Below are 115,343 nucleotides of genomic sequence, written 5' to 3'. Positions count from 1 at the left end.
GGGCAGATCTGTCAGGAAAATCTTTGTATCTGTCCTGTGTCAGCGGGAAGGATGGAAAGACAGTTACAAAAAACGCCAGTCAACTGGTAGAGGAACAGGCAGATGTTCTGCTGGCAGTGGGTACCGAACAAGGACCGCTGTCAGCAGAAACAAGCCCTGTAAGCGGGCCTCTCAGTTTAATTATAATAGAAAAAAATAAACCGATTGCAGTTGAGACTGTCAATCGGCTGACCATTGGAGAAAAGGATAAAGACCCTTATTACCGGTTCCATAACAGAGAACCTTATGAAAAGGATCAGGATAAAACCTTTACAGTGGAAGTATATCAGAAGGGCTCCGAATATCTAGGCCCGGTGTCCACGAAGACATTTACAACGAAAGAATTTGAAAATCTTATGAAGGAAAATCCGGATCATGTGGTAAGAAATTATTACGGAACCATTGGAGATCAGGAAAATTATCAGTATATCGGTGTAGGGGGATGGCTGGACTATTTTGAAGGCTTAGATCTTGCCTGGCTGTTAAAGGAGCAGGCGGGAGTAGAACAGCTGAAAGGAAGCGCAGAATTTGTCGGCCGTGACGGAGAAGTATACGGGACGGTGGAGGATCTGGCCTACTTATCTGAAAAAAATAAAAAAGAGGATTATTATATTCTGACAACAGATGGAAAACGCATTAACGGTGCAGTGCCTATGATTGCCTGCACAAAAAACGGATATCCTATGCTGCCGGAGCATGATCATGAGAGCAGCGGTTACATTGCTTATAATGCATTGAATCAGACACTGGAACAAAAAGGAATCTCCACAGAAACCGGGGTTATTAAAAATCATAACGGGCCGTTTACCGCGTGTCTTGGAAATTACCAGGGGTATTATGGCGGAGATCAGGTGGAAACCGGAGGAGATTGTGTATTGCTGCGTCTTTATCTGGAGTAACAGCCCCAGGTAAACAGTCTGGATGAAACGGCTTTTCATAAACGGAATAAAGGGCCGCGGAACATAGAAGGAGTACATGGAAGAGATGGAAAAGAAGAAACAGAATAACAAAAAAAGATGGATTCGGAATATCAGTCTTGTACTGGCAGTGATTTTAGTATGTGCGCAGACATCATTTCTGTCTTCTGCTTATTTTGACAGAGGAACGGTAAAGGTCAGCCTGGGAAGAACTTCAGTATCTTTAAAACAGAAAGAATCAGAATCGGTTACGGTGTCACTGTCACCAAAAAGTGATAAACAGCTTCCAGGCTGCGGTATGGCGGAATGCCCTCAAAGCTGTGGAGAGAAAAACTGCCTGACAGATGATGGTGAGTGCAGATGTAATGGCACAAAGTATAAAACTTATAAGGCATATGCGGAAGTGTCATCCAGCAATACCAGTGTAGCTACAGCTTCATACAGTAATGGTGTAGTTACAATTAAAGGTATTTCACCAGGCACGGCTACCATTTCAGTGGTTGGATGTTTAAGACAGTTTTCTAATTCCGACGCAAAAACCATACAGGTTACAGTGGCAAAATCTGAATCAAAGCCTTCCCAGAAGCCTGATAGTGACAAGCCTTCGTCAGATAAAACAGACGGCGGAAGCTCTTCTAGCAGTGACGGAAAGAAGCCTTCCGGCTCTGACAGCTCAGGGACAGGCAGCAGCTCCGGAAATGGAAGCTCTAAAAATAACAGTTCCGGAAGCGGAAAAGTCACAAAGGTAGATTCCGGTAATAAGACGGACACGGTAAATCAGAACAACAGCAGTAATAACGGTTCTTCCACAGACAATTCCGATACAAGTACGGATACAGAATCTAATACAGATGACACTGGAGATACGAATAAAAGCGTGGTAGAAAGCGACCGGGGAAAAATCACATTTTTACAGATTACAGCAGGGAAAATGGGAAAAAGTGAACTGGAAGCTATAAAAGGCAAGAAAGAATATGTGGATTTTCAGATGAAAGACGGTTCTGAGAATGTGCTTTATGCGTGGGAGTTTCTTGGCACAGATGTGAAAAATCCTGCGGACATAGATTATCAGATTCAGACAGCTTCTAGTGCGTTTGACGGATGCAGCTATGGAACAGATCAGGATTCTTTGTACATAGACTTTGCACATGACGGGGAGCTTCCCGGAAAGGCTTCCGTATTTTTACGGTTAAATGATACCTTTTCGGATACCGATACATTAAACCTGTATTATTTTGATGAAGAGACCGGGGAAGTGTCTCTGGTAAATGAAGGGCTCAAACCTCAGGCCGGTTATGTGACTTTGAGTCTGACACATTGTTCCAAATATATTTTGACAACAGAAGCTTTTGAGTCTGTACAGGGAACCTCTGATGGGGCTGCGGACTCATCGGCGGAACCGGAAAATGCGGCGCAGCCAGTGGATCAAGCAGATGGAATCAGCAAAACGGCAGTTGTAGTTATTATTGTGGTAATTGCGGCAGCTGCAGTCTTCGGGACAGTGATCTTTAAAAAGAGGAAATCATAATCATGTTGGAAGTGAAAGGTATTACGAAAAGCTTTGGCGATTTTAATGTCTTATCGGACATTTCCTTTCAGGCAGAAGAGGGAGAGATTTACGGACTCATCGGCTACAATGGGGTGGGGAAAACTACCTTATTAAAAATGATGTGCGGGATTTACCGTCCGGATGCAGGAGAAATCCGTATTCAGGATCAGCTGGTTTATGAACATGCGGATATAAAACGGCAGTGTTTTTTTATGACGGAAGAATCCACCCATTTTCATCAGGCTTCTTTAAAGCAGATGCAGAAGTTTTACCGGGGGTATTATCCGGACTGGAATGATCAGACGTTTCAGAATCTGGTGAATCTTCTGGGTATGAATACAGGAATGAAAATCAGCCGTTTTTCCAAAGGAATGCAGCGCCAGGCGGGGCTGATTCTGGCATTTTCTTCCCGGGCAAAGTATTTGTTTTTGGATGAGGCCTTTGACGGCCTGGATGTGACGATGCGCCAGCTGATGAAGGACATGATCTGTTTCTATGCCCGAAAGGAGCAGGCGCTGGTTGTAGTATCTTCTCATAATCTGCTGGAGCTGGAGCATCTGGCAGACCGGATTGGAATGCTGAATGAAGGAGAGCTTATTTATAATGAATCTTTGGACTGGATGCATCAGCACTACTGCACCTGCAGCTTTTTGCTGCCGGATGCATCGGCAGATATTGGCAGGCTTTCCGCTGTGATTTTAGAGCAGAAGGAGCAGGAATATACCTGCGTAATAGAGGCGCCGGGAGATGAGGCCAGGCGCCGCCTGAATGAAATCGGCGCAGTGGTAAAAGAAATCCGGCCAATTCAGCTGGAAGAGTTTTTCCGAAAAGAACGGAGAGAGAAAAACGTTGACTGGGAGAAAGTTTTTGAGTAACAAAAGAGTTTTATTACATGATTTTACATATGTGCTGAGTAAGTATTACTGGCTTTTTATTGTGACCATTGCACTGTTTTTGCTGTTGATTCCTTTTTCTACAGCGGGACTGCCCGGGGATTCGATTTTTAATATTGAAGTGACCCATGAACAGATGAAATTTCGGTTTATTCATGATCAGGCCCTGATTCCGGTACTTGGCGGGGCTGTGCTTATGGGAATGCTTACAGGATGCACCCTGTTTCGTTTCCTGCAGGATAAAAAAGAGACCACCATATTTTTATCCTTGGGCATGACACGGCCTCAACTGTTTTTTAACCGGTGTCTGTATGGGATTTTAGTGTTGTTCCTTGGAATTGGCGTCCCCATGTTTTGTTCCATACTGCTGAATCTGAAGGCTCTTGGAACCTATGAGGGACTAATCCGGGATGGCGTGTATGCGGCCCTTGGAATTTTTGTCACCGCGGTAATCAGCTTTGGCATCAGTATCTGCGTCAGCTGTGCGGCAGGAACGCTGGCGGAAAGTATTTTATACTGGGCGGGGATTGCAGGTGCTCCCACAGCAGTCTGCTATAGTATCAATGCATTATTCCGGACACTGTACTGGGGAAATGCCTGGGGGGCATCCTCTTATGGGGATGCGTCCTATATTCGGGAAGATCTAGTCAGCCGGTTTTCTTTTCTGAATCCCTTACAGTTTTTTTATAAGGAACTAAAAACACATGCAAAGTTTTACCGTCCCATGGAACAGGCGGTTCCGGATGCGGTAGAGGGAAAGCTTCTTGTATGCTGGGGGACGGCAGCAGTACTTCTTCTTGTGCTGGCACTGTATCTGATCAAGCATCGAAAGGCGGAGTCAGCAGGGATTGCGGGAACGAACCGCTGGCTTTCAGAATGGTTGGTAGGTCTTACGGGATTTTTAATCTTTGCGCAGATTTTCAGCTTTTTATATTCCTTCAGCCAGGGACTTGCAATTTTGTTTTCCTTTGCATCTTTATTTGTGGTTCAGCTGTTCTGGAGAAAAGTGTTGTTTTCTTACGGGATGAGCTTCAGAAAATATGTCTTTTCCATCAGCCTTCAGGAAGGGATTGTTTTTGTGCTGACCCTCTGGTGTGCCACCGGATTGTTTGGACAGACGGAACGTTTTTTAGAAAAGGAACCTGTCAAAGAAGCAAGCATCAGTTATGTGGGAAATCCTTCCCTTTTAGCCTGGCCGGCTAACGGAAGCAGTACCGGCAGAGGATATTATCTTACCAGTGAGATGGTATTTGATTCCTCAGAGGAAACAGAGCTAGTTAAAAATATTCAAAGAACCTTTGTCCGGCAGGGGAGTCAGGAGCTTGCCTATAATGAAGATAATTTTGAGGAGACAGTGGTGCCCTACGATATTGTTTTCCAATATACAGACGGGAAAGGGAAAGAATATGTCTGGTATTATGACCGGGCATCCATGGCCCAGCTGGAATCTATATTATCTCTAGAAGACAGCGAAAGCCAAAAGAAGCAGCAGAGTGATCTGCTGATGGGGGCGTTTCGGGAAAGTGAGGAAATGATCTGGGCGGACAGCGCATATGAAAACGGTGTGCTCTATGTATCGGATCCATTGTTTACTTCTACTTATCAGGTGGAACTAACAGAGGAAGAACGGGAGGAACTGCTTACAGCGGCGGCTAAAGACAGGAAGGAAAAAGATTTGCAGCAGCAGTATTTCAGCAAAGATGAAACAAAAGCTGTCCTGATGTTTTCCCAGAACGGAGAGTACGACTGTGAGCATTATGCTTATAATCTGGATAATGCATTTTTGTATCTGACGGATGCAGATCAGTATACAATGCAGTGGCTGAAGGAGCATGAGCTTTTAGAACTGGTGGAAGATACGTCCGCTGAGATTGAAAGCATCACTCTTCAGAGATTTGATCCATATATGGGGATGAATGGCATGACCTATCCTATGGGCATGTATTTTATGTCTTACGTTTCTGAGTCTTTAGATGAATTTATAATACAAAAAGATTTTGGCACTAAATATACTTTGACAGAGCCGGAGGAAATTCAGGGAATACTGCCGGGCCTGAGGAATGGATATTACATGAGCAAAGGCGGATTTTTAGCAGCTGTAAAATGTAAAGGTTCAGACCGGTATACGTATTTGTTTCTGCCCCAGCAGTATGTGCCGGACTATGTGAAAGGATAAATTGCAGTATGGAAAATGGGAAAGAGAAAAAAAGGCAGTGGTTTTTGCCGCTCCTGATTCTGATACTAATTTTGCTGGTGCTGTTTTCCATTATTACCGGAAGATTTGCCATTCCCCTGGAGGAATTTGCAGGTGTGATCAAAGAAGCGGTATCCGGAGTGGGAGATCAGTATGAGGCGGCAGCTACCGTATTGTTTCAGTCCAGACTGCCAAGAATCCTGGCTGCTGTGCTGATTGGCTGCGCATTGGCCGTTTCCGGCGCATCTTACCAGGGGATTTTTCGAAATCCAATGGTTTCGCCGGATCTATTAGGCGCCTCAGCCGGTGCAGGATTTGGTGCGGCTTTGGGCTTTCTGCTGGGCATCCCTGCCATTGGCGTGCAGTTTCTATCCTTTGGTTTTGGACTTGTTTCTGTACTTTTGACCTGTCTGATCAGCAAAAAAGTCAGCGGCGGTATGGACCAGAGTCCCATTCTGCTGGTTTTGTCCGGCATTGTAGTGGGGGCACTGTTCCAGGCCTTTATTTCCATTGTGAAATATGTGGCGGATCCTTTTGATACGATGCCGTCCATTGCTTTCTGGCTTATGGGGGGACTTACATATGTGACAGCCCCGGATGTGCTTTTTTTAGCAGTACCGGTTCTGGCCGGCACTGTCATCCTGTTTTTGCTTCGCTGGAGAATGAATCTGCTCTCTTTGGGGGCCGATGAAGCGGAATCTTTAGGAGTTTCCGTAAAACGATGCCGGGGAATTATCATTGTGTGTGCCACATTTATGACAGCCTCATCAGTTGCCGTGGGGGGCATGATCGGATGGGCGGGACTGATTGTTCCGCATTTTGCCCGGATGTTTGTGGGGCCGGATTATAAAAAAATGCTGCCCTGTGCGGCGGTACTGGGAAGTGTATTTTTGCTGCTGGTGGACGATGCGGCCAGATGTATCACAGCTCAGGATCTTCCTATCGGAATCTTGACAGCCATGATCGGCGCTCCTGTATTTGTAGCGCTGCTGGCAAAGGGAAAGAGAGGGTTTTTATCTTGAAAAAATTTATGATTGTTCTGGCTGCCGGCGTAATGTCTCTGGTTTGTCTGGGGCTTATGGGCTGCGGCAGACAGCAGCTGGAATATGAGATTAACGTATCCGGTTCTGTGACAGAACCCGGAGTGATTGAGTTTTTGGATTTTAATATTAATGTATATAAAGATCTTGCCAGCAACAGCTGCGGAACCTGTGCAGATCAGCCGGTGCATCTGTATGTAGGAGCAGATGCACAAGAAACGGCACAGGCCATTGAAGATGTGGTGACCCGGGCAGATGATTTGTGGGAAGTGGTCAGCAATGACGGTGAGACGGTTCTGTTAAGGGAGAAAACTCCCGGCAGTGTAGAATCTATAAAAGGAATTACCGGTCCGGCAGGGCTTACCATGAGCGGAACGGCAAAAGGAAGGGAAGTGCCGGTACTGTCGGGAAACAGTCAGAGTACCGAATCAGGAACCGTAGATTTTCCGGAAAATCCACAGCGGCTTGCAGCAGTCTATGGTCCCTCCTATGAGCTTTTAACAATGCTTGGCGCGGAAGATAAAATTGTCGTCCGTGCGGATGTCCAGACAGCGGATTTTCCGTGGGCAGAGAAAGTATTTAAACGGATTAAAGATGTGCCGATGCTTGTAAATGTACATACATCTGTGAATTTTGAAGAGCTGATGAATTATAACCCGGATATTGTTTATACGTTTCCCAGGGAGAATGAGCTGAATCAGCTGAATCAGGCAGGTGTTGCAGCCCTGTCCGGGCAGTCCGGAGAGACCCTTGAGGATTTGAAAAAGCAGGTTCGCGCTTATGGGGATACACTGGGAGATGAGGCGGTGGTCCGGGCAGAAAAATACTGCAGCTATTTTGATCAGAAGCTGGCTTTTATCAAAGAACGGACAGATCAGATTCCGGAAGAAGAAAAGCCTAAAGTTTATTATGCCGGAGTGGATGTACTTACCACATACGGAAAGTATTCCGATATTATGGAAGTCATTGAGGCGGCCGGTGGTGTTCCGGTTTCAAAAGAACTAGAAGCAGGAAACCGTTCCCAGATTAATTATGAGCAGCTGATGTCCTGGAATCCGGATGTAATTTTTCTGGATCACGGCGGCATGAATGACGGAGAGACGGTAGAAGAGCTGAAAGCAGAAATCAGCGGCAAGTCTACTTACAAAACATTGAATGCTGTAAAAAACGGACAGATTTATATGAGCCCTTCCGGTGTGTTTTACTGGGATATGGGGCTTCAGAAAATTCTTCTTGTGATGAATATGGCAAAAATCCTTCATCCGGATTTGTTTAAAGATCTGGATATGGAGTCTGAGGTTATGGCGTTTTATGAGAAGTTTTATGATTATCCATTGACCCGGGAGGAAGCTTCACTGATTCTCAACAGGGAAAGTCCAAAGGAATAGGAGTTTGATATGCTGGAACTAAAACAGGCTGTACTGGGCTATGCAGGAAAGAATCAAAAAAAAGTCGTAATTGACGGCCTGTCATTTTCCCTGGAACCAGGAGAGCTTTTGTGCATACTGGGAGCCAACGGAATTGGAAAGACCACAATGTATCGGACAATTCTTGGGTTTCTTCCGCTGCTGGGAGGAGAAATTCTCATTGACGGGGTTTCTGTCAGCAGTTTATCGAGGCCGGAGCTTGCAAAGCAGATCGCCTATGTGCCTCAGTATCATACACCGCCCTTTCCCTATACGGTATTTGATGTAGTACTCATGGGCAGGGGGGCTCATGTTTCCAGTTTTTCGTCCCCAAAAGCAGAGGATGAAAAGATTGCCTGTGAGATGATGGAGCGTATGGGGATTTTGTCCATGAGAAATGAGATTTATACACAGATCAGCGGTGGAGAACGCCAGCTGGTACTTATTGCAAGGGCGCTGACACAGCAGGCAAAATATATATTAATGGATGAGCCGTCATCCAATTTGGATTTTGGCAATCAGATGCGGATGTTAAAAGAAATCAAAAAACTTGCCCGGGAAGGAATCGGTGTCTGCTTTACCTCCCATCAGCCGGATCATGCATTTTTGACGGATGCCTCTGTGCTGGCTGTGGAGAGCGAAACCAGATTTCAAAAAGGTGCGGCAGAGGATATTATTACAGAGGATCTGCTGAAACGGATGTATCATCTAAATGCCAGAATTCAGAAAACAGAATTAGAAGATCAGAAGGTGCAGTATCAGATACTGACCCGTCTGACAGAGTAAGAGAGGGTAAAACATGACAAAAGAAGCATTATTTCAGACATTAAAAGAGAAATTTGAAAAGATTGTCAAAGAGCAGGGACTGCTGGAGAAAAGTGTAAAGGTAAGCTGCCGTGCACTGTCGCCCCAGGAGGCCATAGGAGACACAGAGAGGAAGGATTTTCCCATTCTTTCCGGCCGGGATATTATGATACAGGCTGAGTTTGAGGGGGGAATCGGACAGGCATTTACCAATACTCCGGCAGTGTTCGGGGGAAGTATCAAAGAGGTGCTGGAACTGGATATTTTAAACAATGATTATGACCGGGGCATTTTTATTGCGGTACTAAATGCAGTGATGCGAAGGTTTCAGATGTGTGAGATGTCCATTCACTGTAAAGATAACGGGCCGGAGGATTGTGCTGTGAAGGCAGCAGACTACCTTTGGGAGACTTATGGAAATATAAAAATTGCACAGATCGGATATCAGCCGGCGATTCTGGAACGGATTTCTCAGCGGTTTGATCAGGTGCGGGTGCTTGATCTGGACCCGGAGAATGTGGGAGATGTCCGTTACGGCGTAGAAGTGCTGGACGGAATCAAAGATTATGAATCTACTGTACTAAAATGGGCAGATCTTGTGCTCTGTACAGGAAGCACCCTGGGAAATGGTTCCATTGTAAATTTCCTGGATATTGGAAAGGAAGTTCTGTTTTACGGAACAACCGCTGCCGGGGCGGCGGCATTAATGGGATGGAAACGTCTCTGTTTCGCAGATTAAAAACGGTATGAACGGCTTTTTCGCATCTTTTCGTATCTGTATCATTGTCCTGAATCATTTAATTGATACGAAATTGGCGCAGAGGCTGTTGATATAAATAAAACAAAAGGAGGAACATATGAAAAGAAACAAATCAAAACAAATGTTAGCCTGGGTGCTGGCGGCAGGTATGGCAGGCAGCTGTATGAGCATGACTGCTTTTGCAAAGGATGCACCTGCTCTGCCGGAAAGCTCACATGATTATGATAAAAACCATGATCAGACATGGAGCTATACAGCAGAAAATGCGGCTAACGGAGTGTATGTAACATTTAACAAGGACACAAACGTAGAATCCGGATATGATTTTATCTATGTATTGGATGGCAATGGAAATGAGATCGGGAAATATACAGGCACAGAACTGGCAGGAAAAACGGTCTATGTACCAACTGCTACGGTTCAGATCCGTCTTACTTCCGATCAGTCTGGAAACGCCTGGGGCTTTAAAGTTGACAGCATTGAAGCATGCGGTGAAAAGGTTGATCTGGCCCGGGTAGGTTCTGTAGATGAAATCGCACCGGTAGAAGCAGGAGAGGAAATCTCTGTAGTTGTTCGTGTAAATGGAAAAGAACTGGTTCAGGACACCGATTACAAAGTTACATATGACAGCAGTCAGGTAGGAAATTCTAGTGCGACAATTACCGGAACAGGAAAATATGAAGGAACCTTATCAGCAGATTTTCATGTTTATGATGATGACAACAAAGTGGAAGGAGCAAAGGTAAAATCTGCACAGTCTTCCCTGCGTCTGACAAGTGAAAAGGGCTCTGCCCGGATTCAGTTTGAAAATATCGGAAGCGCCTGGGCATCTAGTATTGAGTCAGTAACATTAAAGCCGGTAAATAAGGATGGAAGCCCCACAGTGGCAGAAGACGCTTATCCAAACGGGCCAAAAGAAATCACTTTAACAAAAGATCAGATTTCTGTCAGCGGCAATTATCTTACCTTTGAGCGTACTGCCGAAAATCCGGTTGTGTATGTTATGGAAGGACATGAGCCCCTTGCAGTTACAGGCAGATGGAGCACGGTAACATATCCCCAGTCTCAGATCTATGAGGTAACAGTAAAAGCGAAAGGCTATGAAGACTCTGTAGGAGAAACCACCTGGTATACTGGAACAGCACCTGCGTTTTCTATTATTGAAGATCAGGATGGAAATCCGGATACAACTGCTGATCAGGTTGTTGTAAAATCGTGGTCATCAGATGATATGAAAGCAATGTCTGAGTTTCTTAACGGCTCTTCCCAGTGTGGAATGACAGGATTCCGTACCTTCAGCGGCAATGGTGTGTCTTTAAATGATTTATTAAAAGAGGCCGGTGTGACAGTATCTGATGATGACTACTTCCTGTTAGACACCTCTGATCATTACGGAAATAACTTTACTTATGATGAACTGTTTAATACGACCCGTTATTTCCTCAGCACAATCTATGATGATGACTTTGCTGATTACTATGACAGTCTGGTAAGCGACGGAGGAGATGCAGATGCTGGTTCCACCATTGCCCTGCGCCGCTATCTGGCAGAGAAATGTCTGGAGAAAGACTCTACTGTTGATCCGAGTATCTGTACCGAGTATGAAGAAGATCTCATCAGCGGCGATGCTATTAGAGATGCCGAACTTCCTACTGCAGCAAACACGAACTTAAATCCGTTAATCGCATACGAGAATCAGTTCCGTTTTGTTTACGGTATCGCATTAACCAAAGATGAATGTGATGTTACTTTTGATACTCAGGGTGGATCTGAGGTAGAGGATCAGACTGTTTTGTCACACCTTATGACCTCTACATCAAATACTACCATAAAATCCAGCTACTGGGCAAATTCTTTAGTAATTTATCGTGGTGCCGGGGAAGAATATAAAACAGAACCTTCCACAGCAGCTGAAACTATCAGTGTACCGGAAACACCCGAAAAAGAAGGATATGTATTCGGCGGATGGTATACAGATGAAGAATGCACAGCCGGTAATAAATTTGATTTCAGAGCAAATGACAGCACAGTAGATCAGGATACTACTTTGTATGCAAAATGGATCAAAGAAGATGCGGCGGTTTCCGTTACTGATTTTGATATTACTAATGCGGAACATGATGATGCAGACGGAGAGTTAAATCAGACGATTATTGCAACACTTACATTCAGTGAAGATATCAAACTGACATCCGATGATCTCAGCAAAGATCTTCTGATTACCATTGCTGGCGGCGATGTAAATAATACTGCCCGTGATATTACTTATGAAGTGAAAAACGGCAATCAGCTGGTAATTACTATGGTTTCTAATGACTGGGCAGCCATCTATAACGGAATGCTCTCAGTACAGGAAGCTGCAGGAGGAATTACTCATATCGTTGCAGCAGATGACAGCAGTAAAACAGTTGTTGTACCAAATCAGGAAAGCAGAATTCCAATTGGTATCGTACTTAACAATGATGCGGTAGCAGGAACTGATAAGACAGCAGCAAGCACATATGTTTCTGTTGCTCACAAAGCAAATATGCGCGGTATGTATTTCTTTGAACTGGTAAGTATTGTAGATGGAGAAGAAACTGTAATCGGCAGCGGCGTCAGCCATGCACATAATTTCTCTACAACTGTTGATGAGGCTGCGATTGCCCAGGCAATGGCAGAAGCTGTTAACGGTGAAGGATTTGACGGTTATTCTGCAGTTTATAAGGAAGGAGATACATCCTTTGTGGTAACTGCAGACAAGGCAGTAAAAGGACAGGTTCTTGCAATGAGAATGATGGAAGATGATGCAGCAATTAATTATGCACATGCACCATCTGATGTTGTAGTTGAGAACCGTGTAGAGGCAACCGAAAAAACGGATGGTTCCTATGACAATGTAACATACTGCACATTCTGTAAACAGGAATTAGACCGTGAAACAATTGCAATTCCTGCTACAGGAACAAATGACCCATCTGACAATCAGAAGCCAGGTACCAGTGATCCGTCTGATAACCAGAATGGAAATGGTTCCGGAAATCAGAATGTAAATGGTTCCGGAAACGGCTCTAACAATCAGTCATCTGTTTCCCCGAAAACAGGAGATAATTCTATGGCCGGCGTATGGACTGCAGTATTTGCAGCAGCAGGTGTTGGAGCTGCGGCAGCATTCCGGAAAAGAAAACCTGTAAAATAAAAAAACAGATAAAAATTAAATAGAAAAGCGATATAATCTGTACCGGCCTCCAAAGGTTAGACCTAAAAATCTGACCATTGAGAGGCCGTTTTTTTCTATTATCCATTCATCCACAGCAGACATTGTTTTTTTCTGAGCATAATGGTATGATTAACGTATATTTATCAAAAAGGAGACGAGTTATGAGAAGAAAGAGAGTTGGAAAATCTCTGCTGGCTGTGATACTGGCGGCTTCTATGATTTCGGTTCCGGTTTTTGCCGGACAGAAGTCTGAAGTGGATAAGCAGGGGCCAGATTATTCCGGAAATATTATTATGGCGGAAAACCTGGATGATACCATTGATTCCCAGGAGAAGCTAGAACAGACAGAGCAGACAGGCATCTCTTTTGGGGAAGCCAAAGCTTTCAAAGAGAAGGAAGATGAACAAAATGGGACTGCCGGCGGCCGCTGCGGTGTTCCCGATCTTAAGAATATAAAAGGAAAGGCGCCTTTATCAGACAAGGGCCGTTCCGCGAAAAATCAGGTATCCCGTACGTACCAGGTGGGAGATAAAAAAGAAATCTACTCAGATTATAATGCCAGCGGAGCCGGATGGTTTGAGGTTGAGGTGGCAGCCGTTGGCGATACCTGCACCATCTGGAGAGATGCGGCTCATCCGGAAGTGCTTACAGATGAGCAGGCGAAGGCATATGCAGATACCATAGATGAGAAAATCCACGATCCTCTGGAGAAAGCCTTTGGCGACTGGAGCGGTATGGATGTAGACGGCGACGGAAAGACGGCTTTTGTATTTTATGAGATGCCATATGCCGGTTTTTTCTATTCTGCTGATTTGTATACAAAAGAGGAGACAGAATTCGCTACCGGGAATGTTATGGATATGCTCCATATGGCTGGGAATAACCCAATGGAGGTTACAATGTCCACACTGGCTCATGAGCTGCAGCATCTGATTAATTTTTCACAGACCTTCGGATATGGTGACAGCTGGATGAATGAGATGTTTTCACAGTGTGCCATTGAAATTGCCGGGTTTGCCAGCACGGAAAATGTTTATGAAGTGGGAGCATTTACCGCTAAAGCCAGGGAGTATGGCTATACCTATCCGTTTATTTATGAAGACTGGTATGTGCCGGATGGTGAGGAATCTGGTGTTCCTTACGGAAGCTGGTATCTGTTTGGCAGATATCTGGCTTATCAGACAAAAGATCTGGCCGGCGGCGGAGATGAAATTTATAAAACGATCTTAAATGTAAACGGCACCGGTTACAGGGAGGATCTGGAGGCTGCGTTAGAGCAGATCGGATATCTGGGCGAAGGGAAAGAAGTTCAAAATTTTGAAGAGCTTGTGACTAATTATAACGCCGCGCTGTATCTGAGAGATGAATCCGGCCTGTACAGCCTCAGCGGAAATAAAGAGAATCCTTCGAATGTTGATGGAGTGGAAGTGGATGCCATTGAGGCACTGGAATATCCCATGGAGGCCATTCCTGGAGGCGGAGCCGCAAGTTTTTGTATCAACAGATCAAAGGAAGCTGTGACACCTGTAGATTTCGGTTCCCATATGCAGTTTGCAGGGATTTCTTCTGACAGACTGGAAGGGGTTTATACTGACACCGACAGCGGAATACTGCTTTATAATGATACGGTAAGTCTTAAAACCTCAGATCAAAATGCTGAAATCTATTATACTATCGATGGCAGCGATCCTTCAAAAGACGGTATCAAATACCGTGAGCCCATTGCTGTGACAGGTTCTCTTGTTTTAAAAGCATGCACAATGGGAAAAGATGGCAGCTGCTCTGAGATAAGCACCTGGGAGTATCGGGCAAAGACCGGAGCTGTAAAGACAGATATTCCTGCCGGAGCTGTAGAACCGGGGATAAGGGTATCCTTATCCTGCGAATGGCCGGAAGCAGAGATACATTATACTACCGACGGCAGTGACCCCTTAGGGGAACATGGGACAGTTTATAAAGATCCTATTGTTATTGTTGAACCGACAACTATAAAAGCAATTGCAGTGATTCCGGGGGCAGAGGATGTGATTCCGGGAAGTATCCGTACCTTTGTCTATGAGACGGGTACCGGAAAAGGGGACCGTTATGAACCGAATAATTCTTTGGAGGAGGCGGCATCTGTAAGTTTTCCAGGGAAATATGAAGGAACCATTCATTACCCGGAGGATGAGGATGTATATGCTTTTACACTGGAAAACAGTGCCGAATTAAATCTGACGCTGGCAGTGCCAAAGGATTTGTCTTATACACTTTCTTTATATAATGAACAGGGGGATGAGATTGGAAATTCTGTATTGGAAAATAAGGATCAGAATCTTACAATTTCTGTAAACAGCGGAAAGTATTTTGTAAAAATAGCAGGAAAAGACGGCAGCTTTTCTGAAACGAAAACGTATCAGCTTACCATGACAAAAGAAATGGAGCCGGATGCTGTTTCGAAACTGGATTATTCTGAAATGAATATGCTCACAGCCATGGGGGATAAAAATCTGGAAACAGGAAGCGGATATGCCTGGGATTTAGGAATAAACGGCGGCGGGCATTATCTGATGTCCATGACATATTTTTCTAACTGGGCAGGCCCGGCAGAGGAGTCTGCAGATCCGTATACGGATGCAGAAGACGGGGATTACTCTTATAAAAATCTTTCGGACCGTGCACAGGTTCATGTTCAGAATGCACTGTATCTGCCCAATGACACCCGGAAAAATTATATTGAGAATTTAAAGAGTGCTGTGTACAGTTACGGAGCAGCGGATATTTATATGCTGGTAGGCCGGGCTTATCGGGATCCGGAGGCGCTGAACTTTTACGTAGATAAAATGGATTATGATTATGTGCTCCCGGGAAAAGACGTCGGCCATATTGTAACGGTTGTGGGGTGGGATGATTCCTACAGCAGAGATAACTTTACGGGAGATCAGGCGGCGGCTGAGTCCAATGGATATGAAAATGTGGAAATTCCAAAACCATCTAAAGACGGAGCTTTTATTATAAAAAATTCCTGGGGAGAGGAGGTTGGAGATCAGGGATATTGCTATCTTTCCTATGAAGATGCTTTTATTATGGCCAATAACCCGGCGATTTATCTGGCAGATGAAATGCCCGATAATTACAATCACCAGTATATGAATGATCCTTTCGGGACGCTTAGTTTTGTATATATGGATGAGTCGCTGACAGCTTCAGAAGTATTCAGGAATACCAAGGAGTCTCCGGAATTATTAAAGGCTGTATCTTTTGTAAGCGGCAGTACAGATACCAGATATGAGATCAGTATTGTCCAGAACGGAAAAAGCAAAAAAGTAGCGGAAGGCGTCAAAAAGTATGCGGGATTTTATACCGAGCGTTTAACTCAGGCTGTTACCATACCTGCAGGAGGAGAATTTGAAGTGATGGTCCGCCTGGAAGCAGAGAAAAAGAATCCGGACGCAGAGGTGTCTATTGGGGTCAGCTGCAACATCTCCGGATTTTTAGAAAGCGTACAGCCCGCCGAAAACCAGTCGTTTATGATGGATGAGGGAGAGAAAATAGATGTAGGAAGCCAGGGAATGTTTGCGAATATCCGCGCCTATACCTGCGATGTTTATTCTGATACCTATACGTCTGAAACTTCTCCTGCAGATGAGCCAAAGGAAGAAACCAAAGCAGCTGACAGCAAAGAGGAAAAGGCAGATGAGATTTTTGAAAATACAAAGAATGTTGTACTGACCGGTGTTGAGCAGGCATCTGTATTCGGAGGCATCGGGGCGTCTATTGAAAGTGCAGGGGGTACAAAAGCTCCGGCGATTGATCTGCCAAAACAGTTCGACTTAAGAGATACCGGTACCCTGACACCCATTCGCAATCAGGGAAATCTTGGCTCCTGCTGGACCTTTGCGGCAATTGCATGTGTAGAAAATACTATGGCACGAAACGGCGGTTATCTGGTAGATTATCCTTCCGGATTAAGTCTGGATGCCAGTGAAAAATCTGTATTGTTGACAAAAGATGAGCCCCGGCAGCAGGTAAGTCTCACAGCAGATCTTCTTGGAGCTGACAGCCCATCCAGCGCAAGAATCAACTGGAGTGTCAGCGGGGATGTTGACAGTATTTCTCTTGATCATACTTACAGTTTTGACGGTGAGCGCGTACCGGTGATTACTGCCTTAAAACCGGGAACCGTGACAATTACGGCTTCCAGTGATGCAGATATGACTGTAAAAGCCAGCTGTACAGTAACCATTACGGCACAGGGTGTAGAGAAGCTTTCCGTGTCACCTGATAAAGTTACATTAAAACCGGGAGAGTCTGCTAAGCTTACCGCAGGAACAGAACCGGAAACTGCATTTGATGAAACCATTGTGTGGTCCAGTGATCATCCTGAGATTGCAAATGTAGATGAAAACGGTGTGGTAACAGCGCTGTCCGGAGGCAGTGCAGTGATTACGGCTAAAGCCGGCACGGCAAAAGACACAGCTGTCATTACAGTAGAAGGAGCTAAAGCTGTTTATCCGGGTGCTGACCAGACAATAGCTCCGAAAACAGGAATGGCGGAAAATAGTGCGGTGATTTCTCTTCTTCTGTCACTGGCAGCAATTACCTGCCTGGCGGGAGTATACAGCAGAAGACGGATACGGTAAATATACGGCCTGTTTGTCTTAAAAGGGTAAGGATGTAATAAAGGAAACAATCAATGGAAGAACAGTTTACATTTGTTCCTGCTTTGCTTTCGGATAAAGCAGAAATAATGAAAATTTACAGAGATTCCATGGACCAGGAAGGCTGTACCTGGTCTGTGGATTATCCAAATGAAACAATTTATGAAGATGATGTGAAAAGGGATGCGGTGTTCTGTCTGAAAAATGAGGAAGGTATGATTGTGGGAGCCATCTCTGTGGATGAAGATGATGCGGTGGACCGTCTGGATAACTGGACCTGGAAATCCAGGAACAAACGATCGGGGGAAATTGCACGGCTGGCCGTTAAAATGGAATATCAGAACAGAGGGCTTGCCAAGAGACTGTTTCGGGAAGTGATGGATGTACTGCGTATCCGGGGATATGACGGTGTTCATCTGCTGGTAAGTCCCGGAAATACAGCGGCTCTGAGAGCATATCAGAAATTAAATTTCAGATATGCAGGTCAGGCGGATGCTTTAGGACACAGATGGTACTGTTATGAAGGTGACTTGTAGAAATGCCAAGGAGGGTTTTCGTATGTTTTTGGAAGAAAAGTTTGGACTAAGTGGAAAAACAGCAGTGGTTACCGGAGGAGGAAGCGGAATCGGCCAGCAGGCAGCCATAGATCTTGCAAAGGCAGGGGCTAAAGTGGCGATTTTTTCCAGATCCGGTGCAGAGGAAACTGTAAAAATAATACAGGAAAATGGCGGTAAAGCCATCAGCCTGATCGCAGATGTACGGGACGAAAAGGCTGTAGAGGAAGCTTTTGAGCAGGTAGTAAATCATTTTGGCGGAGTGCATATTCTGTTTAATAATGCGGGAATCTGCCAGCATAAATCTGCACTGGAAGCAGATGCAGAGGAGTTTAAAGCCATTATGGATACCAATCTTACCGGCGTTTATATTGCAGCATGCGCCGCCGCCAGAAAGATGATTGCTCTTGGAATACCGGGCAGTATTATTAATGTCGGGTCTATTTCCGGAAAAATTGTTAATCTCCCTCAGGAACAGACCTCCTACAATGCTTCCAAAGCCGGTGTCATTCATATGACAAAAAGTATGGCTGTGGAGTGGGTAAAATACGGAATCCGTGTCAACAGTATCAGCCCGGGCTATATTAAAACCCCTATGGGAGACGTACCAAAAGAAATGGAAGATGCCTGGATGCCCATGATTCCCATGCACCGCTGGGGACATACAGAGGAATTAACAGGTATGATTATCTATCTGGCAGGCCCCTCTGCCAGTCTCACAACCGGACAGGATTTTGTCATCGACGGAGGATATACCTGCCTGTAGCAGATAAAAATCAGACATACAATTGAAAATGTAAAGCAATAAAAAAACTGTCGTAAGGAATCGTTTTGAATCCATACGGCAGTTTTTGGTTTCTCTATTTCGTTTCTGTTTCATCTAAGAGACGGAAAGCATATTCTGCTGATCCTTCCAGCTTGAATTTTGCATTTTTAACAGCCTCTTCCTGGCTGGGAGACATATCGGCGGGCTTTACTTTTCTCATTGATTTCCGAAGCTCTGCAATGTCGGAGCGGATCATGGACTTTGTAGGCCGGTCCAGACGTTTTCCGGTTTTAGCCACTGCATTTTCTGCCTTTCGAATCAGTTGTTCTGCTTCTGTAAAAAGATCAAAAGAAGCTTTGCGCTGGCTGTCGGAGGCTTCATAAGCGGCGGCGTCTCTCACCGCCTGGTCTACTTCGGCGTCGGACATGCTGGTACTGCTTGTAATAGTAATACTCTGTTCCTTTCCGCTGCTTAAATCTTTGGCAGATACATTAACAATGCCGTTGGCATCAATATCAAAGGTAACTTCGATCTGCGGAACGCCGGCCATAGCTCTGCGGATGCCTCTTAAAACAAATTTTCCCAGGAGTTTGTTGTCTCTGGCAAACTGCCGTTCTCCCTGCAGAACCTTAACATTAACAGAGGTCTGGTAGTTTTGGGCAGTTGTAAATACCTGGCTGTAACGGGTGGGTATGGTAGTGTTCCGTTTGATCAGAGGAGTGGAAATACCCCCCACGGTTTCAATGGACAGTGTCAGCGGAGTGACATCCATTAAAAGAATCTCATTAAGATTGCTGTCCCCGGCAAGTTTCCCTCCCTGAATGGCAGCGCCCAGAGCCACACATTCATCCGGATTCAGGCTTTTTCCCGGTTCCTGTCCAAGGAGCATACGGACTTTTTCCTGGACGGCGGGAATCCTTGTGGAACCGCCAACCAGTAGCACCCTGCCAAGCTGGGAAGCGGTGATACCCGCGTCTGCCAGGGCGGTTTGCACCGGGCCGGCGGTGCTTTCTGTCAGATCGTTGGTGAGTTCTTCAAATTTGGCTCGGGTCAGGTTCAAATCCATATGAACAGGACCGGAGCGGGTAGTGGAAAGATAAGGGAGGTTGATATTTACAGTTGTGGCGGAAGACAGAGCAATTTTTGCCTTTTCCGCTTCTTCCGTAATACGGGTCATGGCAGTCATATCTTTTGATAGGTTAATGCCATGCTCCCGCTGAAATTCGGAAACGAGATATTCACTGAGCCGTTTATCATAATCATCGCCCCCGAGCCGGTTATTTCCGGCAGTTGCAAGTACTTCAATCATTCCCTCACTGATTTCAATGACAGATACATCAAAGGTTCCGCCGCCTAGATCATATACAAGAATCTTTTGGGGCTGGGCATTATCAAGGCCGTAAGCCAAAGCGGCGGCAGTAGGCTCGTTAATAATCCGCTGTACATGAAGGCCGGCAATCCGGCCGGCGTCTTTGGTAGCCTTTCGCTGTGCGTCATCGAAATAGGCCGGAACCGTGATTACCGCATCGGTTACAGGCTGTCCAAGATAATCTTCCGCATCTTTTTTCAGTTTCTGCAGAATCATGGAGGAAATTTCCTGAGGGGTGTATTTCTGGCGGTCAATGGTAACATGGGTATTTTTTCCCATTTCTCTTTTAATGGAGGATATTGTGCGGGAAGCGTTGGTAACGGCCTGGCGTTTGGCGGTATCCCCCACAAGGCGTTCTCCGTTTTTAGTAAAAGCTACCACAGAAGGGGTAGTCCGGGTTCCTTCCGCATTGACGATGACTGCTGGCTGTCCGCCTTCCATAACGGCAACACAGCTGTTTGTAGTTCCGAGATCAATTCCGATTATTTTTCCCATATATATAGATTCCTTTCCCTTGCTGATCTGAATAATTATAAAAATTTATCAAACATATGTTAGTAGAATAACACAAAATTCTGAAATACATATGTATGAAATCTAAAATTTTTGGAAAAAGTAAGAAAAAAAGGTGATGGAAAGATGCAGGAATTTTATTTTAAAATTACAAATCCCGTTGGTATGCATGTAAGACCCGCGGGAATGCTGGTAAAAGAAGCGCTGAAATTTCATTGTGCAGTACAGGTACAGCTAAAAGAGCGGACGGCAGATGCCAAACATATTTTAAGCCTGTTAAATCTTGGGGCCAAAGAAGGAGATCAGATCAGAATCTGTACAAAAGGAGAAGATGAGGCCTATGCGGCCTTAAAACTGCATAGATTTCTCAATGAATATTTGTAAATTTACAGCATTGACTTTCAGGAAAAGAATCACTTATACTGGAGAAAGAAACAGGAATATTTTCAACAGATAAGGAGAAATAGTATGGAAAAATGGCGTTGTACGGTATGCGGGTATATTCATGAGGGGCCGATGACAGAGGACTTTAAATGTCCCCGCTGTCATCAGCCTGCATCTGTTTTTGTTAAGGCAGAGACTGAGAGCACAAATCCTTATGCAGGGACAAAAACAGAAAAAAATCTGGAAGCAGCATTTTCAGGGGAATCTCAGGCAAGAAATAAATATACATATTTTGCGTCGGTTGCCAAAAAGGAAGGCTATGAGCAGATTTCTGCCCTGTTTTTAAAGACAGCTGAAAATGAAAAAGAACACGCGAAAATGTGGTTCAAAGAGCTGTCCGGCATTGGCGATACAAAGGAAAACCTAAAGCATGCCGCAGAAGGTGAAAATTACGAGTGGACAGACATGTATGCCACCTTTGCTAAAGAAGCAGAGGAAGAGGGATTTCATGAACTGGCTGAGAAATTCCGCATGGTAGGCGAGATTGAAAAGAGCCATGAAGAGCGTTATCTTGCATTGTTAAGTAATGTTGAAATGCAGAAAGTGTTTGAAAAGAGTGAAGAAAAGATGTGGGAATGCCGCAACTGCGGACATCTGGTAATCGGAAAGCAGGCGCCGGAGGTATGTCCGGTATGTGCGCATCCTCAGAGCTTTTTTGAACTGCGAGAAGAAAACTATTAATTGTGAAAGGTGCATAGCATAATACTGTGTAAATCCCATCCTGCAGATCATCCGCAGGATGGGGTTTTTTTGCTTTTATTTACAAGATAGATTCCCATGCAGACAAGAATCAGAGCCAGCAAAGTTCTGGGGCCAAACCCTCCCTGTTCTTTTAAAATCAGTGCCGATAAAAGAACTCCGAATACCTGGGTCATAAATCCAAAGACGGTAATTTTGGATACCGGATTATATTTTAAAAGCATCCCCCAGAGGGAATATGCCACAGCGGAAATCAGAGCCATATAGATCAGCAGAAGAATGGAAGATACGCCTAAAATGCTGATACGCCCTCCGGATGCTCCGCCGATAATAATCATAATCAGACCTCCCAGAAGGAACTGATAACCGCTTAGGGTTACCGGGTCATCATCGGAGGAAAAACGTTTGAAAAAAATAGAGGACAGGGCATAGGATAAAGCAGACAGGATCATAAATCCTTCTCCCGTAAATGTAAATCCCAGCTCCATTCCTGCTCCATTTAAGTTTACAATCACAATGCCCGCAAATCCAATCAGACATCCCGCCAGCTTGCTGCTGCTGAAGGTTTCCTGACGGAAGATCAGACATGCAATTAAAATAGAAAACAGTACGCTGGTGCCGCCCAGAATAGAACCCTTGACACCGGTGGTGTGAGCCAGGCCGATATAAAACAGCAGGTATTGGATGACTGTCTGGAACATGGAAAGAACAAATACTTTAGGACCAGAGCTTGGTTTAGGTATCAAAAATCTGCGCTGTCCGATGCTTCCGATTAGAATTGTCAAAAGACCTGCAAGGAAAAAACGAAGACCTGCAAATAAAATCTGAGAAGAAGTATCGGAAGACGGAATCTGAAATAATACATATCCGGTTTTGATACATGGGAATGCACTGCCCCAAAGTGCGGTACAGATCAGTGCACAGATCCATACCACAGAGGTTTTTTGCAGCAGATGCTGTTTGGGTGTTGTCATATGTTTATCCTTTCTCGTATAATGGATGTAAATTTGAATCTGATACCTGTAAAAACAGGACGCTTCACATTATAATGAAAAGCAGAGAATACTGCAAGTGCAGAGGAATGGAGAAATGTCTGATGAGACAGAAGAAAAAGAGATGTATGATTACATTTCCGGACACTACCCAGGCCATGGCAATGGAAGCTTTCTGCAGGGAAAGAGGACTCCCAGGCCGGCTGATTCCCGTGCCCGGAGAGCTTAAGGCAGGATGCGGGATGTGCTGGATGACAGATCCTGACATGCAGGATGCATGGGAGACTGCCATGAAACAGAATCACATATGCTATGAGCAGCTGACGGAAATGATGTTTTAAAACAGAGGGCCGTATTCTGAACAGACGGCCGGCAAAGGAGCAGAAAATGAAAGTAAAAATTGATGCAAGAGGAAAACAGTGTCCTCTGCCTGTGATTGAGGCCAGAAAAGCAGTGATGTCTCTTCACCAGCAGGGGGAGGTGGAGATCCTTGTAGATAATGAAATCGCTGTACAGAATATTTCGAAAATGGCATCCAGCCAGAAGCTGGATTTTCATTCTGAGAAGATTTCCACAGATCAGTATCAGGTAGTCATTGTTGTAAAAAAATCAGATGGAATCTTAAAGGACAGATTCAATGAAGATGAGAATAAAACAAAAGAACAGGAGACAGGAAGCCAGGAGAGCTGTCTGGCAGACCAGAGGCGTGAGGGGATGGTAGTTGTACTGTCCTCCAATCAGATGGGCAGCGGAGAGGAAGCTCTTGGAAAGCTTCTTATGAAAGGATACATTTTTGCTCTGACACAGCAGGATGTACTTCCCCAGACCATTCTTTTGTACAATTCGGGGGCTTATCTTTCTGTGGAAGGCTCAGAGTCTCTGGAAGATCTCAAGTCTCTGGAGGCTCAGGGGGTAGAGATTTTAACCTGTGGAACCTGTCTGAATCATTATCAGATTGCAGATCAGCTGGCGGCGGGAGAAGTAACCAATATGTATGTGATTGCACAGAAAATGGCAGAAGCGGATAAGCTGATCAGGCCGTAATTGTTGTTTGAATAACCGGAGGAGTAAGGGTAAGATGAAACATTTTATTATAGTGCGCGGCGGCGGGGACCTTGCTTCAGGGACGATCTTTAAGCTGTCCCGCTGCGGGTATCCGGTTTTAGTGCTGGAAGCAGAACACCCCACGTCTATTCGCAGGCAGGTTTCTTTTTCGGAAGCAATTTATGAAGGGGAAGCTGTAGTAGAGGGAATCCGGGCTGTGTGTGCCCATGATTTCCAGGAGGCAGAAGCGCTGGTAAGGGCAGGGCAGCTGACAGTTATGAAAGATCCTAAAGGAGAGGCCATCGAAGCTTTGCGGCCGGACATTCTGATAGATGCCATTCTTGCCAAAAGAAACTGCGGAACTACAAAAGATATGGCTCCTCTTACCATAGGGCTTGGTCCCGGATTTAGCGCGGGGGAAGATGTAGATGTGGTTGTGGAGACCAAACGGGGGCATGATCTGGGCCGGCTGATTTATCAGGGATGCCCTAAGGCAGATACAGGTGTGCCCGGGAATATCGGCGGATTTTCAAAGGAGCGGGTGATTTATGCTCCCGCCGGCGGCAAAATCAGACATATTTCCCGGATTGGCAAGATCGTGACAGCAGGAGAGGATATTGCCCTGATAGAGACAGATGGCGGGATGCAGGTTCCGGTAAAAGCTTCTATTTCCGGTATTCTGCGGGGGCTGATACGAAACTGGTATCCGGTAAAGGCCGGATTGAAAATTGCGGATATTGATCCTAGAATCGGAGAGCTTAATAATTGTTTTACCATTTCAGATAAGGCAAGGTGCATTGCAGGAGGCGTACTGGAAGCGGTTTTGCGCTGGGAACTGCAAAATGCAGACAGAAGAAATACCTTTTGACTGGCAGGAGCGTTATGGAATCAAAAAATATCATTGCTTTTGCAGGGGCCGGCGGGAAAACTTCCACCATTTATGCCTGTGCAGAAAAATATTTACAAAAACAGAAAAAAGTACTGATTATGACTACCACTAAAATGGGTACACCAAGGCAAAAGGAGCTGTTTACTGCCAGTGCAGATGAAACGGCGGTGAAGGATGTGTTAAACCGCTATGGAATCTGTGTCACCGGAAGACTGGTACAGCCGGAAAAGATTTCGGCCTGGCCGGATGCTGTTATGCGCCGGCTGGCAAGGCTGGCAGATGTGGTGTTGATTGAGGCAGACGGGGCAAAAATGAAATCGCTGAAAGTACCGGCAGACTATGAGCCGGTAATTCCGGACTGGTGCGGCAGTCTTGTTGTACTTTTGGGGCTTTCAAAAATGGGATTGCTGTGCGGAGATGAAGTGCATCGGTATCAGCTGATGTTTTCACAGGAAGAACAGATTACGCCGGAGACTTATGAAAGGATTTTCCTGGAAGGGTATGGTCCTAAAATCTGCCAGGCGCAGGATTTGGCGGCCTGGAGACGCCGATGCTGTTTTGTGTTGAATCAGGCGGACTGCAAAGAGCAGGCAGAAATAGGAGAACATATTTTTATGAAAATGAAAAAAAAGGCAGATTTTCCATTTTCCTATTGTGTGATTTCCCTGCATAAAAAGATATTCTGGAAGGCAGATTATGAATATGAATTATAAATTAATTGCAAAAAAAACAGCTGCAGAAGGCATGGTGGGCGTCAGAACCTATTTAAGCGGAGCAAAAAAAGGATGTATGGAAGAGATACTTCCTAACGAGTGCCCGGATGAGAGTGGTATCCGGCAGTATCACAAGGAGAGCTGCTTTGAAGAGGTCATTGCCGGAGTCTTTCGTCTGGTGATTTTTGGAAGCGGACATGTGGCCCGTCAGGTCTGCCGGATGGGAGCCTGGCTGGGGTTTGAAACTATAGTATACGATGATCGGAAAGAGCTTTTAAAAGAAGCGTATTTTCCGGATGCAAAAGAATTGATCTGTGGGGACTTTGAACATATTTTTGAAACCCTTCATCCTTATAAAAATACCTATTATCTGGTTATGACAAGGAGCCATGTTTTTGATTTTTCCTGTGTCAGACAGATTTTAAAACAGCCTTTTGAATATCTAGGGATGATTGGAAGCCGCAGAAAGACTGCGGAGTTAAAAAAACAGATGGATAAATGGGACGCTGCTCAAGGGGCGAAAGATCTGATTCATGCCCCGGTGGGGCTGTCAATTTCTGCCAGAACACCGGAAGAGATTGCAGTAAGTGTGGCTGCCCAGCTGATTATGGAAAAAAATAAAAAGTCATTTGCTCAGCTGCCGGGGGATGTTTTAAACAGACTGTCCGGGGGCTTTTCCGGGGTGATGGCTGTGATTATAGAAAAGGAAGGCTCTGCGCCCAGAGAGATTGGCTGCAGAATGCTGATTGATAGAAACGGAACATGCTTTGGTACTATCGGAGGAGGAAAAACCGAATATCTTGTAATAAAAGATGCCCAAACTGCAGAACATATGAGTATCCGCGAATATGGAATGGAAAGCGGAGATATGATCTGCGGAGGCAGAATCAAGGTGTTGTTTGAGCGGGTTTAGATGATCATGAAATGAAGCTCCCGTTCAATGGCAGCAGAGGAACTTAGACGGTTTTCTGCAGAACTTTGATGGGAGAAAAACATGAAAAAAAGAACAACCAGAGAAAGGACATGGCTAAGACCCATTGTTTTACTGGTACTGCTTACGGCGGTGAGCCTGTTTTCCGGATGCAGGAAAGAGGCATCTTATGAGGATTCTTCCGATATTAAGAAGATTTCTCAGCAGGAGAGTGTATCTGAGGCGGTGGAAGCCGGAGCTGTATCCGGGGATGCGTTTACGGATGATCTTACGGTAAGATTCTTGGATGTAGGACAGGGAAATGCCGTGCTGGCAGAATGCGGAGGGCATTATATGCTTATTGACGGCGGAGACAGTACAAAATCCTCCTATGTTGTCAGCTATCTGAAAAATCTTGGGATCAGCGAGCTTGATTATGTGGTAGTTTCCCATTACGATGATGATCATTTAAACGGGCTTGTGGGTGTTCTGAATAAATTCCAGTGCAGACTGGTATTAAGCCCTGATTATCAGGCTGATACAAAAATTTACCAGTCATATCTTTCAGTTATGAAAAGAAAGGGATTTTTGGAAATCCACCCATCTGTGGGACAGACCTATGAGCTTGGCAATGCTGAGTTTACCATTGTATGTCCGAAAAATTATCAGTATGAAGAAGAAAATGATAACTCTATAGGAATCCGCCTTCGATATGGAAGCAATAGTTTTCTGATCTGCGGGGACGCATCGGCAGAAAGTGAGGCAGATATGACTGCTTCAGGTCTTACATTGAAATCGGACGTTTATATGGCAAGCCATCATGGCAGCAGCAGCTCCGGGACAGATCAGTTTTTAAAGGCGGTGGATCCGTCAGCGGTAGTGATCAGCGCAGGATTTGGGAATCCATATGGACATCCTGCAAAATCAGCCATGAAAAGGATTAAGAAAACGAAAGCATCTCTGTACCGTACAGATCTCCAGGGGGAAATAATTGCTGTTTCCAATGGAAAGGAGATCACCTGGAATACAAAGCCAAGTCAGAATTACAGCTGCGGGGATGATGTTGCCAGCATGGATGAGGCAAAACTGGAACGTGAAAGTAAAAGCAGACAGGAAAAATATACGTATATTATAAATACCGGAACGGAAAAGTTTCATCTATCCGGATGCGGGAGCGTATCCCAGATACCGGCAGAATCCTTAAGAGTATCCCACGATTCCAGAAAAGAACTGATGGAGCAGGGATACAGCCCCTGTAAAGTATGTATTGACAAATAGGACAACGTAAAATTGCCTTTTCCTTTAAGGGAATCCTGAAAATGAAACTCTAGTCAGGCCCCTGTCTTCGGGAAAAGGCATTTTCTCTGTCCGGGAAAAATATCATTGTGATATGAAAAGACTTCCTTTGAGGATATACAGACTTTCGTTATCGGGTCTTTCTGTTAATATACTGATTTTTATATTTAGAATAGATGATTTTCTGTGACTGATAGAGGCCGTAATAGCCGGAAAGTACATAGGACAGCGCAATGGAGAGCAGGTAATAGGGCATACCTTCAAAGCCAAACAGTTCAAAACAGATCAAAAGCGAGGTGATGGGACTGTTTGTAACACCGCAGAATACGGCGCCCATCCCTGCGGCTGCGCACAGGGACGGGGACAGGCCGATAACGTTTCCGAAAAAACATCCGAAAGCCGCACCCACGAAAAAAGACGGAACAATTTCTCCGCCTTTGTATCCGGCTGCCAGTGTGACGGCTGTGAGAATCATTTTAAGCAGGAACGCATAGGGCGGTACTGTTCCCGAAAAACACTGTTCAATAAAAGGAATGCCCGTTCCGTTATAATCCTGGCTGCCAATCAGCAGTGTCAGAGCCAGAACAATAAAACCTCCGGTTAATATTCTTACATACCCGTTTTGAAAAAGTTTTCGGAACAGATCAGAAAATCCGTGGAGCATAACGCAGAATAAAATACTGATAACGGCACATAAAACAGCCAGCAGGGAGATTTTTAGCGCTGGAATTAGTGCAAAATCCGGAATACTCTGTATGATAAAATGCTCTCCCACAGCGCCAAAACAGGATGCAATCTGATGTGCAATCAGAGAGGAGATGACACAGGGCAGAATTGCAGAATAATGCATAATTCCCACGCTGATGACTTCCATGGAAAATACGGCGGCCGCCAGAGGCGTTCCGAATACAGCGGAAAAAGCGGCGCTCATACCGCACATAATCAGTACCTTCTGTTCTTTTTCATTAAAGTGGAAAAGCCTTCCGATGCCGTTTCCAAGACTGCCGCCGATCTGCAGTGCGGCTCCTTCCCGGCCGGCAGAGCCCCCAAACAGATGAGTCAGGACTGTGCTGGCAAATATCAGCGGGGCCATCCTAATGGGAATATGATCCCCGGAATGTACCGCGGACAATACCAGATTTGTGCCCGGATCCTTCTGATTTTGGAACAGATGATATAGTCCTACAATGGCCAGTCCTCCGGCGGGAAGCAAAAAGATCAGCCAGGGAAAGGCGCCTCTTAAATCAGAGGCATAATTCATGCAGAAATAAAAAGCGGTTCCTGCAAGGCCAATAAGGATGCCGGACAAAACGGAAAACAGAATCCATTTCAATGAGGTTTTCAGACGCAGATAATATTTTCTTAAGTATTTAATAAACAGCCGGTAAATCATAATCGGTTCACAGCTCCCTGTAAGATTAGTTCCTAGAAAGGCAGGCAAGCAGCTTGTCGTTCATCTCAGGACTCATGACGCAGAAACGGATATAACTGTTATCAAGAAACGGGAAGGTAGAACAGTCCCGGATCATCATTTTTTCACGGATGGCCCGGTCAAATAAAAGCTCTGACGTAAGCCGGCTGTTTTTTATGCGCACCAGAATAAAGTTGGCGCTGGCCGGATAGGGATGAAAATCCGGCGTCTGCTCTAAAAATTGAAGCATCCGTGTTCGTTCTGAGGAAATCAGCCGCTTTGTTTCCTGAATATAATCATCATCCTGAAACATAATCTCTCCGGCAGCTGCAGCCAGAGAATTAATCATCCAGGGATTTTTGTGGGTATTAATGTAATCAATCAGGTCACGATTTCCGGTGACGGCATATCCAAGCCGCAATCCGGGAGCCGCAAAAAACTTGGAGGTTCCTCTTAATATGATAATATTATTATAGTAGGCGGTGAGCGGAACCGCATTGATTTGTGCATAGTTGTCCGCAAATTCCACATAGGTTTCATCTACCATAACAAAAATATCATATTGTTTGCAGGCGTCTAAAATTTTTCGCATATCTTTTTGGCAGATAGCGGTGGAGGTAGGGTTGTTGGGGTTGCAGATAATTAAAAGATCAATACTTTCATTGAGGGATTCTATAAACTGCTCTGTCTGAAGCATAAACTGGTCAGACTCTTTTAGGGGATAATACAAAGAAGTGCCGCCCTCTAAAGAGACAGAGCGTTCGTATTCCGAATACGTAGGACCGAGAATCATTGTTTTCTTCGGATGGCGTACCTGAATAAATAGAGAAATCAGTTCGGTGGAGCCGTTTCCTACAATGATATTTTCATATTCTGTGCCGCAGTATGCAGCGATGCATTTTCGAAGAGAGGTATATTCTCTGTCTGGATAAGTACTGATGGCATCAATCCTTTCGGATAGATTTTTCTTAAGCAGCGGTGAAATCCCAAGGGGATTTACATTGGCGGAAAAGCTTGTGATTTCTTCTTTTTTTATCCCGTAAATTTCTTCTATTTTTTCCAGATCACTTCCGTGAAAATGGTCTCTGTGTTTTAACATATGGATCCTCCCTGTTGTTGCAAGAACTCTTTAAATCAATTATACTTAATTATATATGTAAATTTTTGAAAAGCAACAGAAAAACAAAGTGTGTGCGGATAAAGCAGGTGAAGTTTTGCGAAAGAAGATTCAGGATTTAATCAGAGGAACATTTGAAGAGGACCGGCCAGAGCTTATAGTGCCAGATAAAGGGATTTTATTTGAAGTATTAGAAGAGGGGGTTTTTCGGGGAGAGTTTACCATAAAGTCTTCACGAAAAGAGGCTGTGCGGGGGCTTGTGCTGTGCAGTAATCCCCATATTCTCTGTCTGACGCCCCAGTTTGATGCCGTATCTGTGACGGTGAAATATGAATATCATGCCAGAGAATTAAAGGAGGGGTATACAGACAGAGGACAGTTTGTAATTGTCAGCAGTTCCGGAGAGTATACGGTTCCTTACGAGGTTTCCATAACAAGATTTTATCATCAGTCTTCTATAGGAAAGATTAAGACGCTGAATGACTTTTCAAATCTGGCGAAGCTGAACTGGGAAGAAGCTCTGGCTGTTTTTCAGTCTCCTCAGTTTACAAATATATTTCCGGATGAAAATACAGAGCTGCTATATCATGGTCTGTGTACTGCCGGCATGTCCTCCCATGAAATGGAAGAGTTTCTGATTGGAATCGGAAAGAAGGCGCGCAGTTTTTATGAGGTAGATAATCCCCTGAGGAAGCTGGAGAATGTTTCTTCGGTTCAGAGGGATGTGATAACCATTACAAAGTCTCAGTGGGGCTTTGCAGATATTCAGATCAGCTGTCAGGAAAAGTTTATACAGCTTGGAAAGAAGCGTCTGCAAAGCTATGATTTTCTTGGAAAACATGCAAAACTGGATTACACGGTTCATCCGGAACATATGCATGCCGGTAAAAATTTTGCAAAAATTGAATTAAAAACGCCTTTTCAGACAAAAACCATACAGATTTGTGCGTCGGGGCCCTCTGCCGCTGAAAGGAAAAATCAGTCTTTGAAGGCCCGGCGCTATCAGCGGTATCGTTTGATTCAGGATTATACCGAGTTTTCCTTAGACCGGCTTTCCGGGCATCAGTGGAAAGAGGAATCCCTGGGAATTTTAAGGGAAATGATAAAAGAGAACCCGGAAAATCCCTGGAATTATCTGTTTTGCTGTCAGGTTTTGATTTTGGCAGATCAAAGAGAAGATGCCCAAAAGCCTCTAGAGCAGGCCGGTAAAATCTGTAAAAATATGAGAACGCCTGCCTGGGGGTATTGGCTTTATCTGAAAGCCGTTCTGGGGGAAGGCGAGTCTGACCTTTTGGATGTGTTTGAGGAAATCCAGGAGGTTTTTCAAAAATACAAGAAACACCCGGTGCTGTTTTGGGTAATGCTGCAGATCAATCCGGTATATGAACAAAGTAAAGAGCGCAGATACCAGGCTTTGAAGCGGTATCTGTCAGCGGGCATGGCAAGTCCTGTATTTTATCTGGAAGCATATAACATGCTGAAAGATTCTCCGGAATTAGTCCGGGGCATGGATGAGACCGAGTTTCGGATTTTTTACTGGGCGGCAAGGCAGCAGATTTTAACAAAGGAGCTGATGAATGCGGTTCTGGCAGGAGCATCCAGAGTAAAAGCGTTTCATCCCCGCCTTTTTTGGCTGCTGGGAAGATGCTGCCGGGCAAGTCAAAGCCAGGAAGCAGTAAAAGTGATCTGTACCTATCTGATAAAAAATAACAGGTTTGGAGAAGCATTTTTTCCTTGGTTTTTAAAAGGTGTAGAGAGCGGACTAAAGATTGCCGGGCTGTACGAGGCGTTCATTCGTTCCTGGCATAAAAAGGACGGAGACATTCCCGAGGCAGTGCTGAAATATTTTGCTGTAGACACTGTGCTGCCGGCGGTATTAAAGGGCCGTCTTTACGCATATCTGGCAAGAAATGACCGCAGATTAAAACAGATGCTTAAGCTTTACGGTAAAATAATATATGAGTTTGCGCTTCTTGAATTGAAAAAGGGGCATATGAGTGATGACCTTGCTGAAATATATCGTTACATCAAGAGGCAGGTAACACGGGAAGAGTGGGAAAGAATCGGTCTTGGCAGTGGTTTTGTGAGAAAAATTGTCTGCCCCGGATATCATTTTTCTAAGGTGGCTGTATACCAGAGCGGCAATGTATATAAGCAGATAGTACCTCTTGTGGGAGATACTGCCTACATCAGCGTATATTCAGAAAACAGCCGGATCTTATTTGAAGACAGTTACGGCAGAAGATATTTTCTGAAAGAGGGGTATCGCTCAAGCAGGATGCTGCCGGGAGAGAAAATGGCCCGCGAGGTAGTTTCGGTCCAGGAATGGAAGGAAGAAAATTCACAAGAAACCCTGAGAGATTCCCTGGAACAGTTTGCGGATACCATAAAGACGCTGGATCAGATGATTTCTGAAGCGGAACATTTTGGGATGGAAGTAAACGGATACAGGGAGCAGCTGCTGGTACGTATGCTGTTTACAGAGCAGTTTACAGAAAATCATGCAGAATATTTTCGGATTGTCTGCAGTGAAAGCGATACCGCACAGATCAGGGATGCTTATGTCTCTTACTTTTCCTGGAGGTATTTTGTATACAAAGAGGAGGTTCCGGAGGAAGTTTTTGAATATCTGGAATATTCTATTCAGAATCAAAGGCTTTTAAATACCTGCTGTGAGATTGCTATGATGAAATACTTATGTCTCTTTGAAAATCTGAAAGAAACAGAGTATAAACTGCTGGATCAGATGCTGGAAAAGTATCAGGACGATTCCCTCTGCTTTCCGTTTTATGAGCAGATGGACCTAAGACTTAAGCGGAAATATTTTATACATGACTGTATCTGGCTGGGGCTGAAATATGAGCGGGGACGGGGGATAAACTGCCGGCTGGTATTTCAGGGACGCAAAGAAGAGGCCAGTCAGATTCTGCCGGTGCCGGAAGTCTTTCCGGGAATCTACGTACTTCAGGTCAGGCTGTTTGCCAGAGAGACCTTACAGTATGTATTTTTTGAAACAAAGGAAGAAGTTTTACAGTCCGGGACAAGAACATTGCAGCAGAAAGATCAGTCTGTAACGGGTACTTCCCGTTATGATTGTCTTAACCAGGCCATTGTCAGCGGGGGACAGGATCTGGAGGCAATTTTTAAGTATGCCAGAATCAGTGATCTGTCATCTAGTTTGTTCCGGCCGTTGTAAGGAGTAAAAAAGTGAAGGAAGTAACGATTCACAGAAAGAAAATATATATGGGACTGGATCTGGGGTATGACAATGCCATGGTCAGTTTTCTGAAAGAAGAGGGTGGAGATCCTTTTACAGTAAGCACCCGGTCCGACAGAGAATGCTATCAAATCCCTGTCAGTCTGTATGAGGGAAAGAACGGATATTATCTGTACGGGGCAGAGGCCCAGAAAAGAAGGCAGGATCAGAATGGGATTTTGTATGAACAGCTGTATTTAAGGGCTATTGATCTGATTCATACTGACGGGGCCGGGGAGGCTGTGGAAAGGCTTGCGCTTTTTGTAAGCCGCCTTGTCAGGCTGAAAGATAAGCTCTGCCAGGATGCAGAGTATGAAATCTGCCTGTCAATTGCGGTGCCAAAGCTTACGCCTAAAGCGGCAGAAGTTTTTGCGCTTTTAAGGGAAATGTTGAAAGAAACAGCAGAAACCATGTTTTTTATGGATTATGGAGAGAGTTTCTTTTACTATACCTACCATCAGGAGAAGTCAATCTGGGCTCATGATGTGGCAATGTTTGATTTTTCAGACCGCCAGGTGCGTTTTACACTTCTGGCAAGGGAGAGCAGGACAGTTCCCCAGATCGTTGTGTCCGGAGAAAAGGTCTGGGAAGTTCCGGCCCTTGCAGAGGATGACGGACAGGAAAAGGATGTATTTTTTGCCAGTATTCTGCGGGAAGCCTTTGCCAAGCGGATTATATCCGGTGTGTATCTGCTGGGGGACGGATTTGACGGAAACTGGCTGTGCGATACGCTGAGAGTTCTAGGGCCAAACCGAAGGGTTTTTGTAGGTAAAAATCTGTATACAAAAGGAGCCGCTTATGCGGGAAGCATTTTAAGCCGCCAGGGGGATTGGCCGTATTCTTATGACTGCAGCTACAAGGTTCAGGCAAATGTCAGTCTGAAAGCTTCTGTAAATGGTACGCAGAAATTTCTTCCTGTTGTCACTGCAGGGGAAAACTGGTTCGAAGTCAAAAAACAGTTTGATGTGATCTTAAAAGGCACGCCGTCTGTGGATATCTGGATACAGGAAAGAGGAGAAAGAAATGCGAAAATAGAGCCTCTGCTTTTGGAAAATGTTTGGAAGCGTCCAGAAAGGACAAGGAAAATCCGGATATCGGTGAGAATGATAAATCAGCAGAAGCTGTATGTCACAATCCTGGATCTTGGATTCGGAGCTTTTTATCCTTCCACAGAAAAGCAGTGGAAGTTTGAGATTGATCTTTATTAGGCAGGAGAGAGAAAAATGGGTGATTTAGTACTGTGTATGTATCAAACAGCAGAAAGGCCTTACATGATACAGAATATCGGATTTCCACTGTATTCTCTAGAGGAGCTCTGCTATTATATAGAAGAAAATTTTTATATGGTAGATAAAAAGCTGTTAAATCTTGGTTTGTGTCTCTGGCTGAAACAAGAGATTGGTTTTTTGGAGCTGGCCAGGGAACTAGATCTAAAGCTGAGAAGAAAAGAACCTCTTTTCCGTGGGGCATTGCTGATTTTGGAAAAAAGCGGCCTTTATGATCAGGAGGAGCTTGCGCGCATGGAGGAACTGTTTGAGAGTGTGGACGGCAAGGCTGTTATGGAATGCCGGAAGCTGAAAGCAGATCAGTATCTGCTCCATGGAAAGTATGCTTTTGCGGCTGCTGAATACCGCCATCTTCTAAAACCTGAAAATCAGAATAAAATGACAGATGAGCTGCGGGGGGCTCTTTATCACAACCAGGGAGTAGCATATGCACGCAGTTTTTTATTTCCGGAGGCAGCAGAATGTTTTTTAAAAGCCTGTGAGCAGTATCCTGCCGAAAAGAGCCGGCAGGCCTATCTTTACTGTTTAAATTTTATGGACAGCTCTGAGACAATCGGGAAAAATGGCGCCGGGCAGCAGATTGATTTTGAGACTATGAAATCAGCCCTAGAAGCCTTTGAGAAAATATCCCTTGACCCGTCTTTGTATCAGGAACGGGGCAGAGTCAATGCCGGGCAGGGGGGAGATTTGAGTGCAGACCAGGCAAAAGAAAATGCCGGGCTTGCTGAGAGCTGGAAGGAAGCATATCTGAAAAGCTTTTAGGCAGGATGGACACGTTGGTAAAGATTTATATCAGATGTGAGATGATTTCCTTTACTAGGCAGACAAATGATGTTATATTAGCAGAGGATAGTATTCAGAAAAGAAACTATACCTTGAAAAGCTTATTTTATTTTGAATCGGGCTTATATCCGCTGACGGAATAAGACTCATTATCCTCTCCGCAGAACATGGAGGGATGCATATGAACATTGGATTTATTGGCGCAGGGAAGGTAGGCGTTTCCTTAGGAAAATATCTCACCGAGCGCGGTGTACATGTAACAGGGTACTACAGTAAAAACCCAAAGTCTGCCCAGGAGGCAGCAAATTTTACCAATACCAGAAGATACGAAAAGATCAGATACCTGGTAGAGGATAGTGACGCAGTATTTTTATCCGTTCCGGACGGCGTGATTGCCAAAGTGTGGGAGCAATTAAAAATGCTGCCGATTGAAAATAAGATTTTCAGCCATTTCAGTGGTTCTTTAAGTTCCAATATCTTTTCGGATATCAGCCGTTATCATGCATATGGCTATTCTATCCACCCGCTCTTTGCTATCAATGACAAATACAATTCTTACAAAGAGCTTTCACATGCATTTTTTACAATTGAAGGACATGAAGCATATTTGAATGATTTCCTGCGCCTGTTTCAGAGCTTTGGAAATCCTGTTGAAGTAATCAGCGCAGAGAATAAGATCCGTTATCATGCGTCAGCGGCTATGGCCAGCAATTTATATGTAGGTCTTGTGTCTATGTGTGAACAGATGCTTATAGACTGCGGTTTTACGGCAGTGAATGCTCACCGGGCTTTAGCACCGCTGATTCACGGGAATGCAGAAAATATTATTGCATATGGTCCCAAAGATGCTTTGACAGGTCCGGTTGAACGGAATGATCTGTCAACGGTTCTAGATCATCTTGGTGCACTTAGAGCAGAGGAAAAGGAAGTATATCAGGTATTGTCCAGACAGGTTGTAAAAGTTGCCTGCCAGAAACATAAAGATCGGGATTATAAGGTATTGGAGGATATATTAAAATGAAAAACACGGTGACAACGTTACAGAATCAAAAGCTGAACAAAGATAAGATTACCATGCTGACCTGCTATGATTATTCTATGGCAAAGCTGATGGATACTTCAGGAATTAATGTTTTGCTGATTGGGGATTCTTTAGGGCAGGTAATGCTTGGCTATGAGGATACACTTCCGGTGACAATGGAAGATATGATCCACCATACAAGAGCGGTAAGCCGGGGAGCCAAGGAAGCCTTTGTGCTGGCGGATATGCCCTTTATGTCCTATCAGACATCTGTGTATGACGCGGTATTGAATGCGGGCCGGCTGATGAAAGAAGGGAGAGCCAACGGAGTAAAACTGGAGGGCGGAGCAAAGGTCTGCCGCCAGATCGAGGCTATTGTGGAAGCTTCCATTCCGGTCTGTGCTCATATCGGACTGACTCCACAGTCGGTAAATGCTTTTGGAGGATTTAAAGTACAGGGTAAGAGCGAAGAAGCGGCAAGACAGCTGATTGAGGATGCAAAAGCGGTAGAGCGGGCCGGTGCCTTTATGGTAGTGTTGGAATGCGTTCCGGCGAAGCTTGCGGCGCTGGTTTCAGAGGCTGTGAATATTCCCACTATCGGAATCGGAGCCGGAGCGGGATGTGACGGGCAGGTGCTTGTATATCAGGATATGCTGGCGATGTTTTCGGACTTTAAACCAAAGTTTGTAAAACAGTTTGCCAATGTAGGAGAAGTAATGAAACAGGCATTTGCGGATTATACAAAAGAAGTAAAAGGGGGAACCTTTCCGTCAGAGGAGCATATTTTTGCTATTTCGGATGAGATTATAGATAAATTATATTAGATGTGAGATGACTTCCGCCTCTATAGGCGGTGAGTAACAAGCAGGTATCAGCGGCGGGAGTCAATTCCCCACCTGATATACGCTCTCGCGAGACTTGAATAAGAAGCAGAAAGGAGCGTATGCATGTATTCATAAGTAAATACATCATACAGATAAAGGAATGCAGATTGTTACTACAGTAAAAGAAATAAAAGAAATAATAAAGAATTGGAAAGGTGAAGGAAAAACCATTGGATTTGTGCCCACTATGGGATACCTTCATGAGGGACACGGCAGTCTGATTACCGCTGCCAGAAGCCAGAATGATAAAGTGATTGTCAGTATTTTTGTAAATCCCATGCAGTTTGGACCGAAAGAAGATCTGGCAAGTTACCCCAGAGATCTTAAAAAAGACAGCGCTTTTTGTGAAAGCCTGGGGGCAGATCTGATTTTTCATCCGGAACCGGAGGAAATGTACCATAAAAATTTCAGCTCTTATGTAGATATGTCTGTGCTGACAGAGGAGCTGTGCGGATTATCAAGACCGGTGCACTTTAGAGGTGTATGTACGGTGGTAAATAAGCTTTTTAATATTGTACAGCCGGATAAGGCTTACTTTGGCCAGAAAGACGCCCAGCAGCTGGCGGTAATCCGTCATATGACAGAAGATCTGAATATGAATGTGGAAGTGATCGGCTGTCCCATTATCCGGGAAGAAGACGGTCTGGCAAAAAGCTCCAGGAATACATATCTTTCCAAAGAGGAACGCCGGGGAGCATTGATTTTGAGCAAATCTATTTTTATGGGACAAAAGCTGGTAAAAGAGGGAATGACCGATGCCGGGGAACTGGTGGAGAAAATGAAGGCAGTAATTGAAACAGAGCCCCTTGCCCGAATTGATTATGTGAAAGCGGTAGACGGCCTTACCATGCAGCAGGTGGATACCATAAAAGCGCCTGTGCTGGTTGCCATAGCCGTTTATATCGGAAAAACTAGACTGATTGATAATTTTATTGTAGAGTAAGAAAGAAGGAAATATTATGACAATACAGATGCTGAAAAGCAAAATTCATCGTGCCACAGTGATGCAAGCGGAGCTTGATTATGTGGGAAGTATTACGGTGGATGAGGATTTGCTGGACGCTTCAGGAATATTAGAATATGAAAAAGTTCAGATTGTTGATATCAATAATGGAAACCGGTTTGAGACTTATACCATTGCCGGGGAGCGTGGAAGCGGAATGATCTGCCTGAATGGAGCGGCTGCCCGTTGTGTCAGCGTAAATGACAAAATTATCATTATGTCATATGCAGATGTAACGCCCCAGGAGGCAGAAGAGCTGACGCCCCAGGTTGTGTTTGTCAATGATGACAACAGCATTGCCAGAATCACAAATTATGAAAAACACGGAAAACTGTTTGATGTCATGAAATCGGACCTGAAATAAGGAGTAATCATGTTAAAAGGAAAGACTGTAGTAATCGGTGTAACCGGAGGCGTTGCCGCCTATAAAATGCCAAATCTGGCCAGTATGCTTGTAAAAATGCACGCGGAAGTCCATGTCATTATGACTAAAAATGCGGTGAACTTTATCAATCCCATTGCCTTTGAATCTCTTACAAATACAAAGTGTCTGGTGGATACCTTTGACCGGAATTTTCAGTTCCATGTGGCTCATGTGAGCCTGGCCAAGAAGGCTGATGTGATGCTGATTGCCCCTGCAACGGCAAATGTAATCGGGAAACTGGCCCACGGCATTGCGGATGATATGCTGACAACTACAGCCATGGCCTGTAAAGCTCCCATGCTGATTGCCCCTGCCATGAATACCAATATGTATGAAAATCCTATTCTTCAGGATAATTTAAAGATCCTTAAGTCTTACGGAAAGAAAATAATTGAGCCTGCCAGCGGCATGCTTGCCTGCCAGGATGTGGGAAAAGGAAAAATGCCGGAGCCCTCAGAGCTTCTCTGGCATATTTTAAAGGAAATTGCCTGTACAAAAGATCTGACAGGAAAAAAGGTACTGGTAAGCGCCGGGCCCACTAGAGAAGCTATTGATCCGGTGCGGTATATTACCAATCATTCCACCGGCAAGATGGGGTATGCCATTGCTGAAAATGCCATGTTACGAGGCGCTGATGTAACCCTTGTAACAGGACCATGCAGTATTGCGCCGCCGCCCTTTGTGGAGGTTGTTCCGGTAGTGACAGCACAGGAAATGTTTGATGCGGTAACCGGACGGGCCAAAGAGCAGGATATTCTGATTCTGACAGCGGCTGTAGCAGACTACAGACCTGCAGAGACTGCAGATGAAAAAATCAAGAAAAAAGACGGAGACATGTCCATTGCCCTGACTAGAACAAAGGATATCATCGGAACTCTTGGGGAGCACAAATCACACCGGCAGTTTTTGTGCGGATTTTCCATGGAGACTCAGAATATGCTGGAAAACTCCAGAAAAAAACTAAAGAAAAAACATCTAGATATGATTGTGGCCAATAATTTAAAAGTAGAGGGAGCCGGATTTGGCACGGATACCAATGTAGTCACACTGATTACAAATGATGAGGTGAAAGAGCTTCCGATTATGAGCAAAAAAGAAGCTGCCAAAGCAATTCTTGATTATATTTTGGGGAACTTGCAGAGCTTTCCGGTGTAAAGCTGCGTTCCATTCAGATGTATGAACAGAAAGTAAATGATATAGACAGGGCCAAGGCAGGGACTGTTTATAAGCTTTCGAGAGTGTTAGGATGTACAGTAGAAGATTTGCTTGAGAATCCGGAACTTTAGAATACGGAACTTTAGAATACAGGGAGCTGTCATTGAGAAATCAGTGATCAGCTCCCTGTTTCTTAAGGAGGAATTATCCGGCTGTATTTCATACTGCGTTTATTTAGCAGGGTTTATCAAAAGCAGGATTCAGAGCATAGAAGTTGTTGGAGTCTAGGTGATCCTGAACGATCCGCAAAGATTCGCCAAATCTCTGGAAGTGTACGATTTCACGTTCCCGGAGGAATTTAATAGGTTCACATACTTCCGGATCTTTGACAAGTCTTAAAATATTATCGTAAGTGGTGCGGGCTTTTTGTTCTGCCGCCATATCTTCCATTAAATCTGTAATAGGATCCCCTACAGACTGGAACTGGTTGGCAGTAAAAGGCACGCCGCCGGCAGCCTGAGGCCAGATGCCAAGGGTGTGGTCGGCATAATATTTATCAAAACCACTTGTTTTTACTTCTTCCACATTGATGCCATCGGTTAACTGATGGACAATGGCGCCTACAATTTCCAGATGAGCAAGTTCCTCTGTTCCTACATCGTTGAGCACGCCGCATACTTCTTTGTATGGCATTGCAAATTTCTGGGAAAGATAACGCATAGAAGCGCCCATTTCGCCGTTTGGACCGCCATACTGGGAAATGATAATTTGAGCAATCTGAGGATTGGTCTGAGTAATATTTACAGGATACTGAAGTCTTTTTTCGTAATTCCACATACTTTAATAATACCCCCTTTCCCAAGGCCATGCTGTTGTAGACCATTTCCAGATGTCGGCATGTTCGCTGGTGCCGTCAACCAGCAGAGGCATATATTTTTCCTGATATTCTTTCAGGGCCTTTTTGCGGCATGGAATCAGCTCCTTCATATATTCAAGAGCTTCCGCATCGTCTGGATGGGTGTCAAGATAGAGCGTCAGATCATTGATGGAAAAGCTCACCTGATTAATATAGTCAAATAATTTTTTACGTTCAGCATTCATTATCTGCCACCTCTCTTTCCACAGAATGGCAGATCCAGTTCTGCAAAAATAGTTCCCTGACAGAGCGCTTTTGCAGGATCATATATTTTCTGAAATTTCTGCCATGGAACATAAGCCATACCAATGGGAAATTCTTTTTCCCCATGGGGTTTTTGACAGGAATATCTGTTTTCCATTCCGGATGTTCTGGATGATCTTGTCATCCCGGTATTCATGGAAGGAACCGGTCTTGTCATTCCGGAATTCATTGAGTTTCCGGAATTTCGGGTGTAACAGCAATTTCGGTTTGAAGACATGAAATTCTCCTGTTGTTTTTTTATAATATATGTCAGCGGCAGAAAAAAGGTGAGTGATTGGTTTTATTTAAAAACACGCGGAGAAATGATTGACCGATGATATAGATGAGACTACAATTTATTTGCAGACATAGTTAAAAAAATAACAAATTAAAATAAAAGGAGCGTGTTGCACATGAGAGGTTTGCGTACACAGGTATCAGAACTGCGGAAACGTGTTTTTGTAGAGATTGCCAAAATTGCATATGAATCAGAACATGTCAGAGATGATATAGAGGCAATTCCTTATCAGCTTTCTCCTACAGAAGAACCAAAATTCAGGGAAAGCATTTACCGTGAACGGGCAGTTAGTTCTGAGCGGGTGCGGCTTGCCATGGGGCTTTCACTGCGTCCGCAGAATAAACCGGTGCACATTACAAAAGGACTGGCAGAAAGCAGTATTGATGAGATGTATTATGAGCCTCCTTTGATGCAGGTAATTCCCTCTGCCTGCAATGCCTGTGAGGATAATGTTTATGAGGTAAGCAATCTCTGCAGAGAGTGTCTGGCGCATCCCTGCATGGAAGTGTGTCCGAAAGATGCCATTATACATTTGGACGGGCAGGCATATATCCAGCAGGATAAGTGCATTAAATGCGGCAGATGCAAAGCGGCCTGCCCCTTTGATGCTATTGGAAAGAAGGTCCGGCCCTGTGCCAGCGCCTGCGGCGTCAATGCCATTGAATCAGATAAATATAACCGGGCGGTTATTGATAATGGAAAATGCGTTTCCTGCGGAATGTGTATGGTCAGCTGTCCTTTCGGGGCCATTGCTGATAAATCTCAGATTTTTCAGCTGATCAGGTGTATGAAAAACGGCGGTGAGGTGATTGCTGAAATTGCACCTGCCTATGTGGGACAGTTTGGACCGGATGTAACCCCGGATAAAGTAAAAGCAGCGCTGATGGAGCTTGGATTTTCCCAGGTGTATGAAGTGGCTTTAGGAGCTGATATCGGTGCGGTGACAGAAGCACATCAGTATGTTAATCATGTGGTAAATGGAGATCTTCCGTTCTTATTAACATCCTGCTGTCCTTCCTGGGCAATGCTGGCAAAAAAGCAGTTTCCGGAGATGATTGAAAGTGTATCCACAGAGCTGACGCCGATGGTAGCCACTGCCCGGAGTATTAAAAAGGAGCATCCAAATGCAAAGGTAGTATTTATCGGTCCCTGCGCCGCTAAGAAGCTTGAGGCTATGCGGCATACTGTCCGCAGTGATGTAGACTTTGTAATTACCTTTGAGGAGCTGGACGCGATCTTTGAAGCAAGAGGGATTGACCCGGCTAAGGCAGAAAGTCAGGGACGCCTCCATGACGCCACAGGAGCCGGAAGGGGCTATGCTGTTGCCGGCGGAGTAGCACAGGCTATTGAAAAATGTGTGCACGAGTATTATCCCGGAGTGGATGTGAAGATTGAACATGCCGAGGGACTAGATGAATGCAGAAAGATACTGATGCTTGCAAAAGCGGGAAAAAAGAACGGGTGTCTGATTGAAGGCATGGGATGCCCCGGGGGCTGTATTGCCGGGGCCGGTACACTGCTTCCTCTTAATACGGCAAAAAGAGAAATTGCAAGAATCGTACAGGATTCTACCAGGAAGGTTCCCCCAAAAGAGCTGGAAGAAATTGAATTGAAATAAATGAAGTTAAAGTAAATACGGATGAGGAAGAGGAGTTTTCTAAAAAAGGATATGAAGTAATAGCCTGTGTTTGCCTGCTTGCATTTCCTAAAATGCAGTGTGGTATTTAGGTGTGGAGTATCTGATATGAGAACAAAAGAAGTCTCTGTATAAAACAATCTGATAGAAAATATGTCAGATTCGCTTATGCTGGGACTTCTTTTATTGTGATTGAAAACTTGAAATGAGTTTATCAGAGAATGATTGATAATATATAGGTTATCTTTTGTGGTGATGGGATTGCTGTATGTCCGGTGAATGGATTTATTGAGGCAAGTGACTTTACAGAAAAATAGTTGATTACTTTCCGTACCTCTGCATCATCGAGATTAGGAGAGTGTAGAGAACTGCTGGCGGAGCTGGCAGGAAGTGGGAGAATGGGTAGAGGGGATGGAAGTCTCTATAAATATGCATTATAATAGTATTCAGATACATTACTAAAAATACTCAATAATCGTGTTTTTTAGAAGATTATGACAGTTGAATTATCTTAAAAGCAATGATTCTGCTAATTGTTTAGATACTTTATCATCAATGCCAGAGAAACTTACAGAGGTAGCGATTGAAGATATCATTGGAAAAATGCATGTACCATTGAGGTACATGGCTATTATGGAACAGAAGCAGGACAAAGAGCGATAGAGTCATTTTTTCAAGAGAAAGGTATAAAAAGTTGTAACTTATGAAAATTAGAATGTAAGTAATGCTTCTCAAATTGTTGATGATGTGAAACATATTTGGCCCAGACTAAATATTAATGATAATGTCTATACAGTAGTGCGGGAATTTAATATGACAAAAGGTAATGCTTTTCCGGAGGAAATGTTGAGAGAACCTAGTAATTTGTATGTTTGTTAAAAAAAGTGAGATTATAAAAACTGGAATAATATAGAAAAGATTCCAAGTTTGGTGAAGGTTTTGCTTACGTAAAATACGATATAATTTGTGACAACAGTGTTGACACAAATCCGAAAGGCGGTGGATTTTGATGAAAGAGGAGTAAAAATTAAAAATATAGAGATGAAGGTTTTAAATTTAACATATGCTTTAAAGGATAACAGTTGAGAAAAAAATAATTGACATTTATAATGGGGAATACACTGCAATACTTAAAAATAATACGGCTGAGGAGATATAAAAGACTGCTTATGGAAATGAATCAGGCACAAAAAGAAGCGGTTATGCACAATGAGGGGCCTATGATGGTTCTGGCGGGACCAGGTTCCGGCAAAACTTTTACGATTATACAGAGAATCCGATATTTAATTAACCACTATTATGTGAATCCGGGAGATATTCTTGTGATCACTTTTACAAAAGCGGCTGCAAATGAGATGAAAGAACGGTTTCTGCGGCTGATGCAGGGCAGGAAGCTGCCGGTTACCTTTGGAACCTTTCATGCGGTTTATTTTATGATTTTAAAATATGCCTATGGATATAAAGGATCAGATATCATAAAGGAAGACCAGAAGTTTCAGTTTATGAAGCAGTTAGCGGCAAAGATGCGGCTGGACTATGAGGATGAGAATGAGTTTATTTCTTCTGTTCTTGCTGAGATCAGCATGGTGAAAAATTCAGATATTCAGGTGGAGCATTATTATTCCACAAATTGTGCGGAACATATATTCCGCAAGGTTTTTGAGGCATATCAGAAGTTTTTGACCAGCAACCATCTCATTGATTTTGACGATATGCTGGTGTTCTGCAAGGAGCTCTTTGAACAGAGAAAGGATATTCTGGCAGGATGGCAGAAACGGTTTCCATACATATTAATTGATGAGTTCCAGGATATTAATCAGGTGCAGTATGATGTAATTAAAATGCTGGCGGACAAGACAAGGAACCTTTTTATTGTAGGAGATGATGATCAGTCTATTTACCGTTTCCGTGGGGCGAAACCTGAGATTATGATGCATGTGGAACAGGATTTCCCGGATATTAAAAAAGTGACTTTAAATATGAATTACCGCTGTCCCCGGGAGGTGGTTTCTTTATCCCAAAAGCTGATTCAGGTAAATTCTGTCCGTTTTCCAAAAGAGATTACAGCGGCTGCACAGGAGGCCGGCATGATACGGAATCTTTCCTTCGGTTATCAAAAGGATCAGGATCAGTATTTGGCGGAAGAGATGAGGAAGCTTCATAAGAAAGGAATCAGTTATGAGGAAATGGTTGTTTTGTTTCGTACCAATATGCAGCCAAGGCTTCTGATGGAATATCTGATGCGTTACAATATCCCTTTCCGCACCAGAGAGCGTATCCCTAATATTTACGACCACTGGATTGCAAAGGATCTGCTGTGTTATATCAATATTGCTCTTGGCAGCCGGCAGCGAAAAGATTTTCTGCAGATTATGAACAGGCCAAAGCGCTATTTATCCAGAGAAAGTCTGCCGGAAGAGACGGTGGCTTTTGATGTGTGGGAAGACTATTATAAGGAAGCTGACTGGATGGTACAGCGGCTTGAAAAGCTGCAGATGGATTTAAAGGTGATTGAGGGAATGAAGCCTTATTCCGCAGTGAATTATATCCGTAAGGGAATTGATTACGAATCCTATTTACAGGAAATCTCCCAGGTTCGAAAGATAGATTATGAAGAGCTTCTGGAAGTGCTGGATGAGTTACAGCTTGGAGCCAAAAATTTTACTATCTATGAAGCATGGTTTTTGCATATGGAGGATGTGCGCCGGGAATTAAACCAGCAGCAGAAGGAGCAGACAGAGGCCGTGACGCTGTCCACGTTCCATGGTGTGAAGGGATTAGAATACGATTATGTGTTTATTACCGATATCAACGAGGGAATCATTCCGTACCGGAAATCTGTTATGGACGCGGATATCGAGGAGGAACGCCGTCTGTTTTATGTGGGGATGACCCGGGCGAAAAAGGAGCTGACCCTGTGCAGATGCGGGCAGATCAATAACAGAGAGACAGCGCCATCAAGGTTTCTGGAGGAGATTTTTGGGGTGTAATTTATTATTTGAAAATTATTATGGAGGTGGATACTTATGAGAAGAAAGAAAATACTGATTTCTGTCTTTTTAGCAGCTGTAGTAGTTCTTGTATTGCTCATATTCCTGCCTGCAAGGCCTTCTGCCGCATTAAATAAGCTGGAACAAAATCAGGTCACTTCCGCAGATATTTCCTATGCAGAAGGCTATTATACGGTAACGGATGAGGATGATTTAAGACAGCTTGTGGAATTTCTGCAGAGTATGAAATTAAGACCCTGCATTCCAAAAGATTTAGACGGCGGGTTTGGAACGGTCACCATCTGGGAGGAAAGCAGGCAGACAACTATTTTCGTATCGGAAAGCTATATCAAAATTAATCATATGAGTTTTCGTCCGGACAGAAATTATTGTGATGCCCTTAGAAAGATATTTTCAGAATTAGAAGAACACTGTGAAGTTCACAGGCAGTAGCTGATGGCTGGCGCCGGATGTGTTCTGTAGAGAGAAACCCTGTAAGCCATGCCAGCTCAAAAATCTGCCGATTTTCTCGCTGATGGCTGGCGCCATATATGGTCCTAAATATAAAAAGCCCTGCTGAAAAGTAAACTTTTCGCGGGGCTTTTCACATTCAGTTCCATGCATGGCTTACAGGGTTTCAAAGTCTTCTTCGTCCAGGAGTTCGTCGAAGCGGTCGGAGACTATTTCAAATTCGTCGTCGGATTCGATGTTTTCCAGGGAAGGGGTGCCGTTTTCGTCTTCGAAGTAGCGGTAAAGGTATACATCCCCTTCGTCGTTTCGTTCTCCGTTTTCCTGCAGCGGAACAAGGGCGATATAGTTTTGATCCTGCACTTCAAAAATAGTGTAGATTTCGCAGTCTACAGACACATTGTCGTCCAGATCCAGAGTGACAATAATGTCGGCCGGATCCAGAATGTCTTCCTCGATATTCTGGATTTCTTTATTTTTTTTCATAGATAAACCTTCACTTTCCATATAAGATCACGGGTTATATTTTGTATATTCCAAGTATAGGAAAGTTGTGGAAAAAAGTCAATTTATTTTACCTTCAGAAAGTATTGACAAATAAATCACCAATATATATACTTTGAATATCAAAATAAATATAAAAAGAATGATATACAAGTAAAGGAGACACTATTATGTTAGAAAAAATGAAACAGATGATCGCAGACCAGTTAGACATTGACGCAGCAGAGGTTAAATTAGAATCAAACTTTAAAGATGATTTAGAGGCTGATTCTTTAGATTTATTTGAATTAGTAATGGCTTTAGAAGATGAGTATGAAGTGGAAATCCCATCTGAAGAATTAGAATCTATGGCTACAGTAGGTGATATTGTAAATTACCTGAAAGAGCATGGTGTAGAAGAATAATTCAAAAGGATAAAAAAATGAAAACCAGAATTACAGAACTTTTAGGAATTGAACATCCGATTATCCAGGGAGGTATGGCCTGGGCAGCGGAACATCATTTAGCGGCGGCAGTATCCGAAGCAGGCGGTCTTGGACTGATCGGTGCTGCCAGCGCACCGGAGGATGTGATCCGCAGAGAAATCCGGGCAGCAAAAGAGCTGACAGATAAGCCTTTTGGAGTAAATGTCATGCTGCTGAGTCCTTATGCGGATGAAGTAGCAAAAGTAGTTGTAGAAGAAGGCATTAAGGTTGTGACAACCGGGGCCGGAAATCCGGGCAAATACATGGAAATGTGGAAAGCGGCCGGCATTAAGGTGATTCCTGTTGTGGCAAGTGTAGCCCTGGCACGGATGATGGAAAAGGCCGGTGCGGATGCTGTTGTGGCGGAGGGTACAGAGTCCGGCGGCCACATTGGAGCAGCAACTACCATGACTCTTGTTCCCCAGGTTGTGGATGCAGTAACAATTCCGGTGATTGCAGCCGGAGGCATTGCAGACGGAAGAGGCCTTGCGGCGGCTATGATGCTGGGGGCGCAGGCAGTTCAGATTGGTACAAGATTTTGTGTGGCCAATGAATGTATCTGCCATGAAAATTACAAAAAGAAAATTATTAAGGCAAAAGATATCGATTCTACTGTTACAGGACGTTCTCACGGACATCCCATCCGTTGTCTCAGAAATCAGATGACAAGAGAGTACATTAAGTTAGAAGAGCAGGGAGCGGGATTTGAGGAGCTTGAGCATCTTACCCTTGGCTCACTGAGAAATGCGGTGATTGACGGCGATGTAAAAACAGGTACTGTTATGGCAGGCCAGATTGCCGGAATGGTGAAAGAAGAGCAAAGCTGTGCCGAAATCATTGCGGACATTATGACAAAGGCGGAGAGCTTACTGAACAGATAGGAGAAAATCATGAAAAAAACAGCTTTTATATTCCCGGGCCAGGGTTCACAGTACATTGGCATGGGAAAAGATTTTTATGATACATATGCCTGTTCCAAGGAGATGATCGATCTGGCTGGTAAAGTAAGCGGCATAGATATGTATCATCTTCTTTTTGAGGAAAATCAGGAACTGGACATTACAAAATATACGCAGATTGCTATGCTTGCAGACGAGCTGGCAGTGTTAAAAGCAGTAGAAGAGAAAGGATTTTCTTCTACTGTCAATGCAGGGTTAAGTCTGGGAGAATACGCAGCCCTGGTTGCCTCTGGGGTTATGACACCGGAGGATGCCTTTAAAATCGTGGTAAAACGGGGGGCATATATGCAGGAAGCGGTTCCCACGGGAGGAGCCATGACGGCTGTTATGGGCCTTGACAATGAAACCATTGAGAAAATATGCCAGGAAACAGAAGGAATTGTTTCCGTGGCAAATTATAACTGTCCGGGACAGACTGTAATCACCGGGGAGGAAGGCGCTGTATCAGCAGCGGCAGATGCCTTAAAAGCGGCAGGTGCAAAACGGTGCGTGCCTTTAAAGGTAAGCGGCCCCTTTCATTCAGATATGCTTAAAGAAGCAGGTCTGAAGCTGGAAAAAGAGCTGGAACAGGTAGAAATCCATGATATTCAGACTCCGTATATTACAAATGTGACAGCTGACTATGTAACTAATAAAAATGAAATCCGCGGATTGTTAAAGGATCAGATTTCTTCTTCTGTGCGCTGGCAGCAGACCATTGAACGGATGATTGATGACGGTGTAGAAGTATTTATTGAGATCGGACCAAAGAAATCACTTTGCGGATTTATGAAAAAAATCAATAAAGAAGTTTCCGCTTATCATGTAGATAAGATAGAAGATCTGGATGTCCTTGTAAAGGAGCTGTCCGGTCAGGAATAAAGGATGAGAAAATATGTTGAATGGTAAAGTAGCATTAGTAACAGGTGCCGGGTCAGGTATCGGAAAAGAAATTGCAAAAATGCTGGCGGCCAAGGGCGCACAGGTAATGATCAATTATATGCACTCAAAAGAATCAGCAGAAGCTGCTGCGGCAGATATCAGGGATGCCGGTGGGAAGGCAGAATGCGTACAGTGCAGTGTCAATGATTTTACTGCAGTTCAGTCTATGATCAAGGAGATTGTTAAAAAATACGGCCGCATTGATATTCTTGTGAACAATGCAGGTATTACAAAAGACAATCTTTTGATGGCTATGAAAGAAGAAGAATTTGACGATGTCATTGATGTGAATTTAAAAGGCACATTTAATACGATGCGTCATGTTTATCGTCAGATGCTGAAACAAAAAAGCGGCAGTATTATTAATATTTCTTCTGTATCCGGTGTGCTTGGAAATCCGGGCCAGGTGAATTATGCTGCTTCCAAAGCCGGAATTATCGGTATGACAAAATCTATGGCAAGAGAGCTTGCCAGCCGCGGAATCCGTGTGAATGCAGTAGCCCCCGGTTTTGTTGAGACGCCTATGACAGATAAACTGCCTGCATCTGCAAAAGAGGCCGGCCTGGCCCAGATTCCTATGGGAAGATTTGCAAAGGCAGAAGAGATTGCTTCGGCAGTCTGCTTTCTGGCATCTGATGAAGCGGCGTATATTACCGGACAGGTGCTGTGTGTAGACGGCGGAATGGCAATGTAGGAGGAAGATATGAGAAGAGTAGTAGTAACCGGAATGGGAGCAATTACCCCGATCGGATTAAATGTTGCAGAATACTGGGACGGTTTGAAAGCCGGAAAAACCGGTTTTGGCGAAATCACATATTTTGATACAACAGATTATAAAGTAAAGATTGCGGCGGAAGTCAAAGGCTTTGCGGCCAAGGAATTTATGGACGGCAAAGCTGCAAAGAGAATGGAAAAATTCTCCCAGTATGCTGTGGCGGCGGCAAAGGAAGCCTTTTTGCAGTCGGGACTTGATATGGAACAGGAAGACCCGTACCGGGTAGGCTGTGCCATCGGATCTGGCGTCGGAAGTCTCCAGGCCATTGAGCGGGAGTACGAAAAACTGCTGAACAAAGGACCGGGAAGAGTAAATCCGTTATTGGTGCCTTTGATGATTACCAATATTGCGGCAGGCAACGTTTCCATTCAGCTTGGACTGAAAGGAAAAACAATCAATGTAGTTACCGCATGTGCCACAGGAACCCATTCTATCGGAGAGGGATACCGGAGTATTCAGCATGGGGAGGCAGATGTGATGCTGGCAGGCGGAACTGAATGTGCCATTACCCCCATCAGTGTAGCGGGATTCACATCTCTGACTGCATTATCTGCGAAGAATACACCGGAAAGATGTTCCATTCCTTTTGACAAGGACAGAGACGGATTTGTTCTGGGAGACGGGGCAGGTGTTGTAGTACTAGAAGAGCTGGAGCATGCAAAAGCCCGGGGCGCAAAGATTCTGGCTGAGGTTGTTGGATATGGCGCTACCAGCGATGCATACCATATCACATCTCCAGCAGAAGACGGTATGGGAGCGGCAAATGCCATGAAATTTGCCATGGAGGATGCCGGGGTGAAGCCGGAGGACATTACCTATATCAATGCCCACGGAACCAGCACCCATCATAACGATCTCTTTGAGACGAGAGCCATTAAAACAGCCTTCGGAGATCATGCATACAAGCTGAAAATTAATTCCACAAAGTCCATGATCGGACATCTTCTGGGCGCTGCGGGGGCGGTAGAGTTTATTGCCAGCATCCTGCAGATGAATCACAATTATATTCACCAGACAGTAGGATTAGAACAGCCGGATGAAGAACTGGATCTGGATTATGTACAGGGGCATGGTGTAGATATGGAATTTGATTATGCCATGAGCAACTCACTTGCTTTTGGCGGCCACAATGCTACCTTAATTGTTAAAAAATATAAATAGTCAGGAGCATGGAAATGGAAGTAGACCAGATTATTAAATTAATGGAAGCCGTTTCAAAAAACGGTCTGACAGAAATGTCCTATGAAGAAAACGGTGCCATTTTAAAACTGAAAAAAAGTAACGGAAAAATTCAGATGCAGCCTCTTCAGGTTCCAAACATGCCTGTGATGAATGCCGTACCCGTTGTAAATACAGAAGTATCTGCAGCAGGATTTGAAGGGAATGAAGCAGATGCGCAGCCTTCCGGCAATCATATGAGCAGTCCTCTTGTGGGAACCTTTTATGCGGCGCCTTCACCGGATGCGGAACCCTTTGTTAAGGTTGGAGATACTGTGAAAAAGGGTCAGGTTCTTGGAATTGTAGAAGCCATGAAACTGATGAATGAAATTGAATCTGAATTTGACGGGATTGTAAAAGCAATCCTGGTAGAAAATGGCGAGCTGATCGAATATGGTCAGGATATGTTTATTATTGGATAGGAGGCAGTATGTCTGTATTAACAACCAAGGAAATTATGGAAATCATCCCTCACAGACAGCCATTTCTTTTAATTGATACCATTGAGGAGCTAGAACCCGGGAAACGTGCGGTAGGCAGAAAATGTGTCAGCTATAATGAACCGTTTTTTGCGGGGCATTTTCCACAGGAGCCTGTAATGCCAGGAGTTTTAATTTTAGAAGCGCTGGCTCAGGTGGGTGCAGTGGCAATCTTAAGCTGCGAAGATTTTAAAGGGAAAACGGCTTATTTTGGTGCAGTTAATTCTGCTAAGTTTAAGAGAAAAGTTGTTCCGGGAGATGTGTTAACCCTGGAACTAGAAATTGTCAAACAAAAAGGACCCATTGGCGTTGGAAGCGCAAAAGCTTACGTAGACGGTAAGGCTGCCGTTATTGCCGAGCTGACTTTCGCCATCGGTTAACAGGTGTGCTTATGTTTCAGAAAATATTAATTGCAAACCGGGGAGAAATCGCGGTGCGGATTATCCGTGCCTGCCGGGAGCTGGGAATTAAATCTGTTGCGGTTTATTCAGAAGCTGACAGGGAGGCTCTTCATACACAGCTGGCGGATGAAGCCATCTGTATTGGAAAAGCCTCCCCGGCTGACAGTTATTTGAATATGGAGCGTATTTTAAGCGCTACCATTGCCAGCAAAGCCGAAGCCATTCATCCGGGGTTCGGATTTTTATCTGAAAATTCAAAATTCGTGGAGATGTGCGAAAAGTGTAATGTAACCTTTATCGGCCCTTCTTCGGAAGTGATTCATAGAATGGGCGATAAACAAGAAGCACGAAAAACAATGATGAATGCCGGAGTTCCGGTAGTTCCTGGTACGAAAGAGGCTGTATTTTCTGCCAAAGAAGGGCAGAAGCTTGCTGATGAAATCGGATATCCCGTGATGATCAAAGCGGCCAGCGGAGGCGGCGGAAAAGGAATGCGGATCTCCCGTTCGGCTCAGGATTTCTCGGATAATTTTAAAGTGGCTCAGCAGGAATCTGTAAATGGATTCGGGGATGATACTATGTATATTGAAAAATATGTAGAGAGCCCCCGCCATATTGAGTTTCAGATACTGGCAGATAAGTTTGGAAATGTAGTGTCTCTGGGTGAAAGAGACTGTTCTATACAGAGACGCCATCAGAAGATGATTGAAGAATCTCCGTCAGCAGCGCTGGATGAAAAGCTTAGGAAAAAAATGGGAGAAGTTGCTGTTAAAGCGGCAAAGGCTGCAAATTATGAAAGTGCAGGAACCATAGAATTTCTACTGGATAAAGAAAAAAACTTTTATTTCATGGAGATGAATACAAGGATTCAGGTGGAGCATCCGGTGACGGAAATGGTAACAGGGCTTGATTTGATTAAGGAGCAGATTACCATTGCAGCCGGAGAACCACTGCGGTTTAAACAGAAGGATATAAAGATCAGCGGCCATGCCATTGAGTGCCGCCTGAATGCGGAGGATCCTTCCAGAAACTTTATGCCGTGCCCGGGAAAGATCGAATATCTGCATCTGCCGGGAGGAAACGGTATCAGGATTGATTCTGCTATTTATTCCGGATATGTAATACCGCCATACTATGATTCTATGATCGCGAAGATTATTGTATTTGCAAAAGACAGGGCGTCAGCCATTGCGAAAATGCGCAGTGCGTTAGGCGAAGTAAATGTAGACGGCATTGTAACAAACCTGGATTATCAGTATGAGATTATCAATCACCCGGTATTTCTGGCCGGAGAGGTGAATACTCATTTTATTCAGGATTACTTTGAACATGAATAGGAATTAAGGTGACTGATTGTGTTAAAATTTAAAAAAGGCAATTATATTTCACTTCCGAAAAAAGAAAGTGATCTTCCGGAGGGGCTGTGGATGAAGTGCGACGGGTGCGGCCAGATGCTGTACAAAGAAGATGTTGTGCATAATCACTACAGCTGTTATAAATGCGGAAAATATTTTCGCCTGTCAACGAAAAAAAGAATTCGCCTGATTGCTGACAGAGGAACATTTGAGGAATGGTTTACAGATCTTGAAAATTCAAATCCTCTGGATTATCCCGGGTATCCGGAAAAAATTGAGTTCCTCAAAGACCGGTGGAAAATTGATGAAGCTGTAACCTGCGGGAAATGTAAGATTCACGGGGAAGAAGCGGCAGTCTGTATTTGTGACGCCAGATTCCTTATGGGCAGTATGGGATATGTTGTAGGTGAAAAGATTACAAGGTCCGTGGAAAAAGCCACGGAATTAAGACTGCCGCTGATTATTTTTACCTGTTCCGGCGGAGCCAGAATGCAGGAAGGAATGGTTTCCCTGATGCAGATGGCAAAAACTGCTGCGGCCCTGAAAAAGCATTCAGATGCAGGACTTTTATATCTTACTGTTTTAACAGATCCTACAACCGGCGGGGTAACAGCAAGCTTTGCCATGCTGGGAGATATTATTCTGGCTGAGCCGGGGGCGCTGGTGGGATTCGCAGGTCCCCGTGTTATTGAGCAGACCATTGGACAAAAGCTTCCGGAAGGATTCCAGCGCTCGGAGTTTTTAGTGGAGCATGGACTGATTGACGGTATTATTGAACGGGATAATATGAAGGGAACTCTTGCAAAGCTCCTTCAGATGCATCATAAAGTAACAAAAGAAGAGGCGCTGATCCTGACAAAGCTTGCTATACCTGGACAGCGGTTTGAAAACCAGGAAATGGAAGCCTGGGAACGTGTGATGATTGCGCGAAGTGCAGGACGTCCCACCGCTCTTGATTATATCAATGAGATTTTTGCGGACTTTGAAGAATTTCATGGTGACCGCCATTACGGAGATGACGGCGCTACCGTTGGGGGAATTGCATATCTGGACGGATGTCCGGTAACTGTCATCGGACAGCAGAAAGGGCGGAGCACAAAGGAAAATATTAAACGTAACTTTGGCATGCCCTCACCAGAAGGATACCGGAAGGCTCTGCGGCTGATGAAGCAGGCGGAGAAGTTTCATCGTCCTATTATTAATTTTGTAGATACTCCAGGTGCATTCTGCGGCCTGGAAGCCGAAGAGCACGGACAGGGAGAGGCCATTGCCAGAAATCTGATGGAAATGTCGGGACTGAAAGTTCCTGTACTGACAATCGTAATCGGGGAAGGCGGAAGCGGCGGCGCTCTTGCTCTTGCAGTAGCCAATGAAGTCTGGATGATGGAAAACGCTACGTATACCATTCTCTCCCCGGAAGGATTTGCTTCTATCTTGTGGAAAGACAGCAAGCGGGCGCCGGAGGCGGCAGGTCTAATGAAAGTTACAGCAAAAGAGCTGCACAAGCTGCATATTATTGATAAGGTGATTGCAGAACCCAAGCCCGCCTGCAACGAAAATCTGCTGGCTCTCAGTAAATTCATGCGGAAAAATATCCGGAAATTTCTTTATGAAAATCTGGATAAATCCGGAGAACAGCTTGCAGAAGAACGCTATAATCGTTTTCGAAATATGTAGACCAGTACGTATAAAACAGCCGCGGCCGGCAGATAACATATCTAAAGGCCGTGGCTGTTTTGCGCGTATGAGAAGGGAATAGTCTTGTACCGTCTGTTTGTTCTATGCTATAATCAAAAAATATGGAGAAAAATAAAATGAAAGAAACACAGGTGGGACTTAATGGATTTGCATTAAAAATGACAGCAGTTGTATCTATGCTCTGCGATCATCTGGGAAAGGTATTTTTCCCAGACTGCATCATTTTAAATATAATCGGACGTCTGGCATTTCCGCTGTTTGCATTTGTCCTGGCAGAAGGATTTCTGCATACAAAAGATGTAAAAAAATATATGCTGCGTCTGCTGATTTTTGCATTACTATCAGAGATACCTTATGACCTTGCAAGAACCGGCCATTTATTTAGCTGGGACAGTCAAAATGTATTCTGGACGCTGCTGTTTGGAGTTTTTATGCTGTATCTGGTCCAAAAGACCGGCTCTGTGGGAGGGCAGTTTGTGATTGTAGTGGCGGTTATGGCAGCTGCTATGATTGCCAGAACGGATTATTCCGCTTTTGGAATCGCAGTGGTTTTTGTTTTTTACTTTTTTTATCATCGGCCTGCCTGGAAGTATCTGGCCTTTACAGTTCTTATGCTTTTGATGGGAAATACCGTACAGATTGCCGCAATTGCATCTGTGCTGCCTATGGCGCTGTATAATGGCAGAAGAGGAATTTCCTGCAAATACTTTTTTTATGCATTTTATCCCTGCCATCTTATGATACTGTTTTTAATTTCTGCTTATCTGTATCCGGTTGTATGGCAGCATATTCTGGTATAGATAATAAGGAGTTTGATATGAAAATATGGAAGCATTTTCGCACAATTACACATCATAAATGGCTGGTTATGAAGGGCTGTTTTAAAGTGGGGCTGTACAGACAGGGGCTGCTTCATGACCTGTCCAAATATTCACCGGCTGAATTTTTTGTTGGCTGCCGCTATTATCAGGGAGATAAAAGTCCCAATAATGAGGAGCGGAAAGAAAAAGGATATTCCTCTGCCTGGCTGCATCACAAAGGGCGCAACAAACATCATCTGGAATACTGGATTGATTATGCCCTTCCGCCGGAGCATGGCATGACAGGAATGCGGATGCCAAACCGGTATGTGGTAGAAATGTTTATTGACCGGGTAGCGGCCTCTAAAAATTATCAGAAGGAAAAATACACAGACAGAAGCGCTTTGGAATATTATGAATGGGGAAAGGATCAGCATATCCTGCATCCGGAAGTAAGACAGCTTTTAGAGCGGCTTCTTCATATGCTGGCCGAAGAGGGGGAAGAGAAAACCTTTGCCTATATCAGACAGGAGGTTCTCTCAAAGAAACAGCAGTAAAACGGTGGTTTCATTGACTTCTGTAATTTAGAGTGATAAACTAAAACAAGCTTTGAAAAAGAGAGGGTTACACATATGATCAACGATAAAAAAGTTTTGTTCAGCGGAATGCAGGCCACAGGAACACTGACGCTTGGGAATTATCTGGGAGCTTTAAAGAACTGGGTAACGCTCAGCGACGAGTATGAATGCTTTTACAGTGTGGTAGATCTGCATTCTATTACAGTAAGGCAGAATCCTGCGGAGTTAAGAAAACGCGCAAGAAATCTTCTGACTTTATATATTGCGGCTGGGCTTAATCCGGAGAAAAACTGTATTTACTATCAGTCTCATGTTTCCGGACATGCAGAGCTTTCCTGGATATTAAATTGTTTTACTTATATGGGTGAGTTAAACCGAATGACACAGTTTAAAGATAAGTCTGCAAAACATGCGGACAACATAAATGCGGGTCTGTTTACTTATCCGGTTTTGATGGCGGCTGATATTTTGCTGTATCAGGCAGATGTAGTTCCGGTAGGCATTGACCAGATGCAGCATCTTGAAATTACAAGAGATATTGCACAGCGTTTTAACGGTATTTACGGGGATGTGTTTACGATTCCGGAAGCCTATATCGGGAAATCTGGAGCCAAGATTATGAGCCTTCAAAATCCCGATAAGAAAATGTCAAAATCAGACGAGAATCCCAATGCCAGCGTTTATCTCATGGACGATCCGGACACGGTAATGCGGAAATTTAAACGTGCGGTAACAGATTCCGAAGGCTGCATCTGTTACCGGGAAGAGCAGCCCGGTATTAAAAATCTGCTGGATATTTACTGTGCATGTAATGGCTTAACACCGGAGCAGGCGGTGAAAGAATTTGACGGCAGAGGTTACGGTGAACTGAAAATGGCAGTAGGGGAAGCCGTTGTATCGGTCTTAAAACCGGTTCAGGACCGTTTTGCAGAACTTTCCAAAGATAAGGCTTATATTGACGGGATTATAAAAGAAAATGCCGAAAAAGCCAATTATTATGCCACGAAAACACTTCGGAAAGTTCAAAAGAAGGTAGGATTCCCGGAAAGAGTACGTTAAGTGTAATATACCCAGGCTGCTAAAGGAGCTGCATATCTTCAGGCAGAGGGGCTTCAAACTGCATAAGCTTTCCCGTTATGGGATGAATAAAGGACAGGTGCGACGAATGGAGCGCCTGTCTTTCTATGTACCGGTAATCCGGATGATATAAAAAATCACCGATCAGGGGATAGCCTGCATATTTCATATGAACCCGGATCTGGTGTGTACGTCCGGTTTCTAATTTCAGACGGATTAAGGACAGATCTTTTTGGCTGTTATAAAGAAGCCGTCTGTAGTGGGTGATGGCAGAGACTCCGAGCCTGGTATCTACACAGCGTGCAATGGCCGAATCAGAAGTCCTTGCAATAGGAGCATTTACTGTGCCCTGCAAAGGCGGGCATCCTGCAACGATAGCGGTATATTCTCTGGAAATCTCACTGAGGCCGGAATGCCGGGCCAGGATGGCCCCGGAAAGCATATGTCTGGCCAGTATAGTCAGACCGCTGGTATCCCTGTCCAGCCGGTTAATACAGCGGTAGACATAAGGGGTGTTCTGCCTGGCAAAATAGGCGGCAGCAGCATTTGCCAGGGTGTTGTCATAATTATTCATGGAAGGATGAATGGGCATACCTGCAGGTTTGTTTATCACTAAGATATCTTCATCTTCGTAAATAACAGGGAAGGGCAGCTTATCATTGGGAACAATTTTTTCAGAACCTGTATCCTCCAGCAGGCGGATGGTCAGTGTATCATCTGCCTGCAGCTTTTCTGATACATAACTCCAGGAGCCGTTTTTTAAAATCCCTTCCGGGGTTTTTTTCAGATGTACCATAACGCTGTGAGAATAGCCCTTTGCCTTTAAAAATTCCAATATAGTGGAGCCGTTTTCTTTTTTGGTCATATGATATTCAAATATACGTTTCATGTCAGCCAGTATAGCACATTTTTTCAAGAATATGAATGGGAAAAGCACAGACAACATGGCCGAAACATAGAATATAATAAGTTCCGCCAAAAAAGAGGTGCTTTTTGAAAACATTTCTGATGCCATTGGATGCGGAAGAAGAAAAGTATTATCTGGCCCTGTTAGAACAGGGAGACTGTAATGCAAGAGAAATCCTGATTGAACGCAATATGCGTCTTGTGGCACATATTGCGAAAAAGTACCAGAATGCGGAAGAGGACATGGAAGAGCTGATTTCCATTGGGACGATTGGGTTGATTAAGGCTGTAAACACCTATAACGGAAAAAAGGGGAACCGGATAGGGACTTATGCAGCCAGATGTATTGAAAATGAATTGCTGATGTATTTTAGGGGAAGAAAAAAAGTTTCCAGGGAAGTGTCGTTATATGAACCCATTGGTACAGACAAAGAAGGAAATCAGATAAAATTAATGGATGTAGTGGAGAGTGATGCGCCGGAACTGCCGGAGGCGGTGGAGCTGCGGAAAAATGTGGCAAAACTGTATCAGCTGGTTCCGGACATTTTGTCAGAAAGAGAACGCTATATTATCTGCAGACGTTATGGATTATACAATTGCAGACCATTAACACAGCGTGAGATTTCAGAAGTTCTGGGAATCTCACGTTCCTATGTAAGCCGCATTGAGAAAAAGGCTCTAGAAAAATTAAAAGCCGAATTATCAAAATAGACCGGAAGGTAAAGTTTCGAGGACAGATTCTTAACTTTCCGGTTTCATGTGACAATTTCATATTTCTGGAAAAAAGGCAAAACATGTGATATCATAGTTTTGTCTTTTTATCTTTTGTTCCCGGAAAGGGGATTCTTTGTAAAGAGCAGATCGCTTATTTATTCCATACGAAATATAAATATATGTACAGTATTGTAAAAAGCGCAGTGCTGCGCGGAGTGGAAGGCATTTTAATCCAGGTGGAAGCGGATATTTCGCCGGGAATGCCTTCTTTTGAGATGGTTGGTTTTCTTGCATCAGAAGTAAAAGAAGCGAAAGAGCGGGTGCGGATTGCGTTAAAAAACAGCGGCATATTGCTGCCTCCAAGAAGAATTACCATTAATTTTATGCCGGGAGATCTCAGAAAATCCGGCTCCTGGTTTGATCTGGCCGTGGCAGCAGCCATTTTGCGGGCAATGAATGAAATTCCGGAGGGAATCCTTAAGCGGTCACTGATCTTTGGGGAGGTAGGGTTAAACGGGGAAGTGCTGCCTGTCCGCGGGATGCTGCCGGCAGCAGTTCTTGCCAGAGACCATCAGATTCCCCTGATGTTTGTGCCGGAGAGCAATCTGCAGGAGGCATCTGTACTGGATGGTGTGGTCGTGATTCCGGTTGCTTCTGTAGAAGATTTTATTCGTATCTGCAAAAGCCAGAATCCGGAAAAATCTGCCTGCAGGGTGCGGACCACACAAAAGCAGGCAGAGTACAGAGAAGACTATTCTGAAATCAGAGGGCAGAGAATGGTAAAGCGGGCCTGTGAAATAGCGGCTGCGGGTATGCATAATCTTTTAATGATCGGCCCTCCGGGATCAGGAAAAACTATGGCGGCAAAAAGACTGCCTACGATCCTGCCCAATATGACAAAGGAAGAGATGCTTTCCCTGGCCCAGGTATATAGTGTCAGCGGAAAGTTTCAGGTACTGCAGGAAGATGATGTATTTCAGATTCAGAGACCCTTTCAGGCGCCTCATCACACCATTACTGCACAGGGCATGTGCGGAGGCGGCCGTTATCCGGTACCCGGGGCCGTCAGCCTGGCGCATAAAGGGGTGCTGTTTTTAGATGAATTTCCGGAGTTTCCAAGACCGGTGATAGAGCTTTTGCGTCAGCCTCTGGAAGATAAAAAAATCCGGATTGCCAGACTGGAGGGAACTTATGAGTACCCCTGTGATTTTTTACTGCTTGCAGCTATGAATCCCTGCAGATGCGGTTATTATCCGGATCTTAAAAAGTGCAGGTGCACGCCCTCTTCGGTGCGCCGCTATCTCAGTAAAATATCAAGGCCAATACTGGACAGAATTGATATGACAGTGGAAACAAAAAGCATTCCGGCCTCAGAGCTTTTCCGTCAGAAACCCGGAGAGTCCTCAGAACAGATCCGCAGGCGTGTACAGGCTGCCCATGAGATACAGCGGCAGAGATTTTTAAAGAAAGATTACAGCTTTAATTCTCAGATACCTTCAAAAGATATGGAGTGCTGGTGTGAAGTAAATGCAGAGACCCAAGCATATCTAGAAGAACTGTCCGGCCGTGAATCCTTTTCTGCCAGAGGTTATTATAAACTGTTAAGAACTGCCAGAACCATTGCTGACCTGGAGGGAAGTGAGAAGATTCAGATGTGCCATGCCACGGAAGCTTCCGCCTTCCGTATGGCCAAAAGAAAATACTGGGAGGGGCAGGATGAATTATAAGTACTGGTTTGCATCTGTTGTGGAACTGTCCGGAGCAAAAAAATGTGAGATCATAAATTCCGGGTATTCTCCGGAGGAAATCTATCATATGAATGAAAAAGAGCTGTTGATGTTTTGCTCCTTTTTTGAGATAGAAATGGATGTTTTTACAAACGCCAGAACAAAGGAGGCGTATTTGTATGATGATATGGAGCTGAAAAATAAGAATATATCCTTTGTGACCATCAGAGACGCCGGCTATCCGGAAAAATTAAAGCGGATACAAAATCCTCCCTATGCTTTGTTCTATAAAGGCAAACTTCCGAAAAACCAGGTGATGGCCGCTATTGTTGGAGCAAGAAAGTGTTCTGAATATGGAAGGATTACCGCCGAAAAAATCGGCAGAGCACTGGCAGAAAATCAAGTCCCGGTGTTAAGCGGCCTTGCTCTTGGCATTGACAGTGCCGGACATTGGGGTGCATTAAAAGGCGGTGGAAAGACCTTTGCTGTGCTTGGCTGCGGTCCGGATGTGTGTTATCCCAAAAGTGCAGGAAATCTTTACCAGAATATTCTTGCATCAGATGGTGGTATGATATCAGAGTATTTACCCGGCATGCATCCCCTTCCGGCATTTTTCCCTGCAAGAAACAGAATTATCAGTGGTCTGGCAGATATAGTGATTGTAGTGGAAGCTAGAAAACGCAGCGGGTCTTTGATTACTGCAGATTTTGCCCTGGAGCAGGGGAAAGAAATATTTGCTGTTCCGGGCAGGTGCTGCGACCCGGAAAGTGAGGGAACAAACCGTTTAATTTACCAGGGTGCGGGGATTTTGTATGACCTTGATCTGTTTTTAGAAGACTGCAATTTAAAACTTGAAAAAAGTATGAATATTCAGAAACACCCGCAATTGGGACTTGAAAAAGAGGAACAGTTGTTGTATAGTTGTCTGGATTTGGAACCAAAATTTTTAGATATTATTATAGAAGAAACAGGTTTATCTATGGTTCAGGTTTTAAATCTTTTGTACCGTCTTCAAAAAAAAGGACTGGTGAGAGAATGTTATAAAAATTATTTCAGCAGAAGAAGTTATTGATAAAAAGCTGATTAAAAGGGGTATATATGGCTAAATATCTGGTAATCGTGGAATCACCTGCCAAGGTGAAAACAATAAAGAAATTTTTAGGTAAAAATTATGAAGTAGCTGCATCCAACGGGCATGTGCGGGATATGCCCAAAAGCCAGCTGGGCATTGACGTGGAGCATGGTTATGAGCCAAAGTATATAACAATCCGGGGAAAAGGAGATATTCTTGCAAATTTACGAAAAGAAGTAAAAAAGGCAGATAAAGTATTTCTGGCAACTGACCCCGATCGTGAAGGTGAAGCTATTTCCTGGCATTTGTCCAAAGCATTAAAGCTGGAAGATAAAGATATTCACAGAATTACATTTAATGAGATCACAAAGAATGCGGTAAAGGCATCTTTAAAACAGCCAAGAGATATTGATATGCATCTTGTGGATGCCCAGCAGGCCCGAAGAGTATTAGACCGTATGGTAGGATACCGGATCAGCCCGGTTTTATGGGCAAAAGTAAAACGGGGGTTAAGTGCAGGGCGCGTTCAGTCTGTAGCGCTGCGCATTATCTGTGACCGGGAAGAGGAGATTAACGCATTTATTCCGGAAGAATACTGGTCACTGGATGCTGTGCTTAAAGTAGAAGGTGAGAAAAAGCCTTTAACGGCAAAATTTTACGGAGATGAAAACGGGAAAATTGTCATTCATTCTGAAAAAGAATTAAAAGAGATTCTGGACCATCTAGAAGGCGCTCATTACAAAGTCCTAAGTGTTAAGCGGGGGGAGCGTACAAAAAAAGCTCCGCTGCCTTTTACCACCAGTACTCTGCAGCAGGAAGCCAGCAAGCATTTGAATTTTTCTACACAAAAAACCATGCGTCTGGCTCAGCAGCTGTACGAAGGTATTGATATTAAAGGAAATGGCACTGTTGGTCTGATTACGTATCTTCGTACGGACTCCGTCCGGATTTCAGAAGAAGCAGAAGCACTGGCGGGCGCTTATATTTCTGAAAATTATGGACCTGAGTATGCCGCGAAGGATGCCGGGACCAAAAAAAACAATAATAAAATTCAGGATGCACATGAGGCCATCCGTCCCACCGATATTGAACGGACGCCGGTAAAAGTAAAAGAATCTCTCACAAGAGATCAGTTCCGGCTGTATCAGCTGATCTGGAACCGTTTTACAGCCAGCCGTATGCTTCCGGCCCAATACGAGACGATATCCGTAAAAATCGGAGCCGGGATTTACCGGTTCCAGGTATCTGCATCTAAAATTAAATTCCAGGGCTATATGTCGGTGTACAGTCTGGATGAAGAAAAGGCGGAGAGCACATTTTTAGCAAAATCGCTGGATGAAGATTCTGTGCTGACCTGCCTTGAGACAGACCCAAAACAGCATTTTACCCAGCCGCCGGCTCATTATACAGAAGCCTCTCTTGTAAAATCCCTGGAAGAGCTGGGAATCGGGCGTCCAAGTACTTATGCTCCTACAATTACCACGCTCCTTGGCAGACGTTATATTGTAAAAGAAAAGAAAAATCTGTATGTGACAGAGCTTGGAGAAGTTGTAAATCATATTATGAAAGAAGCATTTCCGGTAATTGTCGATGAACATTTTACTGCCAATATGGAATCTCTTCTGGACAGTGTGGAGGAGGGAAGTATTGAATGGAAAACCATTATCAGCAATTTTTATCCGGATCTTGAGAGCGCTGTTGAAACTGCGGAGAAAGAAATTGCCAAAGTCGAGATTGCAGATGAAGTTACAGATGTCATCTGTGAAGAGTGCGGCAGAAATATGGTGATCAAATACGGACCTCATGGCAGATTTCTTGCCTGCCCGGGCTTTCCTGACTGTCGGAATACAAAACCATATTATGAAAAAATCGGTGTTTCCTGCCCGAAATGTGGTAAGGACGTTATTCTGAAAAAGACGAAAAAAGGAAGAAAGTATTACGGATGTATTGACAATCCGGAATGTGATTTTATGTCCTGGCAGAAGCCGTATAAAGATAAATGTCCGGACTGCGGCGGTTATATGGTTGAAAAGGGAAATAAAATTGTCTGCGCAGATGAGCAGTGCGGTTATGTTATGGATAAACCCAAGGAAGAAGAAAATTAAGGAATTTTCAAACAACTTATTGAATTTACAGAAAAATAGTGCTAAGATTACAGCGGTGTCGTGATTTTAGCACTATTTGTCTGAGACAGTCAGGCACTGATAAAGAATATGCATTTGATAATTATGGAGGAAGATTATGAGCAGCGTACGTCTACTGGATAAAACAAGAAAGATTGGCAAACTGCTTCACAACAATAGTTCTACAAAGGTTGTGTTTAACGATATCTGCGGAGTTCTTGCTGAGATTCTTGGAGCAAATATACTGGTGATCAGCAGAAAAGGCAAGATTCTTGGAATCAGCCGCAGGACTGATGTCCCGGAAATCCATGAGTTGATTTCAGATACAGTAGGGGGCTATATAGATCCCTATTTAAACGAACGTCTTTTGGAGATTTTATCAACAAAAGAGAATGTAAATTTGGAAACCTTAGGATTTACCAATACAGATATTGGTTCTTACGCCGCAATTATATCGCCAATTGAAATCGCCGGAGAAAGACTTGGAACATTGTTTGTATACCGGCTGGAAAAACAGTTTGAAATTGATGATATCATTTTAACTGAATACGGTACCACTGTTGTGGGACTTGAGATGCTTCGTTCTGTTAATGAGGAGAACGAGGAAGAAAACAGAAAGCAGCAGATTGTTAAATCTGCCATCAATACATTGTCCTATTCAGAGCTTGAGGCCATTGTTCATATTTTTGACGAGCTGGAAGGAAGAGAAGGACTGCTTGTGGCAAGCAAGATTGCAGACCGTGTGGGGATTACCAGATCTGTAATTGTAAATGCCCTTCGGAAATTTGAGAGCGCCGGAGTGATTGAATCGCGCTCTTCCGGAATGAAGGGCACCTATATCAAAGTTTTAAATGATGTTGTGTTTGAAGAAATTGAGGAAATCAGAAAAAACCATAATATTTAACATATCAGATGTGCAGCACTTGGGAATAGAATATTGTCAGCAAAGCTGATCCCAATCGCGCACCAAGTCTCGCGAGAGCAAGACTTGAATTTTCGAAGCTGTTTGGCCAAGGGGGCTGAATGGATAAGATTTTGGATAAGATTTTCCGGTATTTTAAAGGAAAAACTATTGAAACAAGTATTCGGCTGTGGTATAATGACCCGGTCTGAAAAATTAGTAAACACATATGCGGACTATCGGGCATGGTGCTTTAGAGTAAGCCGGAGGGTGAGATGCATATGGAAGATCAAACCATGGAGGTAGAAAAAATGAGCGTTATTTCAATGAAACAGTTATTAGAAGCTGGTGTACATTTCGGACATCAGACAAGAAGATGGAACCCTAAAATGGCTCCGTACATCTACACAGAGAGAAATGGTATTTATATCATTGACCTTCAGAAATCTGTAGGGAAAGTAGATGAAGCATATGATGCAGTTGCTGATATTGCAGCACAGGGCGGTATCATCTTATTTGTTGGTACTAAGAAACAGGCTCAGGATGCAATTAAAGCAGAAGCAGAGCGCTGCGGCATGTTCTATGTAAATGAGAGATGGTTAGGCGGAATGCTGACAAACTTCAAAACAATTCAGAGCCGTATTGCTAGATTAAAAGCAATTGAAAAAATGGCTGAAGACGGAACATTTGATGTTCTTCCGAAAAAAGAAGTTATCAACCTGAAAAAAGAATGGGATAAATTAGAGAAAAACCTTGGCGGTATCAAAGATATGGGAAGAGTTCCGGACGCTATCTTTGTTGTAGATCCTAAGAAAGAAAGAATCTGTGTTCAGGAAGCTCATACACTGGGAATCCCACTGATCGGTATTGCAGATACAAACTGTGATCCGGAAGAACTTGATTATGTAATTCCTGGAAATGATGATGCCATCAGAGCAGTAAAATTAATCGTTTCCAAAATGGCAGATGCTGTTATTGAAGCAAACCAGGGAACCATCGAAGCAGATGTTCCTTATGCTGATGAAGAAGCAGAAGACGCTGCAGTAGAAGAATAAAATTTGTTACCAGACGGACGACAGTAACTAATTATAGGACAGACATAATTTCATGCCTGTCCTATGTCATGATAAAATAATCGGAGGTAGATCGTTATGGCAATTACAGCAGCAATGGTAAAAGAATTAAGAGAAATGACTGGCGCAGGAATGATGGACTGCAAAAAAGCTCTTGGTGAAACAAATGGCAACATGGAAGAAGCAGTAGAATTTTTAAGAAAAAACGGCCAGGCAAAAGCAGAGAAAAAATCCGGACGTATTGCAGCAGAAGGTCTTGTTCGTGTTGCAATGGATGGTGAAAATACAGCAGCAATTGTAGAAGTTAATTCTGAGACAGATTTCGTTGCTAAAAATGAAACATTCCAGGCATATGTTGAATCTGTAGCAGCTCAGGCTGTTAAATCTGATGCAGCTGACATGGATGCTTTCATGGCAGAAGCATGGATTGAAGACGGAGCTAAAACAGTAAAAGAAGCTCTGGTTGAGAAGATCGCTGTGATCGGTGAAAACTTAAACATCAGAAGATTCCAGAAAGAAACCGTAGAAAACGGATGCATCGTTTCCTATATCCATGGCGGCGGACGTATCGGCGTATTAGTAAAAGCTGAAACAGAAACAGTTAATGATACAGTAAAAGAAGCTTTAACAAACATCGCAATGCAGGTTGCAGCTTTAAATCCAAAATATGTTTCTTCTGCAGATGTAAGCGAAGAATACAAAGAGCATGAGAAATCCATTCTTCTTGCACAGGCTAAAAACGAAAATCCGGACAAACCGGACAATATCATTGAAAAAATGATTATCGGCCGTCTCAACAAGGAGTTAAAAGAAGTATGTCTGTTAGAGCAGGTATATGTAAAAGCAGAAGACGGAAAACAGACTGTAGCAAAATACCTGGATCAGGTTGCAAAAGAAGCAGGATCCGCTGTAAAAATCACAGGATTTGTTCGTTTTGAAACAGGCGAAGGTATTGAGAAAAAAGAAGAGAACTTTGCAGAAGAAGTTGCAAAACAGATGGAAATGTAATTTCCTAAAAGAAAAGGTGCTTGAAGCCCTTGAAAATCCCGTAAAACGGGCGTTTTCAAGGGCTTTTTTGCGTTCTATAAATATATGGCTTTTGCCAGAGTTAAAGAAAGAGAGGGAATGTCAATGAAGAATGATGACAACAAGATCAAAGATGTAAAAAGCACTGTAAATCTGATCTCCGGGACCTATACATTGCCCCTGATCAACAAACTATTTTCCAACAGTCAAAGGATTGAGGATATGGATGATATTTATTTCTCCATAACTGCATTGGTGGATGCAGACAGAATCAGCGAGGCGTTCCATATGATAAGGGGATTGTTTGGAATTGCCGGTATGGAATATCCGCAGGAGATCGTACAGTTGGAAAAATCGGAAGAACTTCAGGAATCTTTCGCGTCAGAATTTATTTTTGATTTTTATGACGTGATTGAGGATAAGAGGTTAGAAACAGAAGAGGAGAAAATTCCCGTTTAATAGGCGGGAATCATACATAGCCACACTACTTTTGGATACATAGACAATCTGTTTTTAGGAAGTTTTAATGAGAATATATTTCATAATTATGGAAGTGGTATATTGCTTGATAAAAAAAGATATTTTATAATTATTTTGGGGCAGAGATTAGAATATTCAACAGAATATTTTGTCTCCTAGTGTGCGAGGCATAAAAATGAGGAATATCCAGTACTTTTTAGTGCTGATTCGTCCATATTTTACGGATGAAATGAAATCAGATGGACTAGATAACACTAGATGGACAAAATGAATTTGTGACTTTTTGCAGAGAAAACTCGTAACGCAGATAGGGTTAAAGAAAATAGTAAAGTGTGGAGGTAAATCATGAGATTATTGGTACGAGATTTAGAATCAGTATCTTTGGTAAAAGTAAATGGAAAAATATATGATGATATTAGGGTAAATTTGCAGAGCTCAGTAAATAAATTATTAACACAAGCCTTTGATATACCTTTTGAAGAAGGTGATTTTATCGAAAGAAAGTTGAAAAATGGTATAAATGAAAAATACATAATTTTAAAAATAAATTTTTCAGAAAATCTGATTAATATGGATATTGAGAAAGTTACGGATTTAGCTAGAAATAGAGGAGAAACTCTAATGGGCGAAGAGAAAAGAATAGTAAACAATACAAATAACTTTTATGGAGAAGCAAGGGGAGTACAAATACAACAAGGTACAAACAGTTCTTCACAAAACCAGACAATAATGCAAGATTTCAATTATGATAAAGTAAAAGAAGTTGTAGGACAAATTAAAAAGTATGATAGTATGTTTGATGAAGAATATGGGGAGAATGTGTCAGAGTTAAGAAATAAGATTGAAGAAATAGAAAAATTATTACAAAAGAGAGAGAATCCAAGTAAAATAAAAGTATTATTGACAGAAATTAAGAATATATCTCTTGGAGTGGCAAGAAGTATAATCGCATCAGGTATTGTTACAGCTATTAGCTCGATAATATAGGCGGTGAATAAATATGGGAATAGTAATTGAACTACAAAAAGAGGCATTAGATGAAAGTATATCTATAGAATCTTTGATGAGAAAGGCATACCTAGTAGCTAGAAAACTTAATTTGAAAGATTTTGAAGAATGGATAAGTCAGGAACAGAATGGATATAAGCAGGAAGTGCCAGAATATCGAAATATAGGGGGAGAAATAAAAGCATGGAATCCTTATCATGGATGGATACCAATGGTTTTATCTGCTGATATAACAGATTTGGTTTCCAAAATGCCAATACCTACTTCGATTTCTGAATTGCAAGATATATATAATTCTAGTGAGGGAACGGTATGTTTATCCATAAATGGAACATTAACAGAATGGTTTAACTCTAATACAGATTCTATTCCAACCAAGTATCGTTTTTTTTCTACAAAAAGTGAATTATATAGAATTATGAGTACAGTAAGAAATAAGATTTTAGATTGGGCATTACTTCTTGAAGAAAATGGAATAGTGGGCGAAGGAATGACGTTTACTGGTGTAGAGAAGGAAAAAGCTCAGAATAATCAAGTTATTAATCATTATACAAATAATTTTTATGCAGAAGTTTCTGATATAGATGTCAAGCAAGGAGAATAAATAGTTTTTATATATTTGATAAAAGATATTGTTCAGTACATAGCCGGAAGGTTTTTAATCTACGAAAATCATCCGGCTTTTTTCATGCCCTTTTTATACATAGTCATTTCTTACAATCATTGTGGGAAGATGGCTATTAAATTTTTCAGAAAGGAGGGAAACCGTGATGTCAAACTGCAAAGTAATTGCAATTGCCAATCAAAAAGGCGGCGTCGGAAAGACCACAACCACAGTCAACTTGGGAATTGGACTTGCAAAAGAAGGAAAGAAAGTCCTGCTCATCGACGCAGACCCGCAGGGAGATTTAACTACCTGTCTTGGGTGGAAAGACGGGGATCATTGAATACCACCTTGGCGGATCTGATGAGAAAGGTAATCCGGGAGGAAGAACTTCAAAAAGGGGAAGGCGTTTTACACCATAAGGAGGGTGTTGACTTGATTCCCGCAAATCTGGAACTGTCTTCTATGGAGATGAACCTTGTAAATGCCATGAGCAGGGAACTGACGCTGCGTAATTATCTGAAGGATATCAAGAAGGACTATGAATACATTCTGATTGACTGTATGAAGCATAAAACAAGGCATAGAGCAGTTCTTGGCAGCGATGTGTTCGGCAATATTACAAGGCTTGATAACGCCCTTGAAAACATTGAAAAGAAATTAAAACTGGCAGAAGAACAGCATGAGAATCTGCTGGCACAATATGAGACAGCAAAGACAGAGGTGACGAAAGAAGTCGCAAATGAAGACGAACTGAATGAGAAAACCAAGCGACTCGATGAGCTGAATATTCTTTTGAATATAGATAAGAAGGGGAATGAAATCTTGGATGAGAAAGAGGATACAGCCGTTGAAACTGCACGGGAGGCGGGGGAAATAGAAAGGCGACAAAGTGTATCTTTGTGGTATAATTTATATGTAATACAAAGATACGGTACATAGAAATACTGTTTTTATCGAACAGTTGTGTTACATTACCAGCTGTTTAAAAGGTTTGAATTTAGCATATATGTGCAGTAAAATGAAAGAGAAAATCGATGTAAGGGGTGATTACCGATGAAAGCAAAAGAAGAAACGAAACTCCAAATTCGTAACAGCACGGTGGATTTTCTTGTTTTTACAAAAGACGCAAAAGAGGATGGCATTGAGGTAAGAATACAAGACGGCGATGTATGGCTGACGCAGAAAGCAATTGGAGAATTATTCGATATAGATAGAAGTGTCGTTACAAAACATCTGAAAAATATTTTTGAAAGTAAGGAATTGGATGAAAATTCAACTTGTGCAAATTTTGCACAAGTTGCTGATAACGGTAAGACATATCAATATAAATTCTATTCGTTATCGGCAATTATTGCTGTAGGGTACCGAGTCAATTCTGGCAGAGCGACACAATTCAGACAGTGGGCGACGAAAGTTTTGGATACATTCACAAAACAAGGATATGTACTTGATAAAAACAGGCTAATTAACGGACAGATTTTTGATGAGGATTACTTTGAACACTTAATTGCGGAAATTCAGGAAATTCGTGCAAGTGAGCGTCGATTTTATCAAAAAATCACCGATATATATGCAACAGCAGTAGATTATTCTGTTGATAGTGTAACAACGAAAGAATTTTTTGCTGCCGTTCAAAACAAAATGCATTTTGCAGTTCATGGAAATACAGCGGTTGAAGTAATTGTACAAAGAGCAAATCACCAAAAAGAACATATGGGACTCACCTCGTGGCGTAATGCACCACATGGAAAGATTGTAAAAACAGATGTATCAATTGCAAAAAATTATTTATCCGCACCGGAAATGCAGGAACTGAATGAAATCGTTACCATGTATCTGGATTATGCTGCAAGACAGGCGCGAAGACATATTCTCATGACTATGGAAGACTGGGCTTCAAAATTAGACGCATTTTTACAGTTTAACGATGCGGAAATCTTAAAGGATAAAGGCAAGGTTACGGCAGCGGTAGCGAAAGCTTTTGCAGAAAGCGAATTTGAAAAATACAGGGTAATACAGGATGGATTGTATCAAAGTGATTTTGATAAGTTAGTTGAAGAACTTGATAAATAAATTTTAATTTGTCTTTCGCATTGTATATGAAAAACACCATGAAAAACGAGAAGGCAAAGAATATAAGTCCCTTGAATTTTTCATAGGTTATCTAGCAGCTCATAAGAAATCAGCAGGTTCATACGGGTATCCGGATTGTCAAGGTAGCAGGAAATAAGCTCCCGCAGTTTTTTTAGCCGGTAGGTTAGGGTATTGCGGTGCAGATTCAGCGCGTTTGCAGTTTGTGACTGACTGCGTTCATATTTCAGATACATATGAAGGGTATGACTGAATTCTGTTTGGTGTTCCAGATCATAGGCTTCTAGCTGTGTGACTACTGCATGGATAAGAGTTGTCTGGACATGCTGCTTCATGACAGTAAATCCATATTTCATGATATAATCCTGTGTATGATACATTTCCCCTATATTTTGGGGAGAAAACTGTGCGGCAATTTTTGTCTGCTCAAAATGTTCTGACAATAATTTTAAATCTGTAAAAGGACTGCTGTAGCATCCGTAATAGTTGCTTTTTTTCAGCCAGGGGATGATATCCTGGCAGATAAAAGAAAGTTCTTTTTGATTTAGATTGCATAATACGCATACATAACTATCATGGGTGAGCGCGTAGGCATATGGGAACAGATCATTAATAGTATGGCATAAATGTGTATGGATATTATACTGTTCAAAGGTATTAACCATAGTAATCAAAATTTTGGGGTCATCAAACTGCCAGTTTAGGAGCTTTAAATGCCGGTTGAAATTTTCGTAATCACATTCTTGATTTGAAAGAGCAAAATGAAACATAGAATCCAAAAAAAGCATAGACTGCTGTTGAGGAGAAGAGGTAAACCACATGTCAATGTAATGACAAAAGGCAGTAAATAAATCAAGTGTCCCCTGAGAAAGACTCTCTCCCTGTACTAGTATATTAGTGACACCAACCCAGACGTTATTCAGGAAAAAATTATAACAATAGGTTTTGTGCGGCAGAATATCTTCGTTTACAAGATAGACGCCCCGGATTTGAAAAAGATTTTTGGCATAGTGCTGATTAAATTTCAGGATAAAGTCAATGTTGGTACTTCCGTATTCTGCAAGTTCATGCCAGTAACGATCCACATACTGATCATGATATAAGGATGAAATGGCAAGAAGTCTTTGACCGGAATCCAGTACAAATACAGGCTCTTTCAATATTTTTTCACTTCGTTTTAAGAGATCAGGGATCAGGCATCCATGAGATAACAGCTTTAAGATATCGGTATTCCATTTGGAATAAAATTCAATTGCTTCTATAACAGCATTTAAAATTTCTGCTATATCATTAACCGGAAGAATAATCAGATCATTTCTATTGGAGCATACAACATGATGGCCGCTGTTGTTTGGAAAAAAATCACTGAGTCTGCCAATGTAGAGTGTGTTGTCTTTTGAAATGTTGTTTTGGGAGAACAGTCGTACGGTTTCAATCTCCATTTTTCCAGATTGAATCTGTAGCTTTGGATGATAACCCTTCAGCCAGTCTGCAAAAATCCACATGCTTAATTTCATATAGTTTCCCCTTCCATGAAAGTTTGTTACTATCTTAGTTCAAAATGAACAATAAGACAAGCTATTATATGAAAAAGTATTTGTCATTTTAGCTGTTTATTGTTCAACTATAATAGAATAGAATAAATCCATAATATAAAAGGGGGATTTGTGATGGAGAATACACAAAAAAAGAGTATGGGATTCGGCTTTTATGGATGGATGCTTATTATTTTTCAAGCGGGTGCTTTTTTTACTCAGGTCGTCTTTACCAACTATCCCATGAACATCCTTGCGGATTTTTATGGTGGAGCTAAATTTGTGCCTATGGTATTTACTGCCGGTACATTCGTAGCGATTATTATGCAGTTAATATTATCAAGATTTATCGGTAAAATAAAAAATATGAAAAATCTGACCATATTTTTTGGTGCAGTTTCATTGTTAATGGGATGCGTGATTGCATTTTATCCGGTACCCTTTGGTTTCAGTGCCGTATGGATTGGGGCATATTTTATTGAAAGCGTATGTGTAAATATGTATTGTACATTTACCTGCAGCATTCTTGTAGGACAGTGGTTTCCAAGAAGAAAGGGAACTATCATGGGAATTACGACATTATTGTTTCCTATTGGAAATGGTATGATTAGTATTTTTGCAGCAAATGTATTTAAAGGAGGAGCTCCAAATCCTGCCTCTGCATTTTTACCATTTTTAATTGTCTGTATCCTTACCTGGGTAGCAGGCTTGATATTTGTAAAGGATTATCCGGAGCAATGCGGAGCTTATAGAGATAATGACAGGAGTTTTACTCCAGAAATTGCCAAAAAAATAATGGAAGAAGAAATCGAAAACAAGAAGACAACAGTTTGGACAACCGGTCACACACTGTCCAATCGTGATTTCTGGTTTATCAGTGTTACCTGTGGATTTCTGCTGATGTTTTCTGTTGGTATGATGACGCAGACAGCAGCTATTGTAGCACAATTTGAATCTTTGAATTATGGAATGATTATGACGCTGATTATGGTATTTGGAATTATTGGAAGCTATAGTCTGGGGCTTTTGGATACTAGATTTGGCACTAAGAAAGCAATTGCTATTGCCGTTGTGATTATGATGTTATCCGGTGTATTTGGCATTATTCAAAATGCGGCATGTTTGATGATTGCAATGATTCTTTTGGCTGTATTTATGGGAGCGTCTTCTAATTTTACAGTTTCAGCGGCGGCACAGTATTGGCGGCGAGAAGATTTTTCCAGCGTATTTGCTTGTTTAAATCCCATTGCAAATATTTTTAATGCCATTGCCCCAACTGTTATCGCATTTCTTTTGTATACAGCAGTTGGTTATCGTTTATGTTTTATTGCTATTGCAGTTGCAGGAGTGGTAAGTCTGATTCTTATTCTGCTTTTTAGTGCAAAACATGTAAAAGAAATTGATGACAAATACAGAGAAAAAGCAGGAAAAACACTGGATGATACTTTATGTGACAGAAAATAATCCGTTATGATGTTGCTTACCCTGTATCTGGTTTCTCATAAAAACCAAAGATACTCCTCTTATACGCGCAGTCTTAAGACTGCGTGTATTTTAGATATCCGGTATTTTCTTGTGTTCTAAATGAAAGTCCCGTATACTTAGTAAAAAGCATATGACATATATAAGGTGATAGGAGGAAGCAATATGCAGTATATCAGTCATTATCAGTCACCCTTTGGAAATATTTTACTGGCTGCAGATACGGTGGGTTTAACAGGATTGTGGTTTGAAGGGCAGAAGTATTTTGCACTTCATTTAGATAAAGAACATGAGGAAAGAGAGATACCAGTGTTTGATCAGGCAAAACAGTGGCTTGATATTTATTTTTCCGGAAAAGAGCCGGATTTTATGGTTCCCCTTCATTTCACAGGAACGGATTTTCAAAATGAGGTATGGAAAATTCTCTGCAGGATACCTTATGGAAAGACAATGACATATGGGGATATTGCAAGGCAGATTGCGGCTAAAAAGGGAAGTGCTCATATGTCAGCCCAGGCGGCAGGCGGTGCTGTCGGGCATAATAAAATTTCTGTTATAGTGCCCTGCCACCGGGTGGTAGGCTCTAATGGGAGTCTTACGGGATATGCAGGAGGGATAGATAAAAAAATTCAGTTACTGACCTTGGAGGGAGCAGATATGAAGTCCTTTTTTATTCCTAAAAAAGGAACTGCTCTGTAATGGTTATTTATGAAAAGATATAAAAAAATCCGGGAACAGATTTACCTTCTGCGGCATACTATAGCTGTAAGGAAGCAGGAGAACCAGCGGCAATGGCAATTAAAATATTTATAGATCAGGGGCATAACCCTTCCGGGCATAATATGGGAGCAGAAGGATTTGGGCTGCGTGAACAGGATATCACATATCAGGTGGGAGTATATCTGGCAGATCTTTTAAGAAGAGACGGAAGATTTGAAGTAAGGCTTTCTAGAAACAGTCCGGAAGAAATATTAGGGACCAGCAATGCCAGCAGTCTCAGAGAAAGAGTATATATGGCCAATTCATGGCCGGCAGATTACTTTATCAGTATCCATGCTAATTCCAATGAAAATCCAAATATCAATGGAACAGAATGTTATGTGTATCAGTCTTATACCCAGGCTTATTTTCTGGCACAGCATATTGTTCTTGGGATTGTGGCCCGTGTGGGTACAAGAGACAATGGGGTAAGAACAAACCCATCTCTTTATGTTTTGCGAAGGACCACAATGCCATCTGTACTAGTAGAGCTGGCGTACTTAAGTAATCCTGAGGATGCGGAACTTCTGATGGATAAACAATATGCCTTTGCAGACGGTATTTACCGGGGAATGTTAAGATACTTTGGGCTGGGAATGGCAGAATAAAAGAAAAGCTGTGAATATTATGAAAACAGGGAAATCTGAAAACATAATATCCGCAGCTTTTTTACTCTATAGGATTAGGGGAGTTTTTTTACAGCCCATTTTTTATAAAGGAAAAAATTCGGACATACCGGAATTTTCCGCAGCCAGACCAAGATACAGTTTTGTTCTGACTTCCATATCTGAAAGAGAAATTCCAAGCAGCTGCTCTATTCTTTCTATATGATATAAAACGGTATTGCGGTGCATATGAAGAAGCTCGCTGGTTTTGGTGGCTTTACAGCCGGAAGCCAGATAAATGGATAACAGCTGTATCATATTGTGGCTGTTCATGGAATCGTCTTTTTTTAGCTTTTCTATTGCTTTTGTCATAAAGCAGCTGCGAAACAGATCCGGGGAGCTGTTAAAGCTTTTAGAAATAATAAGCGTCAAGAAACTCTCTTCAAAAGTAAATGCGTTCATTTCTGAATTATCCGCATTTTTTTTGCGGACATGAAAGCCGTATTCAACGGCACATCCGGCCTGTTCGTGAGCGCCTTTTAATTCCCAGAGATCTGTAAATATGTTGGAAATCCCAATCAGGCATTTGGCTGTTAACAATGGTTTTAAATTATCTAGCAGCTGACGGTGGGAATCCTTACAGTTTTTCTGAACTGGTGACACGAGAATAATATGATTTTGATAGGAAAATACATAACAGGCGGTCAGGTGCTGGCGCAGCTGCATGGTCAGGTTTTCAACCGGTGTATTAAAAATATCGTCAAATTGAATAATGGCAAGGAGAAAACATCCCTGAAATAACAGACCGGCGCCGGCTGCCCGGGAGACCGCCTCATCCTTATTTTTTATTTTTCCGTCCAGCAGATCTGCAAAATATTGAGAGTAGGACTGAAAATGAACAGGATATGAAGAATTTTTCAGTACGTAACAGGAAGCATAGGATACAAGCATCTGGAACAGGTCAATGAGCCCGTCATCTACTTCTCTGTGGTTACAGTGCATAACAATATAAAGGACAATTTTGTTATTTAGATGCAGCACGCGTTTTACGGTGGAATATTTACACAGTTTGTGGTCATTGGAAATGTAAACCTGGCTTTGCTTGTGAAATTCTTCAATGCGTCTGAGTTCCTGAAATTGCCGGATGGTTTTCGTATCGTGGTATCCCTTTTCTACAAGACTGTTTGTAATTTCATCATCAATAGGAATATTTTTGGTATAGGCCAGCAGTGAAAAAGCGGAATCCTGAATATCAATATGATTTTCCAAAATATCTTCACTGAGATTTAGCAGGTCCTGAAGCCCTTTTGCGGCAGCAGCAGAGCAGGACATTTCATAATTCCAGTGCAGAATTTTAAGGAAAATACGCATAACCCGGTTATATAATTCTGCGATCTCCATATTTGCCCGGAGAATGATAAGATTTCTGCATGGCTCCTCTTCCTGATCCGGAAACCGGTCGCGGATTGCCAGAAAGAAACTGTCAGGAGAACGTGCGGCCTGACTTAATGCCTGGCTTAAAGTGCCAATATATAGGACAGAAGGGTTTTTTTGCATTTCTGTGGACAATAGTTCCACAGCCTGAAATCCGGGATTAGACTGCAGAGGGGCAGTATGCTCCTCGCAGGGAATCTTAAGTTCATGTAGAATAATATTAAGAGATACGGAAATAGGTATCATATATCTGCCTTCTTTCTGTAATAGGTATTTATTTGAGAGATTTCTAAAAATGTTACAAAATTATTTTTATTAAACAATGTTACATATATAAATATATATGATTTTCTATCAGTCTGCTTGGAATTTAACCCGAAAAATATGTAATAATTTCTAAAAAGCTGGTTATATTTTTGGAAACTATAACAATGGGAGGTAAAAACAGCCGACGCGGTACTGAAAATACAGGAAAGATAAAAAGAATTATTGTAGAAAATGTGCAGTGCTGGCGAAGAAAAATAACGTCAGAAATCATAGAGGGAAAATAGGAAATATTTTGCTGGAAGAATGAAAAAATGAAATTTGTTTCTGAGAAACTTTTGCGTTTAGATAATGTATGAATCTTGTAGTCTTAAAATCAGAGTTTTTTCCGATGTCATCATTCTTCTGCAATGTTATACTCCTTCCATCAAAGGGAATCCCCCAAAAAAGATGAAAAGGAGAATATGTATGATTCGCAGAGGTATTGACACAAAATTAAATGTAAAACCGATTTTTCTTGGGCTGGAGCATCAGTATTATTATGAGGGACCGTGTCGTTTTGCAAAAGGCGAGGCGCTGACACCGGAATATGAGCAGATATTAGCACAGGAACTGCAGCAGCAGTTTTTTGAAACTGTAGAAAAAAATATGCCGGATGCGGTAAAATTATTAGAGCCTGTTTTCCTGCCATGTCATGATGACTGGATGATTCCGGAAGCGGCATTTGATGCTATGACAACAGATCAGGAAGAAATTGACTTATTCTTAATGTCCGGCGGTATTGCAAGAAGCGGTCTTGTTATTGAGCTTGCACAGCGCACACATAAACCGATTATTCAGGATCCGGCAACCTGCTGTGATTTAACTGCTGTAACTGCAGCCATCAAAGCGCTGGGACTTGAATGTTATGCACCGCTGACCTGGGAGAGTGTGGCAATGCATCTGCGTGTGCTCCGGATCAGAAAAGCACTCAAGGAAGCGAATGTACTCCTTGCTGTACGTTTTGATTCTAATGTATCAAAGAGTGCAAATGATACATTTATTTCTCTGCAGAGAGCAACTGAAAAGTTTGGAACAAACTTCCGTTTCCTGAATCTTCATGAACTGCTGGATTACATGAATCCATTACCGGAAGGCGGAAACTATACAACACCGGGAAGAATGAATACTCCTAATATTACAGAAGAAGATATCAAAGAGGCTGAAAAACTGGCAGATGAGCTTCTTGCAGGTGCTGATGATACGCACATTGACCGTGAGCAGATGGTTAATTCCTGCAGGGCATATGTAGAAGTGAAAAAACTTCTGGATCTGCATGATTGCTGCGGCTTCACCGTTCCATGTCCGGATACCTGCTCCACAAGAAGAATGAATGAGCAGAAATTTACATTCTGTCTGACCCATTCTCTTTTAAATGAACAGGGAATCCCTTCTGCGTGTGAATATGATGTAGATGGCGTGCTGACCATGCTGATTTTATCTACCGTGTCAAACCGCGCACCATTTATGGGAAATACAAATCCACTTGTATATGAAAACGGAACAATCCGTCCTATGAGACGTTTCCATATTGAAGATCTGGAAGGGGTAGAAGATCTTACCAATCTGTACCACGCAGCACATTCCACACCAAGCAGAAAATTCAAAGGCATTGATGGAGAAAACGGTCATTACGGAGTTCGTCATTTTGCGTATGATCAGGGATTTGGAGCTGTTCTTCGTTATGATTTTAAGAAAGATGCCGGTGAAAAAATTACAATCTGCCGCCTGTCTCCGGACTGCACAAAGATCTTTGTAGGAGAGGGAACCATTGTTGCAGGGGGCGATTACGATCTGGACAACTGTAACGGATATGTTGTTTATCGTGTGGCAGATCAGGAGAAATTCTACAAAGCACAGTGCCAGTTTGGAAATCATCTTCCATTTGTATATGGAGATTATGCAAAAGAACTGGAATTGCTGGGTGAGAGCCTTGGCCTTGAAGTAGTCAGAGTATAATCCGGAATATCATTTGGATTTTTATCCATACATAGATTTTGTCAGGAACAGGGAGCAGTCTTTTGTGCTGTTCCCTGTCCGGACAGTAAGCCGTATCTTAAATTTTGGAAGAAGTTTTAAAACTGCATCCAAAACTGACGGCCGTTTTGGGCAGCTAATTGAAAAACGATGGAGATGTTTGCAAAATGGAAGAAGCATTAACAATTACCCGGTTGGAAGAAACCTATATGGATGATCTAAATCTGTTGGATGACTGGTTTTTGCAATATGAGTATCTGTTGGAAATATCCTCAGACCTGCCTCATATTCCAAAAGAACTAAGAACAGAAGAAAATAAAGTACATGGGTGCCAGTCAGGAGTCTGGCTGCTGTTATCTGAAGACAATGGCAGAATCTATGTGCAGGCGGACAGTGAAGCGCTGATTATCCGCGGAATGCTGGCGGTAATTGTATCTTTGCTCAATGGACGTAAGGCAGATGAAATCGTCTGTTATACCCCCCGGTTTATTGAAGAGACAAACTTAAAAACACAGATTTCCACGGACCGTTTTCATGGAATTCATGAGGTAATAAAAAATATTCAGAACTTTGCCGGAAAAAAGAAAGGAGCATAGGGAATGGATATTGTAGAAAGAAAAAAGCTGGTTATAAAATTATTATCAGCAGCTAAAAAAGCCACTTTAGAAGAGGTAGAGCAAATTAAGAAAGAAAAAAATCCAACCTTGGAATTTATATATAAACATGTAAGAAACTACGTATTATCAAAGTTTTTGCTGCCCCCTGACTGCGAAGCCGAAGATTTAAAAGAACTGGCAGCTTTGAGTCTGGCAAAAACAATGAAACTGGATAAAGATGTGATTCGGAATCTTGACCAGGCAACGCCTTGTGATCATGCTACTTCTGAATCTACGAAAAAGGTGCTGCTTTTGTATGCTGTTCAGAAAGATCTAGAGCTTAGCCCTTCACCGGAAAGGCTTGCCAAAGTAACGAATCTGAAAGAGCTTTCTGCTTATGTATTTGAAGCTTTACAGTAAAAACACGGCGGCGCAGACTGAAAGGAAAGCTGATCTTAAAATAAAACATAAAAAATCTGCGTAAAGGCACTATATCCGGGCAGTTGATATGGTATAGTAAAAACATGTAAAAATTAAAAGTGATGTGCAGAAAATAAAAAAAACGGAATCAAAGCCGTCAGGAAGGAGAGAGTGCTATGAAACGAAAGTATCCGAATCTGTGCAGCCCTGTTACACTTGCAGGGGTTACCTTTAAGAACCGCATGTTTTCCGCACCCATGGGAGGAACGGATATTACCAACGATGGATGTATCGGGCCAAAATCTACCGCATTTTATGAACTGCGTGCCAAGGGAGGGGCGGGGGCTGTCACCGTCAGCGAATGTATGGTGCACCCTAAAACAGATGGTTCTCATGCATATCATCTGGATACCAGTATTTTAAATTCCATTGCCTGTGCGGCTTATACCGCAGATGCAATTCAAAGACATGGGGCAGTTCCAAGCCTGGAACTGTCTCATTCTGGCATGTATGCAGGCACTTATATGACAGATAAAAGCAGACAGCATGAATTGAATCAATGGGGGCCTTCGGATACTGTGCGCCCGGACGGCATCCGGGTAAAAAGTCTGACAAAGGAAATGATAGATGAGATTACCGGGGCATACGGAAAAACAGCTGCTCTGGCGAAACGGGCAGGTTTTGAAATGATTATGATTCACGGGGGACATGGATGGCTGATCAATCAGTTTTTGTCGCCTTATTTTAATAAGCGGACAGATGAATACGGAGGAAGCCTAAAAAACCGGTGCCGTCTTGCCATTGAAATATTGATTTCTGTCCGGAAACAGGTGGGAGAGAAATTTCCCATTGAATTTCGCATGAGTGGTTCCGAATTGTTTTCGGAAGGTTATGATCTTGAAGAAGGAATTAAAATTGCTCAGATGCTGGAACCTTATGTAGATCTGCTCCATATATCTGCCGGAACTTATCAGCGGGGGTTTGGTGATACGCACCCGTCTATGTTTAAAGAACATGGCGCGAATGTATATCTGGCTGCAGCTGTAAAAAAGCATGTATCTGTTCCGGTGGCAACCATTGGAGCTCTCAATGATCCCGGTCAGATGGAGGAAATTATTGCCAGCGGTCAGGCGGATATTGTTTATATGGCAAGGGCTCTGCTGGCAGATCCATATCTTCCAAGAAAAATAGAAGAAAACCGCGAAGAGGAAATTGTTCATTGTCTGAGATGTTTTACCTGTATGGCAGAACGGGCAGTGACTGCTACAAGAAGATGTACAGTAAATCCGTTGATTGGAAGAGAGCTAGAGGGGACGGAAGTTGTTCCCGCTCCGGTAAAAAGGAAGGTTTTGGTTGCCGGAGGAGGACCAGGTGGACTGTATGCGGCATATACCGCCGCCAGACGGGGGCATCAGGTCATTCTCTGCGAGAAAGAGTCTGAACTGGGTGGAATATTAAAAAGTGAGCAGGCGATACCTTTTAAAAAGGAAATGTATGAGCTGGGACGTACGTATGAATTTCTTGCCAGACAGTCCGGAGTGGAAATCCGTCTGAATACGGAAGTTACGGAGGCGTATGTGCAGAAGGAGCAGGCGGATGCACTGATTATCGCAGTAGGTTCAGAACCCATTGTTCCGGATATCCCCGGATTGGATGGAAAACAGGTAGTTGTTGTAAATCAATATTATCAGAAGCAGGAAAACATCAGCGGACAGGTAGTTGTTCTGGGAGGAGGACTGGCCGGATGTGAATGTGCAGTACATCTGGGAATGGAAGGAAAAGAGGTTCATCTGGTAGAAATGAAAGAGGAGCTTGCACCGGATGCCAATGTCCGCCACCGGCCGCTTCTTTTGTCAGAAATTGATAAATATGTGACAGTTCATACCGGCTGCCGGGGGATGGAAGTGACAAAAGAGGGAGTGATCTGTGAAGATAACAATGGAAAATCATATCTGGTACCCGGAACTTCTGTGATCTGTGCTCTGGGACAGCGCTCCAGAAAAGTATGCGTAGAGAAATTAAAAGATGCAGCTCCATATACGGCTGTGATCGGCGATGCCCGGAAGGTGTCTACAATTACAAATGCGGTATATCAGGGCTATCATGCGGCGCTGGATATTTTATGAAATCTGTTCTTGTCATCCGTTTTTTTTAGGCGTAAAATAAAAATATCAGATGTAGGAAACGTTACGTTTTTACATAACAGGGGTTTTATGCAGCAATGAAATTTGGGAAGGTATTTCAGGAGGGTGAAGCATGAATGTAATCAAAAGTTTTCGTGAATACGTGGATGTTTTAAAGGAACAGAATGAGATTGTGGAAGTAACAAAAGAAGTGGACTGGCGTTACGAAATGAGCGCTATTACCAGAAGAGTGTATGATCTTCATGCACCGGCGCCGCTTTTTTCTAATGTGAAGGATTGTACGCCGGGATTTCGGGTTTTAGGCGCGCCCATGGGGCTGAGCACAGATGCCAGACACCCGTTTAAACGTCTGGCGCTGTCTTTGGGGCTTCCCATTGATATGAGCGGTCCGCAGATTGTTGGAGTCTGGTCGAAGCTTGCAGATATGGAACCGGTACCCACCCGGACCGTAGAAACGGGAGCCTGCAAAGAGAATCAATTATCCGAAGGGGAGATAGATCTTACAAAGCTGCCGATTCCTCTGATTCATGAAGGCGACGGGGGGCGTTACATTAATACTTACGGTATTATCATTGCTCAGACACCGGACGGTTCCTGGACCAACTGGGCCATTACCCGGGCTATGCTGGACGGCCCCAGAACCATTGCCGGCGTGATTATTCCCACCCAGGACTTTGGGAAAATATTCAGCCAGTGGCAGGAGATCGGACAGGATATGCCTTTTGCATTGTGCCTGGGGGTAGATCCGGCCATTACTATGGCTGCGGGGTATCCGCTGCCTTCCGGTTTAAATGAAGGAGATATACTGGGAGCCTGGTACGGAGAGCCTGTGGATGTAGTAAAATGTGAAACCAATAATCTGCTGGTCCCGGCTTCCACCGAAATTGTAATCGAAGGCTTGGCATCTGTCAGTGAGCTGCTAAAGGAAGGGCCAATGGGTGAATACGGCGGATATGTCTGGTCCGGCCGTCATAAACAGGTGCCATGTTTTAATGTGTCTGCTATGACTTACCGGGATAATCCCATTATGCCTCTTTGTGTAGCCGGAGTGCCCACGGAAGAAAATCATACCAACTGGGGATTGAATATCGCAGCAAGCATCCAGTATGAAATACAGAAACTGGATTTTCCCATTAAAGAATGCTTTATTCCTATGGAATGTGCAGCCCACTGGTTTGTAGTTACCGTGGACCGTAATCGTACCACAGAAGATGATGAAAAGCTTGCCCTGGATATTGGAAAAGCGGTGTTTGCATCCAGAGGCGGTTCTTATATTCCAAAAGTTATCGTACTGGATGATGACATTGATCCGGCCAACTTGGAGCAGCTTGTATGGGCCATTGCCACAAGACATCATCCGGATCGGAGAATTGCCTTTTCGGATCAGTATATGTTCCCGCTGGTGGCATATTTAAGCCCCAAGGAAAAGAGCGAATCCGTATCTACAAGAGTAATCTACAACTGCCTGACACCATTCCACAGCTGGCCCAAAGAAATGCGCCCGGTGGAAGCTTCTTTCCGTGGTTATCCTGAAAAACTGCAGAAACATGTAATTGATCACTGGAAAGAATATGGATTTTCATAAGATTAGTTAAAGGGGAGAGCGTAAGTATCAAATCGCAATCCCTGCGGCTGAATAAAAGAACATTCTCATATAATAAAAGAAGGGTTTTCATCCCGGACTTTTATTATGAGAATGTTCTTTTTTGAGCTTGGTCGTCCAGATAATATCTCGCGTCATCGTTTCAACTCCCGAAGGGCTTCTTCCACATCAGAATAATGCTTCACACTGGGAATTTGTAGTTTTTTGTGAATTTGATGAAAAAGTCCTTAACAATTTGTCTCTGGATTTCCTTGTTTGTATTTTTCTGCCAGACGTTTTATAAATTCTGTATGATAAAATGTGCAGGAGTTTTTTCTCCACACAAGCTCAAGATAAAGAGGTGTAGTTTCCCTTAAAGGTTTGACAATAATGTCCTCAAACTGGTCAGTAGCAGCAAATTCAGAAAGCAGTGAAACTCCTGAATTTGTATGGACCATCATCAATATTGTTTCTGATTGATTGTATTTTATAATTTCTGCTGGATGGAAATTGTGCTGTTTAAATAGATTCTGAGTATAAGAATATGGGATTGTGGAATCCAGTTCAGAAAGCATAAAAAAGGTATCATTTTGAAAATTCAATTTCATAAGAAAGAAGTATATGAAGACGAGCCATATAATCATCCAGACTGCTGTCTGTCAGCTCCTTTAACCGCTTTAGCCGATAAATAAGAGTATTGCGGTGGAGATTCATTTCTTTTGCAGTATCTGCTATGCTGCGGTCATTTTTCAGGTAAACATAGAGCGTTTCGTAAAATTCAGTATGATGTGTGGTATCATAGGTTTTCAGTGTTTCCAGTACCGGATGCAGAATATCCGGCAGAATGGTATGATGCATTTCTGACAGAATATATGGAAATGCATATTGTTTTCCGTCGTAAATCTGTCCGATTTGTTTCTGGACAAATTCGGAAGTTTTAGATACATATTGATAGTGATTATAAAAAGATTCTTTCATAAAAAACGGCTGGCCTGCTGTTGCATAGTATTTGCTGCTTTGCAGCCAGGGCAGCAGGCTCTTTTTGGTTTCCTCCAGTGTACATATATTCAGATTACAGAGAAGACAGATGGAGAGGTCTGTGGTAATGGCATACAGATTTGAAAAATTCATATTCAGCGTATGGCACAGATGTTTATTGATGTTAAAAGGCTGATAAGGCGCGTCAAGCTTAAAGAATATCAGGGGATCTGTTTCCTGCCATCCATATAGAATCAGTCTGCGGCACAGATCATCGCTGTCCCCATGGGCATCAGAAATTGCAGCGTGAATCTGTGTATCCAGTATCAGGGACTGCTGTTCCTGAATATGAATCTGAAACCATCGGTCTATGTAATTGCAAAACAGTTTAAAACAATCAATTTTATCCTGTGATACGTTATTACTCAGATCAATATAAGTAGCAGACCCGAAAAAGTTATTTTCCTGAAGAAAATTATAATGATAGGCGTTGTTGGGAAAGACAGGCTGATCATAGGAATATATTCCTTTTCTGGTCAGGCGCTGGGGATCAAACTGGTTAAACTGAATCAAAAAGTCCATATGGCAGCTGCCTTCTTCTAGAAGGTAATCCCAGAGTTCATCCACGTCCCCTTTTTGATATTTCTGATTGTGGGCAAGGTGTCTCTGACCGGAATCCAGAATAAACAAAGGGTTGTTAAGAACATCTTCAGAGGCATCCACAAGGTCCTGCAGCATGGCTCCTGAAGTCAAAAGGTTCATCATAGTATTGTCCCAGCTTGTATAAAAGGCAAGGGCATTCAGTACACAATTTAAGACAGCATCCAGCTCAGAAGTATTCAGTCGTAAAACATCATTGTTGTGAACACAAATCACACGGTCATTGCCATTGGTGAACAGGTCACAGAGCCGGCCGATATACATGGTGTTGGGTGCTGGTGTTACATCGGAAGAAAAAAGACGTACCGCTTCAATTTCAAATAAATTTAATTGTATATCCGGTTTTGGCTGGAACTCCTTCAGCCAGCCGGCAAATATCCACATACTGAGTTTCATAATAAAAGTCTCCTGCTTCTTTTGTATATATGTTATAGAAAAATAATGAAGATAAATTTGATAAAATACAGTAACTATCTATAGATTAGTATATTTTAAACGAAAATACAATAAAAATAATTGTCTAATTGTATGAAATATATGTTTTTGTGATGTGGATTTTGTGGTGAAATAAAGAAGAACAAAAAAAGATTATCAAAGTCAAAATGTGAGTCAGAAATAAAATCAGAAAAATATATGGCAGGAGGTATTTATTATGAATTCAGAAGAAAAACTTCAGAAAATGCTGCGGATGGAAAAGCCAAAGGCTCGCAGTGAGATTCCATATTTTCCGCAGATCATGACCTGGGCAGGTACCTGTTCCGGCATTTCTCAGAAAGATATGATGGAAAGTGTAGATAAAAATATAGAAGCACTGGATATCACATTTGGAAAAGTAGGAAAACCAGATGTTATGATGTGTACAGCTACTCAGGATACTGTATTTATTATGGGGCTGCCGGTTCGCGTTCCGGGAAAAGATCTGGATGACAATGCGCTGTATCAGTTTGTAGAGACCGATCAGTTTGCACTGCAGGACGGTGAAGAATATGACCGAATTTTGAAAATGGGCTGGCAGAACTGGAACGGGGAGCTGCTCTGCAAAATTCAGAACCCCCCATATATGGATCCGGGCCAGCTGTTTGCACGTTTTGACCAGATGGGACAAAATATGGGAAAAATGGCAATGCATTTTATCCCTCAGGGAATTGCGCCGTTATCCCATACCGCATGTGCGCCGATTTTTGATACATTGTCACAGTCTCATACCATGGAGGAGTTTTGTTATGACCTCTTTGATTATCCTGAAAAAATAAAAGAGGTTATTCTGGCAAGCACCCCGGCTGTGATTGGCCAGGCTGTGGGAACCATTAAGCAGATTCACGGAAGCCGTGTGGGAATCTATGCTATGAGATCCAGCGCTACCTTTGTATCTCCGGATTCTTTTGAGGAATTTTGCTGGCCGGGATTAAAAATGATGATTGACGCATTCTGGGCAGAAGGAATTACATCTGTGGTTCACGCAGACGGAAACTGGCTGCCGATGCTTGAATATTTCAAACAGGTTCCAAAGGGAAGTGTCCACTTTGAATTTGACGGAGATACCGATATGCGGAAGGCATATGAAGTATTAGAAGGCTGGCAGAGTATGAGAGGAGATGTTCCTGCTGCAATGCTGGCATATGGAACGCCGGACGAGGTATCGGAATACTGTGAGGGGCTGATTACCGACATCTGCTTAAAAGGCGGTGTGATGCTTGGCTCCGGATGTGAAGTGCCCATGAACGCAAAATTGGAAAATGTAATTGCAATGGGAAATTCACTAAAAAAATAGAAGATTTCTTATTTTAGAGACTACCATAAAAGTGCCCCTTTCCGGAAGAAACAAAAGCTTTTGGAAAGGGGCAGACTCATGAAATAAAAGCGATGTTTTTTTCAAAAAACTATTGACATTGCAGTCTGCTAATCCTATAGTAAATATATAGAATATTGGTAGGACCAATAAAAGCTTCAGTTACTGCTGAAGTTTTTATCATAGCTCAATTGGTACTACCAATTGTGAGGGACTTAACTATTTTAAATCTGAAAGGAAGTCAAAAGTATGAGAATTCTTGTGTGTATCAAACAGGTACCGGCAAGCAGTAAGGTTGAGGTAGATCCTGTAACAGGCGTATTAAAAAGAGACGGTGCGGAATCTAAAATGAATCCATATGATTTGTATGCACTAGAGACCGCCTTTCGAATCCGTGAAAAAACAGGGGGAACAGTAGATGTAATTTCTATGGGACCGCCTCAGGCAGAACAGGTAATCCGGGAAGCTTATGCCATGGGGGCTGATCATGGCGTCTTAATTTCAGATCGGAGATTTGGCGGTGCGGATGTACTTGCAACAAGCTATACACTGGCTCAGGGGATTCGGGCCTGGGGAGAATTTGATCTGATTTTATGCGGAAAGCAGACTACAGACGGTGATACTGCTCAGGTTGGCCCGGAGATTTCAGAAGATTTAAAGGTGCCAAGTGTATCCAATGTACTTAGAATAAAAGAAGTAAGTGAGAAGGATATTACGGTTGACATGGATCTTCCAGGTGAAGTGGAAGTTGTAAAAGTAAAATATCCGTGCCTGCTGACTGTAGAGAAAGATATTTTTCAGCCAAGGCTTCCTTCTTATGTAAAGAAATCAGCATCCAAAGACCGGGAAATCAAAGTGCTGTCTCTGGATGATATGGTGGATAAAGATGAAAATCATTATGGACTGAATGGTTCTCCTACTCAGGTAGAGAAGATTTTTCCTCCGGAATCCAATGATAAAAAAGAGGTGTGGGATGATTCCGGTGAAGTATTGGCAGAGAAATTGTTCCACAAAATTGTAGAATTGAAGTTTGTATAGGAGGACGGAAAGATATGGCTAAATTAGTTGTTCATCAGGATAAAATACCAAATGCGCAGGAATTGATGAAAATCTGTCCTTTTGGCGCAATGGAAGAAGTAAATGGAAAAGTAGAAATTACAGCTGCCTGTCGGATGTGCCGGCTTTGTGTGAAAAAAGGGCCTAAGGGTGCGGTAGAGTATATAGATGATGAAAAAGAGCCTCAGATAGATAAAAGTGCATGGAAGGGGCTCGCAGTATATGTAGACCATGTAGACGGCGTGATTCATCCGGTTACTTACGAACTGCTGGGAAAAGCAAAAGAAATGGCAGAGGTATCAGACCAGCCGGTGTACGCTCTGTTTCTGGGAAGCGGTATCCGTGATAAAAGTGAGGAGATTTTGCATTACGGGGCAGATAAAGTATTCGTATATGATGATCCGGCCCTTGACCGTTTCAAAATAGAACCGTATACAGCAGCGTTTGCGGATTTTATTGAGAAAATCAAACCGTCATCCATTCTTGTAGGAGCTACAACGGTGGGCCGTCAGCTGGCGCCAAGGGTTGCGGCAAGAGTCCGTACTGGCCTGACTGCAGACTGTACGATTCTTGAAATGGATAAAAATACAGATCTTTCTCAGATTCGTCCTGCATTTGGCGGAAATATTATGGCTCATATTAAAACCCCAAATCATCGGCCCCAGATGGCAACCGTTCGATATAAAATTATGAATGCGCCAAATCGTCAGAAAGATGCTTATGGTGAAATTATAGATTGTACGATAGATCCGGCAAAGCTGAAAACCAATGTAGATGTGCTTGATATTGCAAAGAAACCAAAGGAGCAGTTTATTGAAAACGCTGATGTCCTTGTGGTTGCAGGGCGGGGACTGAAAAAAGAAGAGGATTTGAAAATGCTCCAGGAACTGGCGGATGAGCTTGGCGGACAGGTTGCATGTACCAGACCGATGGTTGAAGCAGGCTTTATGGATGCAAAATATCAGATTGGATTAAGCGGAAGGACCGTCAGACCGAAATTGATTATTACCTGTGGTGTATCCGGTGCCATTCAGTTCGTGGCGGGAATGAATCATTCAGACAATATTTTTGCCATAAATAAAGATCCAAAAGCACCGATTTTTAAAACTGCCAACTACTGTATGATCGGAGACCTCTATGAAGTCATTCCACAGCTGATTGCCAAAATCAAAGAGAAGAAGGGGGCATAATCATGGGATACAAAAAAGTAGATGAAAAAGATATTACATATATCAGACAGGTGATTGGAGATGACGAGCGTGTTCTGACAAATGGTGACATTAATGAGGAGTACAGTCATGATGAATTAAGCGGAACAAGCAGTTATCCGGATGTAGTTGTAAGGGCTAAAAGTGCAGAAGAAATATCTAAAATTATGAAGTATGCCTATGAACATACAATTCCGGTTACTCCAAGAGGCGCAGGAACCGGTCTGGTAGGTTCTTCTGTCGCTATGGAACACGGCATTATGATTGACTCTAGTCTTATGAATCAGATTCTGGAACTGGATGAGGAAAACTTAACCATTACCGTGGAACCTGGAGTCCTTTTAATGGAACTGTCAGCTTATGTAGAAGACCATGACTTCTTTTACCCGCCGGATCCGGGCGAAAAATCTGCTACCATCGGCGGGAATATCAGCACTAATGCCGGCGGAATGCGTGCAGTAAAATACGGGGTGACAAGAGACTATGTCCGTGGACTAGAGGTTGTACTTCCGGACGGAACCATTACAGAATTTGGAGGAAAAGTTGTAAAAAACAGCTCCGGTTATGACCTGAAAGATTTAATGATTGGTTCTGAGGGAACCCTTGGATTTATTACAAAGGCAATTTTAAAACTGCTGCCCCTGCCAAAGAAAGTGATCAGTCTTCTGATCCCATTCCCGACCCTGGAGCAGGCCATTGATACAGTGCCGTTAATTATAAAATCCAAATCAATTCCAACTGCTATAGAGTTTATGCAGAGAGAAGTCATCATGGATGCGGAAAAATATCTTGGAAAGGCATTTCCGGATCATCAGGCGGATGCATATCTGCTTTTGAAGTTTGACGGAAACTCAGTAGAAGAAATCGAAAATACCTATGATCAGGTGGCAAAGCTTTGCTTAGAACAGGGCGCATTAGATGTTTTGATTTCCGATACGGAAGAAAGAGAGGAGTCTATCTGGAAAGCAAGGGGCGCTTTTCTGGAAGCAATCAAAGGTTCAACTACTTATATGGATGAAGTAGATGTGGTTGTTCCAAGAAACCGTGTCAATGAGATGGTAACATATCTGCATGACCTTCAGAAGGACGTAAATATAAGGATTAAGAGCTTTGGCCACGCAGGCGACGGAAATCTTCATGCTTATATTTTAAAAGATCAGTTAAATGAGCAGGAATGGGAGAACCGCTTAAACGAAGCCATGGACAAAGCATATGAAAAAGCAAAAGAACTAGGCGGCCAGGTGTCCGGAGAACATGGCATTGGTTATGCGAAAAAACAATATTTAAAAGAGTCTCTGCCATCCGTTGATCTTCAATTGATGAACAAAATTAAACAGGCATTTGACCCTAAAAATATTTTAAATCCCCATAAGATTGCACAGGTGTAAAAAGGTGAAACGTCTGATTCCGGTTCAGGACAGGTATTTTCCCCCTGTACTCCCAGAGGAAATCAGTAAAGGAATGATCTGATCTTTATATATGGAACAGGCTGTCTGGCGTTGATTCAGAATGGTGTATTTGTAAACTTTTTTGAATCTGTTGATTTCATTGTATGAAACGGATATAATATGTATAGAATACTACTATCCAAGTCAGCAAAGGAGGTATCGTTATGAATATTCGTCCATCCGCAGCCATCCGTCAGAACTATAACGAGATTGCCGATTTGTGCCGAAAGACCGAAGAACCGATTTTTCTTACCAAGAACGGTGAGGGTGATTTAGTGGTTATGGACATTGAAACCTACAACCGCAGGGAAAAAATGCTGAAGCTCCGTGAGGAACTGCTTGCTGTAGAGGAAGATAGGCTTGCAGGAAGATGCGGCTGTACGCTTGATGAATTAGACGCTTATCTTGATGAAGTGATTGCAGAGGGATAGCGTATGGTATCAAACAGCAGGTATAAAGTAATTGTTTCTGACAGAGCAAAAAGAATGTTAGGAACGCATATCCGCTTTATGGCACAGGTCAATAAGCAGGTAGCAGCGACAAAGAAAAAAGAGCTTATGACCGCAATGCGTTCTTTGTGTCAAATGCCGCATCGTTTCCCTTTCTTTGAGGAATTGTATATCACTCCAAATAAATATCATAAGATGTTCATTGAAAAGTGTTATCTTGTCCTCTACCAGATTCAAGATGATACGGTCTATGTAGAATATATCCTTGACTGTCGCAAGGATTACAGTTGGCTTATCAAATAACAACAGCATATTTACTGCCTTATCCACATAAGGCATTTAGGCCAGATGTTTTTGAAACCAGGTATGTAACGGTTTATTGAACTGCCGGGCCAGAAGGCCTACAAAAACTGCAGCGGCAACGGTTCCTTCCCGGACTCCCTGCAGCTTTGCAGTAAACAAAACAGATAAAAGGCAGGAGACGGCAACCAGAGTAACGTCAAAAGCAACTTTCATATTTCCAAATTTAATGGGAAGCACCTGGCAGACTGCCAGTACAAAGCCTTCGCCGGCCAGTGTTACGGCGTCAGCTGTTACCTCAAGGCTGACGCCTGCGGCAACCAGAAAAATGCCGGCAATACAAAGGAGCCATTGCTGCCAGTAAGCAGTATAAGAAACTCCCTGGAGGGCCCAGACTGCAAAATCGGTCAGATAACCAAAAAGAAAAGCCACCGGAAGCTGTATCAGCTGAACGGGGCGGTAACGTCTGCGGAGAATCAGAATCTGTAAAGCAATCAGAGTACAATGAAGTAAAATGGTAGCCTTTCCCACTGACAGCGGTGTAAGCAGACTCAGCACAAAGGGAAAGCTTGAAATAGGTGAGGTTCCAAGGTTAGCTTTGATAGACATAGCAACCCCGAAAGCCATGACAATAAGCGCAAGGCATAAAAACAGATATCTTTTAATAGTATTTTTATGAATGACTACAGAGTTCATTGGAGGTCCTTTCTTTTAAGTTATTTGTTTAAATAGAATCAGTAAGGAAATGCATTTTTTCATAGATAAAAAACAGCATCCATATTTGGGTGCTGTTTTTTGCTGCTAAAGCAGAAAATTTTGTTTTTCTGGGATTTTTTAAAGAAATGCAGCACCAGACTGACACTAAAAAATATTATAGTAGATAAAAATAATGATGTCAATTTCGGAATTTGTATCCGCCGGGGAGGCTTGCCGCGTAAAATCTGCAATGATATACTGACAGCAGATGAAAGGGGAAGATGAAAATGAGACTAAGGATTTTCAGTATTATGTGTACGCTGATGCTGGCAGCTGGATTGCTGGCAGGGTGCGGCCGGCAGCAAAAAAATCAGACAGACGGCGCCGGGAAGGCTGCTGCAAAGAATGAGGTTATAGTTACTATGCCAACAACGTCAGAGCCGGAGTCTGGGTTTGATCCGGCTTACGGCTGGGGCGCCGGGGAACATGTTCACGAACCTTTGATTCAAAGCACATTGACTACAACAACCACCGACTTAAAAATTGGAAAAGATCTGGCCACAGATTACAGTGTCAGCAAGGATGGCCTTACCTGGACTGTTAAAATCCGGGATGATGTCACGTTTACTGACGGTGAGCCTCTGACGGCTGAAGATGTGGCATTTACTTATAATAACTGCAAAAAGAACAGTTCCGTTAATGATTTTACAATGTTAAAGCAGGCGGTGGCAGTAGATGATGTGACGGTAGAATTTCAGATGGAGCGGCCGTTTTCCATCTGGCCTTATACTATGGCGGTTGTGGGGATTGTGCCGGAGCACGGATACAGTGAAGCCTATGGACAGAATCCTGTGGGTTCCGGACGCTATATTATGAAACAGTGGGATAAAGGCCAGCAGGTGATTTTTGAGGCCAATCCGGATTATTATGGAGAACAGCCCAAAATAAAGAAGGTTACGGTACTGTTTATGGAAGAAGATGCGGCCCTGGCGGCAGCTATGGCAGGGCAGGCAGATGTGGCTCATACAGCGGCTTCCTATGCTGATCAGAAATTAAACGGATATCAGCTTTTTGAAGTAGAAAGTGTGGATAACCGCGGATTTAATCTGCCGGCTGTAGAACCGGTGGAAAAAGACGGGGTCACATACGGAAATGCTTTTACCTCTGATATTAATGTGCGCAGAGCTATCAACATCGGAATCAACCGTGAGGAAATGATTGAAAATGTGTTAAATGGATATGGAACCGCTGCCTACAGTGTCTGCGATAAAATGCCGTGGTACAACAGTGCCAGTGAAGTTTCGTATGATCCAAAGCTGGCGGAGCAGCTGTTAGATCAGGCAGGATGGAAAACAGGCGCCGACGGTATCCGGCAAAAAGACGGCGTTCGAGCTTCCTTTACTCTGATGTTTTCCACAGGGGATTCCGTGCGCCAGGCTCTGGCGGAGGATACAGCCAATCAGCTAAAGAAGCTTGGAATTGAAGTAAAAACAGAAGGCGTGGGATGGGATACCGCCTATGACCGCGCTCAGTCGGAGCCGCTGATCTGGGGCTGGGGAGCGCACACACCCATGGAGCTTTACAACATTTATCATACGGATTCGGATACCGGACTTGCCCAGCTGTCCCCTTATGCCAGCGAATCTGTAGATCAGTATATGGATGCGGCGCTGGCCGCAGACAGTCTGGAGGAGTCCTATAAGCTCTGGCAGAATGCCCAGTGGGACCAGAACACAGGAGTAACCCAGCAGGGGGATATTCCCTGGATCTGGCTTTGCAATGTAGAACATCTGTATTTTGTCAGAGACGGATTAAAGATTGCGGAACAGAAAATACATCCTCACGGGCATGGATGGTCCATCATTAATAATGTAGATCAGTGGTCCTGGGATTAAAAGCTTTTTTCTGCAGCTTAAAGTAACAGAAGATGTAAGGGCGGACAGTCATGGGAGATATGATGAAAGGAGCAGTCATGAAAAGAAACAGGCCGGTATATCTTATAAAAAAAATAATTCGAATGTTTCTGCTTGTGATATGCGTCAGTATTGTTACGTTTGGCTTAATGAAGGCATCTCCCATTGATCCCCTGCAGGCAAATGTAGGCCAGACGGCCCTTGGAAGCATGAGCCGGGAACAAAAAGAGAAGCTGGAAGAATATTGGGGGACGAATACGCCTCCGGTACAGCAGTATTTGTCCTGGGCAAAGGATTTTATCAGAGGGGATATGGGAACATCTCTGCTGTACCGCCAGCCGGCAGCAGAAGTTATCGGTGTGAAATTAAAAAACTCTCTATTTATTATGGTAATTGCATGGATTGTTTCGGGTATTGCCGGATTTGCACTTGGAGTTACAGCCGGTATGAACAGGGGAAAACTGATAGATAAAGTGATCAAAGGATATTGTATGGTAATATCCAGCACGCCGGTATTCTGGCTGGCATTGCTGCTTCTTCTGGTGTTTGGCGTCTGGCTGCAGATTTTTCCCATGGGATTGAGCGTCCCTATTGGGGTGGAAGCAGATCAGGTGACCTTTTTAGACCGCATATATCATGCTGTTCTGCCGGCAGTAACACTAAGCATCACCGGGGTATCTAACATTGCCCTTCATACAAGAGAAAAAATGGCGGATATTATGGAAAGCGAGTATGTCCTGTTTGCAAGAATGAGGGGTGAACAGGGAATGAAGCTGTTTAAAAATAACGGGTTCCGAAATGTTCTTCTTCCTGCTGTGACCTTGCAGTTTGCTTCTATCAGTGAAATATTCGGCGGTTCTGTACTGGTAGAGCAGGTGTTTTCTTATCCGGGACTTGGGCAGGCGGCTGTGGCAGCGGGACTTGGCAGTGATCTGCCTCTTTTGATGGCTATTACCGTTGTAAGTGCAGTTTTTGTTTTTGGCGGAAATCTGGCAGCGGACCTGATTTATGGAACCATTGATCCAAGGATCAGAAGAGGGGGCGTTCTCAGATGAAAAGATGGAATCGGAGACAAATGGTAATATTTGGCGTGCTCTGTTCTGCCGGGTTTCTGGCCGGAGTATGTATCTTTGGAGTGCTGGGAACAGATGCAGCAAAAATAACGGATTTTTCCAGGAAAAACCTGGCTCCCTGTAAGGAATTTATATTCGGAACGGACTGGCTGGGAAGAGATATGCTGGTACGGACATTAAAGGGGCTGTCCAATAGTATTTTTATTGGGATTTTAGCCGCAGGTGTCAGTGCCTGTCTGGCGCTTCTTCTTGGAATCGCGGCGGCTCTTTTTGGGAAGACGGCGGACTGTGTGATTTCTTTTCTTATAGATCTGATTATGGGAATCCCCCATATTCTGCTTTTAATACTAATTTCCGTGTTTTTAGGACGGGGAATGTACGGCGTAGTAGCGGGGGTTGCCCTGACACACTGGCCGTCACTGGCCAGGCTGATCCGGGCGGAAGTGCTGCAGTTAAAAGAAAGCCCTTATATTTTAATTGCCGGGAAGCTTGGCAAAAACAGATGGTATATTATAAAAAAACATTTGCTGCCGCATCTGCTGCCACAGTTTGTCGTGGGATTGGTTCTTTTATTTCCTCACGCCATACTGCATGAGTCAAGTATTACCTTTCTGGGATTTGGGCTGTCTTCTGATCAGCCGGCCATTGGAAATATTTTGTCAGAATCCATGCGGTATCTGATTACCGGGGAGTGGTGGCTGGCTTTGTTTCCGGGAATTTTTCTTGTAGTAACGGTTCTTTTATTTTTCAAAGGCGGAGAAAATTTAAGAAAACTGCTGGATCCGGGAAGTTTTCATGAGTAGTGATCAATAACGAAATAAGAAGCAGGTGAAGATAGATGAAGAAACATCCGGTTTTAAAGATTGAACATATGAATATTACATTTACTCAATACGAAAGGGGACTGCGTCAGGTGGAGCTTCCTGTGATCCGGGATTTGAATGTAGAGGTACATGCCGGGGAGGTGGTTGCTGTAGCAGGCTCCAGCGGTTCTGGAAAGAGCCTGCTGGCTCACGGTGTAATGGGGGTTTTGCCTTACAATGCATCTATGGGCGGACAGATCAGCTACTGTGGTGAAAAGCTTACAGAGAAAAAGCTGAAAAAACTTCGAGGCAGTGAGATTGTGATAGTACCACAGAGTATTTCCTATTTGAATCCCTTAAAGCAGATTGGCTCTCAGATCTGCAAAGGAGATAAAAGCAAGACGAAAAAGAAGAAATTACAGGAAATTTTTAACCGCTATGATCTAAAACCTGAGGTGGAAACTCTATATCCCTTTGAATTATCCGGGGGTATGAACCGGAGAGTTCTGATTTCAACTGCTATGATAGAAAGTCCGCGGCTGGTGATTGCAGATGAGCCAACGCCGGGACTGGATCTTAGAGCGGCAAAGAGAGCAATGGAACATTTCCGAGAGCTGGCGGCTCAGGGGGCGGCTGTGCTTGTGATTACCCATGATCTGGAGCTTGCTTTGGAAACAGTAGATAAGATTGTTGTATTTTATGCGGGCACTACCATCGAAGAAGCTTCGGTAAAAGACTTTGAACAGGAAGAAACGCTGAGACATCCGTACACAAAAGCCCTCTGGCGGGCAATGCCCAGAAATGGTTTTCAGTTTATAGAGGAAAATCAGCCTTATGTTAAGGAATTACCCCGTGGATGCCCCTTCGTAAAACAGTGCAGCATGCAGAAAGAAGACTGCAAAAAAGACGTGCAGAATCGAATGGTCCGCGGCGGTCTGGTGAGATGTCTCTGCGCGGAATAAAAAGGGAAACGTATGAAACTTGAAATTAAAAATATTTCTTATCAGTATTCCAAAAAGGGAAGAATGATACTGGATAACTTCTGCTTTACAGCAGACAGTTCAGAACGTGTAGGGCTAACGGCTCCCAGCGGATACGGAAAAACTACATTGTGCAAATTACTTTCCGGTTATTTAAAGCCGGAGCAGGGGGAAATTCTGCTGGACGGCAAAACGCTGTCTTCTTATGGGAGCTATTGTCCTGTTCAGATGATCTGGCAGCACCCGGAGCTTTCGGTGAATCCAAGATTTCGAATGCGGGATGTACTGGAAGAAGGGGATCAGATAGAGGAACGTATGATAAAGGCTCTTGGAATAGAAAAAGACTGGCTGAATCGTTTCCCGTCAGAGCTTTCCGGAGGAGAACTGCAGAGGTTCTGCATTGCCAGGGCCCTGGGAGAGGGAACCAAATTTTTGCTGGCAGACGAAATTACAACAATGCTTGACTTAATCACTCAGAGCCAGATCTGGGGTTTCCTTTTAAAGGAAGTAAAGGAAAGGCAGATTGGGTTGATTGCAGTGAGTCATAACAGACAGCTGCTAAATCAGATCTGCACCAGACAGGTGGAGCTTGACAAGCAAAGGTAATAACAAAGGTTAGATATAATTAAGATGAAAAAGTGATGCAATACAGATGGAAACTCATTTGTTTTTGCATCACTTTTTTGCTGTGGATGGCACTGCGGCGGAGTGGAGTCATGTCGCAAAAGCGACCCGCCGCAGACGGAGAATCCTGCTGTGGCAGGATTCTTTTTTATGATACTTTGGGATTTAACATTTGTGCCGCAAGCTTTACGAAAGATTCACAAAAATTTTATAGAAGCATGATAGAAGCGTTCTTTTGTATTTTTTATAATTCATAATATGTTAAGCAGATATAGAACGTAAAAAGCTGATGTGCAATGGAAGCATCGGTAAGAGACAGGGAAGGAGCTTTTAAATGCTGGAATTAAAAAATATTAAAAAGTCTTATAACGGAAACGTGATTTTAGATGATATCAGTCTGGATGTGGAGGACGGAGAGATTGTTTCAATTCTGGGTCCTTCCGGAAGCGGCAAGACGACACTGTTAAATCTCATTCTTGGTATTACGGATATTGACAGCGGCAGGCTTATTTATCACGGAGAAGATCTGACAGATGTACCTATGGAACAGCGGGGATTTAATATTGTATTTCAGGATTATGCCTTATTCCCAAACCTCAACGCTTATCAGAATATTATTTACGGATTAAAAAATAAGCCCGGAATTTCTACAAAAGAAGAAGTGGATGAACTTATTGATCTGCTGGGGCTTCGGGAACATCTAGACAAAGGGATTGCCCAGCTTTCCGGCGGGCAGAAACAAAGAGTTGCAATTGCAAGAACTATGGTGATGAAACCCAAAATTCTGCTGCTGGATGAGCCTTTAAGCGCTTTAGACGGTGTCATCAAGGAATCCATCAAAGACCGGATCAAAACCATTGCCAAAGAATTTCATCTGACAACCATTATCGTAACCCATGATCCGGAAGAGGCGTTAACCTTATCTGACCGGGTACTGATTATCAATCAGGGAAAAATTTCACAATATGCAAAACCTGAAGAGATTATCAGCCGGCCCGATAATTCTTTTATCCGTGAGTTTATACTAAATCAGCTGGAAATTAAGAGAAACAATATTTTCTCACTGTTTCACTGTCAGACGGCATAAGTGGTGGGGAATATGAAACAGAAAAAGAACTTGGAAGTTAAAGTGATTTTTACAGCGGTTCTCGTTTTATTTATATGGTTTTTGGCGGTTCCGATAGTAACTCTTTTACTGAAATCCTTTCAAAGTGATACCGGAAATATTCTGGTGCATTATGCACAGGTGTTTTCCGGGAGCGGATTTTGGAATGCGGTGGGAAACAGTTTTAAAGTGGCAGGAAGCAGTGCGGCAATTACCACGTTTCTTGCCTTTCTTCTTGCCTATACCCTTCACTATACGAATATTCCCGGATTTTTCAAGAAAATGATTCAAGTATTGGCAGTGCTCCCCATGCTGCTGCCTACCATTACATATGGTTTTGCCATTATTTATTCCTTTGGCAGACAGGGGCTTATAACCAGAATACTGGGAACACAAATATTTGATATTTATGGTTTTGGCGGCCTGCTGCTGGGGTATGTGATCTATACGCTTCCGGTATCGTTTCTGCTGATTCACAATACCATGGGTTACATTGATAAAAAATTTATGGTGGTATCCCGGGTAATGGGAGATAAAGGTCTGCAGACATTTGCAATTACGATTTTGCGCCCGCTGACAGGGACGCTGGCGGCATCCTTTATCCAGTGCTTCTTTCTGGCCTTTACAGACTTTGGCATTCCAGCCTCTGTGGGCGGACAGTATGATGTGGTGGCTTCCGTTTTATATGACGAAATGCTTGGAAGTCTTCCCAATTTTAATAACGGGGCGGTTGTGGCTCTGGTGATGCTTGTGCCCTCCATTGTCAGCATTGCTTTATTGCATATACTGGAAAAATACAATGTCCGCTACAGCAAAATCACTCCTGTGGAAAATCAGAAAAATCATATCAGAGACGGAATCTGCGGGGTTTCCTCGGTTTGCATTATTTTTGTCATCCTGATTGTATTCTCTGTGATCTTTCTGGTACCGTTTGTCAGTGAATGGCCATATGAAATGACCTTTACCCTGAAACATGTAAAAAATGTCTTTGGGGACAGTACCTTGTTCGGGGTATTTAGAAATTCGGTGATTGTGGCGGCCCTTACAGCAATGATCGGTTCTGCGGCAGCGTACGGTGCAGCATTAATTACAGCCAGAAGCAGAATGCCAAAGAAATATAAACAGATGATAGAAAGCATTGCCCTTGTTACCAATACCATTCCGGGCATGGTGATTGGTATTGCTTTTATGCTGATGTTTTCCGGCAGCCCGCTGCAAAATACCTTTGCGCTGATTATTATCTGTAATATTGTGCATTATTTTTCCACACCGTATCTTATGATGAAAAACTCTCTGGAGAAAATGAACAGTTCCTGGGAGACAACAGCCATGCTTATGGGTGATAACTGGATGAAAACGATCTTGCGGGTTGTTACACCTAATGCGCTGCCAACACTGATTGAAGTGTTCAGCTACTATTTTGTAAATGCCATGGTAACCGTCAGTGCCGTGATCTTTATTTCAGGGGCCAGAACCATGGTGATTACGGCAAAAATAAAAGAGCTGCAGCATTTTGCAGAATTTAATGAGATCTTTGTTTTGTCTCTCTGTATCTTAGTGACAAATATTGTGGCAAAGCTTTTGTTCCGGATGCTGGCAGAACGGGGAAGAAAAGCAGGAACAAGCACCGGAAAAGAAAAAAAGAAGAGGACAAAGGCAGCCGGAATCGCAGCAGTCTGTATTCTGGCAGCAGCAGTCATAGGCTTTGCAGTTTTTCCGGGAGGCTCACAAAGCAGCCAGAAAGTAGTTATTTATTCCAATGCAGACGATGAGGCTGTGGAAGCGATGAAAGAGACACTAGACCAGAACGGGTATCAGGATCAGTATATTTTCCAGACCTTTGGAACCTCAGAGCTTGGAGGAAAGCTCTTAGCGGAAGGAAAAAATATTGAGGCCGACCTGGTAACAATGAGTTCCTTTTACCTGGAGAGCGCCCAGCAGCAGAATCAGATGTTTGCAGATCTTACCTTTGAAGCCGAAACGTTAAGTGAGGCGCCGGATTTTTACCGGCCTGTTACTTCACAGGAAGGCGTCATCATTTTTAACACAAAAGTAATGGAAGAAAAAAATCTTCCCGTTCCGGAATCCTTAAAAGATCTGGCAGATCCGGTTTATGCAGGAGAAATATCTGTGACAGATATAAAGAGTTCCTCTACTGCCTGGCTGATGATTCAGGCCCTGGTCAGTGAATACGGGGAGGATGGGGCGAAGGAAGTACTCGCCGGGATTTATAAGAATGCCGGACCGCATATGGAAGATTCCGGCTCAGGCCCTCTAAAAAAAGTGCGTTCCGGTGAAGTCGCCATTGGCTTTGGATTAAGGCACCAGGCGGTGGCGGATAAAAAAGACGGACTGCCCGTTGACTATATAGATCCAATAGAAGGAAATTTTTCCCTGACGGAATCCGTGGCGGTTGTAGATAAAGGAGACGAAAGAAGCAAAAAAGCTATGGAGATGGCGGAATGTATTGTTAAAAAGGGAAGAGAAAAACTGAAAGAAATATATCCGAATCCATTATATCAGGGTGAAACTGTGGATAAAATTTTCCAGTCAGCCTATCCGAAAACATTTCAGGAACCCCTGACCGCAGAACTGCTGAAAAAGCATCAGCAGTTGTCCGAAAATTGTAAACAATAAATTTTTAGATTCATAGAGAAAAAGAGGTAAAAAACATGATTCATTACAAATTACTGACACCTGGTCCGCTGACCACATCCCACAGTGTAAAAAAAGAAATGCTGGTAGATCATTGTACCTGGGATGATGATTATAAGCAGATTACACAGAAAATTCGAAAAGAATTATTAAAACTTGCTCATGTATCAGAGGAAGAATACACTGCAGTCTTAATGCAGGGAAGCGGAAGCTTTGGGGTAGAGTCTGTTTTAACCAGTGTAATTGGCCAAAATGATAAACTGCTGATTATTGTTAACGGGGCATACGGGGAACGTATGATCAGTATTTGCCAGCACGCAAAAATTAATTATACTGTATACCAGGAAGTATATGATCAGGTTCCTTCAGCAGAAAAAACAGCTGAGATTCTTGCAGAAGATCCGGCCATTACCCATGTGGCAATGGTTCACAGTGAGACCACATCCGGAATTTTAAATGACATTGCTTCTATTACAAAGGAAGTAAAAGCGGCGGGAAAAACAATGATTGTAGATGCCATGTCCAGCTTTGCCGGGGTAGATATTGAAGTGGGAGGCCTGGGTATTGATTTTCTTATCAGCAGTGCCAACAAATGTATCCAGGGAGTACCGGGATTTTCCTTTATTATCTGTAATCGCAAGAAATTAATGGAGAGTGAAGGGAAGGCAAGAAGCCTGTCATTAGATCTTTATGATCAGTGGAAGACTATGGAAAAAGACGGAAAGTGGCGTTTTACATCTCCAACGCATACGGTGCTGGCTTTTGCAAAAGCTCTGGAAGAATTAGAAGAAGAGGGGGGAATCCCTGCCAGGTCAAAACGGTATTATGATAATAACCATCTTCTGATTCAGAAAATGAAGGAAATGGGTATCCGCTCTTATATCGGTGGAGAATACCAGGGTCCCATTATTACAACCTTCTTTTATCCGGAACAAAGCAGTTTTTCCTTTCCGGAGATGTATGAATATGTAAAAAGCAGAGGCTATGCTATTTATCCGGGAAAAGTTACGGATGCAGATACGTTCCGGATTGGAAATATCGGTGAGATTTATAAAGAAGACATTGAAAAATTGTGTGAGATATTTAAAGAATTTTTCGAAAGCAGGAAAGCAGAATAGTGAGCTGTGTACAGAACAGGTAAGAAAAATTCTATGTAGTGTAATATTATAAAAAATCAGACAGGAGAATGAACAATGAGCAAAAAGATAGAAGCAGTCATTTTTGACTGGGCAGGAACAACTGTAGATTACGGCTGTTTTGCACCGGTACAGGCATTTATGGAAGTATTTACAGAGGCAGGTATGGAACCTTCCATGGAAGAAGTCAGAGAGCCAATGGGTATGTTAAAATGGGATCACATCCGGACAATGCTTGAAATGCCAAGAATTAAGGAATGCTGGACAAAAAAGTACGGGAAGGCGCCTCAGGATTCCGATGCAGATGCTCTTTATGCGCGGTTCGAGCCGGCTTTATTAAAAATTCTGGATCAGTTTGCGGCTCCAAAACCCTATGTAATAGAAACCGTAAACAAAATCAGAGAAATGGGAATTAAAATTGGTTCTACAACCGGGTATACCGATGTTATGATGAATGTTGTGGTACCAAAGGCAGAAGAGCTTGGCTATGCACCTGACTGCTGGTTCAGCCCGGATGCTGTAAATGGAATGGGACGTCCTTATCCTTACATGATTTTTAAAAATCTGGAAGCACTGCAGGTATCCTCAGCAGCAAAGGCCATCAAGGCAGGGGATACGGTATCTGACATTCTGGAAGGAAAAAATGCTGGAATGTTTACCATTGGAATACTGGAAGGAAGCTCAGTTATGGGACTTCATCAGGATGAGTTTGAAGCTTTGACAGAAGCAGAAAAAGAAGAACGGCTGGCTGCAGCTAAGAGGAAATTTAAAGATGCCGGAGCAGATGCAGTAGTAAGAGATATCCGTGGAGTACTGGATTATATCAGATGAGGGATAACTCCCGCCTCTATAGGCGGTGAGTAACAAGTAAGTATCAGTGGCGTGTGTCAATCCCTCATCTGATATGCGCTCCGCGAGGATGTGCAGCAATTCGGAATAGAATATTGTCAGCAAAGCTGACCCAAATCGCGCACCAAGTCTTGCGAGGGCAAGACTTGAACAGATTGACTTTTTAGAATTCGTATGCTAAAGTTTAAAAAATATCAATGACAGCTGTTGCCGCCGGGTAATCAGTTTTTGCGTCAGTGTTTCTATCGTTAGGCCTTTGAAGATAGGAATATCTGGCGCTTTTTTTCATAAAGGATGGCTTCTGCGGCCAGTTTTCTTTTATAAAATACATACAGGAAGTGAGAAATATGAATCAGAAATCTTGTTTTTCGGAATTTATCCGCTATACCATATTCAGTGTGTTTGGAACACTGGGAGTATCCTGCTACATTCTGGCAGATACTTTTTTTGTTTCTAAGGGATTGGGGGCTGATGGGCTGACAGCATTAAATCTTGCTATTCCTGTCTACAATTTTATTCACGGGACCGGTCTGATGGTTGGAATGGGAGCAGCTACAAGGTTTTCAATCTGCAAAAGCCAGAGAAAAAAGGAAGAGGTTCACCGGATTTATACAAACAGCATTTATTTTGCCGCTGCAGCTTCAGCAGTATTTTTTCTGGCAGGCCTTTTTCTGGCTGGTGATCTGGCCGGTCTTCTTGGAGCAGATGCAGATACATTACAGATGACAGAGACGTATCTAAGATGGCTGTTAATTTTTGCGCCGGCTTTTATTTTCAACGATGTTTTTCTTTGCTTTGTAAGAAACGATGAAAGTCCTCAGCTGTCCATGGCTGCTATGCTCACCGGAAGTTTTGCCAATATTGTTCTGGATTATATTTTTATATTTCCTATGGAAATGGGGATTTTCGGCGCTGTTTTTGCTACGGGTCTTTCGCCGGTGATCAGTATGGTTATGATGCTTCCCCACTGGATTCGAAAGAAAAATACCTTTCATTTTAAGAAAACAAAAATCAGCGGCGTTATTGTAGGGCAGACGGCGGCTCTGGGATTTCCCTCCCTTGTGGCTCAGCTGTCATCGGGTATTGTTATGATTACACTGAACACGATGATTTTAAAGCTGGAAGGAAATACCGGGGTGGCAGCTTACGGTGTCATTGCCAATCTGTCTTTAGTGCTGGCTGCTGTATATACAGGAATTGCCCAGGGGATTCAGCCTCTGATCAGCAGTTTTCATGGAAAACAAAAAAACGCCCAGCTGTTTGCTGTGCGAAGATATGCCATGATTACTATGGCTGTGATATCCTGTCTGGTATATAGTTTATTCGTAATCTTTGCCCAGCCTATTGTATCTGCTTTTAACAGTGAGCATCTTTTGGGGTTGCAGGAAATTGCGGTTAAGGGATTAAAACTGTATTTTACAGCTTCTTTGTTTATGGGATACAATATTGTTCTTGCAACGTTTTTCACTTCTGTAGAGAGGGCGGTGCCTGCGCATATTTTATCTGTTCTTCGAGGAATTGTTTTAATTATTCCAGTGGCTGTTGTACTGGAAAAAGCCTGTGGGATGACCGGGGTATGGCTGGCCTGCCCCATTACGGAATTAGTTGTGGCAGTATTGGGTGCTGTTTACTATCTGATCTATCAGAGAAAAATAAAACTAATAACTAAAAATATGAATTAATAGATGACAAACAAGAGGTATCGTGTTAAAATAAATGTAGATCTACATTTCTAATTTAAACTTCACCGTCATCTCTTTTCTGCAGCCGCAGATAGTAAGAACCTCAGCATCCATGATATAGCTTTCGGAAAAGTCTCTGAGAAAATAAGTCCCATCCTATCTAAATATGTTCTATATACGGGGGCAGGGTAATGAACAGAAGAAGGACTGCTGCAAAGCAGATGAGAGATCACCTGTATGACAGCGGTCCCTTTTTCTTTTTTAGGGAAATAAAATAAAAAGTTATTGAACGTCTTTGAGATTACATAAAAAATCCCATTGATAGTTATCTTTTTTTTCGATATAATTTTTTTGTTTGAAAAAAGTAGAATTTTTGCAGTATCTGAATATTTTGGTCCGGTGGCAGGACTTTAAAAGGTTTAGAGCTATACGTAAGTAAGAGTGAGGATAAAACATGAAATTGTTTCTAACGTCGAGACTTATTTCCGGCTTTGTTACCTGTGACGTTTATGACGATACAGGACTATTGCTTTATGTGGCCAGAGAGCAGTCTGTAATAAAAGAATGTTTGGAAATATATGACAGTCAGAATATATTTTTGGGATCAGTGAAAGAAGATTTATCCATCAAAGAGGGAAGAAAGGAAGATCAGACATTTCTGCTTTGGGCAGGAGAGGTTTTGTTAGGAACAGTCCGAAAGGAGTTTCCTTTCTGGAAGCTTCAGTTTGCTTCAGATAATGTCATATGGACCATTGAAAAGAGAAAGCAGGCGGCATTTCCGGGAGGGTATACCATATTTGATGAGAATCAGAAAAAGCTGGCGGGTGTCTCAGTTAAAGGAGCAGACATGCGGATATATACGCTGGAACTAGAAACGAGCCATGGTCTGCTCCCTTATATAATGGCTGTTCTGGCAATTGAGCTGTCAGAAAGGTGTAAAAGCAGATAGAAGGCTGCTGTCAGGAGAACAGGATGAACGAGTCACAGATTAAAAATTTTCTGCTGGTAGCGGAAGAAAAAAATTTCAGTAAAGCAGCGGAAAAGGGCTATGTATCCCAGCCCAATTTAAGCCGCAGCGTTTTAAAACTGGAAGCGGAGCTGGGGGTGCAGCTGTTTGAACGTACTGGAAAGCAGGTGTGCTTAACGGAGGCGGGAAAAGAATATTATGATTTTTTTCGAAGAACACAGCTGGCATACCGGGAGGTTTCTTTTCACGCCAGAAATCTTCATTCCAATCGTCTTGGAAATATCAGGATCGGATACATGGAAGGCTGGAAGGTCTCAGAGCTGTTGTATGAACTGGTCTGGGATTTTAAGAAAGAGTATCCGAATATGGATATACGTATGGAAGCCTGCAATCGCAGAGAGCTTTTGGAGAAGCTTGACAGAGATGAAATAGATCTTGTTTTCGGAATTGAGGGGATTTTAAATCAGAGACGGGGGATCCGCAAAGAAAGAGTAACGGAAATTGTGAGAGGGATTTTATGCAGGAAAGATCAATGGTGTAAAAATGGGACACCTGTTCCAAGAGATTTCAAAAAAGAACAGTTTTTTGTTATGGATGAGGACGGGACCATGGCTCTTGGAACGCAGATCCGGACATTTTGTGAACCTTACGGCTTTATTCCGCAGATAAAATATGTGAATAGTCTGGAATCAGCCATTAACAGTGTGGAATTGGGTCAGGGGGTTTTGATTTGTGATGAATGGACCAGATATGTGTTTGATGAAAAGCTGTTGTTTATTCCAATGGAAACCAGACACACAGTTATGCTTGGATGGAAATCGGAAACGCAGAATGTGGCAGTCAGCGTTCTGATTACAGAGATTCAAAAACGGATGGGGTGACAGCTTAAGAATTATTCTATAAAAGCGAATCATACTATGATAGTCGGAAAGATTATATCAAAAATGATATAGATTTCCGGCTTTTTTATATTTTACATGCATATATATTGCTTTTATAATAAATTTAACAAATCAGAAAGGAGATATGAAGTGAGTCGACACGAGGAATTACTGCGGGTTTACAGGGATCATGAAGATATCGGAAAAGTATTAAATCTTTTGACGGATTTTGATTTTACATTAATTCCGGCCATGAAAGAACGTCCTGTGAACCCGGATGGAAGTGAGGGAACCGGATACGACTGGTTTGGAACTTACTGGGAATATGTTCCACAGCAGCGTGCAAGCATGGTGATTGATACTCCGGATAAAAAAGTAATTACAGATGTTACAAAATGGCGGGAGCAGGTGGCTTTTCCGGATCTTTCACAGATTGACTGGGAAAAAGAGGCCGGAAAGGATACCAAAAACTGGGATCGTGAGAACAAATTGACAATGGTCATGCTGATTAACGGAATATTTGAACGAAGCCATGAGTTAATGGGATTTGAAGATGCGTTAATAGCCATGTATGAAGAACCGGAAGCCTACAAAGAACTGCTGGATGCCATCTGCAATTACAAAATTGAGTGTATTAAAATTATCGGGAAGTACTGGAAGCCGGACATTTTAAATGCCCATGATGATTATGGAGCCAATGAGCAGATGCTGATGTCTGTAGATATGTGGGAAGAGTTTTTTAAGGATAACCTGCAAAAAGTGATTGATGCTGCTCATGAAGCGGGGATGCTCTATGAACATCATTCCTGCGGATATATAGCCCCTATTTTTGATCAGCTTGTGGAGATGGGAGTGGATGCCATTGATCCGCTGCAGATTACCAATCCATTAAGAGAACTGAAAGATAAGTATCAGCATCGCATTACCTTCTGCGGAGGCTTTGATAATCAGGGAATCCTGGATAAAAAAGGCGTAACAGAGGAGGAGGTACGCAGGGAAGTGCGGCGGACCTATGATCTTTTAGCGCCGGGGGGAAGCTATGTAGCATATCCCCTGGTGATTCAAAAGGAGATACTGCCATGGATGATAGATGAAGGAATGAAAATGGAAAGGAATTATGGCAGAAGAAATATAAGATAGTACAAATATCGGATAAATCTCGTATAAAAATAAAGGAGGAGGCGGATTAAAGGAGCTTTTAAATCCGGTTCCTAAGCAGGCGGCGGAACTGCTTTTGCAGGTAGGAGCCCTTGGAGCTCTTGGAGCCGTGGTCGCAGCATCACCGGTATTTCCTTCCATTACGGAAGGACTGGTACATATGCAGATACCGGGATTATTTAAAGTGATTATCTGCATTGCTCTTTTAACCGGAGCGTCCGGCTCCGGCCCGGCGGGATTAAATGCAACACTTCCGTATTTGTCAGAGTCCTTTGCTCAAATGGGAATTAATATGAATGCTCTGCACCGGGTGGCAGTATTTTCCAGCCAGACCCTTGATACCCTGCCCACAAATCCGGGATTTGCCGTTGCAACAAGTGTAACGGATGTTCCAATGAACAAATCATATAAATATGTGTTTATTACGACTGTTTTAAATACAACAATTACATCATTTGTTGTGGCTATTATTTTAACAGTGCTTCCTTTTCTTGCCTGACGGCAGTCAATTTGCCGGAATATGAAACCGTAAAAGAGTTTCAGAAGAATCTTAAAATATTGTACTTGATTTTTAGGAATAGATTTCTATATAATAAAAGAATATAATCTGAAAGCAAATGCTGACAGGGAATATTCAATTTAAAAAACAACTTGACTTATAAGGACCATCAGCAAGCTGAAAGTGGCTGGGATGGTAACTGACAGGAAAAGAAGACGACAATACGGCTGTGAGCAGATACTGTACTTTGGCTTTGGCAGATGTGCAGAATCCGCTGTAAATATGATATTCTCTTCGGGGAGTATGCATTTAAAAACGTTCCTTTTCCGGGAACGTTTTTATTTCTCTATAGGAAATATTGTGTTGTGATAAAGCTGAAAAGTACCGATTCCTATAGAGCAAAAAAACGCTCCGCTGTGGATCGTACTGCGGCGGAGTGGAGTCATGTCGCAAAAGCGACCCGCCGCAGGCGGAGAATGTGCTTTGCACATTCTTTATTTTCCGGGAAAGTCGTCTGAGAGGAGAAATCTATGATGAAAAAAATGATTGCTTTACTGCTGATGACAGGACTGGTAATGGGATTATCAGCCTGCACAAATTCAGAAAATACTGGAACAAAAAAACAAGCAGATCAGACAGGGCGAAAATTATCAGAACAGCAGACGGAAGATGACGCTGAATTTACCATCGGGGTCTGTCAGCTTGTACAGCACGAAGATTTAGATGCCGCCACAGAAGGGTTTCGGGATGCGGTGAAAGACAGAATGGGAGATAAGGTGTCCATTCAGGTGCAGAATGCCCAGAGTGATTCTAATACCTGTTCGGTAATTGTTAATAGTTTTGTATCCAACGATGTGGACCTGATTATGGCCAACGGAACACCGGCTCTGCAGGCGGCAGCGGCAGGAACAGATACCATTCCCATTCTTGGCACCTGTGTAACAGATTACGCTTTGGCCCTGGATTTGAAAGAGTTTGATGGTACGGTGGGAGGGAATATCTCCGGTACGTCAGATGTTTCACCCTTAGACCAGCAGGCTGATATGATAAAAGAATTATTTCCGGATGAAAAAAAGATCGGAGTCCTTTATTGCTCAGCAGAAATCAATGCCAAATCCCAGGTAGAGGAAATCTCAAAGTATTTAGAAGGAATGGGATATCAGTGTCAGGAATATACCTTTTCAGACAGCAACGATTTAGCGGCGGTAGTAACAAAAGCTGCCAAAGAATCGGATGTTATTTATACACCTACCGATAATACGGTAGGAGCGAATACCGGTATTATAAAAAATATTTGTCTGGATACAAAAGTACCTGTATTTACCGGCAGCGAAACAATCTGCAGAGGCTGCGGCGTGGCGACCTTGTGTCTGGATGCATATGATCTGGGGTATGAGACCGGGCAGATGGCGGCGGATATTTTAGAAGGAAAAGAGGATATTTCAACAATGCCTATCCAGAATGCCCCGAAGTTTACGAAAAAATATAATTCGGAAATGTGTCAGACACTGAATGTAAAAATTCCCGATGACTACATTGCAATTGAAAATTAATTAGAAAAAAGATGTTCTAAAGGAAGCGTTCCATGAGGTATGAGAAACTGATCTGTATGCCTGGAGCGCGTCCCTGTCAGGACATCTTTTTTTTTGTTTTTTGGAAAAATTTCAAGAGAAAAAATAGTTGACAACTCAACTTTTTGGAGGTAAGATAAGTTCTGTATAAAAGAAGTTGAATACTCAACTATTTAAAGGAAGGAAGCTATGAGTGAAATAAAAATTAGTTTTCTGCAGTATATGTCTATTATCTGGAGAAATTTTGGAAAATATCTGGATTTGTGCCTGAAGAAGTATCAGATCGGAAGCGGACAGCATTTTTTCCTGACTTCTATTTATGAGAAGGCGGGGATTACCATGTATGATCTGGCCCGGCTTGGTAAATTTGACAAAGGAACTGTAACAAAATCCGTTCAAAAACTTCTGGAACTGGGATATGTAAATGCTGTTACTGACGAGAAAGATAAAAGAGTGAAGCATTTATACATCACAGAGGCGGCAGAACCGGTTATTAAAGAAATCTATACGATTAAAAGCAGATGGAAACAGAATCTGCTGTCAGATTTTACAGAAGAAGAGATCTGCCAGTTTACCAATCAGATGGAACGCATGGCTAAAATGTCATGTCTGACTTTAAAAGAAACAGCAGAAGAAAAAGAAAGGGGAGAGATGATATGTCAGAAGCAGTAACACAGACGTCTGCTGGGCAGACGCAGGAAATAAAGGAAAAAAATCCGCTGGGTTATAAACCGGTTGGAAAGCTGCTGGTTACATTTTCTGTGCCGGCTATTGTATCCTGTTTGATTAACTCTATTTATAATATCGTAGATCAGATTTTTATCGGACAGGGGGTAGGGTATCTTGGAAATGCCGCTACAACTGTTGCATTTCCGATTATGACAATTTTACTTGCTTTTGGTACGCTGATTGGCGCCGGAAGCAGCGCATATGCTGCAATCCGCCTTGGGGAAAAGAAGGAGGAGGAAGCTGAGCGGACGCTAAACAATGCATTTTTGTTTACCATTATTATTGGAATTGTGCTGATGATAGCTGGTTTGATTTTTTTAGAGCCGATTTTGACGCTGTTTGGAGCCACAGAAAATGTAATGCCTTATGCAAAAGACTATACAGCTATTATACTTTTGGGGACTCCTTTTAACCTCATCGGCATTGTATTATCAAATCTCGCAAGAACGGATGGGCATCCAAGAATGTCCATGTATGGAATGCTGATTGGAGCTGCCTTAAATACAGTTTTGGATCCCATTTATATTTTTGTCTTTCACTGGGGCGTGAAGGGAGCGGCGGTAGCCACAATTACATCTCAGATTATATCGGCAGTTGTGCTTACTGCTTATTTTGTACGTAAAAGCAAAAAGCCCATTCACATGAGGCTTCACAAACAATATATGAAGTTAAATGGAAACAGAATCCGGAAATTTTTAGTGCTGGGTATTTCCTCCGGAATTACCCAGTCTGTAGCCTGTATTATGCAGGTGGTGATGAATAATTCGCTGGTTCATTACGGCAATGAGAGTGCCATCGGCGGGGATGTGGCTTTAAGCGCCATGGGAATTGTTATGAAAATTGCCATGATTATGGGAGCATTCGGAATTGGAGTAGGCATTGGGACCCAGCCCATTCTTGGATTTAACCGGGGAGCTCAAAAATACGAGCGGATCCGAAAAACCTATCTTCTGGCTGTAGTATTTGCAAGTTTGTTAATCTTTGCAGGATGGATTGTCTGTCAGACAATGCCGGAGCAGATTATTAGTATTTTTGGAAATGAAAGTAATGAATTTACACAATTTGCCGTGAACTGCCTGAAGATTTATCTGTTCTGTATCTTCTGTGCGGGCTTTCAGATTGTATCTACCACTTATTTTCAGGCCACCGGCCAGCCAATGAAGGCATCTCTGCTTTCTATGTTAAGACAGCTGCTTTTGTTAATTCCGCTGATTATTATTCTGCCGATTTTTATGGGACTGAATGGGATTCTTTACTCTGCACCAATTGCAGATGCCGCTTCTGCCGGAATTGTGGCGCTCTTTATGATTCCGGAGATAAAGAAACTGAATAAACAGATTAAAATGCAAAGTCATCCGGCGGAAGGCAATGATATATAAATAGGTCTGCCCCCGGGGAGAAAAAGAGCAAATAAATAATGTAAAAGAGAATACAGTTTTTATTAAATTAAGAAGACGATAATTCCAGATTGGATGAACGTCTTCTTTTTTTTACTCTATAGGAAATACTATGTTGTGATAAAGCTGAAAAGTACCGATTCCTATAGAGCAAAAAAAAACGCTCCGCTGTGGATCGCACTGCGGCGGAATGGAGTCATGTTGCTTGCGCAGCCCGCCCCAGGCGGAGAATCCTGCCACGGCAGTATTCTTTTTTACTCTATAGGAAATACCATGTTGTGATAAAGCTAAAAGTGCCGATTCCTATAGAGCAAAAAAACGCTCCGCTTTTGATCGCACTGCGGCAGAGTGGAATCATGTTGCTTGCGCAGCCTGCCCTAGGCGGAGAATGTGCTTTGCACATTCTTTTTTGTTATAAAAAAATAGAATTGTCAAGTACATAAATTAAGAAACAAAAAAAATACAATTAACTCAATAAAATAATAGTAAAAATTTTGGATTTTGTTTTTGGCTAATAAAATGGAAGTAAAATAAAAGTAAAAAAATTAGGGATTTATGATATAAAATATGCCCGGATTAATTGTAAAAAATTTAGGGATTTGCTATACTGAAAACAGAAAATTACTTGGAATGATGTTTTTAAGGATTGAGATTATCATAAAAGTTTAAAGAATACTGAAGTTTTACAGCATAGGGAACAGCATTCTATAGTATAAAAACACTTTGTGGGACTGCACTGCAGCTGACAGAAAGTTTCTATATAATAAAAATTTGTAATTGAGAAAGAGGGAGGCAATTATGAAGGATAGAAAGTCAGACAAAAAAGGAAAGCATTTCTATATCAGGTGGAAGCGAGTCATATCTGTATTTCTGGTATTTGCCATAATTGTGACTATGGCCGGCGTAAATCTTTATGTACAGGCGGAGAACCCTTTGGATGTTCAGTCTGAAGAGATAAAGGATATAACGAAGGAAACAGAACTTTCGGAGGAAGAAACTAAGGATACACAGGAAAATACGCCGGAGGATAAGCAGGAGACCAAAGAGGAGGAAATCCGTGAGGCGAAGGATTTCAGCCAGTTAAGAGAGCTTAATTATACTCTGGCAGATTTTGAACCCTCCGGGGAAGATCTCTGGTATCAGATGAAGGTAGATGCGTATTTTGAGCAGCTGCCGGAGAGTGAGGCAGTGCTGGAAGGGGATACATTTTCCTTCCGGATTCCAGAAGAGTTATTTTATATAGAAGATACAAAGAATCCTGTCCCGGTTGAGATCGGCAGCATCAGTGGTTTTGGAGATAAAAAAGCCCAGTGCAAGGATATTTCAGCAGCAGAATATACAGTAAAGAATCAGAAAGTGGAAGTTACATTAAAAAAGGGAATATCTGAGCTGGAAGATATTTCTTCTGTTTTTATGCGCATGAATCTGTCTGTGCGTGTGGAAAGCAAAGCTTTGGATGAGCAGGAAAAAGCGGCAGACTGGGTTCTGGCAACATCCAGTGACGGAACAGAAAAAAAGCTTTCTCTGATTCTCCCGGCAAAAGAAAACAGGGAAGATAAGGATAAAGCAGATAATAATAAGGAAGAGAAAAAGGAAGCAGCAGCCAAAGCTTCTTTAAAGAAAACAGAGAAGACAGAGACAAAGTCCGAGGAAGAGGAAAAACCTTCCATTACGGTAGGCGGAAAAGAAATTACTTTTGATGAGAACGATACAAAGAAGGATGCCCTGACTCAGGAAGTGTACTGGGTGGATAACAATAACCCCCAGAACAGACCCGGTAAGGACAAGTTTCAAGAGTTTTATATCGAAAATGCGAAAATAAAAGCAACTGTAACAGCTGATGGCGGAACTACGTTTCAGGAAGAGATTTCTGTAAAGGTGCTGGCAGAACGGCTTGGCGTAAAACCAGAAGAGTTAATAGAAGTAAGCGATGCAGGAGGTACCGGACACTATAGATTGTCAGTGAATCCTGGTATTCTTCCGGAAAAAGGAAGTATGTTTTTAAATCCTGAAGACCCGGAAACGGAAAACGATGTAACTTTTCAGTGGGAGCTGATGCCCCCGCAAAAGGCGCCGGATCAATATTATTATATGAATGAAATGGATTCAGAGGATGAGGATGTTCCCAAGGGCTGGTATTATGTAAAAACTCAAGATTTTACGGTTCAGATTGTGCAGAGAAGCGGGGATGATAAAGCAGAAATAGAAGGTCTGGAAGAGGAGATTTTAAATACGTTTTCCTATTACTGGAAGTATAACCGTGGAGATGACTCAGAGTGGGAATCCCTGACTTTAAAGGAACTGCTGGATTCGGTTCAGGTGGAGTTTGCAGTGGCCGGGACAGGACCAAATGAAGAAACCATATATACACTGACCATTAAAGATATTCCAATTTACCGGGCAGACGGAACGGTGAATCAAT

101 protein-coding genes and 1 pseudogene (2 of these 102 running past the window's edge) are annotated in these 115,343 nt (G+C 42.9%); 88 read left to right on the top strand and 14 right to left on the bottom strand.

Translation table 11 applies throughout. From position 1 onward, the window contains the following. The 12 genes from OCV88_RS04140 to OCV88_RS04085 all read left to right on the top strand — a co-directional run. Positions 1-938 carry the final stretch of a hypothetical protein gene (locus OCV88_RS04140; protein ID WP_158424327.1) on the top strand. 1,177 nt of this gene lie to the left of the window's left edge, so the window shows 938 of its 2,115 coding nt (coding positions 1,178-2,115); its start codon lies off the left edge, out of view; the stop codon is at positions 936-938. Between the two features lie 76 nt (positions 939-1,014). Beyond that, positions 1,015-2,484: a hypothetical protein gene (locus tag OCV88_RS04135; protein ID WP_158424326.1), complete on the top strand. Its 1,470-nt coding sequence runs from the start codon at positions 1,015-1,017 to the stop codon at positions 2,482-2,484. A 2-nt stretch (positions 2,485-2,486) separates the two neighbouring features. Then, entirely contained in the window at positions 2,487-3,380 is an 894-nt protein-coding gene (locus OCV88_RS04130; RefSeq protein WP_158424325.1) for an ABC transporter ATP-binding protein, read from the top strand. Next, positions 3,373-5,574, top strand: a complete 2,202-nt coding sequence (locus tag OCV88_RS04125) for a hypothetical protein (protein WP_158424324.1) — start codon at positions 3,373-3,375, stop codon at positions 5,572-5,574. The genes OCV88_RS04130 and OCV88_RS04125 overlap by 8 nt, the downstream gene beginning before the upstream one ends. 8 nt (positions 5,575-5,582) lie before the next feature. Then, entirely contained in the window at positions 5,583-6,614 is a 1,032-nt protein-coding gene (locus tag OCV88_RS04120; protein WP_158424323.1) for a FecCD family ABC transporter permease, read from the top strand. Beyond that, positions 6,611-8,020 (top strand): ABC transporter substrate-binding protein, encoded by a 1,410-nt coding sequence (locus OCV88_RS04115; RefSeq protein ID WP_262590682.1) that lies wholly within the window; start codon positions 6,611-6,613, stop codon positions 8,018-8,020. Before OCV88_RS04120 ends, OCV88_RS04115 begins: the two co-directional genes overlap by 4 nt. Positions 8,021-8,029: 9 nt before the next feature. Further along, positions 8,030-8,824 (top strand): ABC transporter ATP-binding protein, encoded by a 795-nt coding sequence (locus OCV88_RS04110; protein ID WP_158424321.1) that lies wholly within the window; start codon positions 8,030-8,032, stop codon positions 8,822-8,824. Positions 8,825-8,837: 13 nt separating this feature from the next. After that, positions 8,838-9,581, top strand: coding sequence for a Rossmann-like domain-containing protein (locus OCV88_RS04105; RefSeq protein WP_158424320.1), 744 nt, complete (start codon positions 8,838-8,840; stop codon positions 9,579-9,581). A 118-nt stretch (positions 9,582-9,699) separates the two neighbouring features. Next, the gene (locus tag OCV88_RS04100) at positions 9,700-12,780 is read left to right on the top strand and encodes an InlB B-repeat-containing protein (protein WP_158424319.1); all 3,081 of its coding nucleotides are present in this window, start codon (positions 9,700-9,702) and stop codon (positions 12,778-12,780) included. A gap of 182 nt (positions 12,781-12,962) precedes the next feature. Next, positions 12,963-17,423: an FN3 associated domain-containing protein gene (locus OCV88_RS04095; protein WP_262590680.1), complete on the top strand. Its 4,461-nt coding sequence runs from the start codon at positions 12,963-12,965 to the stop codon at positions 17,421-17,423. 53 nt (positions 17,424-17,476) lie between these two features. Beyond that, positions 17,477-17,977 (top strand): GNAT family N-acetyltransferase, encoded by a 501-nt coding sequence (locus OCV88_RS04090; RefSeq protein ID WP_158424317.1) that lies wholly within the window; start codon positions 17,477-17,479, stop codon positions 17,975-17,977. Positions 17,978-17,999: 22 nt separating this feature from the next. Next, a complete protein-coding gene (locus OCV88_RS04085) occupies positions 18,000-18,761 on the top strand; it encodes an SDR family oxidoreductase (RefSeq protein ID WP_158424316.1) in 762 nt (253 codons plus the stop codon). 94 nt (positions 18,762-18,855) lie between these two features. Here OCV88_RS04085 and dnaK read toward each other — a convergent pair whose 3' ends face one another. Further along, positions 18,856-20,625 carry a molecular chaperone DnaK gene (dnaK, locus tag OCV88_RS04080; RefSeq protein WP_158424315.1) on the bottom strand — a complete coding sequence of 590 codons (1,770 nt, stop codon included), beginning with the start codon at positions 20,623-20,625 and terminating at the stop codon, positions 18,856-18,858. 144 nt (positions 20,626-20,769) lie between these two features. Here dnaK and OCV88_RS04075 point away from each other — a divergent pair, with 144 nt between their 5' ends. Both OCV88_RS04075 and rbr read left to right on the top strand, forming a co-directional pair. After that, the gene (locus tag OCV88_RS04075) at positions 20,770-21,027 is read left to right on the top strand and encodes an HPr family phosphocarrier protein (protein ID WP_158424314.1); all 258 of its coding nucleotides are present in this window, start codon (positions 20,770-20,772) and stop codon (positions 21,025-21,027) included. An 84-nt stretch (positions 21,028-21,111) separates the two neighbouring features. Next, entirely contained in the window at positions 21,112-21,768 is a 657-nt protein-coding gene (rbr, locus tag OCV88_RS04070; RefSeq protein WP_158424313.1) for a rubrerythrin, read from the top strand. Positions 21,769-21,815: 47 nt separating this feature from the next. Here rbr and OCV88_RS04065 read toward each other — a convergent pair whose 3' ends face one another. Then, positions 21,816-22,760 (bottom strand): DMT family transporter, encoded by a 945-nt coding sequence (locus tag OCV88_RS04065; RefSeq protein ID WP_158424312.1) that lies wholly within the window; start codon positions 22,758-22,760, stop codon positions 21,816-21,818. A 122-nt stretch (positions 22,761-22,882) separates the two neighbouring features. Between OCV88_RS04065 and OCV88_RS04060 the strand changes: the two genes are divergently transcribed. The 6 genes from OCV88_RS04060 to OCV88_RS04035 all read left to right on the top strand — a co-directional run bounded on the left by OCV88_RS04060 (position 22,883) and on the right by OCV88_RS04035 (position 27,612). Beyond that, positions 22,883-23,119 (top strand): putative Se/S carrier protein, encoded by a 237-nt coding sequence (locus OCV88_RS04060; RefSeq protein WP_158424311.1) that lies wholly within the window; start codon positions 22,883-22,885, stop codon positions 23,117-23,119. A 46-nt stretch (positions 23,120-23,165) separates the two neighbouring features. Then, the gene (gene yedF, locus OCV88_RS04055) at positions 23,166-23,822 is read left to right on the top strand and encodes a sulfurtransferase-like selenium metabolism protein YedF (protein ID WP_158424310.1); all 657 of its coding nucleotides are present in this window, start codon (positions 23,166-23,168) and stop codon (positions 23,820-23,822) included. Between the two features lie 34 nt (positions 23,823-23,856). Then, entirely contained in the window at positions 23,857-24,690 is an 834-nt protein-coding gene (gene yqeB / locus OCV88_RS04050; protein ID WP_158424309.1) for a selenium-dependent molybdenum cofactor biosynthesis protein YqeB, read from the top strand. A gap of 14 nt (positions 24,691-24,704) precedes the next feature. After that, positions 24,705-25,424 carry a selenium cofactor biosynthesis protein YqeC gene (gene yqeC, locus OCV88_RS04045; protein WP_158424308.1) on the top strand — a complete coding sequence of 240 codons (720 nt, stop codon included), beginning with the start codon at positions 24,705-24,707 and terminating at the stop codon, positions 25,422-25,424. Continuing rightward, positions 25,408-26,337, top strand: a complete 930-nt coding sequence (locus OCV88_RS04040; RefSeq protein WP_158424307.1) for an XdhC family protein — start codon at positions 25,408-25,410, stop codon at positions 26,335-26,337. The genes yqeC and OCV88_RS04040 overlap by 17 nt, the downstream gene beginning before the upstream one ends. A gap of 81 nt (positions 26,338-26,418) precedes the next feature. Beyond that, a complete protein-coding gene (locus OCV88_RS04035; RefSeq protein WP_158424306.1) occupies positions 26,419-27,612 on the top strand; it encodes a ComEC/Rec2 family competence protein in 1,194 nt (397 codons plus the stop codon). 148 nt (positions 27,613-27,760) lie between these two features. On the opposite strand, the gene OCV88_RS04030 is transcribed toward OCV88_RS04035, so the two are convergent. Next, a complete protein-coding gene (locus OCV88_RS04030; RefSeq protein WP_158424305.1) occupies positions 27,761-29,023 on the bottom strand; it encodes a chloride channel protein in 1,263 nt (420 codons plus the stop codon). 25 nt (positions 29,024-29,048) lie between these two features. Beyond that, on the bottom strand, positions 29,049-30,140 hold the full coding sequence (locus tag OCV88_RS04025) for a pyridoxal phosphate-dependent aminotransferase (protein WP_158424304.1): 1,092 nt from the start codon (positions 30,138-30,140) through the stop codon (positions 29,049-29,051). A 115-nt stretch (positions 30,141-30,255) separates the two neighbouring features. On the opposite strand from OCV88_RS04025, the gene OCV88_RS04020 reads away from it, so the two are divergent. From OCV88_RS04020 to OCV88_RS03980, 9 genes are all read left to right on the top strand, one after another. Next, positions 30,256-33,354 (top strand): DUF5717 family protein, encoded by a 3,099-nt coding sequence (locus OCV88_RS04020; RefSeq protein WP_158424303.1) that lies wholly within the window; start codon positions 30,256-30,258, stop codon positions 33,352-33,354. An 11-nt stretch (positions 33,355-33,365) separates the two neighbouring features. Further along, on the top strand, positions 33,366-34,622 hold the full coding sequence (locus tag OCV88_RS04015; protein ID WP_158424302.1) for a DUF5716 family protein: 1,257 nt from the start codon (positions 33,366-33,368) through the stop codon (positions 34,620-34,622). A 15-nt stretch (positions 34,623-34,637) separates the two neighbouring features. Continuing rightward, positions 34,638-35,462, top strand: a complete 825-nt coding sequence (locus OCV88_RS04010) for a hypothetical protein (RefSeq protein WP_158424301.1) — start codon at positions 34,638-34,640, stop codon at positions 35,460-35,462. Positions 35,463-35,664: 202 nt separating this feature from the next. Beyond that, on the top strand, positions 35,665-36,504 hold the full coding sequence (locus OCV88_RS04005) for a Rossmann-like and DUF2520 domain-containing protein (protein WP_158424300.1): 840 nt from the start codon (positions 35,665-35,667) through the stop codon (positions 36,502-36,504). Then, the gene (gene panB / locus OCV88_RS04000) at positions 36,501-37,328 is read left to right on the top strand and encodes a 3-methyl-2-oxobutanoate hydroxymethyltransferase (protein ID WP_158424299.1); all 828 of its coding nucleotides are present in this window, start codon (positions 36,501-36,503) and stop codon (positions 37,326-37,328) included. The genes OCV88_RS04005 and panB overlap by 4 nt, the downstream gene beginning before the upstream one ends. A gap of 160 nt (positions 37,329-37,488) precedes the next feature. Beyond that, positions 37,489-38,331 (top strand): pantoate--beta-alanine ligase, encoded by an 843-nt coding sequence (gene panC, locus OCV88_RS03995; protein WP_158424298.1) that lies wholly within the window; start codon positions 37,489-37,491, stop codon positions 38,329-38,331. Positions 38,332-38,347: 16 nt separating this feature from the next. Beyond that, complete coding sequence (panD, locus tag OCV88_RS03990; RefSeq protein ID WP_158424297.1) at positions 38,348-38,755, top strand: aspartate 1-decarboxylase; 408 nt, start codon at positions 38,348-38,350, stop codon at positions 38,753-38,755. Positions 38,756-38,764: 9 nt separating this feature from the next. After that, positions 38,765-39,970, top strand: a complete 1,206-nt coding sequence (gene coaBC / locus OCV88_RS03985) for a bifunctional phosphopantothenoylcysteine decarboxylase/phosphopantothenate--cysteine ligase CoaBC (RefSeq protein ID WP_158424296.1) — start codon at positions 38,765-38,767, stop codon at positions 39,968-39,970. 17 nt (positions 39,971-39,987) lie between these two features. Next, a complete protein-coding gene (locus OCV88_RS03980) occupies positions 39,988-40,101 on the top strand; it encodes a hypothetical protein (RefSeq protein ID WP_330671910.1) in 114 nt (37 codons plus the stop codon). 103 nt (positions 40,102-40,204) lie between these two features. On the opposite strand, the gene OCV88_RS03975 is transcribed toward OCV88_RS03980, so the two are convergent. Genes OCV88_RS03975 through OCV88_RS03965 form a run of 3 tightly spaced genes read right to left on the bottom strand, consistent with a single transcriptional unit; the run spans position 40,205 to position 41,367 of the window. Then, entirely contained in the window at positions 40,205-40,807 is a 603-nt protein-coding gene (locus OCV88_RS03975; protein WP_158424295.1) for a manganese catalase family protein, read from the bottom strand. Positions 40,808-40,810: 3 nt separating this feature from the next. After that, positions 40,811-41,071, bottom strand: coding sequence for a spore coat protein CotJB (locus OCV88_RS03970; protein ID WP_158424294.1), 261 nt, complete (start codon positions 41,069-41,071; stop codon positions 40,811-40,813). Then, positions 41,071-41,367 (bottom strand): spore coat associated protein CotJA, encoded by a 297-nt coding sequence (locus tag OCV88_RS03965; RefSeq protein WP_262590674.1) that lies wholly within the window; start codon positions 41,365-41,367, stop codon positions 41,071-41,073. The genes OCV88_RS03970 and OCV88_RS03965 overlap by 1 nt, the downstream gene beginning before the upstream one ends. 175 nt (positions 41,368-41,542) lie before the next feature. Here OCV88_RS03965 and OCV88_RS03960 point away from each other — a divergent pair, with 175 nt between their 5' ends. From OCV88_RS03960 to OCV88_RS03950, 3 genes are all read left to right on the top strand, one after another. After that, positions 41,543-43,045, top strand: a complete 1,503-nt coding sequence (locus tag OCV88_RS03960; RefSeq protein ID WP_158424293.1) for a 4Fe-4S dicluster domain-containing protein — start codon at positions 41,543-41,545, stop codon at positions 43,043-43,045. Positions 43,046-44,232: 1,187 nt separating this feature from the next. Beyond that, a complete protein-coding gene (locus tag OCV88_RS03955; RefSeq protein ID WP_158424292.1) occupies positions 44,233-46,053 on the top strand; it encodes an ATP-dependent helicase in 1,821 nt (606 codons plus the stop codon). 36 nt (positions 46,054-46,089) lie between these two features. After that, complete coding sequence (locus OCV88_RS03950) at positions 46,090-46,506, top strand: hypothetical protein (RefSeq protein WP_158424291.1); 417 nt, start codon at positions 46,090-46,092, stop codon at positions 46,504-46,506. 174 nt (positions 46,507-46,680) lie between these two features. Here the strand turns inward: OCV88_RS03950 and OCV88_RS03945 are convergent, their stop codons facing one another. Beyond that, on the bottom strand, positions 46,681-47,007 hold the full coding sequence (locus OCV88_RS03945; RefSeq protein WP_158424290.1) for a DUF1292 domain-containing protein: 327 nt from the start codon (positions 47,005-47,007) through the stop codon (positions 46,681-46,683). A 188-nt stretch (positions 47,008-47,195) separates the two neighbouring features. Between OCV88_RS03945 and acpP the strand changes: the two genes are divergently transcribed. The 12 genes from acpP (at position 47,196) to trpS (ending at position 57,732) form a co-directional block, all read left to right on the top strand. Further along, entirely contained in the window at positions 47,196-47,429 is a 234-nt protein-coding gene (acpP, locus tag OCV88_RS03940) for an acyl carrier protein (RefSeq protein ID WP_158424289.1), read from the top strand. 17 nt (positions 47,430-47,446) lie between these two features. Then, on the top strand, positions 47,447-48,370 hold the full coding sequence (fabK, locus tag OCV88_RS03935) for an enoyl-[acyl-carrier-protein] reductase FabK (RefSeq protein WP_158424288.1): 924 nt from the start codon (positions 47,447-47,449) through the stop codon (positions 48,368-48,370). 9 nt (positions 48,371-48,379) lie between these two features. Then, positions 48,380-49,309: an ACP S-malonyltransferase gene (fabD, locus tag OCV88_RS03930; protein WP_158424287.1), complete on the top strand. Its 930-nt coding sequence runs from the start codon at positions 48,380-48,382 to the stop codon at positions 49,307-49,309. A 13-nt stretch (positions 49,310-49,322) separates the two neighbouring features. Continuing rightward, positions 49,323-50,063: a 3-oxoacyl-[acyl-carrier-protein] reductase gene (fabG, locus tag OCV88_RS03925; RefSeq protein WP_158424286.1), complete on the top strand. Its 741-nt coding sequence runs from the start codon at positions 49,323-49,325 to the stop codon at positions 50,061-50,063. 9 nt (positions 50,064-50,072) lie between these two features. Further along, complete coding sequence (gene fabF, locus OCV88_RS03920) at positions 50,073-51,305, top strand: beta-ketoacyl-ACP synthase II (protein ID WP_158424285.1); 1,233 nt, start codon at positions 50,073-50,075, stop codon at positions 51,303-51,305. A gap of 14 nt (positions 51,306-51,319) precedes the next feature. Beyond that, positions 51,320-51,784, top strand: coding sequence for an acetyl-CoA carboxylase biotin carboxyl carrier protein (gene accB, locus OCV88_RS03915; protein WP_158424284.1), 465 nt, complete (start codon positions 51,320-51,322; stop codon positions 51,782-51,784). Positions 51,785-51,792: 8 nt separating this feature from the next. Continuing rightward, on the top strand, positions 51,793-52,221 hold the full coding sequence (gene fabZ / locus OCV88_RS03910; RefSeq protein WP_158424283.1) for a 3-hydroxyacyl-ACP dehydratase FabZ: 429 nt from the start codon (positions 51,793-51,795) through the stop codon (positions 52,219-52,221). Between the two features lie 11 nt (positions 52,222-52,232). Further along, complete coding sequence (locus OCV88_RS03905) at positions 52,233-53,579, top strand: acetyl-CoA carboxylase biotin carboxylase subunit (protein WP_158424282.1); 1,347 nt, start codon at positions 52,233-52,235, stop codon at positions 53,577-53,579. Positions 53,580-53,597: 18 nt separating this feature from the next. Beyond that, positions 53,598-55,274 carry an acetyl-CoA carboxylase carboxyltransferase subunit alpha gene (locus OCV88_RS03900; RefSeq protein WP_158424281.1) on the top strand — a complete coding sequence of 559 codons (1,677 nt, stop codon included), beginning with the start codon at positions 53,598-53,600 and terminating at the stop codon, positions 55,272-55,274. A gap of 137 nt (positions 55,275-55,411) precedes the next feature. Further along, a complete protein-coding gene (locus tag OCV88_RS03895; protein WP_262590671.1) occupies positions 55,412-56,095 on the top strand; it encodes a conjugal transfer protein TraX in 684 nt (227 codons plus the stop codon). A gap of 17 nt (positions 56,096-56,112) precedes the next feature. Further along, positions 56,113-56,652, top strand: a complete 540-nt coding sequence (locus OCV88_RS03890; protein WP_158424279.1) for a DUF5662 family protein — start codon at positions 56,113-56,115, stop codon at positions 56,650-56,652. A gap of 75 nt (positions 56,653-56,727) precedes the next feature. Further along, entirely contained in the window at positions 56,728-57,732 is a 1,005-nt protein-coding gene (gene trpS, locus OCV88_RS03885) for a tryptophan--tRNA ligase (protein ID WP_158424278.1), read from the top strand. Between the two features lie 19 nt (positions 57,733-57,751). Here the strand turns inward: trpS and OCV88_RS03880 are convergent, their stop codons facing one another. Continuing rightward, on the bottom strand, positions 57,752-58,639 hold the full coding sequence (locus OCV88_RS03880) for an RluA family pseudouridine synthase (RefSeq protein WP_158424277.1): 888 nt from the start codon (positions 58,637-58,639) through the stop codon (positions 57,752-57,754). Between the two features lie 104 nt (positions 58,640-58,743). Here OCV88_RS03880 and sigK point away from each other — a divergent pair, with 104 nt between their 5' ends. From sigK to OCV88_RS03820, 12 genes and pseudogenes are all read left to right on the top strand, one after another. Continuing rightward, positions 58,744-59,367, top strand: a complete 624-nt coding sequence (sigK, locus tag OCV88_RS03875) for an RNA polymerase sporulation sigma factor SigK (protein WP_158424276.1) — start codon at positions 58,744-58,746, stop codon at positions 59,365-59,367. Positions 59,368-59,549: 182 nt separating this feature from the next. Then, positions 59,550-61,097 carry a YifB family Mg chelatase-like AAA ATPase gene (locus tag OCV88_RS03870; RefSeq protein WP_158424275.1) on the top strand — a complete coding sequence of 516 codons (1,548 nt, stop codon included), beginning with the start codon at positions 59,550-59,552 and terminating at the stop codon, positions 61,095-61,097. Continuing rightward, positions 61,087-62,169, top strand: coding sequence for a DNA-processing protein DprA (gene dprA / locus OCV88_RS03865; protein ID WP_262590669.1), 1,083 nt, complete (start codon positions 61,087-61,089; stop codon positions 62,167-62,169). The genes OCV88_RS03870 and dprA overlap by 11 nt, the downstream gene beginning before the upstream one ends. A gap of 26 nt (positions 62,170-62,195) precedes the next feature. Beyond that, the gene (gene topA / locus OCV88_RS03860; protein WP_158424273.1) at positions 62,196-64,274 is read left to right on the top strand and encodes a type I DNA topoisomerase; all 2,079 of its coding nucleotides are present in this window, start codon (positions 62,196-62,198) and stop codon (positions 64,272-64,274) included. 136 nt (positions 64,275-64,410) lie between these two features. Then, positions 64,411-65,196, top strand: coding sequence for a GTP-sensing pleiotropic transcriptional regulator CodY (gene codY, locus OCV88_RS03855; RefSeq protein ID WP_158424272.1), 786 nt, complete (start codon positions 64,411-64,413; stop codon positions 65,194-65,196). A 308-nt stretch (positions 65,197-65,504) separates the two neighbouring features. Continuing rightward, on the top strand, positions 65,505-66,248 hold the full coding sequence (rpsB, locus tag OCV88_RS03850; RefSeq protein ID WP_158424421.1) for a 30S ribosomal protein S2: 744 nt from the start codon (positions 65,505-65,507) through the stop codon (positions 66,246-66,248). A gap of 96 nt (positions 66,249-66,344) precedes the next feature. Continuing rightward, positions 66,345-67,274 carry a translation elongation factor Ts gene (gene tsf / locus OCV88_RS03845; RefSeq protein ID WP_158424271.1) on the top strand — a complete coding sequence of 310 codons (930 nt, stop codon included), beginning with the start codon at positions 66,345-66,347 and terminating at the stop codon, positions 67,272-67,274. A gap of 123 nt (positions 67,275-67,397) precedes the next feature. Further along, the gene (locus tag OCV88_RS03840) at positions 67,398-67,751 is read left to right on the top strand and encodes a hypothetical protein (protein WP_158424270.1); all 354 of its coding nucleotides are present in this window, start codon (positions 67,398-67,400) and stop codon (positions 67,749-67,751) included. Positions 67,752-68,117: 366 nt separating this feature from the next. After that, the gene (locus OCV88_RS03835) at positions 68,118-68,759 is read left to right on the top strand and encodes a hypothetical protein (protein WP_158424269.1); all 642 of its coding nucleotides are present in this window, start codon (positions 68,118-68,120) and stop codon (positions 68,757-68,759) included. Between the two features lie 13 nt (positions 68,760-68,772). After that, the gene (locus OCV88_RS03830) at positions 68,773-69,384 is read left to right on the top strand and encodes an AbiTii domain-containing protein (RefSeq protein WP_158424268.1); all 612 of its coding nucleotides are present in this window, start codon (positions 68,773-68,775) and stop codon (positions 69,382-69,384) included. A 166-nt stretch (positions 69,385-69,550) separates the two neighbouring features. After that, positions 69,551-69,951 (top strand): annotated as a pseudogene (locus OCV88_RS03825) (ParA family protein); the annotation flags it as partial. A 489-nt stretch (positions 69,952-70,440) separates the two neighbouring features. Continuing rightward, positions 70,441-71,460 (top strand): virulence RhuM family protein, encoded by a 1,020-nt coding sequence (locus OCV88_RS03820; RefSeq protein ID WP_158424265.1) that lies wholly within the window; start codon positions 70,441-70,443, stop codon positions 71,458-71,460. A gap of 80 nt (positions 71,461-71,540) precedes the next feature. Here OCV88_RS03820 and OCV88_RS03815 read toward each other — a convergent pair whose 3' ends face one another. Next, on the bottom strand, positions 71,541-72,995 hold the full coding sequence (locus tag OCV88_RS03815) for a PucR family transcriptional regulator (protein WP_158424264.1): 1,455 nt from the start codon (positions 72,993-72,995) through the stop codon (positions 71,541-71,543). 153 nt (positions 72,996-73,148) lie between these two features. Between OCV88_RS03815 and OCV88_RS03810 the strand changes: the two genes are divergently transcribed. The 3 genes from OCV88_RS03810 to OCV88_RS03800 all read left to right on the top strand — a co-directional run bounded on the left by OCV88_RS03810 (position 73,149) and on the right by OCV88_RS03800 (position 75,862). Beyond that, on the top strand, positions 73,149-74,477 hold the full coding sequence (locus OCV88_RS03810; RefSeq protein ID WP_158424263.1) for an MFS transporter: 1,329 nt from the start codon (positions 73,149-73,151) through the stop codon (positions 74,475-74,477). Positions 74,478-74,660: 183 nt separating this feature from the next. Beyond that, the gene (locus OCV88_RS03805; protein WP_158424262.1) at positions 74,661-75,194 is read left to right on the top strand and encodes a methylated-DNA--[protein]-cysteine S-methyltransferase; all 534 of its coding nucleotides are present in this window, start codon (positions 74,661-74,663) and stop codon (positions 75,192-75,194) included. 92 nt (positions 75,195-75,286) lie between these two features. Continuing rightward, positions 75,287-75,862 carry an N-acetylmuramoyl-L-alanine amidase family protein gene (locus OCV88_RS03800; RefSeq protein ID WP_158424261.1) on the top strand — a complete coding sequence of 192 codons (576 nt, stop codon included), beginning with the start codon at positions 75,287-75,289 and terminating at the stop codon, positions 75,860-75,862. A 102-nt stretch (positions 75,863-75,964) separates the two neighbouring features. On the opposite strand, the gene OCV88_RS03795 is transcribed toward OCV88_RS03800, so the two are convergent. Next, entirely contained in the window at positions 75,965-77,539 is a 1,575-nt protein-coding gene (locus OCV88_RS03795) for a PucR family transcriptional regulator (protein ID WP_158424260.1), read from the bottom strand. Between the two features lie 486 nt (positions 77,540-78,025). Here OCV88_RS03795 and OCV88_RS03790 point away from each other — a divergent pair, with 486 nt between their 5' ends. From OCV88_RS03790 to OCV88_RS03770, 5 genes are all read left to right on the top strand, one after another. Continuing rightward, entirely contained in the window at positions 78,026-79,555 is a 1,530-nt protein-coding gene (locus OCV88_RS03790) for a fucose isomerase (RefSeq protein WP_158424259.1), read from the top strand. A gap of 185 nt (positions 79,556-79,740) precedes the next feature. Beyond that, complete coding sequence (locus OCV88_RS03785) at positions 79,741-80,169, top strand: SufE family protein (RefSeq protein WP_158424258.1); 429 nt, start codon at positions 79,741-79,743, stop codon at positions 80,167-80,169. Positions 80,170-80,172: 3 nt separating this feature from the next. Beyond that, positions 80,173-80,589: a hypothetical protein gene (locus OCV88_RS03780; protein WP_158424257.1), complete on the top strand. Its 417-nt coding sequence runs from the start codon at positions 80,173-80,175 to the stop codon at positions 80,587-80,589. Positions 80,590-80,765: 176 nt separating this feature from the next. Continuing rightward, a complete protein-coding gene (locus tag OCV88_RS03775; RefSeq protein WP_158424256.1) occupies positions 80,766-82,715 on the top strand; it encodes an oxidoreductase in 1,950 nt (649 codons plus the stop codon). Positions 82,716-82,845: 130 nt separating this feature from the next. Next, a complete protein-coding gene (locus OCV88_RS03770; protein ID WP_158424255.1) occupies positions 82,846-84,318 on the top strand; it encodes a UbiD family decarboxylase in 1,473 nt (490 codons plus the stop codon). A gap of 245 nt (positions 84,319-84,563) precedes the next feature. Here the strand turns inward: OCV88_RS03770 and OCV88_RS16115 are convergent, their stop codons facing one another. Next, positions 84,564-84,890 carry a LysR substrate-binding domain-containing protein gene (locus OCV88_RS16115; RefSeq protein WP_416795178.1) on the bottom strand — a complete coding sequence of 109 codons (327 nt, stop codon included), beginning with the start codon at positions 84,888-84,890 and terminating at the stop codon, positions 84,564-84,566. A gap of 10 nt (positions 84,891-84,900) precedes the next feature. After that, on the bottom strand, positions 84,901-86,349 hold the full coding sequence (locus OCV88_RS03765; protein ID WP_158424253.1) for a PucR family transcriptional regulator: 1,449 nt from the start codon (positions 86,347-86,349) through the stop codon (positions 84,901-84,903). 256 nt (positions 86,350-86,605) lie between these two features. Between OCV88_RS03765 and OCV88_RS03760 the strand changes: the two genes are divergently transcribed. The 6 genes from OCV88_RS03760 (at position 86,606) to OCV88_RS03735 (ending at position 92,206) form a co-directional block, all read left to right on the top strand. Then, complete coding sequence (locus tag OCV88_RS03760; protein WP_158424252.1) at positions 86,606-87,724, top strand: uroporphyrinogen decarboxylase family protein; 1,119 nt, start codon at positions 86,606-86,608, stop codon at positions 87,722-87,724. A gap of 267 nt (positions 87,725-87,991) precedes the next feature. Beyond that, complete coding sequence (locus tag OCV88_RS03755) at positions 87,992-88,780, top strand: electron transfer flavoprotein subunit beta/FixA family protein (RefSeq protein ID WP_158424251.1); 789 nt, start codon at positions 87,992-87,994, stop codon at positions 88,778-88,780. A gap of 14 nt (positions 88,781-88,794) precedes the next feature. Beyond that, on the top strand, positions 88,795-89,988 hold the full coding sequence (locus OCV88_RS03750; protein ID WP_158424250.1) for an electron transfer flavoprotein subunit alpha: 1,194 nt from the start codon (positions 88,795-88,797) through the stop codon (positions 89,986-89,988). Between the two features lie 2 nt (positions 89,989-89,990). Then, on the top strand, positions 89,991-91,394 hold the full coding sequence (locus OCV88_RS03745; RefSeq protein ID WP_158424249.1) for an FAD-binding oxidoreductase: 1,404 nt from the start codon (positions 89,991-89,993) through the stop codon (positions 91,392-91,394). A 224-nt stretch (positions 91,395-91,618) separates the two neighbouring features. Next, positions 91,619-91,885, top strand: a complete 267-nt coding sequence (locus OCV88_RS03740) for a type II toxin-antitoxin system Phd/YefM family antitoxin (RefSeq protein ID WP_158424248.1) — start codon at positions 91,619-91,621, stop codon at positions 91,883-91,885. Between the two features lie 3 nt (positions 91,886-91,888). Then, positions 91,889-92,206 carry a type II toxin-antitoxin system RelE/ParE family toxin gene (locus OCV88_RS03735; RefSeq protein ID WP_158424247.1) on the top strand — a complete coding sequence of 106 codons (318 nt, stop codon included), beginning with the start codon at positions 91,889-91,891 and terminating at the stop codon, positions 92,204-92,206. Positions 92,207-92,242: 36 nt separating this feature from the next. Here OCV88_RS03735 and OCV88_RS03730 read toward each other — a convergent pair whose 3' ends face one another. Continuing rightward, the gene (locus OCV88_RS03730; RefSeq protein WP_158424246.1) at positions 92,243-92,899 is read right to left on the bottom strand and encodes a YczE/YyaS/YitT family protein; all 657 of its coding nucleotides are present in this window, start codon (positions 92,897-92,899) and stop codon (positions 92,243-92,245) included. Between the two features lie 287 nt (positions 92,900-93,186). On the opposite strand from OCV88_RS03730, the gene OCV88_RS03725 reads away from it, so the two are divergent. The 18 genes from OCV88_RS03725 to OCV88_RS03640 form a co-directional block, all read left to right on the top strand. Next, on the top strand, positions 93,187-94,794 hold the full coding sequence (locus OCV88_RS03725) for an ABC transporter substrate-binding protein (RefSeq protein WP_158424245.1): 1,608 nt from the start codon (positions 93,187-93,189) through the stop codon (positions 94,792-94,794). Between the two features lie 77 nt (positions 94,795-94,871). Continuing rightward, positions 94,872-95,867 (top strand): ABC transporter permease, encoded by a 996-nt coding sequence (locus OCV88_RS03720; protein WP_158424244.1) that lies wholly within the window; start codon positions 94,872-94,874, stop codon positions 95,865-95,867. Then, positions 95,864-96,688: an ABC transporter permease gene (locus OCV88_RS03715; protein ID WP_158424243.1), complete on the top strand. Its 825-nt coding sequence runs from the start codon at positions 95,864-95,866 to the stop codon at positions 96,686-96,688. The genes OCV88_RS03720 and OCV88_RS03715 overlap by 4 nt, the downstream gene beginning before the upstream one ends. Positions 96,689-96,723: 35 nt before the next feature. Then, complete coding sequence (locus OCV88_RS03710) at positions 96,724-97,650, top strand: oligopeptide/dipeptide ABC transporter ATP-binding protein (RefSeq protein ID WP_158424242.1); 927 nt, start codon at positions 96,724-96,726, stop codon at positions 97,648-97,650. Positions 97,651-97,662: 12 nt separating this feature from the next. Next, positions 97,663-98,274, top strand: a complete 612-nt coding sequence (locus OCV88_RS03705; protein WP_158424241.1) for an ABC transporter ATP-binding protein — start codon at positions 97,663-97,665, stop codon at positions 98,272-98,274. Between the two features lie 352 nt (positions 98,275-98,626). Continuing rightward, positions 98,627-99,379, top strand: a complete 753-nt coding sequence (locus OCV88_RS03700) for an ABC transporter ATP-binding protein (protein ID WP_158424240.1) — start codon at positions 98,627-98,629, stop codon at positions 99,377-99,379. Positions 99,380-99,391: 12 nt separating this feature from the next. Beyond that, positions 99,392-102,034, top strand: a complete 2,643-nt coding sequence (locus OCV88_RS03695; protein ID WP_158424239.1) for an extracellular solute-binding protein — start codon at positions 99,392-99,394, stop codon at positions 102,032-102,034. A 35-nt stretch (positions 102,035-102,069) separates the two neighbouring features. After that, a complete protein-coding gene (locus OCV88_RS03690; protein ID WP_262590664.1) occupies positions 102,070-103,170 on the top strand; it encodes a 2-aminoethylphosphonate--pyruvate transaminase in 1,101 nt (366 codons plus the stop codon). 75 nt (positions 103,171-103,245) lie between these two features. Further along, positions 103,246-104,019 (top strand): phosphonoacetaldehyde hydrolase, encoded by a 774-nt coding sequence (gene phnX, locus OCV88_RS03685; protein ID WP_262590662.1) that lies wholly within the window; start codon positions 103,246-103,248, stop codon positions 104,017-104,019. A gap of 365 nt (positions 104,020-104,384) precedes the next feature. Further along, positions 104,385-105,719, top strand: a complete 1,335-nt coding sequence (locus OCV88_RS03680) for an MATE family efflux transporter (RefSeq protein ID WP_158424238.1) — start codon at positions 104,385-104,387, stop codon at positions 105,717-105,719. Positions 105,720-106,173: 454 nt separating this feature from the next. After that, positions 106,174-106,668, top strand: coding sequence for an LURP-one-related/scramblase family protein (locus OCV88_RS03675; RefSeq protein WP_158424237.1), 495 nt, complete (start codon positions 106,174-106,176; stop codon positions 106,666-106,668). Between the two features lie 23 nt (positions 106,669-106,691). Beyond that, positions 106,692-107,567, top strand: coding sequence for a LysR family transcriptional regulator (locus tag OCV88_RS03670; RefSeq protein WP_158424236.1), 876 nt, complete (start codon positions 106,692-106,694; stop codon positions 107,565-107,567). Positions 107,568-107,717: 150 nt separating this feature from the next. Further along, positions 107,718-108,707 carry a uroporphyrinogen decarboxylase family protein gene (locus OCV88_RS03665; RefSeq protein WP_262590660.1) on the top strand — a complete coding sequence of 330 codons (990 nt, stop codon included), beginning with the start codon at positions 107,718-107,720 and terminating at the stop codon, positions 108,705-108,707. 16 nt (positions 108,708-108,723) lie between these two features. Beyond that, positions 108,724-109,224: a GntT/GntP/DsdX family permease gene (locus tag OCV88_RS03660; RefSeq protein WP_158424234.1), complete on the top strand. Its 501-nt coding sequence runs from the start codon at positions 108,724-108,726 to the stop codon at positions 109,222-109,224. Positions 109,225-109,754: 530 nt separating this feature from the next. Then, positions 109,755-110,777, top strand: a complete 1,023-nt coding sequence (locus OCV88_RS03655) for an ABC transporter substrate-binding protein (RefSeq protein ID WP_262590658.1) — start codon at positions 109,755-109,757, stop codon at positions 110,775-110,777. Positions 110,778-110,984: 207 nt separating this feature from the next. Further along, positions 110,985-111,467, top strand: coding sequence for a MarR family winged helix-turn-helix transcriptional regulator (locus OCV88_RS03650; RefSeq protein ID WP_158424233.1), 483 nt, complete (start codon positions 110,985-110,987; stop codon positions 111,465-111,467). Then, a complete protein-coding gene (locus OCV88_RS03645) occupies positions 111,452-112,903 on the top strand; it encodes an MATE family efflux transporter (protein ID WP_158424232.1) in 1,452 nt (483 codons plus the stop codon). The genes OCV88_RS03650 and OCV88_RS03645 overlap by 16 nt, the downstream gene beginning before the upstream one ends. 816 nt (positions 112,904-113,719) lie before the next feature. Next, positions 113,720-115,343, top strand: partial view of a Cna B-type domain-containing protein gene (locus OCV88_RS03640; RefSeq protein ID WP_158424231.1) — the 5' portion only. It continues 1,670 nt past the right edge of the window; the window shows 1,624 of its 3,294 coding nt (coding positions 1-1,624); the start codon lies at positions 113,720-113,722; its stop codon lies beyond the right edge, outside the window.

The sequence above is a fragment of the Brotonthovivens ammoniilytica genome (genome assembly GCF_025566885.1).
Lineage (GTDB): Bacteria > Bacillota > Clostridia > Lachnospirales > Lachnospiraceae > Brotonthovivens > Brotonthovivens ammoniilytica.
The sequence above is the reverse complement of the archived record's forward strand: the minus strand, read 5'-3'. Positions and strand labels throughout refer to the sequence as shown.

Bases quoted from the DNA above. Each gene is read 5' to 3' on its own strand.
- OCV88_RS04135 (WP_158424326.1), top strand. From the start codon at position 1,015: ATGGAAGAGATGGAAAAGAAGAAACAGAATAACAAAAAAAGATGGATT.
- OCV88_RS04130 (WP_158424325.1), top strand. From the start codon at position 2,487: ATGTTGGAAGTGAAAGGTATTACGAAAAGCTTTGGCGATTTTAATGTC.
- OCV88_RS04120 (WP_158424323.1), top strand. From the start codon at position 5,583: ATGGAAAATGGGAAAGAGAAAAAAAGGCAGTGGTTTTTGCCGCTCCTG.
- OCV88_RS04110 (WP_158424321.1), top strand. From the start codon at position 8,030: ATGCTGGAACTAAAACAGGCTGTACTGGGCTATGCAGGAAAGAATCAA.
- OCV88_RS04105 (WP_158424320.1), top strand. From the start codon at position 8,838: ATGACAAAAGAAGCATTATTTCAGACATTAAAAGAGAAATTTGAAAAG.
- OCV88_RS04100 (WP_158424319.1), top strand. From the start codon at position 9,700: ATGAAAAGAAACAAATCAAAACAAATGTTAGCCTGGGTGCTGGCGGCA.
- OCV88_RS04095 (WP_262590680.1), top strand. From the start codon at position 12,963: ATGAGAAGAAAGAGAGTTGGAAAATCTCTGCTGGCTGTGATACTGGCG.
- OCV88_RS04090 (WP_158424317.1), top strand. From the start codon at position 17,477: ATGGAAGAACAGTTTACATTTGTTCCTGCTTTGCTTTCGGATAAAGCA.
- OCV88_RS04085 (WP_158424316.1), top strand. From the start codon at position 18,000: ATGTTTTTGGAAGAAAAGTTTGGACTAAGTGGAAAAACAGCAGTGGTT.
- dnaK (WP_158424315.1), bottom strand. From the start codon at position 20,625: ATGGGAAAAATAATCGGAATTGATCTCGGAACTACAAACAGCTGTGTT.
- OCV88_RS04075 (WP_158424314.1), top strand. From the start codon at position 20,770: ATGCAGGAATTTTATTTTAAAATTACAAATCCCGTTGGTATGCATGTA.
- rbr (WP_158424313.1), top strand. From the start codon at position 21,112: ATGGAAAAATGGCGTTGTACGGTATGCGGGTATATTCATGAGGGGCCG.
- OCV88_RS04065 (WP_158424312.1), bottom strand. From the start codon at position 22,760: ATGACAACACCCAAACAGCATCTGCTGCAAAAAACCTCTGTGGTATGG.
- OCV88_RS04060 (WP_158424311.1), top strand. From the start codon at position 22,883: ATGAGACAGAAGAAAAAGAGATGTATGATTACATTTCCGGACACTACC.
- yedF (WP_158424310.1), top strand. From the start codon at position 23,166: ATGAAAGTAAAAATTGATGCAAGAGGAAAACAGTGTCCTCTGCCTGTG.
- yqeB (WP_158424309.1), top strand. From the start codon at position 23,857: ATGAAACATTTTATTATAGTGCGCGGCGGCGGGGACCTTGCTTCAGGG.
- yqeC (WP_158424308.1), top strand. From the start codon at position 24,705: ATGGAATCAAAAAATATCATTGCTTTTGCAGGGGCCGGCGGGAAAACT.
- OCV88_RS04040 (WP_158424307.1), top strand. From the start codon at position 25,408: ATGAATATGAATTATAAATTAATTGCAAAAAAAACAGCTGCAGAAGGC.
- OCV88_RS04035 (WP_158424306.1), top strand. From the start codon at position 26,419: ATGAAAAAAAGAACAACCAGAGAAAGGACATGGCTAAGACCCATTGTT.
- OCV88_RS04030 (WP_158424305.1), bottom strand. From the start codon at position 29,023: ATGATTTACCGGCTGTTTATTAAATACTTAAGAAAATATTATCTGCGT.
- OCV88_RS04025 (WP_158424304.1), bottom strand. From the start codon at position 30,140: ATGTTAAAACACAGAGACCATTTTCACGGAAGTGATCTGGAAAAAATA.
- OCV88_RS04010 (WP_158424301.1), top strand. From the start codon at position 34,638: ATGGGTGATTTAGTACTGTGTATGTATCAAACAGCAGAAAGGCCTTAC.
- OCV88_RS04005 (WP_158424300.1), top strand. From the start codon at position 35,665: ATGAACATTGGATTTATTGGCGCAGGGAAGGTAGGCGTTTCCTTAGGA.
- panB (WP_158424299.1), top strand. From the start codon at position 36,501: ATGAAAAACACGGTGACAACGTTACAGAATCAAAAGCTGAACAAAGAT.
- panC (WP_158424298.1), top strand. From the start codon at position 37,489: ATGCAGATTGTTACTACAGTAAAAGAAATAAAAGAAATAATAAAGAAT.
- panD (WP_158424297.1), top strand. From the start codon at position 38,348: ATGACAATACAGATGCTGAAAAGCAAAATTCATCGTGCCACAGTGATG.
- coaBC (WP_158424296.1), top strand. From the start codon at position 38,765: ATGTTAAAAGGAAAGACTGTAGTAATCGGTGTAACCGGAGGCGTTGCC.
- OCV88_RS03980 (WP_330671910.1), top strand. From the start codon at position 39,988: ATGTATGAACAGAAAGTAAATGATATAGACAGGGCCAAGGCAGGGACT.
- OCV88_RS03975 (WP_158424295.1), bottom strand. From the start codon at position 40,807: ATGTGGAATTACGAAAAAAGACTTCAGTATCCTGTAAATATTACTCAG.
- OCV88_RS03970 (WP_158424294.1), bottom strand. From the start codon at position 41,071: ATGAATGCTGAACGTAAAAAATTATTTGACTATATTAATCAGGTGAGC.
- OCV88_RS03965 (WP_262590674.1), bottom strand. From the start codon at position 41,367: ATGTCTTCAAACCGAAATTGCTGTTACACCCGAAATTCCGGAAACTCA.
- OCV88_RS03960 (WP_158424293.1), top strand. From the start codon at position 41,543: ATGAGAGGTTTGCGTACACAGGTATCAGAACTGCGGAAACGTGTTTTT.
- OCV88_RS03955 (WP_158424292.1), top strand. From the start codon at position 44,233: ATGGAAATGAATCAGGCACAAAAAGAAGCGGTTATGCACAATGAGGGG.
- OCV88_RS03950 (WP_158424291.1), top strand. From the start codon at position 46,090: ATGAGAAGAAAGAAAATACTGATTTCTGTCTTTTTAGCAGCTGTAGTA.
- OCV88_RS03945 (WP_158424290.1), bottom strand. From the start codon at position 47,007: ATGAAAAAAAATAAAGAAATCCAGAATATCGAGGAAGACATTCTGGAT.
- acpP (WP_158424289.1), top strand. From the start codon at position 47,196: ATGTTAGAAAAAATGAAACAGATGATCGCAGACCAGTTAGACATTGAC.
- fabK (WP_158424288.1), top strand. From the start codon at position 47,447: ATGAAAACCAGAATTACAGAACTTTTAGGAATTGAACATCCGATTATC.
- fabD (WP_158424287.1), top strand. From the start codon at position 48,380: ATGAAAAAAACAGCTTTTATATTCCCGGGCCAGGGTTCACAGTACATT.
- fabG (WP_158424286.1), top strand. From the start codon at position 49,323: ATGTTGAATGGTAAAGTAGCATTAGTAACAGGTGCCGGGTCAGGTATC.
- fabF (WP_158424285.1), top strand. From the start codon at position 50,073: ATGAGAAGAGTAGTAGTAACCGGAATGGGAGCAATTACCCCGATCGGA.
- accB (WP_158424284.1), top strand. From the start codon at position 51,320: ATGGAAGTAGACCAGATTATTAAATTAATGGAAGCCGTTTCAAAAAAC.
- fabZ (WP_158424283.1), top strand. From the start codon at position 51,793: ATGTCTGTATTAACAACCAAGGAAATTATGGAAATCATCCCTCACAGA.
- OCV88_RS03905 (WP_158424282.1), top strand. From the start codon at position 52,233: ATGTTTCAGAAAATATTAATTGCAAACCGGGGAGAAATCGCGGTGCGG.
- OCV88_RS03895 (WP_262590671.1), top strand. From the start codon at position 55,412: ATGAAAGAAACACAGGTGGGACTTAATGGATTTGCATTAAAAATGACA.
- OCV88_RS03890 (WP_158424279.1), top strand. From the start codon at position 56,113: ATGAAAATATGGAAGCATTTTCGCACAATTACACATCATAAATGGCTG.
- trpS (WP_158424278.1), top strand. From the start codon at position 56,728: ATGATCAACGATAAAAAAGTTTTGTTCAGCGGAATGCAGGCCACAGGA.
- OCV88_RS03880 (WP_158424277.1), bottom strand. From the start codon at position 58,639: ATGAAACGTATATTTGAATATCATATGACCAAAAAAGAAAACGGCTCC.
- OCV88_RS03870 (WP_158424275.1), top strand. From the start codon at position 59,550: ATGTACAGTATTGTAAAAAGCGCAGTGCTGCGCGGAGTGGAAGGCATT.
- dprA (WP_262590669.1), top strand. From the start codon at position 61,087: ATGAATTATAAGTACTGGTTTGCATCTGTTGTGGAACTGTCCGGAGCA.
- topA (WP_158424273.1), top strand. From the start codon at position 62,196: ATGGCTAAATATCTGGTAATCGTGGAATCACCTGCCAAGGTGAAAACA.
- codY (WP_158424272.1), top strand. From the start codon at position 64,411: ATGAGCAGCGTACGTCTACTGGATAAAACAAGAAAGATTGGCAAACTG.
- rpsB (WP_158424421.1), top strand. From the start codon at position 65,505: ATGAGCGTTATTTCAATGAAACAGTTATTAGAAGCTGGTGTACATTTC.
- tsf (WP_158424271.1), top strand. From the start codon at position 66,345: ATGGCAATTACAGCAGCAATGGTAAAAGAATTAAGAGAAATGACTGGC.
- OCV88_RS03840 (WP_158424270.1), top strand. From the start codon at position 67,398: ATGAAGAATGATGACAACAAGATCAAAGATGTAAAAAGCACTGTAAAT.
- OCV88_RS03835 (WP_158424269.1), top strand. From the start codon at position 68,118: ATGAGATTATTGGTACGAGATTTAGAATCAGTATCTTTGGTAAAAGTA.
- OCV88_RS03830 (WP_158424268.1), top strand. From the start codon at position 68,773: ATGGGAATAGTAATTGAACTACAAAAAGAGGCATTAGATGAAAGTATA.
- OCV88_RS03820 (WP_158424265.1), top strand. From the start codon at position 70,441: ATGAAAGCAAAAGAAGAAACGAAACTCCAAATTCGTAACAGCACGGTG.
- OCV88_RS03815 (WP_158424264.1), bottom strand. From the start codon at position 72,995: ATGAAATTAAGCATGTGGATTTTTGCAGACTGGCTGAAGGGTTATCAT.
- OCV88_RS03810 (WP_158424263.1), top strand. From the start codon at position 73,149: ATGGAGAATACACAAAAAAAGAGTATGGGATTCGGCTTTTATGGATGG.
- OCV88_RS03805 (WP_158424262.1), top strand. From the start codon at position 74,661: ATGCAGTATATCAGTCATTATCAGTCACCCTTTGGAAATATTTTACTG.
- OCV88_RS03800 (WP_158424261.1), top strand. From the start codon at position 75,287: ATGGCAATTAAAATATTTATAGATCAGGGGCATAACCCTTCCGGGCAT.
- OCV88_RS03795 (WP_158424260.1), bottom strand. From the start codon at position 77,539: ATGATACCTATTTCCGTATCTCTTAATATTATTCTACATGAACTTAAG.
- OCV88_RS03790 (WP_158424259.1), top strand. From the start codon at position 78,026: ATGATTCGCAGAGGTATTGACACAAAATTAAATGTAAAACCGATTTTT.
- OCV88_RS03785 (WP_158424258.1), top strand. From the start codon at position 79,741: ATGGAAGAAGCATTAACAATTACCCGGTTGGAAGAAACCTATATGGAT.
- OCV88_RS03780 (WP_158424257.1), top strand. From the start codon at position 80,173: ATGGATATTGTAGAAAGAAAAAAGCTGGTTATAAAATTATTATCAGCA.
- OCV88_RS03775 (WP_158424256.1), top strand. From the start codon at position 80,766: ATGAAACGAAAGTATCCGAATCTGTGCAGCCCTGTTACACTTGCAGGG.
- OCV88_RS03770 (WP_158424255.1), top strand. From the start codon at position 82,846: ATGAATGTAATCAAAAGTTTTCGTGAATACGTGGATGTTTTAAAGGAA.
- OCV88_RS16115 (WP_416795178.1), bottom strand. From the start codon at position 84,890: ATGCTTTCTGAACTGGATTCCACAATCCCATATTCTTATACTCAGAAT.
- OCV88_RS03765 (WP_158424253.1), bottom strand. From the start codon at position 86,349: ATGAAACTCAGTATGTGGATATTTGCCGGCTGGCTGAAGGAGTTCCAG.
- OCV88_RS03760 (WP_158424252.1), top strand. From the start codon at position 86,606: ATGAATTCAGAAGAAAAACTTCAGAAAATGCTGCGGATGGAAAAGCCA.
- OCV88_RS03755 (WP_158424251.1), top strand. From the start codon at position 87,992: ATGAGAATTCTTGTGTGTATCAAACAGGTACCGGCAAGCAGTAAGGTT.
- OCV88_RS03750 (WP_158424250.1), top strand. From the start codon at position 88,795: ATGGCTAAATTAGTTGTTCATCAGGATAAAATACCAAATGCGCAGGAA.
- OCV88_RS03745 (WP_158424249.1), top strand. From the start codon at position 89,991: ATGGGATACAAAAAAGTAGATGAAAAAGATATTACATATATCAGACAG.
- OCV88_RS03740 (WP_158424248.1), top strand. From the start codon at position 91,619: ATGAATATTCGTCCATCCGCAGCCATCCGTCAGAACTATAACGAGATT.
- OCV88_RS03735 (WP_158424247.1), top strand. From the start codon at position 91,889: ATGGTATCAAACAGCAGGTATAAAGTAATTGTTTCTGACAGAGCAAAA.
- OCV88_RS03730 (WP_158424246.1), bottom strand. From the start codon at position 92,899: ATGAACTCTGTAGTCATTCATAAAAATACTATTAAAAGATATCTGTTT.
- OCV88_RS03725 (WP_158424245.1), top strand. From the start codon at position 93,187: ATGAGACTAAGGATTTTCAGTATTATGTGTACGCTGATGCTGGCAGCT.
- OCV88_RS03720 (WP_158424244.1), top strand. From the start codon at position 94,872: ATGAAAAGAAACAGGCCGGTATATCTTATAAAAAAAATAATTCGAATG.
- OCV88_RS03715 (WP_158424243.1), top strand. From the start codon at position 95,864: ATGAAAAGATGGAATCGGAGACAAATGGTAATATTTGGCGTGCTCTGT.
- OCV88_RS03710 (WP_158424242.1), top strand. From the start codon at position 96,724: ATGAAGAAACATCCGGTTTTAAAGATTGAACATATGAATATTACATTT.
- OCV88_RS03705 (WP_158424241.1), top strand. From the start codon at position 97,663: ATGAAACTTGAAATTAAAAATATTTCTTATCAGTATTCCAAAAAGGGA.
- OCV88_RS03700 (WP_158424240.1), top strand. From the start codon at position 98,627: ATGCTGGAATTAAAAAATATTAAAAAGTCTTATAACGGAAACGTGATT.
- OCV88_RS03695 (WP_158424239.1), top strand. From the start codon at position 99,392: ATGAAACAGAAAAAGAACTTGGAAGTTAAAGTGATTTTTACAGCGGTT.
- OCV88_RS03690 (WP_262590664.1), top strand. From the start codon at position 102,070: ATGATTCATTACAAATTACTGACACCTGGTCCGCTGACCACATCCCAC.
- phnX (WP_262590662.1), top strand. From the start codon at position 103,246: ATGAGCAAAAAGATAGAAGCAGTCATTTTTGACTGGGCAGGAACAACT.
- OCV88_RS03680 (WP_158424238.1), top strand. From the start codon at position 104,385: ATGAATCAGAAATCTTGTTTTTCGGAATTTATCCGCTATACCATATTC.
- OCV88_RS03675 (WP_158424237.1), top strand. From the start codon at position 106,174: ATGAAATTGTTTCTAACGTCGAGACTTATTTCCGGCTTTGTTACCTGT.
- OCV88_RS03670 (WP_158424236.1), top strand. From the start codon at position 106,692: ATGAACGAGTCACAGATTAAAAATTTTCTGCTGGTAGCGGAAGAAAAA.
- OCV88_RS03655 (WP_262590658.1), top strand. From the start codon at position 109,755: ATGATGAAAAAAATGATTGCTTTACTGCTGATGACAGGACTGGTAATG.
- OCV88_RS03650 (WP_158424233.1), top strand. From the start codon at position 110,985: ATGAGTGAAATAAAAATTAGTTTTCTGCAGTATATGTCTATTATCTGG.
- OCV88_RS03645 (WP_158424232.1), top strand. From the start codon at position 111,452: ATGTCAGAAGCAGTAACACAGACGTCTGCTGGGCAGACGCAGGAAATA.